The organism is Prosthecobacter dejongeii, from assembly GCF_014203045.1.
Classification (GTDB): Bacteria; Verrucomicrobiota; Verrucomicrobiia; order Verrucomicrobiales; family Verrucomicrobiaceae; genus Prosthecobacter; species Prosthecobacter dejongeii.
This window is the reverse complement of sequence record NZ_JACHIF010000003.1, coordinates 519044-624981: the sequence shown is the minus strand read 5'-3', so window position 1 is coordinate 624981 and position 105938 is coordinate 519044. Positions and strand designations below refer to the sequence as shown.

General features: G+C 56.8%; 94 protein-coding genes (1 of these 94 cut by a window edge). 56 read left to right on the top strand and 38 right to left on the bottom strand.

The window, feature by feature from the left end; translation table 11 throughout:
* The coding region (locus HNQ64_RS10515; protein WP_184208249.1) for a helix-turn-helix transcriptional regulator at window positions 1-322 on the top strand (322 nt) is incomplete at its 5' end.
* A 9-nt stretch (window positions 323-331) separates the two neighbouring features.
* Here the strand turns inward: HNQ64_RS10515 and HNQ64_RS10510 are convergent.
* From HNQ64_RS10510 to HNQ64_RS10490, 5 genes are all read right to left on the bottom strand, one after another.
* Window positions 332-793 (bottom strand): VOC family protein, encoded by a 462-nt coding sequence (locus tag HNQ64_RS10510; protein WP_184208247.1) that lies wholly within the window; start codon window positions 791-793, stop codon window positions 332-334.
* Between the two features lie 130 nt (window positions 794-923).
* Window positions 924-2951, bottom strand: coding sequence for an FAD-dependent oxidoreductase (locus HNQ64_RS10505; protein ID WP_184208245.1), 2028 nt, complete (start codon window positions 2949-2951; stop codon window positions 924-926).
* Window positions 2952-3017: 66 nt separating this feature from the next.
* Window positions 3018-3893, bottom strand: a complete 876-nt coding sequence (locus HNQ64_RS10500; protein WP_184208243.1) for a DMT family transporter — start codon at window positions 3891-3893, stop codon at window positions 3018-3020.
* Window positions 3890-4924, bottom strand: coding sequence for a DUF4886 domain-containing protein (locus HNQ64_RS10495; protein WP_184208241.1), 1035 nt, complete (start codon window positions 4922-4924; stop codon window positions 3890-3892). The genes HNQ64_RS10500 and HNQ64_RS10495 overlap by 4 nt, the downstream gene beginning before the upstream one ends.
* A gap of 62 nt (window positions 4925-4986) precedes the next feature.
* On the bottom strand, window positions 4987-5595 hold the full coding sequence (locus HNQ64_RS10490; protein ID WP_184208239.1) for a TetR/AcrR family transcriptional regulator: 609 nt from the start codon (window positions 5593-5595) through the stop codon (window positions 4987-4989).
* A gap of 101 nt (window positions 5596-5696) precedes the next feature.
* On the opposite strand from HNQ64_RS10490, the gene HNQ64_RS10485 reads away from it, so the two are divergent.
* Together HNQ64_RS10485 and HNQ64_RS10480 are read left to right on the top strand one after the other, a co-directional pair.
* A complete protein-coding gene (locus tag HNQ64_RS10485; protein ID WP_184208237.1) occupies window positions 5697-6443 on the top strand; it encodes an SDR family NAD(P)-dependent oxidoreductase in 747 nt (248 codons plus the stop codon).
* 32 nt (window positions 6444-6475) lie between these two features.
* Window positions 6476-6898, top strand: coding sequence for an organic hydroperoxide resistance protein (locus tag HNQ64_RS10480; RefSeq protein WP_184208235.1), 423 nt, complete (start codon window positions 6476-6478; stop codon window positions 6896-6898).
* 144 nt (window positions 6899-7042) lie between these two features.
* On the opposite strand, the gene HNQ64_RS10475 is transcribed toward HNQ64_RS10480, so the two are convergent.
* From HNQ64_RS10475 to HNQ64_RS10460, 4 genes are all read right to left on the bottom strand, one after another.
* Complete coding sequence (locus HNQ64_RS10475; RefSeq protein ID WP_184208233.1) at window positions 7043-7273, bottom strand: FmdB family zinc ribbon protein; 231 nt, start codon at window positions 7271-7273, stop codon at window positions 7043-7045.
* A 143-nt stretch (window positions 7274-7416) separates the two neighbouring features.
* The gene (locus HNQ64_RS10470) at window positions 7417-8994 is read right to left on the bottom strand and encodes an MFS transporter (RefSeq protein ID WP_184208231.1); all 1578 of its coding nucleotides are present in this window, start codon (window positions 8992-8994) and stop codon (window positions 7417-7419) included.
* Window positions 8995-9139: 145 nt separating this feature from the next.
* On the bottom strand, window positions 9140-10654 hold the full coding sequence (locus HNQ64_RS10465; RefSeq protein WP_184208229.1) for an MFS transporter: 1515 nt from the start codon (window positions 10652-10654) through the stop codon (window positions 9140-9142).
* An 89-nt stretch (window positions 10655-10743) separates the two neighbouring features.
* The gene (locus tag HNQ64_RS10460) at window positions 10744-11964 is read right to left on the bottom strand and encodes an FG-GAP repeat domain-containing protein (RefSeq protein ID WP_184208227.1); all 1221 of its coding nucleotides are present in this window, start codon (window positions 11962-11964) and stop codon (window positions 10744-10746) included.
* A gap of 143 nt (window positions 11965-12107) precedes the next feature.
* On the opposite strand from HNQ64_RS10460, the gene HNQ64_RS10455 reads away from it, so the two are divergent.
* The 11 genes from HNQ64_RS10455 to HNQ64_RS10405 all read left to right on the top strand — a co-directional run bounded on the left by HNQ64_RS10455 (window position 12108) and on the right by HNQ64_RS10405 (window position 24767).
* The gene (locus HNQ64_RS10455; protein WP_184208225.1) at window positions 12108-14612 is read left to right on the top strand and encodes a DEAD/DEAH box helicase; all 2505 of its coding nucleotides are present in this window, start codon (window positions 12108-12110) and stop codon (window positions 14610-14612) included.
* Window positions 14613-14796: 184 nt separating this feature from the next.
* Complete coding sequence (locus HNQ64_RS10450) at window positions 14797-15444, top strand: hypothetical protein (protein ID WP_184208223.1); 648 nt, start codon at window positions 14797-14799, stop codon at window positions 15442-15444.
* Between the two features lie 300 nt (window positions 15445-15744).
* On the top strand, window positions 15745-16995 hold the full coding sequence (gene fabF, locus HNQ64_RS10445; RefSeq protein WP_184208221.1) for a beta-ketoacyl-ACP synthase II: 1251 nt from the start codon (window positions 15745-15747) through the stop codon (window positions 16993-16995).
* A gap of 329 nt (window positions 16996-17324) precedes the next feature.
* Complete coding sequence (locus tag HNQ64_RS10440; RefSeq protein WP_184208219.1) at window positions 17325-17669, top strand: hypothetical protein; 345 nt, start codon at window positions 17325-17327, stop codon at window positions 17667-17669.
* Window positions 17670-17778: 109 nt separating this feature from the next.
* On the top strand, window positions 17779-18159 hold the full coding sequence (locus HNQ64_RS10435) for a DUF423 domain-containing protein (protein ID WP_184208218.1): 381 nt from the start codon (window positions 17779-17781) through the stop codon (window positions 18157-18159).
* A gap of 67 nt (window positions 18160-18226) precedes the next feature.
* A complete protein-coding gene (locus tag HNQ64_RS10430; protein WP_184208216.1) occupies window positions 18227-20653 on the top strand; it encodes a bifunctional serine/threonine-protein kinase/formylglycine-generating enzyme family protein in 2427 nt (808 codons plus the stop codon).
* Between the two features lie 173 nt (window positions 20654-20826).
* The gene (locus HNQ64_RS10425; protein ID WP_184208206.1) at window positions 20827-21732 is read left to right on the top strand and encodes a ParB/RepB/Spo0J family partition protein; all 906 of its coding nucleotides are present in this window, start codon (window positions 20827-20829) and stop codon (window positions 21730-21732) included.
* Window positions 21733-21745: 13 nt separating this feature from the next.
* Window positions 21746-22180, top strand: coding sequence for a nuclear transport factor 2 family protein (locus HNQ64_RS10420; protein WP_184208204.1), 435 nt, complete (start codon window positions 21746-21748; stop codon window positions 22178-22180).
* Window positions 22181-22286: 106 nt separating this feature from the next.
* A complete protein-coding gene (locus tag HNQ64_RS10415; protein WP_184208202.1) occupies window positions 22287-23846 on the top strand; it encodes a fused MFS/spermidine synthase in 1560 nt (519 codons plus the stop codon).
* 63 nt (window positions 23847-23909) lie between these two features.
* The gene (locus HNQ64_RS10410; RefSeq protein WP_184208200.1) at window positions 23910-24320 is read left to right on the top strand and encodes a hypothetical protein; all 411 of its coding nucleotides are present in this window, start codon (window positions 23910-23912) and stop codon (window positions 24318-24320) included.
* Window positions 24321-24332: 12 nt separating this feature from the next.
* Window positions 24333-24767 (top strand): hypothetical protein, encoded by a 435-nt coding sequence (locus tag HNQ64_RS10405; protein ID WP_184208198.1) that lies wholly within the window; start codon window positions 24333-24335, stop codon window positions 24765-24767.
* A gap of 168 nt (window positions 24768-24935) precedes the next feature.
* On the opposite strand, the gene HNQ64_RS10400 is transcribed toward HNQ64_RS10405, so the two are convergent.
* Both HNQ64_RS10400 and HNQ64_RS10395 read right to left on the bottom strand, forming a co-directional pair.
* The gene (locus tag HNQ64_RS10400) at window positions 24936-26276 is read right to left on the bottom strand and encodes an outer membrane protein assembly factor BamB family protein (RefSeq protein ID WP_184208196.1); all 1341 of its coding nucleotides are present in this window, start codon (window positions 26274-26276) and stop codon (window positions 24936-24938) included.
* A 130-nt stretch (window positions 26277-26406) separates the two neighbouring features.
* On the bottom strand, window positions 26407-27180 hold the full coding sequence (locus HNQ64_RS10395; protein ID WP_184208194.1) for an SDR family NAD(P)-dependent oxidoreductase: 774 nt from the start codon (window positions 27178-27180) through the stop codon (window positions 26407-26409).
* 159 nt (window positions 27181-27339) lie between these two features.
* Between HNQ64_RS10395 and HNQ64_RS10390 the strand changes: the two genes are divergently transcribed.
* From HNQ64_RS10390 to rpoD, 3 genes are all read left to right on the top strand, one after another.
* Complete coding sequence (locus HNQ64_RS10390) at window positions 27340-28542, top strand: saccharopine dehydrogenase family protein (protein WP_184208192.1); 1203 nt, start codon at window positions 27340-27342, stop codon at window positions 28540-28542.
* A gap of 51 nt (window positions 28543-28593) precedes the next feature.
* Window positions 28594-29931 carry an exo-beta-N-acetylmuramidase NamZ family protein gene (locus tag HNQ64_RS10385; RefSeq protein WP_184208190.1) on the top strand — a complete coding sequence of 446 codons (1338 nt, stop codon included), beginning with the start codon at window positions 28594-28596 and terminating at the stop codon, window positions 29929-29931.
* Between the two features lie 124 nt (window positions 29932-30055).
* Complete coding sequence (rpoD, locus tag HNQ64_RS24310; protein WP_184208188.1) at window positions 30056-31924, top strand: RNA polymerase sigma factor RpoD; 1869 nt, start codon at window positions 30056-30058, stop codon at window positions 31922-31924.
* A gap of 60 nt (window positions 31925-31984) precedes the next feature.
* Here the strand turns inward: rpoD and HNQ64_RS10375 are convergent, their stop codons facing one another.
* Complete coding sequence (locus HNQ64_RS10375; protein WP_184208185.1) at window positions 31985-32302, bottom strand: DUF4339 domain-containing protein; 318 nt, start codon at window positions 32300-32302, stop codon at window positions 31985-31987.
* 68 nt (window positions 32303-32370) lie between these two features.
* Window positions 32371-33561, bottom strand: coding sequence for a metallophosphoesterase family protein (locus HNQ64_RS10370; protein ID WP_184208183.1), 1191 nt, complete (start codon window positions 33559-33561; stop codon window positions 32371-32373).
* Between the two features lie 281 nt (window positions 33562-33842).
* On the opposite strand from HNQ64_RS10370, the gene HNQ64_RS10365 reads away from it, so the two are divergent.
* Complete coding sequence (locus HNQ64_RS10365) at window positions 33843-35138, top strand: O-antigen ligase family protein (protein ID WP_184208181.1); 1296 nt, start codon at window positions 33843-33845, stop codon at window positions 35136-35138.
* 56 nt (window positions 35139-35194) lie between these two features.
* Here HNQ64_RS10365 and HNQ64_RS10360 read toward each other — a convergent pair whose 3' ends face one another.
* Genes HNQ64_RS10360 through HNQ64_RS10345 form a run of 4 tightly spaced genes read right to left on the bottom strand, consistent with a single transcriptional unit; the run spans window position 35195 to window position 38686 of the window.
* Entirely contained in the window at window positions 35195-36523 is a 1329-nt protein-coding gene (locus HNQ64_RS10360) for a dipeptidase (protein WP_184208179.1), read from the bottom strand.
* 29 nt (window positions 36524-36552) lie between these two features.
* Complete coding sequence (locus HNQ64_RS10355; protein WP_184208178.1) at window positions 36553-37194, bottom strand: site-2 protease family protein; 642 nt, start codon at window positions 37192-37194, stop codon at window positions 36553-36555.
* Window positions 37195-37204: 10 nt separating this feature from the next.
* On the bottom strand, window positions 37205-37651 hold the full coding sequence (locus HNQ64_RS10350; protein ID WP_184208176.1) for a hypothetical protein: 447 nt from the start codon (window positions 37649-37651) through the stop codon (window positions 37205-37207).
* 51 nt (window positions 37652-37702) lie between these two features.
* The gene (locus tag HNQ64_RS10345) at window positions 37703-38686 is read right to left on the bottom strand and encodes an LpxL/LpxP family acyltransferase (protein WP_184208174.1); all 984 of its coding nucleotides are present in this window, start codon (window positions 38684-38686) and stop codon (window positions 37703-37705) included.
* 42 nt (window positions 38687-38728) lie between these two features.
* Between HNQ64_RS10345 and HNQ64_RS10340 the strand changes: the two genes are divergently transcribed.
* The 3 genes from HNQ64_RS10340 to HNQ64_RS10330 all read left to right on the top strand — a co-directional run bounded on the left by HNQ64_RS10340 (window position 38729) and on the right by HNQ64_RS10330 (window position 41468).
* Complete coding sequence (locus tag HNQ64_RS10340) at window positions 38729-39733, top strand: M20/M25/M40 family metallo-hydrolase (RefSeq protein ID WP_184208172.1); 1005 nt, start codon at window positions 38729-38731, stop codon at window positions 39731-39733.
* 128 nt (window positions 39734-39861) lie between these two features.
* A complete protein-coding gene (gene glgA, locus HNQ64_RS10335; protein ID WP_184208170.1) occupies window positions 39862-41067 on the top strand; it encodes a glycogen synthase in 1206 nt (401 codons plus the stop codon).
* Window positions 41068-41087: 20 nt separating this feature from the next.
* On the top strand, window positions 41088-41468 hold the full coding sequence (locus HNQ64_RS10330) for a RidA family protein (protein ID WP_184208168.1): 381 nt from the start codon (window positions 41088-41090) through the stop codon (window positions 41466-41468).
* A 6-nt stretch (window positions 41469-41474) separates the two neighbouring features.
* Here the strand turns inward: HNQ64_RS10330 and HNQ64_RS10325 are convergent, their stop codons facing one another.
* Window positions 41475-42797, bottom strand: a complete 1323-nt coding sequence (locus HNQ64_RS10325) for a hypothetical protein (protein WP_184208166.1) — start codon at window positions 42795-42797, stop codon at window positions 41475-41477.
* Window positions 42798-42982: 185 nt separating this feature from the next.
* On the opposite strand from HNQ64_RS10325, the gene HNQ64_RS10320 reads away from it, so the two are divergent.
* Window positions 42983-45451 (top strand): Amuc_1098 family type IV pilus outer membrane protein, encoded by a 2469-nt coding sequence (locus HNQ64_RS10320; protein WP_184208164.1) that lies wholly within the window; start codon window positions 42983-42985, stop codon window positions 45449-45451.
* A 64-nt stretch (window positions 45452-45515) separates the two neighbouring features.
* The gene (locus HNQ64_RS10315) at window positions 45516-47066 is read left to right on the top strand and encodes a sulfatase family protein (protein WP_184208162.1); all 1551 of its coding nucleotides are present in this window, start codon (window positions 45516-45518) and stop codon (window positions 47064-47066) included.
* Window positions 47067-47079: 13 nt separating this feature from the next.
* On the opposite strand, the gene HNQ64_RS10310 is transcribed toward HNQ64_RS10315, so the two are convergent.
* Together HNQ64_RS10310 and pssA are read right to left on the bottom strand one after the other, a co-directional pair.
* Complete coding sequence (locus HNQ64_RS10310; RefSeq protein ID WP_184208160.1) at window positions 47080-48291, bottom strand: glycosyltransferase family protein; 1212 nt, start codon at window positions 48289-48291, stop codon at window positions 47080-47082.
* A gap of 42 nt (window positions 48292-48333) precedes the next feature.
* Window positions 48334-49212 carry a CDP-diacylglycerol--serine O-phosphatidyltransferase gene (pssA, locus tag HNQ64_RS10305; protein WP_246431006.1) on the bottom strand — a complete coding sequence of 293 codons (879 nt, stop codon included), beginning with the start codon at window positions 49210-49212 and terminating at the stop codon, window positions 48334-48336.
* 84 nt (window positions 49213-49296) lie between these two features.
* On the opposite strand from pssA, the gene HNQ64_RS10300 reads away from it, so the two are divergent.
* Entirely contained in the window at window positions 49297-49860 is a 564-nt protein-coding gene (locus HNQ64_RS10300; RefSeq protein WP_184208158.1) for a rhodanese-like domain-containing protein, read from the top strand.
* Window positions 49857-50750 carry a hypothetical protein gene (locus tag HNQ64_RS10295; RefSeq protein WP_184208156.1) on the top strand — a complete coding sequence of 298 codons (894 nt, stop codon included), beginning with the start codon at window positions 49857-49859 and terminating at the stop codon, window positions 50748-50750. Before HNQ64_RS10300 ends, HNQ64_RS10295 begins: the two co-directional genes overlap by 4 nt.
* 10 nt (window positions 50751-50760) lie before the next feature.
* Here HNQ64_RS10295 and proB read toward each other — a convergent pair whose 3' ends face one another.
* The gene (gene proB / locus HNQ64_RS10290; protein ID WP_184208154.1) at window positions 50761-51549 is read right to left on the bottom strand and encodes a glutamate 5-kinase; all 789 of its coding nucleotides are present in this window, start codon (window positions 51547-51549) and stop codon (window positions 50761-50763) included.
* Between the two features lie 115 nt (window positions 51550-51664).
* Between proB and HNQ64_RS10285 the strand changes: the two genes are divergently transcribed.
* Both HNQ64_RS10285 and thiS read left to right on the top strand, forming a co-directional pair.
* Entirely contained in the window at window positions 51665-52810 is a 1146-nt protein-coding gene (locus tag HNQ64_RS10285; protein ID WP_184208153.1) for a radical SAM protein, read from the top strand.
* A 20-nt stretch (window positions 52811-52830) separates the two neighbouring features.
* A complete protein-coding gene (thiS, locus tag HNQ64_RS10280) occupies window positions 52831-53031 on the top strand; it encodes a sulfur carrier protein ThiS (RefSeq protein WP_184208151.1) in 201 nt (66 codons plus the stop codon).
* Here thiS and HNQ64_RS10275 read toward each other — a convergent pair.
* Entirely contained in the window at window positions 53028-55484 is a 2457-nt protein-coding gene (locus HNQ64_RS10275) for a hypothetical protein (RefSeq protein WP_184208149.1), read from the bottom strand. The genes thiS and HNQ64_RS10275 overlap by 4 nt on opposite strands.
* 86 nt (window positions 55485-55570) lie before the next feature.
* Window positions 55571-57214, bottom strand: a complete 1644-nt coding sequence (locus tag HNQ64_RS10270) for an arylsulfatase (RefSeq protein ID WP_184208147.1) — start codon at window positions 57212-57214, stop codon at window positions 55571-55573.
* 143 nt (window positions 57215-57357) lie between these two features.
* On the opposite strand from HNQ64_RS10270, the gene HNQ64_RS10265 reads away from it, so the two are divergent.
* From HNQ64_RS10265 to HNQ64_RS10250, 4 genes are all read left to right on the top strand, one after another.
* The gene (locus tag HNQ64_RS10265; RefSeq protein WP_184208145.1) at window positions 57358-58149 is read left to right on the top strand and encodes a TatD family hydrolase; all 792 of its coding nucleotides are present in this window, start codon (window positions 57358-57360) and stop codon (window positions 58147-58149) included.
* Between the two features lie 74 nt (window positions 58150-58223).
* The gene (locus HNQ64_RS23800) at window positions 58224-58892 is read left to right on the top strand and encodes a L,D-transpeptidase family protein (protein ID WP_221305405.1); all 669 of its coding nucleotides are present in this window, start codon (window positions 58224-58226) and stop codon (window positions 58890-58892) included.
* 179 nt (window positions 58893-59071) lie between these two features.
* Window positions 59072-59848 (top strand): hypothetical protein, encoded by a 777-nt coding sequence (locus HNQ64_RS10255; RefSeq protein WP_184208143.1) that lies wholly within the window; start codon window positions 59072-59074, stop codon window positions 59846-59848.
* Window positions 59849-60203: 355 nt separating this feature from the next.
* A complete protein-coding gene (locus HNQ64_RS10250) occupies window positions 60204-60521 on the top strand; it encodes a hypothetical protein (protein ID WP_184208142.1) in 318 nt (105 codons plus the stop codon).
* Window positions 60522-60529: 8 nt separating this feature from the next.
* Here HNQ64_RS10250 and HNQ64_RS10245 read toward each other — a convergent pair whose 3' ends face one another.
* Window positions 60530-61852, bottom strand: a complete 1323-nt coding sequence (locus tag HNQ64_RS10245) for a homoserine dehydrogenase (RefSeq protein WP_184208141.1) — start codon at window positions 61850-61852, stop codon at window positions 60530-60532.
* 139 nt (window positions 61853-61991) lie between these two features.
* Between HNQ64_RS10245 and HNQ64_RS10240 the strand changes: the two genes are divergently transcribed.
* Window positions 61992-62936: a lysylphosphatidylglycerol synthase transmembrane domain-containing protein gene (locus HNQ64_RS10240; RefSeq protein WP_184208140.1), complete on the top strand. Its 945-nt coding sequence runs from the start codon at window positions 61992-61994 to the stop codon at window positions 62934-62936.
* Here the strand turns inward: HNQ64_RS10240 and HNQ64_RS10235 are convergent.
* Complete coding sequence (locus HNQ64_RS10235) at window positions 62921-64207, bottom strand: NAD(P)/FAD-dependent oxidoreductase (RefSeq protein ID WP_184208139.1); 1287 nt, start codon at window positions 64205-64207, stop codon at window positions 62921-62923. The genes HNQ64_RS10240 and HNQ64_RS10235 overlap by 16 nt on opposite strands.
* Before the next feature lie 94 nt (window positions 64208-64301).
* Between HNQ64_RS10235 and trpC the strand changes: the two genes are divergently transcribed.
* Window positions 64302-65129: an indole-3-glycerol phosphate synthase TrpC gene (trpC, locus tag HNQ64_RS10230; RefSeq protein WP_343075886.1), complete on the top strand. Its 828-nt coding sequence runs from the start codon at window positions 64302-64304 to the stop codon at window positions 65127-65129.
* 104 nt (window positions 65130-65233) lie between these two features.
* On the opposite strand, the gene HNQ64_RS10225 is transcribed toward trpC, so the two are convergent.
* From HNQ64_RS10225 to prmC, 4 genes are all read right to left on the bottom strand, one after another.
* On the bottom strand, window positions 65234-65512 hold the full coding sequence (locus HNQ64_RS10225) for a virulence factor (protein ID WP_184208137.1): 279 nt from the start codon (window positions 65510-65512) through the stop codon (window positions 65234-65236).
* A gap of 2 nt (window positions 65513-65514) precedes the next feature.
* Window positions 65515-65700 carry a DUF5397 family protein gene (locus HNQ64_RS10220; protein WP_184208136.1) on the bottom strand — a complete coding sequence of 62 codons (186 nt, stop codon included), beginning with the start codon at window positions 65698-65700 and terminating at the stop codon, window positions 65515-65517.
* Window positions 65701-65736: 36 nt separating this feature from the next.
* Window positions 65737-66999 (bottom strand): UDP-N-acetylglucosamine 1-carboxyvinyltransferase, encoded by a 1263-nt coding sequence (murA, locus tag HNQ64_RS10215; RefSeq protein ID WP_184208135.1) that lies wholly within the window; start codon window positions 66997-66999, stop codon window positions 65737-65739.
* A gap of 193 nt (window positions 67000-67192) precedes the next feature.
* Complete coding sequence (prmC, locus tag HNQ64_RS10210; RefSeq protein WP_184208133.1) at window positions 67193-68041, bottom strand: peptide chain release factor N(5)-glutamine methyltransferase; 849 nt, start codon at window positions 68039-68041, stop codon at window positions 67193-67195.
* Between the two features lie 170 nt (window positions 68042-68211).
* Between prmC and HNQ64_RS10205 the strand changes: the two genes are divergently transcribed.
* Window positions 68212-68955: an ATP-grasp domain-containing protein gene (locus HNQ64_RS10205; RefSeq protein WP_184208131.1), complete on the top strand. Its 744-nt coding sequence runs from the start codon at window positions 68212-68214 to the stop codon at window positions 68953-68955.
* Between the two features lie 10 nt (window positions 68956-68965).
* On the opposite strand, the gene prfA is transcribed toward HNQ64_RS10205, so the two are convergent.
* Complete coding sequence (gene prfA, locus HNQ64_RS10200; protein ID WP_184208129.1) at window positions 68966-70042, bottom strand: peptide chain release factor 1; 1077 nt, start codon at window positions 70040-70042, stop codon at window positions 68966-68968.
* Window positions 70043-70158: 116 nt separating this feature from the next.
* Window positions 70159-70401, bottom strand: a complete 243-nt coding sequence (gene rpmE / locus HNQ64_RS10195) for a 50S ribosomal protein L31 (RefSeq protein WP_184208127.1) — start codon at window positions 70399-70401, stop codon at window positions 70159-70161.
* 208 nt (window positions 70402-70609) lie between these two features.
* On the opposite strand from rpmE, the gene HNQ64_RS10190 reads away from it, so the two are divergent.
* Window positions 70610-73153 carry a protein kinase domain-containing protein gene (locus tag HNQ64_RS10190; RefSeq protein ID WP_184208124.1) on the top strand — a complete coding sequence of 848 codons (2544 nt, stop codon included), beginning with the start codon at window positions 70610-70612 and terminating at the stop codon, window positions 73151-73153.
* Between the two features lie 6 nt (window positions 73154-73159).
* On the opposite strand, the gene tilS is transcribed toward HNQ64_RS10190, so the two are convergent.
* Entirely contained in the window at window positions 73160-74119 is a 960-nt protein-coding gene (tilS, locus tag HNQ64_RS10185) for a tRNA lysidine(34) synthetase TilS (RefSeq protein ID WP_184208122.1), read from the bottom strand.
* Window positions 74120-74431: 312 nt separating this feature from the next.
* Here tilS and HNQ64_RS10180 point away from each other — a divergent pair, with 312 nt between their 5' ends.
* The 6 genes from HNQ64_RS10180 (at window position 74432) to murJ (ending at window position 82635) form a co-directional block, all read left to right on the top strand.
* Window positions 74432-75370 (top strand): hypothetical protein, encoded by a 939-nt coding sequence (locus HNQ64_RS10180; protein WP_184208120.1) that lies wholly within the window; start codon window positions 74432-74434, stop codon window positions 75368-75370.
* Window positions 75371-75381: 11 nt separating this feature from the next.
* Window positions 75382-76497, top strand: coding sequence for a hypothetical protein (locus tag HNQ64_RS10175; protein WP_184208118.1), 1116 nt, complete (start codon window positions 75382-75384; stop codon window positions 76495-76497).
* Between the two features lie 100 nt (window positions 76498-76597).
* Window positions 76598-79081 (top strand): OmpH family outer membrane protein, encoded by a 2484-nt coding sequence (locus tag HNQ64_RS10170; RefSeq protein ID WP_184208116.1) that lies wholly within the window; start codon window positions 76598-76600, stop codon window positions 79079-79081.
* Window positions 79082-79159: 78 nt separating this feature from the next.
* Window positions 79160-79636, top strand: a complete 477-nt coding sequence (locus tag HNQ64_RS10165) for a c-type cytochrome domain-containing protein (RefSeq protein WP_221305404.1) — start codon at window positions 79160-79162, stop codon at window positions 79634-79636.
* 68 nt (window positions 79637-79704) lie between these two features.
* Window positions 79705-81216, top strand: a complete 1512-nt coding sequence (locus tag HNQ64_RS10160; protein ID WP_184208112.1) for an OmpA family protein — start codon at window positions 79705-79707, stop codon at window positions 81214-81216.
* Window positions 81217-81252: 36 nt separating this feature from the next.
* Window positions 81253-82635 carry a murein biosynthesis integral membrane protein MurJ gene (murJ, locus tag HNQ64_RS10155; RefSeq protein WP_184208110.1) on the top strand — a complete coding sequence of 461 codons (1383 nt, stop codon included), beginning with the start codon at window positions 81253-81255 and terminating at the stop codon, window positions 82633-82635.
* A 91-nt stretch (window positions 82636-82726) separates the two neighbouring features.
* Here murJ and HNQ64_RS10150 read toward each other — a convergent pair whose 3' ends face one another.
* A complete protein-coding gene (locus tag HNQ64_RS10150) occupies window positions 82727-83146 on the bottom strand; it encodes an exosortase system-associated protein, TIGR04073 family (RefSeq protein ID WP_184208108.1) in 420 nt (139 codons plus the stop codon).
* 127 nt (window positions 83147-83273) lie between these two features.
* Here HNQ64_RS10150 and HNQ64_RS10145 point away from each other — a divergent pair, with 127 nt between their 5' ends.
* From HNQ64_RS10145 to HNQ64_RS10130, 4 genes are all read left to right on the top strand, one after another.
* Window positions 83274-84302 (top strand): NAD-dependent epimerase/dehydratase family protein, encoded by a 1029-nt coding sequence (locus tag HNQ64_RS10145; protein ID WP_184208106.1) that lies wholly within the window; start codon window positions 83274-83276, stop codon window positions 84300-84302.
* Complete coding sequence (locus tag HNQ64_RS10140) at window positions 84289-85311, top strand: dihydrodipicolinate synthase family protein (RefSeq protein WP_184208104.1); 1023 nt, start codon at window positions 84289-84291, stop codon at window positions 85309-85311. Before HNQ64_RS10145 ends, HNQ64_RS10140 begins: the two co-directional genes overlap by 14 nt.
* A gap of 156 nt (window positions 85312-85467) precedes the next feature.
* Complete coding sequence (locus HNQ64_RS10135; protein WP_184208102.1) at window positions 85468-86955, top strand: PTPDL family protein; 1488 nt, start codon at window positions 85468-85470, stop codon at window positions 86953-86955.
* A gap of 104 nt (window positions 86956-87059) precedes the next feature.
* On the top strand, window positions 87060-88397 hold the full coding sequence (locus HNQ64_RS10130) for a Gfo/Idh/MocA family protein (protein ID WP_184208100.1): 1338 nt from the start codon (window positions 87060-87062) through the stop codon (window positions 88395-88397).
* Window positions 88398-88405: 8 nt separating this feature from the next.
* Here the strand turns inward: HNQ64_RS10130 and ispD are convergent, their stop codons facing one another.
* Window positions 88406-89065 (bottom strand): 2-C-methyl-D-erythritol 4-phosphate cytidylyltransferase, encoded by a 660-nt coding sequence (gene ispD, locus HNQ64_RS10125; RefSeq protein WP_184208098.1) that lies wholly within the window; start codon window positions 89063-89065, stop codon window positions 88406-88408.
* A 54-nt stretch (window positions 89066-89119) separates the two neighbouring features.
* Entirely contained in the window at window positions 89120-89950 is an 831-nt protein-coding gene (locus tag HNQ64_RS10120) for an NlpC/P60 family protein (protein ID WP_184208096.1), read from the bottom strand.
* A 78-nt stretch (window positions 89951-90028) separates the two neighbouring features.
* Between HNQ64_RS10120 and HNQ64_RS10115 the strand changes: the two genes are divergently transcribed.
* On the top strand, window positions 90029-91399 hold the full coding sequence (locus tag HNQ64_RS10115; protein ID WP_184208094.1) for a caspase family protein: 1371 nt from the start codon (window positions 90029-90031) through the stop codon (window positions 91397-91399).
* 3 nt (window positions 91400-91402) lie between these two features.
* Here HNQ64_RS10115 and HNQ64_RS10110 read toward each other — a convergent pair whose 3' ends face one another.
* From HNQ64_RS10110 to HNQ64_RS10100, 3 genes are all read right to left on the bottom strand, one after another.
* Window positions 91403-92710, bottom strand: a complete 1308-nt coding sequence (locus tag HNQ64_RS10110; protein WP_184208092.1) for an ABC1 kinase family protein — start codon at window positions 92708-92710, stop codon at window positions 91403-91405.
* 1 nt (window position 92711) lies between these two features.
* Window positions 92712-93374, bottom strand: coding sequence for a hypothetical protein (locus HNQ64_RS10105; protein WP_184208090.1), 663 nt, complete (start codon window positions 93372-93374; stop codon window positions 92712-92714).
* An 82-nt stretch (window positions 93375-93456) separates the two neighbouring features.
* On the bottom strand, window positions 93457-95304 hold the full coding sequence (locus HNQ64_RS10100; protein ID WP_184208088.1) for a GreA/GreB family elongation factor: 1848 nt from the start codon (window positions 95302-95304) through the stop codon (window positions 93457-93459).
* Between the two features lie 255 nt (window positions 95305-95559).
* On the opposite strand from HNQ64_RS10100, the gene HNQ64_RS10095 reads away from it, so the two are divergent.
* The 10 genes from HNQ64_RS10095 to HNQ64_RS23910 all read left to right on the top strand — a co-directional run.
* Window positions 95560-96726, top strand: coding sequence for an aminotransferase class V-fold PLP-dependent enzyme (locus HNQ64_RS10095; RefSeq protein ID WP_184208086.1), 1167 nt, complete (start codon window positions 95560-95562; stop codon window positions 96724-96726).
* Window positions 96727-96826: 100 nt separating this feature from the next.
* Window positions 96827-97417: a hypothetical protein gene (locus tag HNQ64_RS10090; RefSeq protein ID WP_184208084.1), complete on the top strand. Its 591-nt coding sequence runs from the start codon at window positions 96827-96829 to the stop codon at window positions 97415-97417.
* A gap of 135 nt (window positions 97418-97552) precedes the next feature.
* Window positions 97553-98218, top strand: coding sequence for a c-type cytochrome (locus tag HNQ64_RS10085; RefSeq protein WP_184208082.1), 666 nt, complete (start codon window positions 97553-97555; stop codon window positions 98216-98218).
* An 18-nt stretch (window positions 98219-98236) separates the two neighbouring features.
* Window positions 98237-99613 carry a hypothetical protein gene (locus HNQ64_RS10080; RefSeq protein ID WP_184208080.1) on the top strand — a complete coding sequence of 459 codons (1377 nt, stop codon included), beginning with the start codon at window positions 98237-98239 and terminating at the stop codon, window positions 99611-99613.
* A gap of 8 nt (window positions 99614-99621) precedes the next feature.
* A complete protein-coding gene (locus tag HNQ64_RS10075) occupies window positions 99622-100005 on the top strand; it encodes a hypothetical protein (RefSeq protein WP_184208077.1) in 384 nt (127 codons plus the stop codon).
* Between the two features lie 21 nt (window positions 100006-100026).
* Window positions 100027-101505, top strand: a complete 1479-nt coding sequence (locus tag HNQ64_RS10070) for a cbb3-type cytochrome c oxidase subunit I (protein WP_184208075.1) — start codon at window positions 100027-100029, stop codon at window positions 101503-101505.
* Window positions 101502-102191: a cbb3-type cytochrome c oxidase subunit II gene (locus HNQ64_RS10065; RefSeq protein WP_184208073.1), complete on the top strand. Its 690-nt coding sequence runs from the start codon at window positions 101502-101504 to the stop codon at window positions 102189-102191. Before HNQ64_RS10070 ends, HNQ64_RS10065 begins: the two co-directional genes overlap by 4 nt.
* A 27-nt stretch (window positions 102192-102218) precedes the next feature.
* Window positions 102219-102938 (top strand): c-type cytochrome, encoded by a 720-nt coding sequence (locus tag HNQ64_RS10060; protein WP_184208071.1) that lies wholly within the window; start codon window positions 102219-102221, stop codon window positions 102936-102938.
* A gap of 256 nt (window positions 102939-103194) precedes the next feature.
* Entirely contained in the window at window positions 103195-105147 is a 1953-nt protein-coding gene (locus tag HNQ64_RS10055; protein WP_184208069.1) for a cytochrome c oxidase subunit I, read from the top strand.
* A gap of 46 nt (window positions 105148-105193) precedes the next feature.
* Window positions 105194-105938: the 5' portion of a cytochrome c oxidase subunit 3 gene (locus HNQ64_RS23910; protein WP_246431005.1), read on the top strand. Its footprint extends 668 nt past the window's final position; only the first 745 of its 1413 coding nucleotides appear in the window; it begins with the start codon at window positions 105194-105196; its stop codon lies beyond the right edge, outside the window.

Sequence of the window (105938 nt, the reverse complement as noted above, 5' to 3'; positions counted from 1 at the left end):
CACCATGAGGGTGAAGCATGCCATAGGTGTCAATCCCACACAGCGTCAATACCTTCGCTCACAACACCTCGCGCCTATTGCATCATCCGGGTTTATCCGCGCATTCCGTGAGCATACCGGACAAACGCCTGCCGCCTACGTCACTGCCACCCGCCTGCGTCTAGCAGGAGAGGCTTTGGTCTTAACAGATAAAACCATTGATCAAATCGCCATCGAACACGGCTTTCCCAATCGCCATTATTTCACTCGCATCTTTACCCAGCATCTGGGCTGCGGCCCTGCGGAGTTCAGAGCACGACAGCATCGGCGACGAGGGCGATGACCAACCGCATCACCCCTGCCAATCGGCAGCGAGACGAGCAATTTCTTCCTCGGGCACATCCTTGATTTTTTGAGCGAGCGTCCAGCGATAGCCAAAGGGATCAGTGACCCGGCCCGTACGATCTCCCCAAAACTGGTCGCTTGGACGTTCTATCTCCACGGCACCTGCCGCCAGGGCTTGTTCAAAAGCCACCTCAACATCGGGCACGTAGATCATAAAGGCGCCTCCCTTTCCTTCATCGGGAGCAAGACATCCGTATTTGGGATACTCGTCAGAAATCATCATCGTGCTATTACCGATACGAAACTCAGCATGAGCTGTCCCACCCGTTTGCGGGTCTGCCATTTTAAAGCTGACCACCGCGTCAAAAGCCTGCTCGTAGAAGCGGAGCGCGGCTGCGGCGTCCTTCGCTGTGAGCGACGGGGTCACAGTCTGATAACCTGCAGGAATGTGGGATAGGTCGGCACTCATAAAAGGACACAAGTGGAGTTTTTCAGCAGGAGTGCGCATTCCCCAATGATTGAGGAACTGGAAGCCTCCGTAATACTTACGAAACGAACCCCTGTTTTGGTCTTATGCCGAAAACGTTACCCCTGAATCTTCACACCGAAGGTGAGCTCCCTTTAAGTAAATCAAAGACGGTAACCATGCCTAACAAGCGATTTTCCGCATCCACCACCACGGCCTTGCTCACACCTGTGCGCATGAGAGTTTGCACCAGTTCAGGCACAGGCATGTCTGCCCGCACGCAGAAGGGTGTGGTGAGAGGGAGTGACTTCAAGACATCCCGACAGGTAAGCCCATGATTTTTCAACCAATCATAGGCGATGGAACGGCGCAGAAGGCCAATGACTTTGCCATCCTCCGTCACGGGATAAGTGCTGTGCGGATGCGCCTGAAATTCTGCCACTGCATCTTGCACCGTTTGCTCTGCTGTGAGGGACGCAATCGAGCGGGTCATCACATCTGCCGCGATCGCTTGCCGCGTGGCCTCAGGCATCGCGGAGACCGTCTTCTGGATTTCTTCCGGCAAGTGGTACTGCTGTGCGGTTGAGCGAAAGAGGCTATCGAGTGAACCGATGCTTTTCACCAATGTCTTGAAGGTATCTCCATCTATCGCCACCAATTCGGTGGACTCTTTAGCCGTGGCGTCAAAACGCCAAATGCCATCACCTAACAAAGCACGTTCGCCAAAGTGCTCACCCGCCACTGCGGATTTGACGATCTGACCATTCGCATCGGTAATCTCTACGCAACCTTTCTTCACCGCATAAAGCGACTGAGCAGGTTCCCCCGAGCGGAACAAGGAATCACCTTTTTCCAAATGCATCTCTCCGAGGGGGGAGGAAAAACTAGGAGTTAGCAGATTGATATCGCGTGGAAAAAAAACCTCGAAAGTCCACTCAGTCATCACCCGGAGTTTACGGTCCAGTCCGGGCAGCTTCATAAGGTAAATACTGCGCCACATGAACCAAGCAATCAGGCCGGAAAAACGCAACCCCATCACCATGGCCACAGCCTTGCGGTGCCCGATGGTGGCCAGCTCACCCAGACCTGTGAATTGAAAGGTCTTCAAAGGTTTCTTTTTCAGCGTCGCGGCAATGTTTTCCCCGATCAAAGTCCCCTGGCGCATGGCAAACTGGGCGGTCTCTGGGCACAGCCCTCCATTTGCTTTAGGGAAAGCCGCACAATCACCTGCGGCCCATATTTTATCCACGCCCTTCACCTGCCCCGTGGGCTCCACCATGACCTTGCCCTTCTCCAGCGGCACGGCCCCACAGGCACCCAAGGCCTGCAAGATGGGGTGAGGAGCATTTCCCACTGTGCACACCACCAGATTGGAGACAATCGTGCTGCCATCATTGAGCTGCACCGTGCGTGCCGTGACTGCCCTCACGCGTTTGTTGAAGATCAAATTCACGCCCATCTTCTCCAAACAGCGGCGCGTGTAGTCCCCAAGTCCAGGCCCTAACATGCCCAGCAGGCGTTCCCCACTGTGCACCAAGGTCACGCTAGGTTCGTCTGCGCGAATGTTGTCGTAGTAACGCAGAACTCCCGCGATCAAATCCTGGATCTGTCCCGCCGTTTCCACCCCAGAGTAGCCCCCACCCACGACCACAAAGGACAGCATCTCTTGGCGCTGCTGATGCTTGGTGATGAGGTTGGCCTCCTCCATGCGGCTGATGATGGCAGCCCGTAGTTTCATGGCATCCCCCACCGTGCGCATGAGGTAAGCATGCTCCGACATGCCCGGGATGCGACTCAGGTCCACTCCAGCTCCGGGGGCCAGCATGAGGTGGTCAAAGGTCACCGTCACATGGGGAGTAAAACGTCCACCATCCAGCGTCAGCACCCGGCTTTCCAGGTCCAGGCTGGTTACTTCCCCCTTCAGTACATCCGCAGCTTCACAGATCGTGCGGATGGGATTCACCACATGCTGAGGCGAAAGAGAGCCCCCCACTACCTCGGGCAGCATGGGCTGGAACACCATGTGGTTTTCACTGGCAATGATACCCACGCGCATGGAGCGCCCGCGCAGCCGCTTTAATGCCTGCTGGGCGCAGTAAACCCCCGCAAACCCTCCACCAATGATGGCAATGTCAAAATGTCGAGAAGGCGCTTCGTGCATGGTTGGCCAGGAGTTGCAAAAAGCACTTCCATCGCACGCAACGGGCCAGGATTAGGGAAAATTGAGTCACTTGCCCCGCGCCAGCCAGACGCCGATCACGGCGATTACCATTCCAACCAAGGAGAGGCCGGTGAGGGTTTCGCCAAAGATGCCCCAGGCCATGAGGGCAGTGACCGCCGGGACGGTGTAAAAGAGGCTGGCCACATTCACGGCGGTGCCGCTGCGGATAAGGTGATTTAAAAGGCTTATAGCACCGATGGAAAGAACCAAGGCCACCCACAGGAGGGCAAAGACAAACTGGCCCGTCCACTGCACCTCGCGAGTCTCGGTGACCAGGGAGAGAATGGCCGTGATGACGAGGCTGGCGGCATACTGCACCACGGTGCTTGTACGCAGGTCAAAGGCGGGACAGAAACGCTTTTGCCAGAGGGTGCCGGCGGTAATGCCGATCAGGGCCAAAAGCGCAGGGACGGTGGAGATGAAGGTGAGGCCGCTGCCCGTTTTGTGGGCGACCACCAGCACCGTGCCGATGAAGCCCAGCGCCAGGCCGCACCATTGCCGGGGCATCACCTTTTCGCCCAGCATCATGCCAGCCAAGGCGGCTGTCAGCAGGGGCTGCAGGGAGACAATGAGACTGACGATTCCTGCTGGCAGGCCTAACCGCAAGGCGTACACGCAGCCACTCAGATAGAGGGCATGAATCAACAGGCCCGCCAAAATGAGATGGGCGATCTGTCCCCTGCCCTGCGGCCATGGCGCACGCGTGAGCAGGGCGATGGGCACCAGCACCACCAGCACGATGACGTAGCGCAGGGTGAGGAAAGTGAAGGGCTCGGCATACGGCACACCCAGCTTTGACCCAATGAAACCGCTGCTCCACAGCAGGACAAACAGCCATGGGATGATGGCCGCCCAGCGCGGAGCACGAGTACCTGGATTCATTGAAGTTGGGGAATCTGGTCTGCGAAGGTTTGCAGCTCTTTGCTCTTGAGTGCAGAATCACGGAGAGCCAAACCATCCATCCCCCGGCCGAGGATACCGGCAGAAGAGGCCCTCCCTGAAGCTTGTGTCACAGCCCGATGGGCAGTCTCCTGGAGAAAGCGTGCATAGTCTGCCGCCAGTCCTTTGGGTACATAGGCATTGCCGATGGGGCTTTCGCCAAACAACACTTCATACCACACGCAGGCACCCAGATATTCCCCGGCCAGATTCGCATGATGACCGTCCATGCCCAGGGTGATTTTACCATCTTTTCCCTTCTTCCAATTCCAGCCCACATGCAGAGAATGCTTTTGGTTAGGCAACGCTGGCCGCTTTAGACTTTTGGGATCAAACGAAGGCCCAGGCTGGAAGCCCCAATTTGCATCGGTATCGGCCATGTACATCGCATCACCTACAGGCAGACTTTTGGCCCCCAGTTCTGTAGCAATGGCTGCATAGGCTTTGCTCAGCATCTCATGCATTTCCGCCTGGGTCTTTGGCTCGCCGGGTTTGCCATTGGGTTTAGTAAACCGCGGATCGTCTTTCCGGTAGGCCCAGGTCTGGTGCACAAGCAGCTTTGCGGAAGGAGCATTCTCATGGATAAGCTCCCAGAGGCGATCGGCATGCGGCTGGTAAGTTGTCAGGTCATGACTCTTGATGCTGGCCTGCTGGATCGTTACGTAATCCCATTTTTCTGCTTTCAATTCCTGGACGAGACTGCGGCTATTCGTGTAAAGGCCCGCCTTGTCCTTGGGGTCTTTGGCGTGGGCGATGGCCTTTCCCGAATGCAGTTCCAACGAAGCACCTCCGACCACGATGGGCGTGTGAATCAAGGTATGGCCACCAGCAACAGCTAGATCATCCAAGTGATTCGTCGCATTGCGGGAAAAGCTGTTGCCAATCGTCAGGATGCGGACCGTCTTTCCCTCCGCTGCCTGGATAGAGGCGGTGAGAAAAAGAAAGAGGGTCAGAAGTTGGCAGAAAACGCGCATGGTGATTTTACAGTGTGGGGAGATGCCGAGTTAAATCAAACGACAGGATGATAGGCAGTATCTCACACGGGGAGGGTCTTCAGGGCGAAATCCACCGCACGTTTCAGTTCCTTCGCACCGGCTCCATTGGAGGCCTGGATGGAAAGCCCATTCAGCAGCATGGCCAGATGGCGCGCCAGATCCCCTGCATTCACCGAAAGCGGCAGGTCGCCTTCTTTCCTCGCGCGCTCAAAGCGTTCGCGTATTTTTTCCTGGGCAGCCACACGCCGGGACCGCGCATGCTCCAGCACAAAGGCAGACTCCTTTCCGCCACAAAGCACGCCCTGCAGGGCCATGCAGCCTCGAGGATGCTGAGGATCGCTCAACAGACCCACGGAGCCATGCAGCATTTTTTCGATCACTCCTCGGGCAGTGGGCTCATTCAGCGACTCCAGCACGTAGGCCACCGGGCCAGAACCATAACGGTCCAGCACCTTGATGAAAAGCTGCTCTTTGTTGCCATAGGTCGCGTAGAGGCTGGGGCGGTTGATGCCCATGGCCTCCGTAAGGTCACTCAAGGAGGTGCCCTCATAACCATGCTTCCAAAAAACCTGCATGGCTTTTTCAAGCGCCACATCCGGGTCAAAGGCACGCGGGCGACCGACTGCGGGGGGTGTTAATTCTTTTTTCATACTGATCGGTAAAATATTCATTGACTACTCTCTGTCCAGCGTTATCACTTCCATACCGTTCGATACAAAACGAATCTGCAACACCTCAAACTGACATCCTCATGAAACTCGAAAACAAAGTCGCCGTCGTCACAGGAGCCTCCAAAGGCATCGGAGCTTCAATCGCCAAACACCTCGCCGCTGAAGGTGCCGCCGTCGTGGTCAACTACGCCTCCAGCAAAGCGGGGGCAGACAAGGTGGTGGATGAGATCACCCTCAAAGGGGGCCGCGCCATCGCCGTGCAGGGTGATGTTTCCAAGAAGGCTGACATTGACCAGCTCTTTGCCGAAACCAAGAAAGCCTATGGCAAAGTGGACATCCTGGTGAACAACGCAGGCGTCTATGAATTCTCCCCGCTGGAAGCCATCAACGAAGAACACTTTCACAAGCAGTATAACCTGAACGTGCTGGGCCTGTTGCTCACCACTCAAGAGGCCGTGAAACTCATCGGCCCTGAAGGTGGCAGCATCATCAACATCAGCTCCGTCGTCAGCAGTTACACGCCTCCCGGCTCGGCCGTTTACTCCGGCACCAAGGCCGCAGTGGACGCCCTGACCAAGGTGCTTTCCAAAGAACTCGGGGCGAAAAAGATCCGCGTCAATGCCATCAATCCCGGCATGGTCGAGACAGAAGGCGTGCACACCGCCGGTTTTGCTGAAGGCGAATTCCGCCAGCAGGTGGAATCCCAAACTCCCCTGGGCCGCATCGGCCAGCCGCAGGACATCGCCACGGCGGCCGTTTTCCTGGCCTCGAACGATTCTTCCTGGATCACGGGAGAGACGCTCGTGGTTTCTGGCGGTCTTCGTTAAGCTTCATAACCTAACTATCAACATCACCACTCATGAAAGTTCTCTACACCACCCAGGCCACCTCGACAGGCGGCCGTGAAGGCAAATCGGCCACGGCCGATGGCGTCCTCTCCGTGACCCTTTCCACACCGAAGGAACTCGGTGGCGGCGGCGGGCCCGGCACCAACCCTGAGCAGCTTTTTGCCGCTGGTTACTCCGCCTGTTTCCTGGGCGCACTGAAGTTCGTCGCCGGCAAAGCCAAGATCCTGATTCCGAGTGATGCCACCGTTACGGGTCAGGTGGGCATCGGTGCCCGGGATGATGGCGAAGGATTCGGACTGGAAGTCACGCTCACCATCCATGTCCCCGGTTTGGAAAAGAGTGTGGTGGAAGACCTCGTGGCCAAAGCCCACATCGTCTGCCCTTACTCCCACGCCACGCGCGGAAACATTCCGGTGACGCTGGTGGTGGCCTGAGGCCGATGGCCAAGGCAGGTCAGTGGATGACCAAAGTGAAAATAGCCTCATGGGACGAGTATGTCCTATGAGGCTCATTTTTTGAAGGCGCGGGCGAGATCCGGAAAAAGGAGGTGCCAGCCCCCCTACCGCACGCACCGAGGGTCAATGGCAGCCGCAACCAGTGCCACAGGAACCACCACCTGAGGAGGAGGCGCTGCCTGCACTGCTGCTGCCGCCCATTACGCCCGTGCCACCAATAGGCACACGCCGCACGGGCTGGCCACTGTCGGGGTGCTGAGTCAAAGCACTGTCCTTCATGCTCTGGCGAATTTCAAAACGCTTGGGCAGATCGCCTTCAAACTGTGGAATGGTTTCGTAAACGTAGGTCGGCATGGAAAAGGAGGGGAGGATGTTCTGGGTTCAAGGTTCTGGGTTTTGGGCGATGAGCAAGCGTGAAATGCAGGCAACATCTGGGTGCAAAAAAACGGCGTCCCTGCAAAAGGACGCCGTCTCAGAATTAAAAGAGTCGCGGAAGCTTATGCAACCTGCTCGTCAATCTTCACCGTGCGGTAACCACCAATGGCCTTGAAGTAGATCAAGAGCAGGAGATAGATTCCTGCCATAGTCATCGGAATGAAGGAGTCGGCCTTCAGAGTCGCGCGATCCCCCTTCTGGTCGGCATCGACCACAGTCTGCTGAGCGGGAGTTTTCTCTTTAGCTTCCTTGGCTTCAGCCAACTTCTTGCCATCCAGACCGAAAGCCGCAGTGGACTCCAGATTGAGGAAGGTGCTTGGCTTCTCGGCTTTGTATTCTGCGTAGATGGCTGCATCGGCCTTTTGAAGGGCTTCGCCAGCAAAGCGGTCTTTGCCATAACCAAGGCCTGGGCCACCGATCAAACCAGCGGAAAGCATACCGATACCACCCATGATGGACATAGCCACAGCACCTGTCTGCGGGTAGCGGTCACCAATGACGGCCAGCATGGTTGGCCAGAAGAAGGTCTTGCCGATAGCATAGATGCCCAGAGCAACCATCGCCATGCCGAAAGTCTGCATCCCGCTGGCGAGATTCAAACCAATGCAGGCGATGACCGAGCAAACAAGCAGAAGGCCAATCGGAGAAAGCTTGAGCTTCGTTTCGATCCAGTGAGCACAGAAGCGCAGGCTGAACATGATCGCAGAAGTCCAGATGAAGAGATATTTGCCCTGCTCAGAAGTGAATAGGTTGCCGGTGATGTTTTGGATCCAGCCGTCCGTGCCGAGTTCGACCGCTCCAACCATCGCGTGGGTCACATAGAGAACGAAGAGGAGGATAGAACCAAAGGAGAACTTAGTGATGACCGCCACGGTGATCAGAAGCACACCACCGATGCCATAACCAATGACTTTGGCATTGTCAGGAGAGAAGGCTTTTGCGATGTCACCAAAGAACAGGGCGAGCAGATAACATGCAACCACAGCGCCGAGGATACCGACTGGTTTGAACATCTGCACAAAGCTGGCGCCTTTTTCGGCAGCTTCGGATTTCGGGAATTTCTGCCCAATGAACATGATCGCGTAAAGAGCGGTAGGGACGAGGTAAAGAGCGAGCTGAAGCTTCCAGTTAAGAGCCATCTTATCGTCAAGCACCCAACCAGCAACGGAACCCAGCACCATCCCAGCAGGCCAGGAGGCATGAAGGATATTCAGGTAATGCGTGCGCTTGTGAGGGAACAAAGTGGCCACTAATGGGTTCGCCACAGCTTCCAAGGTACCATTCGCGTAGGCGAAGATAAACATGCCCCAGAACAGGTAATTGTAAGCATTCTCAGGGGTGCTAGCACCGAAGGTCACAAAAGCAGAAACCACGTGGCAGAGTAGAGCCAGAGCGACCAGCTTACCGTAACCGATTTTATCCACGATCACCCCACCCAGGATGATGCCAAAACAGAAACCAGAGAAACCGGCACCACCGATAGCACCCAATTGAGCGCCGGTGAATCCGAACTCTTTGCCCCAGTTGTCAAAGATACCGCCACGAATGGCGAAGCCGACGCCGGCGGCGAGGATGGCCATGAATCCGGCCCAGAGGAGCCGGCTGGCGTTAGGTGCTATGCCTTCTGATTTTGCTGACATGTGTTTGTTGTATTGGGTTGATTGCGGATTTGCGATGGGTGAATCGGGAGTGCCTTAACGTCGGGAATGACCCCGTCCTGGCAAAGCGGGCTTGTTTTAGGTGGGGCAAATGGTGCTCACAAGGAAAAAAGTGGGCAGAAACGTATCAATGCCCGCCAATTTCGACAGGTTTATACCCGCCACGGCTCCGGAAGTAGAAGAACAGGCCCAAATAACAGACCAGCATGAAGGTGGGCAAAATGGCGATGGTGGTGAAGGCCCCGCGCTTGTTGGCGGCTTGGACGGCTTCCAGCTGCTTCTGCTCAGGAGCAGGCAGTGCCTTGATCTTTTCCTGATCAAGGGTCGGCGTGAGACCAAACATGCCATCTTTGGATTCACCCTTCACCTGAGCGTAGAGAGCAGCATGTTCCGTGGAGCTGAGCCTTTTCTCCATGTCCATGTCCTGCTTGTAACCGATGTAGGGGCTGCCCAGAACCCCGAGAAACAAGACACCCACGGCGGAAACGCCATTGAGAGTCAGCGCGCCGCCTTTGGGGAATTGCTCGGAGGTCATGCCCAGAGTGGTGCTCCAGAGAAAGGTCTTGCCCAGGGCGTAGATCGTCGAGGCTCCCAGGATCGCCCAGCCGACGGAATTCGACAGCAGGAGCAGGCCCACGATGGCGATGGAAGCGCCGATAACCAGCAGCCCGATGGGCGAGAAACGGTGGACGATGGGGCCCGCGTAAAACCGCAGCACGGTCATGACGGCAGAGACATAGACAAAGATCCAGGTCTCAAAATTGGGGAAATCAGGCCCACTGAGTTTTAGGAGGTCGGGCATCCAGCCATCGGTGCCCAGTTCTGTGGTGGCCAGGGGCCCGATGGTGATGAGCACCACCAAGAAGAGCCAGTTGCCAGGGGAACGGGTGTAAATGAAAGCCGCCGCTCCGATGACGGCACCCATCGTCGCCGATGAGACCAGCGAGACCTGTTTCCCAGCCATCTGCATGATGGCAAAATAGAGCAAGGAACCCAGGATGAAGAAACCGACACCGCCCACTTCCTTTAGCATGTCGCGGTAGCTGACACCCGCCGCCACACGCTCATTGACAGGGAACATGCGAGGCAGCGTGAGCACCGCATAAATAACCAGCGGGATAAAGCACAGTGAGTATTTAAACTGCCAAGTCTGCGCCTCACACAGTGCCGTGGCCAGGGCTCCCAGAGCGAGACCCGCTGGCCAGCCTGCGTGCAGGATGTTCAGCCATTTGGCCTTATCCCGAGGGAACATGGTGGCGACCACCGGATTCACAAAAGCTTCCACCGAACCGTTGGCAATGGCGATGAGCAGGGTGGCCCAGTAAAAGGAAGAGTAACCCGTGGCCTGCACCGTGAGGATCAAGGAAATGGTGTGGCAGGCGATGGCAAAGAGGGCGACCAGCTTGTACCCGATGCGGTCAATCACCAGGCTGAAAAAGATGATGCTGATGGCAAAAGGCCACATGCCCGCGCCGCCGATGTTGCCTTTCTGCTGCTCAGACAGATTGAACTCATTTTGGAGCTGCAACATGGTGTTTGCGCGCACTCCAAAAACAAAGGAAGTGGCAACGAGGGCGATGAAACAGGCCCAGAACAACTTCATGTCGGGCGTAGTCGAGGGAGTGGCAGATTTGGAGCTCATGGTCGGGAGAAACGCGGGCAATTACAGAGAAAAGGCCTCCGCACGGCAATCACTTTTTGCACGTGGGAGGCCTGAAAACACAGATTTGGTTATTCCTGAAGAAAGACGAAGACGCCTTTTTTATTGCCGACCACGACATCCAGCTTGCCGTCTTTGTTGACATCGCCGGGGGTCACTTCCGTGCCCACGCCGCTATTGTCGTCAATGAGGTTCGCCGTGAAGGTTGCGCCGCCTTTGCCATCAGGCTTGATCTTGAACCAGTAGAGCACCGGGGCAGCATTCGGCTCATCGTCCTTGAGCGGGCCGTGGGCCCAGCGGCGTTTGCCCGTCACCAGATCCAGCACACCGTCGCCATCCATGTCAGCGAGTTGCATGGCGTGAAGCTGGCTGAATTTCACGCCCACTGGGCTGTCCTCCACGGTGCTGCCCATGAGCTTGTGAGCGGTGAAGCTGCCATCTTTGTTCTGCTCATACCAGCTCAGGCCAAAGCCATGTGCATCGTGGCTGCTGATGACGTCATTGCGACCATCAGCATTCACATCATTGACCAGGATGAAGGAACCGCCGCGTGCGCCTTCAGGGGCAAAAGCCGCCGCGTGGAAGACCCAGTCCTTATCTTCCTTCATGTCCGCAGGCTGCTCGAACCAGCCTTCTTTCGTCAGCAGATCCGCACGGCCATCGCCATTCACATCGCCAAAGCCATAACCATGAGTGTAGCGGAAGTATTTCTTATCGTTCTCCTCAGTCACCGGCGTGATGGGGCGGAAGCGGGCTTTGCCAAAGGGGGCAGCCCAGTCAATCTCCGCAAAGCCCAGGCGACCACCTTTGGAGGGCTGCACACCGGCACTCGTGTGGCAGACCAGCTCCGGTTTGCCATCGCCATTCATGTCACCCAGCGTCGGGGACTCGTTATCCGTGACATCAAAAATGGTGTGGCGCGTCCAGTGACCACCTTTGTTCTGCGGGTTTTCAAACACCCAGGTCTCCTTGCCCGGCCAGGAAAAGACCAGGATGTCACTCCAGCCATCGCTATTGAAGTCGTGGGTGTAGGTCAGGAAATAGTCGCTGTAACCTTTGCCTGGATCGTAAGCCTTGTCGGCAGGCTTGGTGAACTCGACACGCTCTTTGAAATCTGGCCCCTTCCAGATGTAAGGTCCAGCACAGATGTCGTTGTCACCATCGTGATCGAAATCCGCAAAGTGCGCCCCCTCCGCCACGAATTCCTCCGTGAGGGTGATTTTTTTAAATGTGGGCGCGGCCTGGGCGGACAAGGCCGTGAGAGCGAAAAGGGTAACGAGGCTGGACTTCATGAGCGGAGGCAAGGAACAGGGGTTGGGGCCCATATCTTGCAGTGAGGTTGCTGGAAAAGACAACATCTAATCACGCCTGCCCCATGACTGAAGGCTTGCGCCCGCACCTTCCCGTTCGTAACCAGAACAGACGCGTTATCCCAATGCTTCCTTCTCTGAATACCCTCAAGCTACCCGATGTCTGGCAGCATCAGGCCGTCAACCTGCTGCGCGATGGCACGGATGTGGTGGTCAGCGCACCTACGGGAGCGGGCAAAACCTACATTTTCGAACTGCTGCATCAGTCGCGTTCCCTCCAGGGGCAGGCCGTTTACACCGTGCCCACCCGGGCCCTGGCCAATGACAAGTATGCGGAATGGAAAGAAGCCAAATGGGATGTGGGCATCGCCACGGGGGATGTATCTGAAAATGTTGGCGCACCCGTCGTCGTGGCCACATTAGAAACACAGCTCGAACGCCTTGTGCGTGGCGAGGGCCCCGCCATGCTGGTCATTGATGAATATCAAATGATCGCCGATGCAGCCCGCGGCAGTCATTATGAAGCCGCCATCGCGCTGGCACCGGCGGACACACGCCTTCTACTTCTGAGCGGCTCCGTCGCCAATCCCGACGACATCGTGGCCTGGCTGCGACGCCTAGGCCGCTCCGCCGAGGTGGTGCAGACCAAAGAACGTCCCGTACCACTGGAGGAGGCCCCTTGGGAAGCCCTACCTCAGCGGATGGCGCGGCACTTCGAGCATTTTTGGCCTAAATTTGCCGCCGCTGTCATGCTGGCAGATCTCGCACCCCTGCTCATTTTTTCACCTCGGCGGAAAGAGGCGGAATCCATCGCCCGCAGGCTGGCGGCAGATCTCCCGCATGGTGAATCTCTGGACCTCACCCATGAGCAACGCGCGGTGTGTGGTAAGGACCTCACGGCCCTGCTGGAAAAACGCATCGCCTTCCACCACAGCGGCCTGTCTTATGCTGCCCGGGCGGGGGTCATCGAACCCCTGGCCAAGGCCGGACAGCTCCGCGTTATTGTGGCGACGATGGGCCTTTCCGCCGGCATCAATTTCTCCGTGCGCAGTGTGCATGTGGCCGCCACCACCTTTCACGATGGCAAGGCTGAGCACAAACTGACGCCGGATGAGCTGCTGCAAATGTATGGCCGCGCGGGCCGCCGGGGCCTGGATGAAAAAGGCTTCGTCGTCACCACCCGCCAGAGCCCCACGCTGATGGATGCCCGGCCTGCTCGGCTGCACCGTGGCGAGCTCCTCGCCTGGCCCATTTTTCTCCGCGTCATGAAGCACGCCTCCCAGACTGGGGCCAACACATTTCAGTCAGCGGAACACTTTGCAGGCCGCCTTTATGCCAAAGCACCGCCTTTGTTAGGCCTCGAGGAAAATGCACCAGAGACCATGCATGCGCCCAAGACGGAAAAGGCGCTATTTGGCCTGGAAGCTACAGAAAAGCAGATCCTCAATTCCAAAGGAGAGTGGGAGCGCCGCGCCAGCACTCCATTGCAACGCTTGCCGTTAGGCATAGTCTGGCTCGCGAGCGTGGACAAAATCGGCCCTGCGTTGAGCATCCCCGGCTTCGTGGCGCGCTTTGCTCACGGCATTGGCCGCGTGGGAAAGATCCGAAAAGATCACTACGGTGTGGAGATCCCCCTGGGGCAGCCTTTGGAGGAAACTCCCGGTCATTTGCGCCCCACGAAAAGCCTGCGCAAGCTGCTGAAACTGCCACGCCGGGCGGAATCGGTACCGCTAGAGGAGATCGAAATCCTGCATTCCCCAGCCCTCGCAGCCGCTTTGTTGGAAGGTCAAAATGGCGATCTCTTTGCCGAGGCACTCCCCCGCCTCACAGGAACGATTGCCAAAGAAGGCCTCGTCTTTGCCATCTTCGATCTCGGCGAAGTGGAGGTGCCCGTGTATCACGATTCCCATGACCGCCCGCTGTTTCAGCCACGGGAACGCACCATCGTGGTGAAGAATGACACCGGTGTTCACGTGGATGAAACGGCCACCACCGCCACAGATCGTCAGCCGCGGCCCGGCTCCCCCATTCATGCTTGGCGCTCGCTCGGGCTCATTGATGAAGCCGGCACGCCGACCCGGAGAGGGGAAATTTTCTCCTTCTTTCAAGGGGGGGAAGGTTTGGCCATCGCAGCCGCTTTGGAGGATGAAGGTTACCCCGTGGATGAAATCATCCCGCACATGGCCAACCTGCGCAGCGGCACCAAATTTGACCTGCCCGTGACCTGCGGATCTGAACGGCTCGGCGCTGCCTGCCGGAATACCTACGGCTTCATCAATCATCCCGGCTACCTGGAAAATGGCCTGCCGTTGGACTATGGCGAGGGCGCTGCCGAACTGCTAGATACCCTCCTGCATCCAGAACGCCCCGGCACCCGCGAACTGCGCCAGGACGTGGCCGAGGGCGATATCTCCCGCGCCTACGTGGAATGGTTGAGCCTGCTCCGCCACATCACTCACGCCCCTGCTCATCCCTGGCGGCGCTGGCTGGCCTTGCAAGAAGAGGCACGCCGAGCCCTGAAGCAGCACGACAAAACCCTGCGCCATCTCTTTCATCTGGACCTGCCACCGCTGACAAACAAACAGCGCCATGGGAAGCCGAAGCATTACCTTCTAACCAAAGGTATGTAAAAAATTCAGACTGCGCATTTGAGCCACAGGATGGCTAACGGAACGAAGTTTCTTAATGGCAAGGGGGCCACTTCATCCATCGGGGACGAATTTAAATTGGACCCGCGAGGGGCTCAGGTTGCTGGCATGCATCTGACTCACCGCTGCGGGTATTCCGAATGAAAACCTTCCATTTAAAAAACCCATGAAAAAATCATCTTATCTCCCCCTAGCTGCTGCTGGCCTGTTTTTAGCCCCTTCTTTGATGATAGCCCAGACTCCTGCGGGTCAACCTGCCAAGGCCGCCACTCCAACAGCGACCGAAGAAAAGCAAGCCGACGCCAAAGACGCCGCTGCTACAGGCACGACAGATCCATCCCGTGTGGATGATGCGGCTAAACTCCCCAAAGGTGTTGTGGAGCAATTCGAAAAACTCGATACGAACAAAGATCGGCTGATCAGCATCCTGGAGTTCGCCTACTTCTCAGAGGCTGAGGCCAATCCGGCGCGTGATGCCAGCAGCTCCACCGGTGTGGGTAAAAATGGCACAGGCCCAGGCACGGCAGGCAGCACCACCGGCAGCACGGGTGGGATCACTGGTAAAGATAACGATGCCAAGCCCCAAGAAACTCCGAATAAAGAGATTCGATTCAAAGAACTGGACGTGAATGCGGATGCGAGCCTGAGCATTGAGGAATTTGCCGCCGCGCGCCCCGCCAATATTGAGGCCACACGTGATGCCAGCAGTTCTACCGGGGTGGGCAAAAACGGCACGGGCCCAGGTACCGCAGGCAGCACCACGGGTAGCACGAATGCCAGCACCAAGAATCTGAACGGTAAAGAAGAGAATTAATTCTCCGGCCCTGCTCTCAAGCAGTGTTCTAACAAAATCCATTTGATAGGCAGGCGGAGCTTAGGCTCCGCCTGTTTTTTTGGAGGTTTGAAGCCAGGCAAAAATGGGCAATCCCCCCTCAGAAAGCAGGATTTTTGCATCCAGCAGACCTACTTTCGTAACCGCGAGTACCTCCACCGGAGGCCGTTTGCATCGTCATTGGCCACGTCCGCCTCCGAAATAGCAGCCATTGAAATCTCTTGCCCCCATGGGCAAAGCGTGTTCTCTGAACACTCCAACTCACCCCATCAACTGACCAACATGACCGAACGTCGCGTCGTTATCACTGGAATCGGAACCGTTTCTCCCTTGGGGAATAACAAAGACGATTTCTGGAAAAACCTCCAGGCTGGAAAGAGCGGCATTCGCCGTATCCAGAGCATGGACACCACCAACTACGATTGCAAAATCGCAGGTGAGGTGGTGGACTTCGATCCCACCCCTTACTTTAACAATCATAAGGAGGCTCGCCGTGCTGACCGCTTTTTCCAGCTCGCCATGGCCGCCTCCAAGATGGCCGTCAAGGATAGCGGGCTCAACCCCGATAGCCTGGACCCACACCGCATTGGCGTCATGGTCGGCAGCGGTATCGGTGGTCTGAGCACCATCGAGACGCAGTATGAAATCCTTTTGAACAAAGGACCGAATCGCGTCTCCCCGTTCCTCATTCCGATGATGATCACGAACATCGCCACGGGCATGATCGCGACCGAGTTTGGCTTCATGGGGCCGAACATGTGCATCACCACCGCCTGTGCCACTTCCAACAACAACATTGGCGAAGCCTGGCGCATCATCAAATTCGGCGATGCCGATGCCATCGTTTGCGGTGGCTCTGAAGCTTCCATCCGCCCGTGCGGCTTGTCTGGCTTTGCCAACATGAAGGCGCTTTCCATGCGCAATGATGACCCGGAACGCGCCTCCCGTCCGTGGGACACTGGCCGTGATGGCTTTGTCATGGGTGAAGGTGCCGGTGTGGTCGTCATCGAGGAGCTGGAGCACGCCAAAAAACGCGGTGCCACCATCTATGCCGAACTCGCCGGTTACGGAGTCACGGCAGATGCCTACCACCTCACCGCTCCGCATCCTGAAGGTCTCGGTGCCTCCAAATGCATGGAGATGGCCTTCCGCCATGCCAAACTGAATCCGACCGATGTGCAGTATGTGAATGCCCACGCCACCTCCACCCCCGTGGGTGACATGTGCGAGCTGCGTGCCATCAAGCGCACCTTTGGCGAATACGCCCAGAAGGGCCTCCTCGTCTCCGGCACGAAGTCCATGACGGGTCACTTGTTAGGCGCTGCGGGCGGTATCGAACTCGCCGCGTGTATCTTGGCCATTCGTGACCAGATCGTCCCTCCGACCATCAACGTGGAAAACCTGGACCCAGAAGTGGATGTGGACATCGTCGCCAACACTGCCCGTGCGACCAAAGTCAATGCCGCCCTGAGCAACAGCTTTGGCTTCGGCGGACATAACTCCGCCCTGCTGGTGAAGAAATTCGAAAACTGAGCTTAGCTCTTTTTCAAAAGCGGTGCCCCTGCCAGTCAGGAGCACCGCTTTTTTTCTGCCCCTTGATCGAGACACTGCCATAGCCCGATCAAATACCTCGAACCTGCAAACCTCGAACACCTAACAAACTTTAATAAAATAATATCACTACTTTTTAACGACACCGCTCAATCATCCTCTTCACGTCCAAAACTGCTTTAGCTCCCCATTCTCAACACTGTTGAATCCCCACCCCAGGCGGAAAAGATGACCTCTCAAAAAAAATTAACGACGGCCTGAATAACTTTTTCAGCACGCCAGTCAGATGCACTGAACTCAAGTTCATCCCTATGAAAAAGATCATCGCCATCCTCGCTGTCGTTACCGGTATCGGCTTTATCACCCCCACGGAATCAAGCGCCCGTGATTACTGCCACAATGACCGCCGCATTGTGAGTTATCATCCTTGTGGAGCCCCGATCTATTCGGTTTACCAGATCTGTGGTCGTGACCGTTACGGTCACCCCATCGGCCACTGGGTGACACAGCACACCAGCCACAGCTCCTGCCGTAGTTGTTACTCGCGCTCCAGCCATCATGGCCATGGTCATGGACACCACCATAGCAGCCACCGCCCCAGCTTCCCCATTCCTCCGCACCATCGTGCCGCCGCTAGCTTTTTCTTTGGCCGCTAATCTGCCCGACTGAAAAATCGATCCTTCCACCGCCTCAGAGCCTTGAGCTTCTGAGGCGGTTTTGTTTTCTTGATTTGCATTTCCCAAACCCCCGTCTCCCGTGATGGAGATGCAACCTGACACCCTCCGCCTCCGCCTTTCAGCCCTGGTAGGTTTGACCGCCATCTGGCTCGGGGCTACAGGAGCCCACGGAAAGCTGCATGATGCCATGCTGGCTGCTGGCACATTGGAAAACTGGAAAACGGGCGTCAGTTACCATCTCCCTCACGCCATATTGCTCGCCAGTCTCGCCCTCGCAGGTGCCATGGGTGGAAAGCGCGGCACCTGGGCGTGGAATTTTTTATTCATCGGCGTGCTACTTTTCAGCGGTTCTCTTTACCTGCATGCCGTCACTCAAACGAAATGGTTGGTCTATGTCACCCCTTTTGGAGGCGTTTGCATGATGCTGGGCTGGCTGCTGCTGCTAGTGGCCCGCTGGCGTCGCGCGTGATTTTGCAAGGTTGCCGCAGGCAAAGATTGAGTCTTGGGAGAATGGCACGTATCGTTTTTATATCTAAATGTCGCGACCAGCCTCTGTCCCCTTCCCACCGCCGGGTCCCTCCGGCGATGACGAGGCGTCCCCAGCTGACTCCCAGGCAGGCATTCAGCTCCCCGCGCCACCACGGGGCCCCCGAGGGCCACGCGATAAAGATGGCCCGCCTTCGCACCGGGATGACATCCTCATTCCTGACTACACGCTGATCAAACGCATAGGCTCTGGAGCTTATGGCGAAGTTTGGCTGGCCCAAAGCGTGACGGGGGCCTACCGCGCCGTGAAAATCGTCTGGCGCGAGGACTTCGAACTCACCCGCACCTTTCATCGTGAATTCCTTGGCATTCAGCAGTTTGAGCCCATTTCCCGTGGCCATCCCTGCATGGTCCACATTCTGCATGTAGGATGGAATGAGCAGCGCGGGTTTTACTACTGCGTCATGGAACTGGCGGATGATGCAGAAGAAGGGCCCAACTTTGAGAGCGTCGCCACTTACGTTCCTCGCACGCTCGGCACGGATATGAAGCGGCATGGGCGGCTTGATCTCATCTTTTGCCGGGATGCTGGCGTCTATCTGGCGGATGCTCTTTACTACATGCACAATCGCGGGTTGACCCACCGCGACATCAAGCCATCCAACATCATTTTCTGTGGAGGCGTCTGCAAGCTGGCAGACATCGGTCTTGTGGCTGGTTTTGGCGAGCGCACCTTTGTCGGCACGGAGGGGTTTGTTCCACCGGAAGGTCCCGGCACGGCCCAGGCCGATATCTACAGCCTGGGCAAGGTGCTTTATGAAATGAGCAGCGGTAAAGACCGCATGGAATTTCCGGAAGTCCCCATCAATCTAGGCGATGATGAATGGCCCTTTTGGCTGGATCTGAATCGTGTGATCTGCAAAGCCTGCGCCCCAGATCTGAAAGAGCGCTTTCAGACCGCAGGCGAGTTTGCTGAAGCCCTGCAACGCGTGGGTGAAAAACGCCCCGAAACCTTCTTCCGTCGTTTTAGCCGTGCAGCCGTTTTCACCTTGGTGGGCTCCGCCCTCACGGGGGCTAGCATCACCGCCGCAAAGTACCAGGATGAGTGGGCCTATGAGCTTCCCCTGCCCATCAAAGCTGCACCGCCACTGCCGCAACCACCGCAGAAAGGCCGCCCCTGGCAGAACGTTTACCGCCAGTGGTTCACCTTCAGCAAGGATCGCCACATCGCGGATCTCCCCGTCGAGGTTACTCTATTTCTCGACTTCCAGAATGCCACCCAGCGTCCAGCAGAGTTCGGCGTGGTGCAGTTCGTCACCCCGGATAAAAAGACCTTGAACTGTGTCATGATCCAGGATGCCGATGCCGATGCGTTTTGTGACTGGATGACTCAGCGAGACCGTCAAAGTGGTCGCCTAGACATTGACCACGAATACTCCTGGCGAGTGGCCAATATCCCCACACAAAAAGGCACCACCACCCGATCCGACTGGCAGGCTATCCGCACCGAAATCGTGCGGGTCCCCTATGGCCGCATCAGTCTGGACAGCACACCCCGTGGGGCCGAGGTCTATGAGGGAGAGCAGTCCGTCGGGCGCACACCCTTGCAACTCTCCCGCGTTCGGGCAGCCAAATTTGAATACGAGGTCAGGCTGCCGGGTTATAAAAGTGAGTTCGCGCGGGGCAATCTCAAAGAGGGCCAAGCCATGAGCTTTAACCTGCGCCTGAAGGCCACTGGCTCGGCGGTTTTTGGCAAGCCCTGGGAAAACAGCCTGGACATCAAAATGGTGCCCATGGGCCGCTCCATGCTGGCCACCATCGAGACCCGGCGGAAGGACTTCGCCGAGTTTGCCCGCAGCACCAATCTACCACCTGTCGAAGGCCGCATCTTGGATGCCGATCTCGATCTCCCCGTCACCCACGTGACGCGTGCCGAGGCCGAGCAATTCTGCCGCTGGCTCACAGATCGTGAACGCGGCAAGGGCCTGCTGGAACCCGACCAAGAATATCGTCTCCCCACCGATGATGAATGGAGCATGGCCGCCTACCTTCCGCGCGAAGTCGGGGCCACCCCTGCGGACCGTAGCAACCGCATCGAAGGCATTTATCCCTGGGGATTCACCCCGTCCCCCACGGTCAAAGTGGCCAACCTACAGGACAAATCCGCCGATCCGACCGGGAAAAAGTCAGTTCTCGGCTACGATGATGGTGCCGCAGGTCTTGCGCCAGTCGGTAGCCTGCGGGCGGATAGTCGCGGCCTGTTTGACCTTTCCGGCAATGTCTGGGAATGGGTGGCCGATCCCTGGGACACCACCAGCGCAGAGGGGGTGGCACGTGGGGCTGCCTTTACCACATCCGAGCGCCAGCAGTTGCTAGCTTCTTACCGCCGCAAGCTTTCACCTGCCTCACGCGAGGCCGATGTCGGCTTTCGTATCCTTCTCATCGGTTCTGGCCTCAGCGCCCGAGACGATGAATAAATCAGCCTCCCAAGGTTGAGCATCAGTGACCATAAATCGCCCGATCAGAGATTTCCCCACCCAATTCCGAGGGGTGAAGCTGGAGGCTCGTCAGCCTTTTCTGACAAGATGAGGCTGAATCAGAGCTAAAACTCATTTGCCATCGGGGGCGGAGTCTTTAACCTCGACCCCTTATGGCAAAACCAGCACTCGGCAAAGGACTAGGAGCACTGATCTCGGCACAACCCGCCGGGGTCAGCTCATTGCGTCCCCCAGCACTGGCCCAGCCTGCGCCGGGCGATGTGGTCAATCGGGTCGGCCTTGAACAGATCGTTCCTAGCCCTCTTCAGCCTCGCAAAGAATTTGTGCAGGAACAATTGGCCGAATTGATGGAGTCCATCAAGGAACACGGCATCATCCAGCCACTGATCGTTCGCCAGGTGAATGGCAAGCTGGAACTCATCGCAGGTGAGCGCCGCTTCCGCGCTTCTCGTGAGTTGGGGCTCAAAGAAGTGCCCGTCATTGTTCGCGAAGCGTCTGACAAAGACGTGCTTGAGATGGCGCTGATCGAAAACCTGCAGCGCGAAGACCTCAACCCCATCGAAGAAGCCCGCGCCTACGAGCGCCTCGCCAAGGACTTCTCCATGCGCCAGGAAGACATCGCCCAGCGTGTGGGTAAAAATCGTGCCACTGTGGCCAATACCATGCGCCTACTGGACCTGGCTTCTCCCGTCCAGAATCTTCTCTCCACGGGTAAACTCAGCACGGGCCACGCCAAAGTCCTGCTGACCCTGAAGGACGCGGAAAACCAAGAGCGCGCCGCCGAAGAAATCGTCAAAAAAGGCCTCACCGTTCGTGCGGCGGAAAAGCTGGCCAGCGGCATCCTCAATCCCCCACCGCCAAAACCGGTGCTGGGTGACAATGAGGTCAATAGCGCCATCGAATCCGTGGAACAGCGGCTCATGCACCATCTCACGACCAATGTTTCCGTCCGCCATGCTGAGAAGAAGGGCCACATCGAGATCGATTATTACGGAGTGGAAGATCTCAATCGCCTGCTCTCCCTCATGGGCGTCCCCGAGGAACAGGTGGAGGAATAACATCTCCACCGTCATGCGTTTCCTCTCCGCTCTTTGGCTATGCTGTCTGCTTGTGGCGTGCAGTCCAGCCGCTCCCGCTGACCAGCCCGAGATCGAAACCTTCCTACAGCGGTATTTTTCCACGTGGTCAGCCAAGGACATGACGGGTTACCAGTCGTGCTTCCACCCCACAGCGCGAATCAGTTTCGTCGGAGCTAAAGGCCAGACCGATAGCCAAGGCCTCACCGATTTCATCCACGGGCAAAAGCTGGGGCATGAGCGCTCGCCCGAGCCGATGACCGAGGTGCCCACCGACATGAAAATCTCAGGCGATGCCCGCGTGGCCCAGGCCGCCGTGCGTTGGAAGCTGACTAAGGGCCGCGAAACCGTGACAGGCACAGACTACTTCACGCTCGTCAAAACTCCCGAGGGCTGGAAGATCGCCAGCTTGGTTTTCTACAACGACTGAGGATTGACGGGAAATTGCGCAGGCCACTTTGCCGAGGCTGTTGAGAATCTCGTCTTGCCAGCCATTCCCGCCGCACTGAATACTGCGGCATCCCCATTTTCCGCAGATGTCCAAAGCCCCCACGCCCACCTCATCCTCTCCGCAGGAAAAGACTGACCGCCTTCGTCCCACCCGGCTCTTTTTGGGCGCGGCCTGTTTCTTTTCAGGGGCCGCCATGATGGTCATTGAAATCAGCGCCGCGCGCCTGCTCTCCCCACTGTTTGGCAACAGCGTCTATACTTGGACAGCCCTCATTGGCGTCATCCTCATCGCCTTCAGTGTCGGTGGTTACATGGGCGGGCGCTTGGCAGACAAACGCGCTGGGCTGGATGTCCTAGGTTGGTTGCTCGCCGGCGTAGCCCTACTGACCTTCTTCATCCCCGCACTCAGCACCTGGTTTGGCCCCGCTTTTGCCAAAGGCGGCCTCATTGATGGTCCGGTGATGTTCTCGCTTTTCCTCCTGGCCGTGCCGGGAGCACTCTTGGGTGCCGTTTCACCCGCAGCGGTTCGCCTTTACAGCCTCACCTCTCAGGACAGCCACATCGGCGGGGCCGCAGGCACCATCAGCATGCTCGGCTCGCTGGGCAGTTTCGTCGGCACCTTCCTCTCGGGCTTTTTCCTGTTAGGGAACTTTGGTGTGCGTAGCATCTTCATCGGCACCGCCGTCCTCTTGCTGGCCCTGGCTGTTCTGGCCTTCTTCCTCACGGGCAAAGGTAGCGCTCAATCGGCCAAGGTGCTTATTGCCGGAGTTATCGCCGGCCTCATCGGCTCCCTCTCGTCCCCCACCCCGGCCCTAGGCGTCATTTACGAGCATGAATCCTTTTACCACCGCATCCAGGTGACGGAGGAAGGCGTGAGCCCAAACCGCCGCCGCCTGCTAAAGCTGGACTCCACCCATGAAGGCGGCATGAATCCTGAAACGGGCGATCTCATCCTGGCTTACCAGCACTACTGGCGGCTGGCCATGCTGCAGGACCGCCCCATCCAGAGCGCTCTCTTCATCGGCGCCGGGGCCTTTGGCATGCCAGAGGAAGTCTCTCGCACTTTCCCAGAAGCCACCGTGGATGTGGCCGAACTGGACCCGGCTGTCATCGAAACCGGCCGCCAGTTTTTCAAGCTGGATGAATACCCACGCGTCAAAGCCTCCGCCGGCGATGCCCGCCATTACCTGCGCACCAGTGGTGAAAAAAAATGGGACCTCATCTTTGGCGATGCCTACAATGGCATGCAGGCCATCCCCGCCCACCTCACCACCAAGGAATTTTTCCAGCTCATCTCCGACCACCTCACCCCGGAAGGCGTTTACACCATGAACGTCATCTCCGCCGTGCAGGGAGAGAAATCGGAGCTCCTCGCCGGCATGCTGGCCACTCTGAAAGAGGTGTTTCCTCACCTGCAAATCTTCGCCGTGCAAGGCAGTCGCACCACCTCCCAAAACGTCATTATACTGGCCTCCCATCATGACCTGTCCAACGTGGTCTTGAATCAGCACTTCCCCGAAAACACCTGGCAGGCTCGCCTCCTGCGCACCCACGTTCCCGCGCAGTATCTTCCGACCAATGGCCAAGTCTTCACTGATGATTTCAATCCCGTGGATGCTATCATCGCCCGCGGCCTGATCCGCTAGCAGTGAAGCTGGCACTCCTGACTGCTCTGCTTTGTAGGCGCGCGCCCTTCACATCGTCCAGTCATGAGCCACTCAGAGATTCGCGCCGCCATTGCCGAAGCGCGTGAAGATCTGCATACCGACTGGGTGATGACCTTTGTAGATTGGATCGGCTGGACCTTATTGTTACTCTGTCTAGCACCCTGCATCTGGCTGGCTTGGAAATCCCACAACTTCAGAAGCCTAGCACGCAGTATCCGATGGGGCTGGGCGGGCTGGTTTATATGGCATGTCTTGATGGGCGGCGTTGCCCCATATCTCGTGATCGAATGGACGGGAGAGGACATTTTAGCAGAGGCATTCCCCTCAATGGGCATCCTACCCATGGCCCTGTTTGGCTGGCTTCCTGGTGCAATTGTCAGCTTCGTGATTTGCAGTTTCGGTATCATGTCGCACAGCCTTCGAGGGTTGAATCAGGCAAGACCTCAATCATAAAAGCCCCGACCCATGGACTCCTCGGATGACTGGATGAAAAGAGCCGCTGCTAGGCTGGCTTCGGCACGTGAAGATCCTCATACCGCCTGGGTGCTAGATTTGCTCGACTGGATATCCATTCCTTTGCTGATCGTGCTCCTGCTGCCCTATCTCCTGTTGATCTGGAAGTTCCGCAGCCCCTGGGTGGGCATCTTTCCAGCTTGGATGGGCTTACTAGCCTGGTACGTCTGGGGTTGCTTCATCTCACCTTACTTAGCGATGAAATGGACAGGTGACCGACGTGTTTGGTCTGCTTTCCCTGAGGGGCCAGCCGTAATAGCCATAGCCTTTGTCGGGTGGTTACCTGCCACGATTTTAAGTCTCATGACCTGGATGGTGAATATCTGCTGGCGCAAACTCAGCCAACCGAGCAAAAAAAATCAGGGCGAACCACTCGGTCCGCCCTGAAATTTTTCGAAGGTCACCAACAGCCAGAAGACAACCCACTATCTGAAATTCGTCACTGAGTCCGCCTTCGCGTGCCTCAATGTGCAATGATCATAACCGATCTATTTTCAGATGCGTCAGCTCCCGGTAAGAGGCTTGTAAGGAGTGTGTCAGAATCGCCCCCTCACCTCACTGGCCCACGCAGTACAGCTTGTCCTGGGTGCGGATGTAGAGGCAGCCATTGGCAGCGGCGATGCTGCTGCGGCAGCTTGCGGCGTCGCCATTCGGTTTGCTGCCATTGCCCATTTCATTCATGCTCAGAAGCTCAAAGCTGTCACCACCTGCTTTGACCACATAGACCTCGCCCCAGAAATTGGTCATGTAGATCTTGCCATCAGCCACGGTGGGGCTGCTTTCAAACTTGGCCTTGCTACCGGTTTCGCCCGTCCAGATTACCTTGCCTGTCTTCGGCTCCACACGACTCACGGTGCGGCGGCCACTGTCCAGAACGTAAAAGCTGCCCTCATAGAAGGCGGGGGTGGAAACATCCGTGGTCACTTCCTTCGGGTTGCTGGTCCACAGCGGCGGCACATCCTGGCCCTTGCTATCCAGCGGCATGGCAAACACCGGGGAATTTTTCGGCGCACAGACAAGCGCGATGCCATCGCCCACGACAGGCGAAGGTACGAGACGGAAGAATTTGTTATACCCTTCACCCGCCAGGTTCCAGGTGGCCAGACGAGCATACTCAGTGCCCGTAGCTGCATCGTGCAAAGTCAGGGTGTCACCACCTGAAATCAGCATCACTCGCTTGCCGCCATGCGTGGTGAAAACAGGTGAGCTAAAGGCTTCCAGGGATTCCACTTCAGCAGGGGTTTTGCGCAGTTGTTTCCACACATCTTTGCCTGTCGCAGGGTCCACGGCCAGAACATAGCTGGTCATGTCCTTGCCCGGCGTGCCTTTGGGGAAACCCTGAAACTCGAAGGTCTCATTGCGCTGTAGCACCTGGATGTACAGTTTGCCGCCGTCCATCATTGGGCTGCTGCCATAGGTCCACTGGGTGGCAAATGCCCCGTGGGTTTCTTTGAAATCACGCTTCCACTGAAGGTTGCCTTCGAGGTCAAAGCTGGCCGCTACCGCATCGGCAAACAGAAACACCACACGCTCCCCATCCGTCACGGGAGAGGGGCTGGCGAGATTGCTCTTGTTGTCCCATTGCAGTCCCCCTTCAGAGACCACCTTGCGCCACAGCTCCTTGCCCGTTTTGGCATCGTAGCACAGGCCCACGAGCTGTTGCTTCTCCACGATGGGTGCCGTGATAAAAACTTTGTCTCCCCACACCACCGGCACGGAGGCCGAGATAGCAGGCACATCCACCGCCCATTTGACGCCTTCGGTTTTGCTAAACTTCGCCGGCAGGTTTTTCTCCGGGCTGGAACCATCCAGATTCGGACCACGCCAGTTGGGCCAGTTTTCAGCGTTGGTAAAGGAAGCCGAGAGGGCAAAGGCGAGAAAGAAGGGCAGTTTCATGCGAAGGAGAGGGAAACGAAAACGGACGCAGTTGTCGAGATGTTTCGCCAGCCGTTCAACCAACAGAGATGTTGCACCCAACAAGTGACGACGAACTGTCGTCAGGAATCCTCGTAGCTACGATGATGCATCACCGCAGGTTCACGGCACCTCCATCAATGGGGTACGAGCTACCGGTGATGAACCCCGCCTCGTCGCTGCACAGATACAGCGCCAAAGCAGCGATCTCGGAGGGCTGAGCCATGCGGCCGATCGGTTGGGCCTCACTGAGCTTTTGAAACATCGCCTCTTCCTGGCCCGGATAGGTTTTGGCCAGATACCCATCCACAAAGGGCGTGTGCACACGGGCCGGGCTGATGCAGTTGCAGCGAATGCCTTGCTTGATGTAGTCCTTCGCCATCGAGTAGGTCATCATCAGCACCGCACCCTTGGTCATCGAGTACGCAAACCGATCTGCCAATCCCATCTGCGCCGCGATGGAGCACATGTTCAGCACCACACCCCCACCCTGTGCCACCATTCTCTCAATGGCGGCTTGGGAGCAATTAAACACCCCTTTGATGTTGATCTGGTAAAGCCGGTCCATGTCCGCCTCCGTAGTGGTCAAGACGGTGCCGATGTGGGCGATGCCCGCATTGTTCACCAGGATGTCCAGCCGTGGACGGCGCACGCTGATGTCATCAAAGACCTTTTTCACCCCGGCGTGATCCCCCACATCACAGGCCATGGCCCGCGCGCTGCCACCTTCCGCTACGATTTGATCCACGGTCACCTGGGCAGATTCCAACTTCAGATCCAGCACCTCCACATGTGCTCCCTGACGGGCAAAAAGCAGAGCGATGGCCTGACCGATGCCAGAGCCTGCACCTGTGATGACAGCGGTTTTATGAGCGAGTGAAAACATGGGAAAGGGACAAATGGTAGGTGGATACGTGGGTTGGGAAATAAAAATACAGCGCCAAAGGCCCACTTCTAACCCTCAGCGGCCCACGTTGAGTCTTAAAGTTACTTTCACACCGCGTCGCTTGACTCCCGTTTCATCACCGCCACCCTTGCAGACTCTATGGCAAAAGTTCTCATCATCGGCGCAGGCGGCGTTGGCCGCGTGGTCACCCACAAATGCGCTCAGCTCCCCGACGTTTTTAGCGAGATCATGCTCGCCTCCCGCACCAAATCCAAGTGCGACAGCATCGCGGCGGAATTGAGCCGCCCCATCCAGACCGCCGCTGTGGATGCGGACAATGTGCCCGAGCTGGTCAAGCTGCTGAAGGAATTCCAGCCGGAGGTTGTCATCAATGTGGCCCTGCCTTACCAGGATCTCACCATCATGGATGCCTGCCTTGAGGCCGGTGTGCACTACATTGACACCGCCAATTATGAGCCACGCGATGTCGCCAAGTTTGAATACCACTGGCAGTGGGCTTACCAGGAAAAATTCAAAGCCGCCGGCCTCACTGCCCTGCTCGGCTGCGGGTTCGACCCGGGCGTGACCAATGTGTACACCGCCTACGCCCTGAAGCATCACTTCAGCAAGATCGATACGCTGGACATCCTCGACTGCAATGCAGGCGATCACGGCAAGGCCTTCGCCACCAATTTCAACCCCGAGATCAACCTCCGCGAAGTCACCGCCAATGGCCGTTACTGGGAAAATGGTGCCTGGGTAGAAACCAAACCGCTCGAAATCAAACGCAGCTTTCCCTTCCCGGACGGCATCGGGCCCAAGAACATCTATTGCCTGTATCACGAAGAGCTGGAGTCTCTGACCAAACATTTCGACATCCGCCGCGCCCGCTTTTGGATGACCTTCGGCGACCAATACATCAAGCACATGGAAGTGCTGGTGAATGTGGGCATGACCCGCATTGATCCTGTGATCCACAAAGGCGTGCCGATCATCCCCATCGAGTTCCTCAAGACCTTGCTGCCTGAGCCGGGCACTCTGGGTGCCGATACCAAAGGCAAGACCTGCATCGGCAACTGGATCGAAGGCACGGGCAAAGATGGTAAGTTCAAACGCTACTACGTTTACAACATCAAGGACCACGAAGACTGCTACAAGGAAACGAATAGCCAGGGCGTCAGCTACACCACCGGTGTACCAGCCATGATCGCCGCCAAGCAGCTCCTCACCAATGAAGAGTATCGCCAGCCCGGCGTCTGGAACGTCGAGCAACTCAACCCCGATCCCTTCATGGCTGACCTCAATGAATACGGTCTGCCGTGGGTGGAAACCTGGCCTACCGAGCCACTTCCTGGCGAATAAACTGCCACCGCCCCCCTTCAAAGCCACACCCGCAACGGTGTGGCTTTTTTCATGATGATGCGCATTTCTCTTCTCGCCTTCTACAAGGCGCTGAAGGCAGCTTATCACATTCTCCATTTGACCGCCGCACCTGCCACCGCCTCTGTCGCCCGCATGGGTTCACGACGTTCCTTTCTCCTCTCGGGTACCGCCTTTCTCACAGGGTGCCAGATGATGCCAACCCAGCAGGCCATGCCGATGCAGCAGGGTGGCCCCTTCATGCTCGGCATTGATTTCCTAGCCTCACGAAACTTCGATCTTTTGCGCGGCAAACGTGTGGGCCTCATCACCAACCATACCAGCGTCACAGGCCGTGGTGAGATGACCCGCGTGGTCATGCAGCGCGCGCTTGGCTCTTCCCTCACAGCCCTGTATGCACCCGAACATGGCATCGATGGCTCCATCGGCGCGGGCATCCACGTCAGCACCCGGCGGGATAGCGTGACAGGCCTCACTGTCTATTCGCTATACGGCCCCACCCGCAAGCCGACCCCCCAGATGCTGGCCCCGATTGATGTGCTGGTCTTTGACCTCCAAGACATCGGCTGCCGCAGCTACACCTACATCAGTACCATGGCCGTCGCCATGGAGGCCTGTGCGGAGAATGGCAAACACTTCGTCGTGCTGGATCGGCCCAACCCCATGGGTGGGTGGCGAGTGGAAGGGCCGCCACTGGAGTCGAAATGGAAGTCCTTTGTTGGTCAAGTCCCCGTGCCCTATGTCCATGGAATGACCACCGGGGAGCTGGCCATGATGACTGCCGCGAAGGGCTGGATCACTCAGGCTCCACGCCTGAATGTCGTAAAAATGCAAGGCTGGACGCGCAACATGGTCTGGCAGGATACGGGCCTGCGCTGGTACCGCACCTCCCCCAATATCCCCTACGCCACCTCTCCTCAGTACTATGTAGCCACCGGCATTCTGGGGGGCGGCTCAGCCGTGGATATTGGAATTGGCACCGAAAATCCTTTTGGTTATGCCGGCGGCAGCGGGGTCCATCCCCAGGCCATGCTGGCAGCCTGCCAGCGCTGGAATATGCCTGGCGTCAGCTTCAGCCCTTATTCACGCAACGGCTTTGGTGGCGTGAGACTGAATATCCATCCACGTGCCCAGGCTGATCTCACCGCCCTGGATGTCATGCTTTTAGGAGAATTGAATCGCCTCACTGGCGGCAAAGTGCTGGGCCGCATGAGTGGCTCGAAGCTCAATCTTTTCCATAAAGTCTATGGTAGTGAATCCCTTTACAGCAACCTACGCAGCGGAGTTCCTGCGAGCCGGATTGTCTCGGGCTGGGGCGGCTGGATCAGCTCATTCCGCAGCGCACGCCAGCGTTATCTGCTGTATCCGTAATCCCCGCCCCTTCCCTGAGACTCTTCAAAGAATGTCTTGACCATCTGATTGCCACCAAGATATTCAACGTTCTTAGCCCGTCCCCCGGGCTAGCATTTACCCCCAAGGAATTTACGGCGTCTCTATGGCCGTCCCCAAAAAACCAGCCCCCGGAAAGTCCCCTGTCGCTAAGCCTGCGTCGCCGCCAAAATCCGCCCCTTCTTCCAAAGGTGCAGACCTGGAGGAGAAACGCGGGAGAGGACGTCCACGCATCCATCCCTTGAACGATCGGACCAACCAAACGCCTGCGGTGGGTCCAGACGGCCAGCCGGTCAAACGCAAACGTGGCCGTCCGCCTAAGACCAGCTTCACCCCCAGTGCGCCAACAGTCGTCTATGACGACATCAACGCACCTGAGGTCCAGTCACGCCTGCGCAATCTCATCCTCCTCGCCAAGGATCAAGACCATCTCACTTGGGATGACGTCAATGAAGCCCTGCCGCTAGGCATCGTCACGCCTGACCTCATGGACGAGGTCATCAGCCGCCTCCGGGCCATGGAAATCCGCGTGGTTGAGGAAGGTGATCTCACTGGCCAGACAGCCATGAAGCTGCTGGCCCGCGCCGTGGAAGACTCCACCACCAGCGAACGTGCGGATACCAAGCTGGACAGTCTGGATGACCCCGTGCGCATGTATCTGCGCCAGATGGGCCAGGTGCCACTGCTCACCCGTGAGCAAGAAATCCAGATTTCCAAACGCATCGAAAAAGCAGAAATCAGCCTCCAGAGTTGCCTCCAAAATGTCGGCTTCGTCGCCCACAATTTCCTGCAATTTGCTGAAAGTCTCGCCAACGGCTTGGAGCGCTTTGATCGCCTCGTCATTGATCGCAAGGCTGAAGAGCGAGACAATTACTTCAAAAAACTGACGCCCCTGCTGGAGCAGGCCAAAGACAGTTACGACCGCTGTAACGATCTTTACATCGCACACACGAAGGCCGCCGAAAAGAAGAAAGACAGCTCACGCGAGTCCTTCAACAATGCACGCAGCGCCTACTTCAAACTGTGCGCCAAATTTTTCTTCAAGCAGAAGATCAATGAAGACTTCGTCGCACTGATTCAGCAGAAGCTGCGTGAGATGGAGCAACTGGAGCACGAGATCCGCCAGCATCCGAAGAATGAAATGGCCCAGGAGGCTCTTCATCAGTTCCAGCTGCAGGCTTGGCAGAGCAGCGAAGGTTATCGCCAGATCGCAGCCGATGCTCGCCGCTGTGTGGCCGAGTCTACCCGCGCGAAGACGGAGATGATTGAGGCAAACCTACGCCTGGTCATTTCCATCGCGAAAAAATACACCAATCGCGGCCTCTCTTTCCTGGATCTTATTCAGGAAGGCAACATGGGCCTCATGCGTGCAGTCGAGAAATTCGAGTATCGGCGCGGTTACAAATTTTCCACCTATGCTACCTGGTGGATCCGTCAGGCCATCACCCGCAGCATTGCCGACCAAGCACGCACAATTCGCATCCCAGTGCACATGATCGAGACGATCAATAAGCTGATGCGGGTGAACAAACAGCTCGTTCAAGAATTGGGTCGTGACCCGACGCCTGAAGAAATCGCGGAAGAAATTCACCTCCCCGTGGAACGCGTGAACGCCGTGCTCCGCATGGCGCAGCAGCCGGTCTCCATGCAGGCTAAAGTGGGTGATAGCGATGGCGACACCGAATTCGGTGACTTCATCGAAGACAAAGAAGCCCATGATCCCATGGAGCTCACAGCGATGAACTTGCTGCGCGATAAACTGCGTGATGTTCTCGATACCCTGAATCCCCGTGAGCGTGAAGTGCTGGAACAGCGTTTCGGTCTTGTGGATGGCGCAGGACGGACTCTGGAAGAAGTGGGTAAACAATTTCAGGTCACCCGCGAACGTATCCGCCAGATTGAGGCCAAAGCTCTGCGTAAGCTGCGCCACCCCACACGCATCCGCAAGCTGGGTGGCTTCTTTGGCGGCTCTTGATCAGCCACTTGGGAGAGCGGCGACCTCATTTCCGGCCGCCGTCCTCGTTTGTTTATGAAACTACTTTTTGCCACCCAGGCCAAAGAGTCGCTTCAGAAATCCCCCTGAAGCCTGAGGTTTTGCCTCCGCCTGTGGGGCTTTAGGCACCAGTCCACGGGTCAGCGGTCTTGGACTTGGCACTGCCTCCACGGAGATGGGGGTGGCCGCAGCAGGTTGCCACCATGTAGGAGCCTGCATTGAAATTTCCTTCCAAGACTCGCCCCCGACATGCCAGACCAGCGTCTGCGCTTTGATGCGATTTTGCTTCAACAAAGCAGCCATGGCATCATCTTCATAGGGCCCATCGGCCACGCCTTCATTGTTGAAATACCAGGTCATGTTTCAGTGATTATGCTGACACCCTTCCTCGCTGAATGCCATCAAATTTAGCGAGAGGGAAGGTTCGCTCATTGTCCGCCGGAAGAACGGGTCAAGGCCGCATGTAGAATGAGTAAGGACTGCCGCGCCCGCTCCGCCACGGTCGCCTCTGGAGATTGGCTCTCCTCCAAAAGACGGCTGGCAACCCGTGCGGCCAGCGGCGCATCTGCACGGGTGAGCAAACCAGCTATTTCGTCTTCGGAGGGGTCAATGCCCACACGGGAATGCAGTCGCAGACGCAACAAGCGTGAGCGCCACGTTTCCAGCACCCGTTCCAGTTCTCCCCAGGCAGAAATACCCAAACTCCCTTGTAAAGTCAGCCTCAGGAGATCCTGCCCGGTACGCCCTTGGACAAGAGTGGGCAGCAGGTCCTCCAATCGTTTCACCGCCGCATCATCGGTGAGGTGGAATTCCACATCATGCCAGGTAAGGCGCGCGGTCGAGATGGGTAATACCTGAGCCGGGGTGCCCCTTTCCACAGTCACTGCCAAAACGTTTCCCGGCAGGTTCCCTTCCCCGCGCGGAAAACGATCTGGCTCCGGCGTGCCCGAATACCAAGCCGCACAAGGACCGGCAGGAGACACCTTTTTCATGCCATGCCAATCTCCTAGGGCGACGTAATCCAACTCAGCGAGCGGCAGCCGCGCCAAATCCAGGCGATTCGCCGCATCTCCCGCCTCCTCTTCATCCCCACCCGGTCCAAAGTCCTGCACACTGCCGTGGGCAATGATCAGACGAGGTTTGTTCTGCCACACACTCAGGTCCAGCCCACGAATCCAGGCCGTTGTATCGCTAGCATCATGCTGGCGTAAAAGTGGGCATGGCAGCAGAACGACGTCTTCTAGTTCCACAGGCTCTGCTTTGAGCAAAACGTGGAGATTGGGCGCCAGCGCCCGCTGCTCCTGGAGGAAAAAAGCCTGTCCCCACAGACTGCCTGGGCCGCCATGATCATGGTTCCCTGGGATCACATACACCGGCAGCCCCAGTTGACCGATGGCTGCACATGCAGCAGAAACAGTGCCTTTATCCGGTGTCGGTGAGTCAAACACATCCCCAGCCACCACCATGAAACGCGCCTCTTTATCTTGAGCCACTTGCCCTAAACGCTCGATCACTCTCACACGCTCCTGCCGGGCGATGGCACGCTTTTGCTCATCCTCGATCCGAGCAAAAGGCTTACCGATTTGCCAATCGGCAGTGTGGAGAAAAGTCAGCGACATGGGTAATCCCAAATCATCAGGCCGCGCCGTCAAAGGTCAAGGCAGTCGAGCTCACTTGATGCATTCCTCCACAACCGCAGAGATGCGGGAATTCTTTAAACACTCAGAGAGCATATCCATCCAGTTTCAGCTTGTTTGTCAGGGCTGGCAGATTTACAGGCAGGCTTGTAGCCGAATCGCCCCCGATGGAATATCGCACGGCCCTGTTTTTTCTTTTTCTTTATTATATCCGGCCCCAGGACTGGATACCTTCCCTCATAGGCTTCAATATCATCCGGCCCATGATCCTGATGTGGATCATCAGCTTTGCGATCAACCGCAACAGGCAGGGCAGTGGCGGCATCTTGAAGACTCCGCATGACTGGGCGATCCTGGCCTATTATTTTTACGTCTCGTGGTACTCAGGAGACTTCAATGGCACGCTCAAGGCCTTCTTACCATACGTCGTCTTTTATGGCTTCACGGTCCATTCCTTGACCAATTGGGAGCGCGTTCTTGGCTACATCAAGGCGTGGAACTGGATGCTTGTGGGGGTAGCGGCCATGGCCGTGGCGAGTTTATATGGTCTAGACCTCACGAATGCGGGCGAAGTCACCATGTTCTTTGATGGTCGTTTGTGCCTGGGCACCTGGATGCATAACAACCCAAACGCGCTGGCGCACTCCGTCATCGTGGCGATGCCACTCAGCTACGTCATCTACTTTTGGCGCAAGGGCGCCACCGGACGATTGATCTTGTTCCCTGCCCTGGCGGCGCTGGCCTGCTACTGCACTTACGAGACGAAATCCAAAGGGGCCTTCCTCGTCGGCGGGATTCTCCTCGTGCTGATCTTCGTCGTTGGCCGTCCTAAGTCTATCCAGCTCCTTTCTATTGCCATGGCAGCGACGATTGGTGTTTCTGCCCTGAGCTTTCTTCCCCGAATGGAGCAGATGGGAAACCTGCGTGCGGATGAAGGCGTGCAGGGCCGTCTCATGGTGTGGGAAATGGCCCGCCGGGTGACTGAAACAAAACCTGGCGGTGAAGGGTGGAAGCAATTCGTGGGCTTCATCATCTGGGAAGGCCAGTGGGAGACCAAATCCACTCACTCCAGCTATGTGCAGGTTGGCGGTGACTTGGGCATCAATGGCATCTTTTTCTACCTTCTCCCCATGTGGCTGGCCATTCGCTCCCTGTGGATCGGCGCACGCTTCACCCGCGATGATCCCGATCAAGAACGATGTCGAAGAGCGGCCATGCTGCTGGTCATCTCTTACCTCATTTCCGGCTGGATGATCAACCGTGAGTACCACACAGAGTACTTCCTCATCGTCGCGCTCGCAGCAGCCATCCATCGCCTGAATTTAGCGACAGAAACCGCTTACCTGGCCCAGGTAGCAGCGGCAGAAAATCCTGAAGCCCTGGCAGAAAATAAAATGGAGGAAGACATCTCTCCTCCGATTGCTATCCCAGCCATGGAAGCGATCTACGCCAAAGGCAAAACCTTGTGGAACCGCATCAACCTCCTGGATGTAGGAGTAGGGGCTGCCATGACCTGGGCGGTGCTTTTCACCTGGGATTACGTGCTCGCAAACCTCTAGTAGCCGCCCCCCTTTCACCCCTTTGCGAAAGGGGGGCAGAGACCAGTCCAGCCCTTTTAGGCCGCGCCCAATTCTTCGAGCAAAATTTGATTGAGGCGAATGCCCGCTTCAAAATTGGCGATTGGGAAATTTTCATTGGGTGCATGGGCTTGGCAATCTGGAAGCGCCAGCCCCAGCAGCAGCGTATCAGCTCCCAGCACTTCTTTAAAAGCCTGCACAATCGGGATGCTACCCCCTTCGCGGATAAGAGCCACTTTTCCGCCGAAGGTCTTGGCCAGGGCGCGCTGGGCCGCCTGCCCGAGAGCCCCTTGAGGGTCCATCAAATAAGATTGGCCTGTGTGCCCGCGCACGATCTCCAGACGGACACTTGATGGCGCTTTGGACTTCAGGTACTCACTGGCCAGATCCATGATTTCTTCAGGATTCTGTTCCGGCACCAGGCGGAAGGACAGCTTCACAAACGCCTCGCGCGGGATCACCGTCTTTGATCCCTCGCCCTGATAACCACCGCCGATGCCATTGACCTCAGCCGTGGGTCGTGCCCAGCGCCGCTCACGCTCCGTAAATCCAGGCTCGCCAAAAAGAGCCGGGACTCCTGTCAGCGAAAGCGTCTCCGCATCCCCATCTCCCAGCTCAGCCCAGGCGCTGCGCTCCCAGTCGGCCAGGGGTTTCACCGCATCATAAAAACCAGGGATCAAAACCTTACCGTTCTCGTCATGCAGCGTCGCCGCCAGTCGGGCAGCGACTGTCGCAGGGTTGGCCACTGCGCCGCCAAAAATGCCAGAATGAAGGTCAATACTGGGGCCATGGACCCGCACTTCCATGCAAGCAATCCCACGCAGGCCATACGTAAAAGTCCCCACACCAGGCCCCACCATGCCTGTATCCGAAATGGCCACCACATCGCAGGCAAGCTCCTCACGATGCGCTTCCAAAAACGGCTTCAAATTTGGACTGCCGATTTCTTCCTCACCTTCAAAAAGGATCGTGAGATTCACCGGCAGGTCACCCTGCTTTGCCAAAGTTTCTGCCAAACCGGAAACGTGGGCCATGAGCTGACCTTTATTATCCGTCGCTCCACGACAAAAGATGACACCGTCCCGAAGGGTCGGCTCAAAGGGTGGAGACTTCCACTCTGCGTAAGGCTCCGCAGGTTGCACGTCGTAATGACCGTACAGCAAGACCGTGCGGCGACCCGCGATGTGTTTATTTTTAGCGACAATCACTGGATGCCCAGGTGTCTCATGCAGGGCGGTCGTCAGCCCCATGGAGGTAAGCTTGGCCACCAGCCAGTCTGCACAGGCCCGTGTATCGGCATTGTGCCGTGAATCAGTGGAGACGCTGGGGAAACGCAGGCAGGTGAGGAGATCGTCGAGTGCAGACATGGCAGGAGGAGATACGAAATAAACCAGTTTTAGGGCATCATCGTTGGCGGTTCACCCTTCCACTGTTTCCAATTATTGAAGGCGAACATGGCAAAGAAAATCACGATGAAGATTTGGCCGATCGTCAAAGCCCAGATGCCGAACCCCACGGCACAGACCATGCTGATGATGAGGGCTATCTTTTGCCGCCGTGGCCCTAAGATGGCCTGCATGATATGGCCGCCATCGAGCGGGATGATGGGGAATAGATTCAGCACGGCCCAGAACAAGCTCACGTTGATGAACTTATCCATGAAGTACTTCCCCAGCACCTGCTGCGGAGGCCATTCATCCACCAGCCACCACATGGCCACGCCAGCGGCAATCTGAAAAAACGGGCCTGCGGCACTGACGAAGAAATCCTGGGTGCGGGAAAAACGCCGGATGCCATTGGCATACCCTCCAAAACCATGCAGCACGATGTGGACCTGCTGGGCCCCGTAGTGGCGCATGGTCAGCGCATGGCCCAGTTCATGAATGAAGATGGACAAAAAACCAGCAACGACCCACACCAATACCCGCTGCATTTCCTCGGAGGTATCGGCATAAAAACCACCGCCGAGCATGGCCATCGTCAGCCAGAAAACCCAGTGAATGACCACCGGGAAACCAAGAAAAGAAAAACGCAGCATGGCGGAGGGCTTAGGCAGCCTGCCGCACTTCCCAGGTGTGGATGGCCGGGTTGCAAATATCGCGCACGAAAGGCTTAGAGTCCGCCTGCTCACCAAAGACATAGACCCGCTTCCGCAGAGTCAGCTTGGAGATTTGGAAACCAGGGTTTTCCAGGGCGCGATAGTAGTTCAGGATCATTTCTTTTTCCAGATCCAGTGCTCCACCCTTCATCCCATATTCGAGAGTGAATTTAGCCTTTTCAAAAGCGCCCGTTTCGCCATCGCGCAGAGTTTGGCTGATTGGGTCCAGCAGCACTTGGCGCACAAAACCCTCCAGAGCTGCCGCATCCCCTTCGTAGTCCACCTTGTAAACGGTGCTCTCACGATAGGTGAGCTTTTGAGGAAGAGGGGCGTAAAGCAGCTTCTGGCAATCGCTTTCGTGGTCGAACTGGCCGAGGATTTCGAAGAGTTGTGTCATCTGAGAATGTTCTAGTGGGTAGCAAGGAAGGCGGGATACGCAACGGCGGAATCATGCCGCTGGGGGCGGCGGTTCCGCCAATCCCATCGTCTCCAGCATCGCGGTAAACTTGCGCGAAGGTTTGGCATAGGTCGGGTAGTCAGGGTAGGTGCCCCGGCTCGGCAGGTAGCGCCAGTGTTTGTACATCCATAGCCAGCATTCGGGATTTTTCCGGATGGCTTTCTCAAAATGATCCCACACGCGCTGGGTCACGATCGTGACGTCCTCGTCGGGTTGCGGCCGCAAAGCTTCGAAAATGGAGACCTGATAACGCCCGTCAGGCAAGGGCAGGCAGACCCCCGTCATGATGGAAAGCCCCAGACGCATGGCCAGTTGAACATGCAGGGTCGGCACGCACGTTAGCAGCCCAAAACAACGTATGGCAGTGGCGGCTTTCCCAGGTGAAATGTTCAGATCGGTTAGCAGGCCCGCATGCCCTTTGCGTTTCAGAGCTTTCATCAGCTTCAGCATCGCACTTTCTTGCGGGATCACCGTGTGACCCGAATGCTCACGCAACCGCTTAAAAATGGCCGTCAATCCAGGATTCTTAAAATCCTGAGCGACGACAGTGAAAGGAATGCCGCGAAATCCCCAAATCAGGCTGACAAATTCAAAGTTTCCAAAATGGGGTGTTACCCACACACCCCCCGTCTCACGCGCAGTGGCCTCCGCCTGGGCATCGCACATCTGGATCGTGATGTGCTGCTGCCAAGTCTCGTGTGTGAGCGATGCTGCCCAAAAAAGATCCAGAAATGTGCGGGCAAAAGTTTGGTAAGATTGTCGAGCGATCCGCTGGCGATCCGCCAGAGTGTATTCCCCTTGGAAAGCGACGCGTAAATTTTCCAAGGCGGTTTTTCGGCCTTTGATGTCCAAGTGATAGGCGGCAAAGCCCACCCCTTTGGACATCGCCAGAATGACAGAACGGGGCAGCCTGGGCAGCAACCAGGCAGCAGAAGCGACCAAAAGGGTCTCGCAGAAATATCGGAGGTTCTTCACCTTGGCGTTTGTGGGTTGGAAAAAGGTCGTTACGGTAGGCACATGGCAGTGCCCAACCTCACAACCATTCTCAAGCGAATTCTAAAGCAGCCCACCGCTCCTTTCCACGAATACCATGTTCGTGCCGAAATCGAGTCGCTGCTGAAGGATTGCCCCCACGTGAAAACCAAGCGTGATAAATATGGCAACCTGCTCGCCACCTACAAGAATGGCAAAAGCAAGAGCAAGCCCACCTGGGTGCTCGGAGCTCACATGGATCACCCCGCTTTCGTGCGCACTCCAGGCAGCACGGGCAAAGACGACTTTGAATTCCTCGGCGGCGTCCCTAAACCTGAAGTCGAAGCAGGTGTGAAGCGCGGTCTTCGCGCCAAGCCTAAAGGTGACATCGCCACATGGGTCTTCCCAGCAAACGTCACGGATGAAAAAATCGAAGCCACCGCCTGCGATGACCTTGTCGGCTGCGCCGTCATTGTCGCGACATTTTGGGAACTTGCCGCGCTAGACCTCAGCACCACTTTCCACGCCGTCTTTACCCGCGCCGAAGAAGTCGGCTTCCTGGGTGCCTGGCACATCGCCCAAAAGTGGCCCTTTGGCACCGATGACGTCTTCCTTTCCATCGAAACCAGCCGCCCGGTCAATGGTGCGGTGATGAGCGGTGGCCCCGTCGTCCGTGTGGGAGATCGCCTTTCTATCTTTGACAGTGAAGGCACGGCCGTTCTCATGACCACGGCCAAAGAACAAGGCATTCGTGTACAGCGCTGCCTCCTTGATGCAGGTGCTTGTGAAGCCACCGCCATGCAGGCCGCAGGCATCCGCAGCACCGGCATCTCGATCCCGTTAGGCAACTATCATAACATGGACGCGAACAAAAAAATCGCGCCTGAATATGTCATGATGAGCGACGTCCGGGATCTGATCAACCTGCTCAAAGCCCTCGTCGCCACCAAGCATGACGGCATCGGTGAACGCAGCATTCGCGAACGTGTGGAAATGCGGACGGAAGAATATGCGGCGCACCTGAACGCAGCAGCCAAACACTTTAAATAGTAGCTCTCTGGGCAGCGAATGTCCTGGAGTCACGGAGTTTAAGAGCAAGAGGATCAGGCAGGTTGCGCGAATGATGCGCTTCCTCTTGCGTCAGCACGCGGGAATGGGCTAGAAAGCAGCCTGCTCCCATGAAGTCCCTTTTCCTCACCAACGAATATCCGCCCCACATTTATGGGGGTGCCGGAGTGCATGTCGAATACCTCACACGCGAGCTGGCCAAGCTCATGGAAGTGGAGGTGCGCTGCTTTGGGGACCAAGAAAGCACGGATCCTCAACTCACCGTCCATGGCACAGGCTTAAATGCAGAAAGCTGGACCAGCCCTGCCAATCTTAAATCTGTCTTCGGTGCCCTCCAGCGTTGCCTGGACTTTAATACCCGCAACATTGATGCCCAAGTTGTGCACCTGCATACCTGGTATTCTCATTTTGGCGGTATTCTGGCCAAACTGAACTACGGCCTCCCCATGGTTCTCACCGTTCACTCCCTGGAGCCCCTTCGCCCATGGAAACGGGAGCAGCTCGGCGGCGGATATGACTTCACCGTCTGGCTGGAGAAGACCGCGCTGGAAATGGCTGATGCCGTCGTGGCCGTTTCCGAAGAAACCAAATGCGACCTTCTTCGCCTGTTTCCGCTGGACCCACATAAGATCCACGTCATCCACAATGGCATTGATCCTGAAGAGTATCACCGCATCGAAGCTCCAGAAATCCTGCGGAAGCATGGCGTCAATCCCGACCAACCTTTCGTCTTATTTGTCGGCCGCATCACCCGGCAGAAAGGCATCATCCACCTCGTCCGAGCCATTGAGCAGATGAATCCAGGGTTCCAGATCGTGCTTTGCGCTGGAGCTCCAGATACGCCCGAAATTGCCGCTGAAATGCAGGCTGCCGTTACCGCTGCACAGCTCAAGCGAGAAGGCATTGTCTGGATCCAGGCCATGCTTCCCGTGCAGGAAAAGATCGCCATGTATTCCCATGCGGATGTCTTTTGCTGTCCCTCCATTTACGAACCATTCGGCATCATCAACCTCGAGGCCATGGCCTGTGAAACTGCCGTCGTCGCCAGCGCCGTCGGCGGAATCAAAGAAGTGGTGGTTCCGGGCGAAACGGGCATCCTCGTGCCGTTGGATCAGCAGACAGAAAGTCCTTTTGAAGCCGTGGACCCTACCGCATTCGCTCGCGATCTCGCCGAGGGCATCAATACCCTAATGGCAGACCCCGAAAAACGCCGCAGCATGGGCCTTGCGGGGCGCAAACGCGCCGTCGAGCGCTTTAGCTGGACCAGCATCGCCCATCGCACCAAGGCCCTTTATGAAAGCCTCATCAAAGCCTAACCTCCTCTTTATTCCTGACCATGGAACTCATCAATAACGCCCCTGAAGTGCCGGCCGCTGTCGGCCCCTACTCCCAAGCCGTCCGTGCGAACGGTTTTCTTTTCTGCTCTGGCCAGATTCCTATCAATCCCGCCAGTGGTAAGATCGAAGCCACTGAGGTCGAAGGACAGACCCGACAGGTATTGGCCAATATCAAAGCTCTCCTCGCCAGTCAGGGACTGGATCTGACCCGTGTGGTCAAAGCCACCGTTTTCCTGCAAAGCATGGGGGACTTTCCGAAGGTGAATGCCCTCTATGACGAAGCCTTCAGCGGGCACAAACCTGCGCGCTCCACGGTGCAGGTAGCGGCCCTTCCGCTCGGTGCTTTGGTCGAGATCGAAGTGATCGTCGAACTTCCCTGAACCTCTCTACGGAGAACCGGGGATGGACTGCGCAGGATCTTTCCGGCGGAAGCCTTGAATGCGTCCATCCCCTTTGTAGAGATAAATTTTTTGCACATCCTCGACCTTCATGAGCACCCATGGGGAAAGAAGATTGCGGCCGTTTTTGGTGAACACAATCCCATCCGCCAAGTGCACACAGGAATGGAAGGCATCCCCCGTTTCATTGCTCAGGAAAAACAGCACGTCCCCGTATTTGTAAGGCGGTTCGACAGGGGTAAAATTCTCGAGCACCGCGCTCGTCGCCAGGCGCGAGTCGAGCAGATATTCATGCGGCTCATAATTGAAGAAATTCAGCGAAGTCCAATGGCAGTCAGGCAGCATCCCGTGCTTGGCGAGGTCTAGCCCTGGATAGGTGTACATCAGCTTTCGAACCAGCGCTGGCAGCAAGTGAGACAAAGGAAGCGCCTCAATGCCATCCGTATCAATGATGGACTGTACCAATGGCTCCACATCTTTGCGGCGAAGTCCCATGCCCAAGGTCCAGTAGCCCACCAGTTCTTCCACATTTGTGGTGTGATCCACCTCGACCTTGATCATCAATGACCGCGTGCGCGTAAACGCCTTAAACATGGAACGCGCCTCAGAGTCTGACTGTGCGTAATTGAGGATGGCAGAGATATCACTGAAAGCGATGGTATCCCCGCGCTTATAAGCCATTTGGTCAATTTTGGCGATGATTTCAGGGCGTAGCTTGCTTGTGCGATACCATTCTTTCACCGTTTGCCCCACAATGAGCACTGGGTCCACGCAAAATTCGTTAGGCGGATACTTCGAGAGCTCCGTGTAAATCATGGCGCGAGATTCTGGCGTGATAGCCTCCAGGTCTGGCAGTGGTGGGAAGACATGCACGAATCCATTCTCCTTAACCATTTGATTGGTATCCAAAAGCAGCGTGATAAGCGCTTCTGACAGAGAAGCCTTGCGGAAAAAATCCGGCAAATTGGGCAGCATCTCTTCCGCAAAACTCCAACGAGGGCGAGTGTTCGGCAGGGGAAAGCTATCCACCAGCGTCTTGGGCGCTTCTAAATAAATGTAGGCGCAACGCAGCTTTCCCCATGGACCAGGATTCGTGTAAAAGACATTCGGGTTTGGCGAGACAGGAGGCGAGGTCGGAGCCGTCGTGGACTTAGCCGTTACTCCATTGTTTTGCCCCAGTAACTGGCGTAAGTCATTGAGGTCATTGATCTGAGCCTGCGCACTTGCAGCCAGGACCACCGCTGTGAATGCCATGAGGCGGGCAGCAGCAGTCAAAGATAAGGAACCGAAAAACTTTCGAATCAAAAGCATGGGCGAGGGGGGAGTCTTCAAACTGGACGAATTCTGCAAACTTGCATCCTCTTTGCGAAAGAATGCACAAATCAGTGGTGGTCAGACAAGCACAGAACGCATGAAAGATGCATTCCTCAGAGAAAATGCTTGGGCTAGGCCGGAAAAATTGATATTCCTCGCGTTTCGCCTGCCCCCGACACCGAATGCATAGCTCGAACTCACGCCCCGCCCGCCAGTACGCAGTCTCTGCGGCTGTTTCCTTTCTGGCCTTGGCTGGCAGCCTCGCTCCCTCCACCACCGTCCTGGCTGGAGAAGGCCAGACCACCAGCTTGGCAGAAAAGGAAGTTCAACGCAGGGTCACCACAGTGACGACTCAGCAGGCACGCCTTCCTGAAGCGGAAGCACTTTTGAAAAAGGGCGACTCAGCGGCCGCTCTGGCCATTTTTGAAGAAGCCTTTTTGGCGCTGCCTGATGTGCCTCTCGCTCAGGAAACCCGCACCATCGCTCTGGATGGTTACATTCGGGCAGGACTCGCCCGTGCCAAGGAATTGGTAGACAAAGGAGACTACCCTGGCGCTACCGCCGTGCTGGACAAACTGGACCGCGCTGAAGTGGCCAAAGGCGACAGCCGCATCCTTAAACTGCGCAAACGCTTGGGTGATCCTGACCGCTACCCTCCCGCACTCACCACTGAACATGTGGCGAAGGTGGACCAGGTTCAAAAACTGCTCCTCCTGGCAAATTCTCAGCGTGAAACCGGTCAGTATGATAAGGCCTTGTTAACCTATGAAGAGGTGCTGCGCTTGGACCCGTACAATACAGCCGCCCGCCGTGGTATGGAGGCTACGGAAAAGGAACGTGCCCAGTATTTCAGCGTGGCGAAGGACCACCAGCGCAGCCGGATGCTCAATGATGTGAATGCCGCCTGGGAAAAACAAGTCCCCCTACGCAGCACCGATGTCTCCAACCTTTTTGGAGATGCGGGAACAAGCCTCAGGACCACGGACATTCGCGGTGGTCGTGAAGCCATTCAAAAGAAATTGCGGGATCTAAAAATCTCCCAAATTGATTTTAGTGGGGCCACTCTGGAAGAGGTCATGGAGTATCTGCGCGTGCGCTCCCGGGATCTTGACCCCACAGGTAAAGGAGTGGACTTCGTCGTCAGCATCCCAAATGACCAGCCTTCGCGGCCCATTTCACTGAATCTCAAAGAAGTGCCCATTGAGGAAGTATTGCGCTACGTCACTCAAATCGCAGGCATCGCTTACCGTGTGGAAGATTATGCGGTGCGTTTAGTGGCGCTCACAGAGAACACAGGTGTCATCATCTCTAAATCCTACCGCGTCCCGCCAGATTTTATCACCAGTGCTCCAGTAGGCGCAGCAGCCCCAGCTTCGGCAGACCCGTTTGCTGCCGCCGGCGCCGGTGCGACTGCAACCACGGGTATTCAAATCAAGCGACTGGGAGCCCAGGAGTTCCTCCAAAGTTACGGCGTCACCTTCGGGGAAGGCACCGGGGCCAATTACAGCCCTAGTAGCAACATGCTGGTGGTGCGCAACACCGCCGCAAATTTAGAAATTGTGGATGCGTTGGTGGAGCAAGCACAGAATCGTTCCCCTAAACAGGCCATCATTGAAGTGCGCCTTTTGGAAGTAGGTGATAACCGCTTGAGTGAATTGGGGTTTGATTGGTTGCTTGGAACCTTCGGCGTAAATAACGACCAAGTCGCCCTCGGTGGTGGCTCGATCGGCAATGCTTTGACGGGAGCCAACTTCTTGGCTGAAGACTTTGCCTTCAAGCAGATGGTGGCTCCTGGCGTAGCGACGGCGATCGGCATGAACCCCCTCACCACCAGCCTGCGCTCCTCCGGTGACTTGAGCAAGAACGGCGTGGACAGCGTTCTCTTTGGAGCGCCCACGGCCTCCTCCCGTCGCTCACCTGGAGTGCTTTCTGTGGCTGGTGTTTTATCAGACCCTCAGTTTCAGGGCATCGTGCGTGCGCTTGATCAAAAGAAGGGCGTTGACCTTGCCGCCCAGCCTAGCGTGGTAACACGCAGCGGCCAGAAAGCCTCAGTAGAAGTCGTTCGTGAGTTGATCTACCCGACAGAGTTTGATCCACCCCAGATCCCGACAAACATTGGTCAGAGCAATCTCATTGATGCTGAAACGGGTGAGGTCATTCCAGGTGAACTGCCTCCTGCCGTGGTCACACCCAGCACGCCGACTTCCTTCGACACTCGCAAAACCGGTGTTGTTCTGGATGTGGAGCCAGTGATCTCTGAAGACGGCCGCACGGTGGATTTGACAGTGACCCCCCAGTTCACGGAATTCTCAGGTTTTGTGAACTACGGTTCTCCGATTCGCAGCCTTTATCAAGGGACCTTCACCGAGCTCACCCCTAACCTGATATTCCAACCCATCTTCGACACCAAGAAAGTCATCACCTCCGTCAAGGTGTATGATGGTGCCACGGTGGTCCTCGGGGGTTTGGTCACGGATCAGACAGAAATCATCGCGGATAAAGTGCCCCTGCTGGGTGACCTGCCTTTCCTGGGACGTCTTTTCAAAAGTGATGTCAAACAGCGCCGTGTCAAAAACGTGATCTTCTTCGTCACAGTGCGGGTGGTTGACCCCTCAGGTTCACGCATCAACCAAGCTGCGGTGGCCCCTTAACGAGGGCTGTTTGTGAAAAGTGGAGTCGCTTGAGAGTTCGTCTAAACCTGGGCGTTTAGAGGGCATGTTTCAGCGACTTTCTTGGCTCTTTTGGGCGGTGATCACTTGCAGCGCGGCGACTGCTGCGCCTAAGCCGCCTAACATACTATTCATCTTCACAGATGATCATTCCTACAAGACATTGTCTTGTTACCCCGAAGCGCTGCCGGGTGTTAAGACACCAGCCATGGATGCCCTAGCCAAAAGTGGCGTGCGCTTCAGTCATGCTTACATGGGCGCGTGGTGTATGCCCTCACGGGCCACCATGCTCACAGGCAGGCATCCCCACGGCATCGAGTCCATGCGCATGAGTGGAAAGTATCCGCGCAGTGAATATGACCCACAAAAGACACCCTTCTTCCCCGCCGTGTTTCGGAACAATGGCTATCACACCGCTCAAATCGGCAAGTGGCACACGGGGGTGGATTCAGGTTATGGACGGGATTGGGATTACCAGATCGTCTGGAACCGCCCCAAATACCCCGAGAATGCAGGAGCTTATTACGAAGACCAGATGTTAGAGATCAACGGGGTCAAAGCGGTCACACTGAACGCTGACTATTCCACCGACAACTACACCCGCTGGGCCACTGAATACATCCGTGGTCAGCATCGCGATGCTACGAAGCCCTGGTATCTCTGGTTATGCTACGGCGGCGTCCACGGTCCTACCACCCCCGCGAAACGCCACAAAGGCCTGCATAAAAACGACGCCGTTCCCTTCCCCGCAGACATCCTGCCACCACGCCCTGGAAAACCAGCTTATCTAAACGAAACCCAGGCTTGGAAAAAGGATGACGAAGGACGAATCGTCCCCCAAAAGAGTGGTGAAACATTCGGCGACAATGCCAAGAAGGCGCGTCCCTACGCTGATCACATCCACCAGCTCAATGACTGTGTGCAATCGCTGGATGAAGGTGTGGCCGAAGTCATGAAAGCCCTCAAAGAAAGTGGGCAGCTAGAAAACACCTTGGTTGTGCTCACGGCTGATCAAGGTTTTGCCACGGGCGAGCATGGTTTGCGCACCAAACTTGCTCCTTACGATGCCGCTTATCGCAGCCCTCTCATCATCTCCATGCCAGGCACCTTGCCTCAGGACAAAGTGTGCACCAAACCCGTGAATGGGACAGATCTCGTCGCCACCTTCAGCGAGTTTGCAGGCATTCCCCTGCCCTGGGAAATTCATGGTCGTGACCTCACTCCTCTGCTCAAAGACCCCACCGGAGCGGCCTGGCCTTACCCATGTTTTTACGAGGCCACGGGCGACCACTTCGGCACTGACGTGACCCAGGTGGTCAAAGACACTCCCGCCAAAGCCGCCCACCATCATGTGCCCTGGTATGCGGCGCTGAATGATGGCCGCTACAAATACATCCGTTATCTGACTCCCGGAGAAACAGAAGAGTTGTATGATTTACAATCGGACCCGGAAGAACTGACCAATTTAGCCGATCTCCCAGAGCACCAACCCACCTTGGTTAAACTACGCGCCACAGCCGTGGCAGAACTACGCCGCACCCAGGCTGGTTATGCAGAGCATTTACCGCCCACACGACAAATGGGGAAACAACCCTGAAGCCGTCGCCACTTTAAAGGACGGAGCGAACCACGTGATCTCCAAATCCCGGCAACTGCGCCAAAGCCTGCGCGGGTGAAGGGCGCATGCCAGGTACATGCAAGCCTTTACTGCCCACACTGATCACCAATTCTTCCAAGGCCTCCGTAAAGGCCTGAATGGCAAGGCTTTCCTCCTCATGATCAAAGATGAGACCATTGAGCAGAGCCACGTGTTCATAACGTTGCATCCACTCATGAGCCCGATGCTTCGCATAGCGCTCCAGCACCAGTCGCAATAGAGATTCTGCCGCCCGCTCTTCTGCATCCCGCAGAATCTGCCAGGTCAGACAACGGACGACATCCGCAGCCGCGGCCACCAGCCCCTGCTCCAGACCTGGATTGATGAGCTGGCGGTGACGATGTTCAAAGTGAAATCCCAGATCTACCTGGCACTGCTCAGCCGGGGTCAAATGCCGATGGGATTCACACAGCATCGCGATTTCTAACCCCCAGGCTGGAGGCAGACTGAACCCAGCCAAAGTTCCCAGATCGCCAGCAAACTCACCTGAAAGAGGATAACGAAAACTCATCAAATGCTCCAGCAGTGGCTTGACTCCGAGCACATCTTGAAAGGACTGAATGAGGGGAAAAATCAGCAAACGGGTAACCCGGCCGTAAAGGCGATCCGCCACCCGGCTGTAATAACCTTTGGCAAAGCGATACCCCAGGCGTGGATGGGCGACCGGAAAACACAGCTTCGAAAGCATCGAAGGACTATAGTTTAAGATGTCTGTATCGTGGCTGATGACGATGCCTTCATGGCCAGAGGCCTTGAGGTAAGCGAGCCCCATCCAGATATTGGCCCCTTTACCCACACACATGCCATCCCACCCGCCTTCGGCCAGCCGATGATGCGCCGCCTGTAGCACCGGGCCATCATTCCACAGCACCTGTACTTTTTTATCCCCAGCGGATTCACGGCACAGCTTCAGAGCTGACTCCACCTGATCTTCCGCCATGCCGTTCATGCTGAGGAGCACTTGGCTGATGTAGGGCACCTGAGACACCTGCTCCAAAATCGCAGGCAAGGCTGGGCGCTGCGTCTCTGCGTGTAAGGCAGGCAGCAGCAGGGCAACTGGGCGGTCTTGAGTCAACTCCACCAATTCCGCGTTCCGCGCGGTGGCGTCTGGCGTGGCGAGGTGATGCAGGGTGGGAAGTCGTGCGTGCTGGTAAAAATCCGCCATCCTAGGTGTATCTGTCCGGTGAGTCGTCGCGAGGGGTAAAATCTAGATGTCAGCAGCAGGGTCCTGAGCCTTTTCTGCCTTCTTATCCGAGTCTGAAGGAATGTCCGTCTGAGTGGTGATGGGATCATCCGGCGTATCTGCCGCTTCATACTCAATCTCAATCTCCTGCCGCCAACGGCGGGATACCCAGGGACGCACAAGGCCGTAAAGCAAATAGCTGACAAACAATACGGAAGGCATCCACTGCCAGTTCCGCACGGCAAAGGCCACCACGATGATGGAAATGAGCACCCAAGCTGGAGAACGGCGCGTGCGCCAGTTGATGGATTTGAAGCTAGGATACTCCAGATCACTCATCATCAGGTAGGAAAGCAGAACCATGAGAACGGCCAAACCATATTTCCAGGGGCCGATTTCCTTATTGCCTTCATCAAGCCACAACATCAGCAACGTGAGTGAGGCGATCACCCCCGCTGCGGCAGGGATAGGGCAGCCGCGAAAGTGCTTGCTGTTGGTCTTGTCATCACTGGCAGCGATGCAATTGAAACGTGCCAACCGCATGGCTCCGCAGACGAGGTAAGCGCAAGCGATCAACCAACCGAGGCCTGCGGGTTTTTCGATATTAGAAAGCACGATGTCATGCACCAGCAAAGCGGGCGCGACACCAAAAGAAACGATGTCTGCAATGGAGTCCAACTCACGGCCAAACGGTGATTCCTGCCCGCCCAGGCGTGCTACACGGCCATCGAGCACATCGAACAAACAAGCGGCTAGAATCGCGATGATCGCCCAGTAATAATGCTGGGTAATTTCCCCTTCCCGACCTTTAAAAATCTGCAAGATCGCCACGAATCCAGCCAGGATATTCCCGGCTGTCATCATCGTGGGCAGCACATAGATGCGAGGTTCGCGTTCAAGCATAAAGCCGAATGTAGCGCAGCCTTACCGCTTGCCCACTTGAAGTTTGCAGTTTCGTCACCGGTCAGGTGCGTTATTCATGGAGCCATGACTACGCCCAGCCTGCCGCCCCTTTCACCTGAAACGACCCTTTCTCAGGTGCTGCAAAGTTACCCAGGGGCTCAGCGGGCACTTTTTGCACGGTATCACATCGGCGGCTGCAGCAGTTGCGCCTTCAGCCCTTCAGAAACCTTGGCCCAGCTCTGTGCCCGCAATGACAACCTGGATGTGCAGGAGGTCATCGCCCATATCCAGGACAGCCACCAGGGAGATGCCACTTTGCAAATCTCCCCCTCAGCCTTTGCAGAACTCCGCGCTAACACACCCGATTTGAAGGTCCTCGACGTACGCACCCGCGAGGAGCATGAGGCCGTCACCATCCCAGGTTCTTTGCTGATGACCCAGGAGTTAGTCCAGGAGGCCTTTTCCCACTGGGATAAAACCGCCCCCGTCGTGCTCTATGATCACACAGGATCCCGCTCGCTGGATGCGGTGGCTTACTTCGTGGGCCATGGTTTCACCCAAGCTACCTGCCTGACGGGTGGCATTGATGCCTACAGCCAAGAGGTGGATAAAACCCTGCCCCGCTACAAAATCGAGATCGAGGCATGACGCCCCCCGTTTCCAACAGCCTCTGGTCTCGAACGGACTGGCAGGCACGGCGCGATGCCCACTATTCCAAGGTGGCGGCCCAGGCCGATGCGTTTGTGGAAAGACGCAGCCGCCAGGACAAACATCCCGTCCACGATTTCCTCTTCACCTATTATAACTTCTCCCCTGCCAAATTGAAGCAGTGGGTGCCCCCCATGGACATCAGCCTGGAAGTGACCGAAGAGGACCTGCTGGCGATGCCCTGGCTCTTAGGCGAAAAGTTCCGACGCGAGGGAAATCTGGTCTGGCTGGATGAATCCAAGCTAGGCGCTCACACGCGCGACCTCGCCCGCTGGGTGGCCACGCTCTGTGCCAATGTTCTGGCACGTGCTCCGCGCTTCCGCTGCTTTGGCCTGCATGAATGGGCCATGGTTTACCGCCAGACGCGGGAGGAAATTCGCCATCAAGGGTATGAGCTCCGCCTCGCCCCCGATGAGATGGCTACGTTTATCGAATCTCAGAGCATCGGCTGCTCGCACTACGATGCGTTTCGTTTTTTCACGCCTGCGGCAAAGCCTCTGAATGCCTTGCAACCCATCCTGGAAACCCGGCTGGAAATGGAGCAAGGCGCTTGCCTGCACGCGAACATGGACCTCTACAAATGGGCCACCAAGCTCTGGCCCTGGGTAGGCGCAGACCTCGTGGCCGATGTCTTCACCCTCGCCCGAGAAGGTCGCGATCTGGACATGCGCGCCAGTCCCTACGACCTGCGTCACCTGGGCTATGAACCGGTCTGCATTGAGACACCAGTGGGTCGCCAACGCTATGAACAGGAGCAAAGGGAACTCGCCGCTAAGGCCGTGCCTTTGCGGGAAAAACTACGACTCGCGGCTGAAAAGATGATCGCCTAAACAGGTGATCTCAGGCCTTTGTCTTCACTAAAAAGCGAGTGCAAACCCCGCCTCCTTCCACAACGGCGGGTAGTTGCTCTGCGTGACGACCGCTGGCGATGATGCACTGCACCCCGCCATTCACCGCATCCTGCACAGCACGCAGTTTGGAGATCATGCCCCCCGTGCCCAGTTTGGTTTTCTCTTCTTGAGCATGATGGATCACCACATCCACATCTTCGACGATGGGGATGGGCCCCTCTTCCGGTTTATGCATGTCCCGCAGCAGTCCAGGCGCACTGGTGAGCAGCAGCAAAAGATCCGCCCCCCACAGGCGTGCCACGCGGGAGGAAAGTTTGTCATTGTCGCCAAAGCGCAGTTCCTCAATGGCCACGCTATCGTTTTCATTGATCACAGGCACCACCTGGGGAAACTCCAGCAGGCGCTCCAGCGTGGTCTTAACCCGGCGGGCGCGGTCATAATTTTCTAGATCTTCGTGCGTGACCAGCAACTGGGCCACATGCAGGTCATGATCACGCAGGAGGTTTTCATAAGCGTGCATGAGATGGGTCTGCCCCACGGCGGCCAGGGCCTGAAGAGTGGTCATGTCCGTGGGCCGCTCGCTAAGATTCATCGGCTTCAGCCCCGAGGCAACGGCACCACTGCTCACCACCACCACACGATGCCCAGCCCGTTTCAGGAGGGCCACGGCCTCCACCAGCTTGCGCAACTGCACAGGATCGGGCTCCGGAGCATGCAGTTTTGTCAGAATGCCGGTGCCGAATTTGAGGACAATGCGCTGAGGAGCCGTCGTGGACATGGAAAGAGGGCCGCCAGTATGACGCAGCCGTCTCCGCAGGCAACGGGATGTTTTGCCCACATCACCATCTCTTGCACCCCCCTCAGACAGGCGTATATCACCTATCCGCCCCCTCATGTTGACTTCCTTCACCCCCGTTCTCGATGCCCTCCCCACGCGCAAGTCGCCTTTGATGGAGAAATTCTGGGCGTTGCTGGAGACTAAATCCCCGTCTCAACTGGAGGCTATGGCCCGTGAGTCCCGCGCCATCACTCGGCGGAATTTTGGCCGCACGATGCGCATGTTTGCCCCCCTTTATGTCTCCAATGAATGCGTGAATAACTGCTCCTACTGCGGCTTTTCTCGGGACAACACCAGCATCATGCGGGTGACCTTGACGGTGGATCAAGTCATCAAAGAAGCGCGTCACCTCACCCAGCAGGGCTTTCGAAACATCTTGTTAGTGGCGGGTGAGCACCCGCGCTTTGTCAGCGAAGGTTATTTGGAAGAGTGCATCCACGCCATCCGTGACTTTGTCCCCACCATCGGCATTGAGGTAGGGCCGATGGAAGCCCCCGAATATGAACGCATGGTGAAAGCAGGCTGTGAAGGTCTGGTGGTTTATCATGAGACTTATGATCGCCCTCTTTATTCAGAGATGCACACCGCTGGCCCGAAGAAGGACTTTGAGTGGCGGCTGGCCTGCCCAGAACGTGGCTATGAAGGCGGCTTCCGCCGCATCGGCATCGGGGCACTATTTGGCCTCAGCGACTGGCGCCTAGAGGCCCTGCGACTGGCCGCGCATCTGGAGCATCTTTACAAACATTGCTGGAAATCCAGCTTCACCGTCGCCTTCCCGCGCCTCCGCCCCGCTGCTGGGGGCTTCCAGCCGAAGACCGGCTTTCCAGACTGGGCTCTGGTGCAGACCCTTTGCGCCTTCCGCCTCACGTTTCCTGAAGTGGGTGTGGTGCTGAGCACCCGCGAGCCCGCAGCTCTACGCGATGCCCTGGCTCCACTGGGTGTCACCACCATGAGCGCTGGCAGCCACACGGAACCGGGCGGCTACACAGGCGCAGGCCAGGATGACTTGCACCACACAGTCCGTGGAAAACGCGTGGACTTGGATGGCAAAACGGAAAATGCCAAGGCTGAAGGCCAGTTCGGCATCGCTGATACACGATCTCCTGCGGAAGTGGCTGAGATGTTGAAAAATCAGGGCCTGGACGCCGTCTGGAAAGATTGGGATCCATCCATTCTCACGGAAGGCGCACTGGCCGCCTAACCAACAACTTTTTCTCATTCATGACCATCACCCTCAACGGACAAAAGCGCGAATTTCCTCAGACACTGGCTATGTCTGACTTGCTAGAATCCCTCGGACTTGCAGGCAAACCAGTCGTGGTGGAGCACAATCAAGTGGCGCTGCTTCCCAAAGAAATTCCGGTGGCTCAAGTGAATGAAGGTGACGTCATCGAGATCGTCCAGATCACCGCTGGCGGTTAGCGGGCTACTTCTTCCGCATCTCGACCCAAAGATTGTTTTTGCAAGAACTCCACGCCGAACATGCCTGCTGGAATCCACAGATCCAGAGCGGGCGTGACAGCCGCGCGGCCCACTGGCAGCGTCAAATTCACCGGGGTATCGTATGAGGCGATGGGCTTTAATTTTCCCGTCTCGGAAGTCAGTGTGGCTACCTCTAGATTTCCAGGGCTGCTGGCCAGCAGATGACCGGAAGTGACATGTAATCGAGTGGGGTAAGACTGCGTGTTCCAGGAGGATACCTGCCCTAGCCGCCCTGTCGCGGCATCATAACCTACCGCCACCACTCCCACACGCCCTGTCTCTTTCGCGAGATACAAGTGAGTCCCTTCCAGTGCTAAGGCAGATTGAAACGAAGTAGCCGTGACATAATCGTCTAAAAGGTAGGCATTCACCCCATCATACGCACAGGCCTGCACCACTCGTGTGGGGGCCAGATCACGACGCAAAGACATATCACTGTGAGTGAAGATGACCGCCCCTTGAGCATCCGCTTGGGTCACGCCCAGAAGAGGACCTGGGATGGAGACAACCTCCCGTAACAAGGGTGACCCCGCACGTAAATCCATCACCTGCAACCACGTGTGGATTTGGTTAGGCAATGGACGCAAAGGCACGCGCGCACCATCATTCATGGCAGTGCCGCTAACCTCATCTGAGACATCGTAACTGAACCACAAAAAGCCCGCTCGCACATGAGCTGCCGAAGTAGCCACCACCCGTCCCCGCACGCGCAAAACTTGTGGCTCGCTCGCCTCCAAAACACCGTCTTCAAAATGAATGCGGCACAGAACCATGACGGGAGAAGTCGCAGGAATGATGGCCGCAGCATCAGGCTGCGCTGGCTGCACGGGCATAGGCGCACTCCACCACAGACGGGGATGATGCTGAGCGGGCAGATACCACACCAACGTATCTTCATCAATCCACAAAGGCTGCACGGCACCGAGATCGAGATCCCAGGCATCCAGTCCTGACAAATCCTGCTCCACCACACCTAACCTAGCCACGGAAGAGGGATCGCTTAAATCCAGCGCCCAGGTCCGCAGCAAAGGTTGTTTGGTTAGGGAGGCTGGCACCCATTGAGCAATGAGCAGGTGATCTCCCTTCAAAGTCATTCCTGCCACCATCCCTGGCCCTAACTGCCATTCGCCTACCAGCGCATCGGGGTCATTGGCCGTGGTGATGCGCACGCGCGCAGATTTACCCGCCTGTGCCGGATCCATGGATCCCACATCATTCAAATCTCCATCTTCCACCTGAATCAAAAAATCCCCCAGAGGCAGGACTCGATCTGCGCGCCATGCCAGGGGTATTTCCATCACTGGAGCACTGTCTTTGTCAAAATTCCGCACTCGCAAATTAGCCCCCACGACGCTGATGGCATAACTCGAAAGGCGAAAAGGAGTTGCCAACGCTGCACGGGCTTTCAGGGCCTCCGCACCACCCTCCATCACCACTTCATGAAGACGATCTTGTCCCGCTTCTTTCACCTTCACCATCAGGTGTCCCGCCTGCTCACGAAAGGCTGGATGCGTCCCTGTAAAATGCAGTCGTTGTACGATCTTCACGGCCATGGGATTGGCCACATCCACTTGGATCATCTGGGTTCTTCGTCCTTGTTTGAGATCCAGCACGGTGCTCAAAAAGCTAAGATATTTTCCATTCCATAGCCCCTCCGTGACTTCTCCCTCCAAGGGCAGTTCGCTGACTAGACTAGGCTGCCCGGCCTCCACGCGTAGCAGGAAAAGTGAAAAGCTACCGCTACGATTTCGCCCATTCGACCGCCCCAACAATGCCCACTGAGTCCCCGTGGTATCGAGAGCAAACATCTGCCTTCCCAGCGCGGGAAGACGCAAGGCGCCTAAACGAACAGGCTGCGTAGGGTCCTTGAGACTCAGCACCTGCAAACCTCGATACTGATTGTAAACAAATAATTGGTTATCCACCACCTGCCACAGATTGGCCTCCTTAACTCCTTTGACCAAGTTCGCGTCCTGGAGCGATTTGCTTTTTAAACGATCCAACCCCGCCGAGATCCGTGAGGGCAGCACAGCATCGGGCCTGGAGAAAACCCTTTTCCCATAGACAAACCGGGAAGGAAACTTCGCCGCCCGGTAGCCCAGTACTCGCACATCTTCAGCCTTCGTACCCGCAGGCAGGCTAAAGGTAATATTGCGCATCTGCTCACGGCTCAGTGTGCGCGGATACTGAACCGCTAAGGGCTTCCAGCCATTCCCAGACCGCTTTTCCAGTACCACCTGCTGGTAACTGAGAGCCATGGGAATGACGAGGGATGGCCCCTCCAGTGTCGTGCGTAGTACAGCAGGGACGGAGGTCAGCTCAGCGGCATAGTTCTGCCGCACGAGGGCGATCGTGAGCCAAAAGGCAATGAAAGCAAGGTGACGGGGGTTCACACAGGTTGTTGAAGCCTGGGTAATACAAAAAACCCACCGTTTTGGCAAGATTCTTCACCCGCAGTACTCAAGAGAGCGCATCCAGACTACTTCGCTCCCGACTTCTTTTTACCTTTTCCCTTCCCTTTGGCTGGAGCCGCTGGCTGGAGATGGGCAGTCTTTTTGGCCAGAGCCGAAAAGTCATCGGTCTGCTTTTGCCACACAGCTTCCAGCTCTTTCACCTTGTCAGGCATCTGAGCCGCTAAATTGTGGGCTTCAGCACGATCCGTTTTCAGATCGTAAAGCTCCCAGGCATCTCCTTTGGCGGCCACCAGTTTCCAGTCCCCCATGCGTACAGCTCGGTTGCCCTCATGCAGCCACCAGAGGGACTCCCTGGCGATGGTTGTATCTTTTGCAAAAGCAGGCACCAAGCTTTTGCCCGGAGCCTCGGGAATAGCTTCGCCTTGCCACGCTTTCGGTTTTTCCACTCCCGTGATTTCCAGGATCGTGGGCACGATGTCCACCACATGCGCTGGGCTGGTGCGCAGCTCCCCACGGGCGGTGATCCCCTTGGGCCAATGGGCGATCAAAGGTGTACTGATGCCGCCTTCATGCACCCAGGTTTTGTGACGGCGGAAAGGGGTATTGCAGGCACTGGAAAAGCCAGGGCCCAGGCAGAGAAAAGTGGCCGCGCTGCCGGGTTCCGCTTGGGGATCATGCCCGCCGTTACGCACCATGATCTCGGCACTCGCCCCATTGTCAGAGGCAAAGAAAATGACGGTGTTCTCATAAGCTCCCATGTCTTTAAGCTGCTGGAGAATACGCCCGATCTCGCGATCCATGCGATCCACCATGGCAGCATGGATAGCCATCTTCGTGGCCTGAAAACGGCGTTGTTCCTCTGTTAACGAATCCCAAGGCAGCGGGCGATTGATCTCGCCTGAACCCAGCTTTTCAAACGCATCCGGGAAATCATAAGGGGGTCCCACTTCTTTCTCCAATGCCGAAAGCTCCGTGTTCACGATGCCCCGAGCTTTCTGTTTTTGATAACGGGCCTCGCGCATGGCTTCCCAGCCTTTCAGGTATTTATCCCGGTAGATTGCGATGTCCTCCGGAAGTGCATGCAGGGGGAAGTGTGGGGCAATAAAAGGGATGTAGTGGAAGAAGGGCTTATCCGCATGTTGAGCGGCGTGGTCTTTCAGGCAACCAATGGCGTGATCTGCCGTGGCCACGGTGGCGTAGTAGCCTTTCTCATCGGCGGGCGTGGTGACAGGTCGGTCATCAATCGCATTGCCTGCCGAGCTGAAAAAATTACCCTGATTTTTCATGTCCAGGGAGCGATCAAAGCCAGCCTCAAGCACCGGGCCATCAATGTGCCATTTGCCACTGTGGTAGCTACGATAACCTGCGGGCTTCAAAAAATCTGGCAGCAGACGCGCCCAACTAGGCCGCACTCCACGCCCGCCACCGCCGAGGCCGGGCAGCTCATCCCGATGAATTTGCTGCGCATAATACCCACTCATCAGGGCCCCACGTGTGGGCCAGCAGCGGGCCGTGTTGTAGAACTGGGTGAACTGCAGTCCATTCTTCGCCAGCGAGTCCAAATTCGGCGTGGCAATCTCGCCGCCGTAACAGCCCAGATCTGAATACCCCAAATCATCGGCCAAAATGAAAATGACATTCGGCTTCTCTGCGGCTGAGGCCGTAAGCAGGCCCAAAGAGGTGAAGAGGACAGAAAGGAAAACTCGCATGAAGTTCTCTTCAACGCACAGACTCGGCCTCTCTTGCTGGTGATTGCAAAGACTTGGACGAAGCAGAACGACTTCATCCAACCTCACGAGAGGGCAAAGTCCCTGGCCCTTGAATCCAGCAGAATCACCCGTTATCGGAACCCATGTTTTTCGATACCCACACGCACTTAGGCAGTCATAAATTTGATGAAGATCTGCCAGCCATCCTGGATCGAGCCCGCGCAGCGGGGGTCACCCGCATGCTGGCCCCAGCTACGGATCTGCCCAATGCGCGTAAGCTCCTCTCGCTGGTGGAAAATGAGCCCGATATCCGTGTGGCGGTGGGCATTCATCCCTGCGATGTGGACACCGTTTCAGGCGAAGATTGGATTCATGAACTGCGAGACCTCGCGCGACACCCTAAAGTAGCAGCGATCGGAGAGATCGGCCTGGATTATTTCCATGCACCTCCAGAAGGTTTTGACCTCACCCGCTGGAAGCAACACCAGGCGCGCTGCCTGCACATGCAGTTACAACTCGCGGTGGAACTAGGGCTCAATGTGGTGCTGCATAACCGCGAGAGTTGGGAGGATCTCACTGCCATCGTCCTGCCTTACAGTGATCGTCTGCGAGGAGTCTTCCATTGCTACACCGGCACTCTGGAGCAAGCTCAACCGCTGTTAAATGCAGGGCACCTCATCTCCTTTACCGGCATCGTCACCTTTAAAAACCCAGGCCCCGCAGGCGAAACCGTCCGTCAGGTGCCTGCGGGTCAATACATGCTGGAGACTGATGCTCCCTACCTCGCTCCCGTGCCGCATCGTGGCCAGCGCTGTGAACCCGCCTACGTCGCTGACACGGCACGCGCTGTAGCAGCCATGCGTGGACAGCCCGTGGAAGAAGTCGCAGGTGACACCACCGTCACCGCCCTGAGCTTTTTTAAAGGATTCGCCTGATGCCACCTCAGCTTGTAATGGAAAAGCGGCCTCAAACGTGCTCCATAAGCGCGCACCTCCTCACTCCTCCCTTTATGCATACTCTCCACCGCTTGTCTTTCTCCCTGCTGATCTTGACGGTGATGCTCCAAGTCGTTAGTTGCGCTGGCCCCACCTACCGTGAGATCCGCCGCCCAGCACCTGGTGGCGGTTTTTATGTACAACGCATCCGTCTGGAGCCCCAGGAGGAAGCCCGCCTTAAAAAGCAGAAGAAGGATAAAAAGAAAAAGGGCGATGCCCCCGTGGACGATGGCTCCTACTGGCGTGGTGATGGCGTGGTGGGTAAGCCCAGCATGAAGATCAGCCTCAGTGAGCAAAAAGTCTATTTCATGAAGGATGGTGTCGTGGTCGGCATGTCCCCCATCTCCTCCGGCCGTGAGAGCCACGCCACCCGCCCAGGCAAATTCAGCGTCATTCAAAAAGATCTGGATCACAAATCCAACCTGTATGGCGACTATGTGGATGCCACGGGCGTCATCGTGAAAAAGGAAGTCGATATCCGCAAAGACGCCCGGCCTAAAGGCGCTAAATTTGACGGGGCGAACATGCGCTACTTCATGCGTATCACAGGGGCCATCGGCATGCACGAAGGCTACCTACCAGGCTACCCTGCTTCCCATGGCTGCATCCGCCTGCCTACCAAAATGGCCGAGATCTTTTTCCGCGAATCCTCCTTGGGAACTCCGGTGCAGATCGTCCCGTAGGGAGACGGGAGTTGGCGGTGTGCCTTTGACACGACTGAGCTATCGCATCGCGATGGTTCAGTTTTGACCAAATCCGGGAACTGCGGCTATTATTTCCAATGTGACAAACAGGCTACTATCTTCTTCATTTTAATGCTTGTCTTGGCAGACTTTTTTCTAGACGAATAAGCGCCCTTACTATGATGGAAGAACATTTACGCAGCCCAGAGGAAATCGTTGAATCCCAACTGACCATTGTTGAGCGCACTTATGATTCATTGAAATGGCCCTGGCTCATCATCATGAGCTTCTCGCTCACGCAGGCTGCCAAAACATGCTTTGAAGCTAGCTCGAAAGGTAGCAATTTTCGAGAATTCATCCATTTTGCAACAGTCCCACTGAGCATCTTCTGCATTGCCTATCTGCCCACTTTTTTAAGATATTTCATCGGAGACAGCCGCTATATCGATCTCTTTGCCCATGATGCCAAAAAGGCAGTCAGCACGGCACGCATTGATGTCCTTTCAAGGGTCTTTTCGCGTCGCAGAAGAGTCGCTGATACTCTGATGCTCGTTTCCCAAGGATTAATGTTTGTTCCTCTGGGTCTTAGTGTGGCTAATCCGCATCACTTTTTTTGGGCTTATCTGATCCTACTCGCACTCAACATTGTTTGGTTGTGGTTTGTCATCTCCTGCAATTCCCCAACTATCCGGGAAGAGCGGGGCACCCTGGTGATCCAGCATGATTCTGATAAGTCGCCTCGCCGATGGCTGATCAATAATGTGATCCACCTTATTCTTCTCCTTTTCATTCTGTTGGTTGGCGACGGTTTAAACCTCCCCGATTTTTGGAAAATCGCACTGCCATTGGTATTTTGTTTTTCGAACTCGCTCGTCGATATTCTCCTGACCCACGAATTTTATTTTCCTAAGGTCCAAATCCTTTTTCACCAATTCTATGATGAAGGGAAAAAATAAGGAGAGCACTTCTTCTGAACCAAGCTTTCCCCAAGTTTTGGCAGGAAATGACATTCTCCTTACAACCCTCTTACCATGACCTGACTCATCGAGAAATAGATGTGGCATACTGCCTCCACATTGAAGAACGCACTGCGGGCCTCAGTCGAATATTTCAGATAGTGGGTTGTCTTCTGGCTGTTGGTAACCTTCGAAAAAATCAGGGCGAACCGGGTGGTTCGCCCTATTTTTTTGCATCTTGCCTGATAGCGCAGCATTGTGTTGCAAAACGCCTCGTGATAAAAACTCGAGATAATTCAGTTCCAAAAAAAGCCGTTTGGCTAAGGAAGTGAATCAACTCAACCCACCATGCGCTATGTTGACACCGACAGACATCGCCGAATACGGGGAACGCCATGTGGAGAAATGGCTGATCGAAAATGGTTACCGCTGCTACCACACCACGCAGCGGCATGGAACGAAGGACATCGAAGCCCGAAGTTCTGACAACAACATGCTGGTTCACATCAATGCCAGCCTGGAACCGAAACCCGCACCCCCTCTCACCCATAGCGATCACGACAGCGTCTGCTCACGGGCCATGATGCTGGGCTTTGATCCCTGGGTGGCTCAAGTGCAGGTAGATCGCAGTGGCGACCTGTATCATGACATTGTCTGGACCAAGTTGAAGTGATCTTCCGCTTATCCCTGCAAGGTTTCCACGCGCATCCAGCTCGGTTTGCCACGCACGCAGGCGAGTGAACTGAGAGCCTCCAGAGCCTTCAGCATATCGCCCAGGCTGGCATCATGCAGCATCAGCACCAGGCTGGTGCTGCCACTGGTGTCTTCGAGATCTTCTGGCTGGATCATGGAGGAGATACCGATGTTTCGCTGCCCAAGAACGGTGGAGACCTGGGCCAACACACCCGGCACATCATCCACCGTCAGTCGCAGGTAATAATGGGAAACGGTATCCTCCATGGGTTTACTTTTCCCATAAAGCCCATGCGGTACGAAGCCACTGTGGCGAGAGCCATAAACCAACACGGCGGCGGCTTCACAGAGGTCGCTGATGACACTGCTGCTCGTCGGGTCTTGCCCGGCTCCTCGGCCATAAAAAAGCGTTTCACCGACAATGTCGCCATTCACCAGCACGGCATTGAAGCTGCCACTCACATTCGCCAGCACGTGAGAAAGGGGCACAAGAGTCGGCTGCGTGCGCACCTCCACGAGGCCCTGCTCATCGGCACGGATCACAGACAGAAGCTTGATGGTGTAACCCAGACGTTTGGCAAATTTGAAATCCACGATGTCAATCTTATCCACGCCCTCCACATGCACGCAGGGCGTGGGGATCCAGAATCCGTAGCTCAGAGAAGCCAGGATGATGGCCTTGTGCGCAGCGTCCCAGCCGCTGACATCCAGCGTCGGATCAGCCTCGGCATAGCCCTTTTCCTGGGCTTCACGCAGGGCGTCCTCATAACTGAGGCCCGCCTGAGACATGCGCGTGAGGATGTAGTTGCACGTGCCATTGATGATGCCGTGGATGGACAGGATGCGATTCCCCACAAGCCCCTCCTGCAACACTTGAATGATGGGAATACCGCCAGCGACAGCCGCTTCAAAATAGATGGGTACCCCACACTGCTCCGCCAGCGCAAACAATTCCTGTCCGCGCTCGGCCAGCAGAGCCTTGTTGCCCGTGACGACAATCTTTTTGGCCCGCAGGGCTGCACACACCAAATCATAGGCCGTGGTGGTGCCACCGATGAGCTCGACCACCACCTGGATTTCTTCATCCGCGATGAGGTCCTGCCACTGGGTAGAAAGCATGGCCTCTGGCACCACCACATCTCTCGCGCGCTGGAGATCCCGCACGACCACGCGCTTCACCCGGATATCTGCCCCGGTGCGCTGGCGGATGAGATCGCCATTCTGTTCTAGGTTTTTAAAAACACCTGCTCCCACGTTCCCCAGTCCTGCGAGGCCGATGTAGATGGTGCGTGGGGGAATGGAAACGGACATGGTCGAGAAAGGGGCTAAAAGGAAGCCCGTAGAGATGCACGGGGATGAAGGCAGGTCAAAGGTCAAGCGGGTCAAAAGATGCTTCTTGTCACTTGCCGTTTGGATTTCGACCCGGGGTTGACTAAAGTTCTCGCTTCACATGCGCATCCGTCACCTTTTTCTCTTGCTCCGCGCCGCCCTGGCCCTGGGGCTGATGTGGTGGGTGCTGAGGCGGCTCAGGCTGGAGGGAGCGGGCGAACTTTCCTGGTCCTCACTGGATTTCCGGTGGCTCGCTTTAGCCTTTTTGCTTGGCGGGCTGTCTGTGCCCGGCTGGGCGGGGCGGTGGTGGTGGTTTCTCCGCGTGTATGGGCTGAAGGCCCACTACGGGGAATTGCTGCGGCTGACATTGTTCGCAGATTTTTTCAATCTTTACTTCCTCGGGCCCATTGGGGCCGATGGCATCCGGCTCCTGCTGCTTTCTCGCACCTTTCCGGAAAGACGTGGCGCTATCGTAGGCTCCCTGATCCTGGATCACATCGGTGGGCTTTTTGGAGGCGTCATTCTGTATGGCCTGTTTTCACGACAGGCAGGTTTGCCGGAGAATGTACTAGCCACCACTGACATGGCCTTGCTCGCCTTCACGGGGCTATCCTTTCTGGGGCTGGGGGTCATCATGGAACCTTGGCTCCAGCGGCTTTTTACTCGCATCCCCGGGCTGCGCTGGCTCTCAGCCAAAGCAGCGCCGATCTATGCAGGCACGTTTCGGCATCCCTGGTTATTCTCCGGCTTTGCCGTCTCGGCCCTAGGCACCGCCTGTGCTTATGCCGCCTACTGGGCGGCAGCGCGAGCCTTGGGCACAAACGTTTCATTGCCCCAACTACTTGGCTTAATGCCCGTGGTGGATGCCATCGCTTCCCTACCCATCACCCTGAGTGGCCTCGGCGTACGGGAAGGTCTGCTGGTAGAGTGGCTAGGTGGGCAGGCGGGGATCGGCCCAGCCAAGGCCCTGGCAGCGTCCTTACTAGGATTTGCCGCCCTAGGCCTGTGGGGCCTCATCGGCGGCCTGTGGCTGGCCTTTTGGCGCAGGCGTCACACCACGGCGTAGTCCGCTGGCTCCTCGCCATAAATGGCAAAGCGCGTCATGAACCGCAGCAAGTTCCGGCTGTAGGGATGATTCGTCAGACCCCCGCCGGCCATGCCGGAAATGTTTTTCTCAAAGTGCCGCTGCATGACCATGCTGATCTTGCCAGGGAACATTTGAGACATCTTCGTGCCGGTGCGCTGAAGGGCAAAGATCTGCCCGCCATAAAACATGTCCACCAACTCCTGCCAGGCATTGAGCATGTCACGGAACCAGTCGAGGTAATTCTTGAAAGCGCGATCCCAATCATCCTGGCGATTTTGCAAAATGGCATCTGCCAGCATCTCCGCCGAGGTCATGGCCATGCAGAGCCCTGGGGAGAGCATGGGATCTACAAAACCAAAGGCATCTCCCACCGTCACCCAGCCATCTCCATGGCCCTGTTCTGAGATGAGCTGATAATTCGCATAAGTAGTCACCGGCGTGATACGCTTGCGGTTAGGGCAGGCATCGGCCAGAGGCTTGTTCTGCTCGATGACAGCCTCGAGCTGCTCCTCAGGCGTCTTGCCATATTGCTTCGCATGCTCTTTATCGAAAACTACGCCGATGCTCAGGGCATGCAGGAGAGGGATGCGCCAGGACCAGCCATGCTTCAGGCGAGTGATCACTGTCTGCCCCGAAGGAACTGGCATGGTGCAGTTTTCATAATGGGCAAAGTGGGAGACATCTTTGCGATCACCAATCGCAGCTTTGATGCCCAGCAACTTTGCAAACAAACGACGGCGGCCGCTGGCATCCACCAGCAAGTCTGGCTGCTTGCCATTCCAGTCAGGCACCAGGGCCAGGGTGGCTGCGCTGAGGCGCGGCACCTTTTCACCACGTTCGGTTAGGCCGATCTCAAGCTTCACGTCGCACGGCACGAATCGAGCGCCTGCATCCAGCGCGGTCTGGTGGACCAGGTCATCAAAGGGGCGGCGATGCACATTGTAGGCGTAGGTAGGCAGCACCCCACGCATGGCGGTGAAGGAAAGCTCTAGTGCATCATTTTCGTCAAAGATCCAGGTCACCCCCGGCTTGTAGGTGCCCAGCTTGGCCACTTCATCTTCGATGCCCAGGCGGCGGAAGACATTGACCAGACGTGGCACCAGGGATTCCCCCACCACCATGTCGGGGCGCTTGCCATCATCGAAGAACACCGCGTCCACACCTTCTTTGGCGAGCAAACAAGCCAGCGTGGCACCAGCAGGACCGGCACCCACGATGCCGACACGGAAAGGTTTTGAGGCGATCTTCATAAGGCAGTCAGAGATTCAAAATAAATGTCTGCCTGCGAGGTGCAACCCTGAGCCACCTCTGTCTAACTTTTTACTGAGAAAAATACCGTGCAAGGTGCAACTTGCACCGAGCCAGATCGCCCCCATCTTCCGCCCCCCTATGAATAAGCTGGACGAAATCATCGCGCACAAGCGCCTCGAAGTGGAGAAACTGCTGCCCCGCATGGACATGCTGCGTGCCGCCGCCACCCTGCGTGATGACTTCCGCTCCCTGGAAGATGCCCTCCGCCTAGACCCGACTCGCCTGGGGATGATCGCTGAAGTGAAACGCGCTTCTCCTTCTGTCGGCACCATCTCAGCGGACTTCGATCCCCTCACCATCGCCCGCGGTTACGAGAAAGCCGGAGCCACAGCCCTCTCCATCCTCACGGATGAAAAGTACTTCCAGGGCCGCCTGGAGTATCTCTCACTGATCCGTGAACAGGTGGACATCCCCTGCCTGCGCAAAGACTTCATCATCCATGAAGCACAGATCTATGAAGCTGTCGTCGCCGGGGCCGATGCCATCCTGCTCATCGTCGCCGCGCTGAAGCAGGATCAGCTGGTCAAGCTTCTGGACATCGCCCACACCTTCCAGCTCGATGTGCTGATGGAAGTCCACGACCTGCCCGAGCTTGAGCGCGCCCTAGATACGGACGTGCGCATCCTGGGCATCAACAATCGCAATCTCAAGAGCTTCACCGTGGACATGGCCACCACCGAAGCCCTCGCCGAGGAAGTGCCTGATGACATCCTGCTCGTTTCCGAAAGCGGCATCAAAACTCCTGCTGACGCCGCCTTCCTGGCCGAAGCTGGCGCTGACGCACTTTTGGTTGGGGAAACCCTCATGCGCAGCCAGAACATCATGGTGGATCTGCCTGCCCTGCGGGCGATGAAGATGTAAAGAAGAGATGGTTTCCCCATCTAACCTAGGGCTCACCCTGCGATTACAAGTGGGTTGAGCCAATAACACTTAACTTTGTCGAAGCTAACCCGTTTAGGCTCTGATTAGCCTTTGATGATTGGAGTGAAATCACTCCAATTTTCAATTTTGAAGCCACGAATATCGCGCACGGCCATAGGAAACCAAGGCAGTGCTTTCAGTGCAAGCAAAGCCGCAAAGAGATTGGCCATGTCATTTTTTTCGGTGACATAGACACTGCCCTGAATCCTTTCGAACTGGAATTTACGCAAGGTCGAAGCAATTTCGGCATAGGCCGATGTAACGCCCTTTGGGTGATGCAATTCCGCCTCCGCAACAACGAGATCAAAGGTGATGGCGAACATGCTTAATCTGCCTCGGGATCATTGAGTGCTTTGTCGACGGAGTAATCCAATTCTTCGCCACTTTCGACGACGCGTATGTGTACTTTTGACTCGCTCACTTTGCTCACAACTTCATACAAAGGTCCGTATTCACCAAAGGTCCTGTAGGTACGAACGAGATCATCCGCAGTGCGCGCTAGAGTCTTCATACACAAATAATGGCTCAAAATGCAGAAAAAACAATCTCACTCCTTCACCCGTTCCAACTGAGCACCCAGGCCAGCGAGTTTGTCATCGAGGTGCTCGTAGCCACGGTCAATGTGATAGAGGCGGTTGACCTCGGTCTTGCCGCTGCCGATGAGGCCCGCGAGCACGAGGGCGGCCGAGGCACGAAGGTCGCTGGCCATGACAGGGGCACCTTTGAGGGCGTTGCCGCCACGGATGCGGGCGGTGGCACCCTGAAGATCAATGTTCGCGCCCATGCGCTTCATTTCAGCCACATGCATGAAGCGCTGTGGGAAGATGGTTTCTGTGATGGTGCTGGTATCGCTGATGGCACAGGCGAGCGCGCAAAACTGCGCCTGCATGTCCGTCGGAAATCCAGGATAACAAAGAGTGGTGAGATCAAAACCTTTCGCGTCAGGATTCGGCGCGATGCTGATGCTGTCCTTGCCGATCTCAATCGGGAAACCGCACTTCTTGAGCATGTCCGTCACGGCGGTCATGTGCTCCGGCATGACACGCTTCAGGGTGATGCCTTCGCCGATCATGGCCCCGGCGCATAGGAAGGTACCGGCCTCGATACGATCCGGGATCACGGTGTGTTCCGCCCCATGCAGTTCTTTGACGCCTTCGATGGTGATGCGATTCGTCCCCGCCCCTTCGATCTTGGCCCCCATCTTGATGAGGAAATTGGCTAGATCCTCCACTTCAGGCTCAGCAGCGGCACCTTCGATAACCGTGGTGCCTTTAGCCAGCGTGGCCGCCATCATGACATTGTCCGTGCCCAGCACGGTGGAACCATGCTTGCCCATGAGATTCATCGGGCCGCCTTTGAAGCCTTTTTTGGCATTCACACTGATGTCCCCGCCATCCACGGTGACGATGGCTCCTAGAGCCTCCAGACCTTTAAGATGCAAATCCACCGGGCGATCCCCGATGACGCAACCCCCAGGGAGGGAGACGGTGCATTTCTTTAGGCGGCCCGTGAGAGGCCCTAGCACGCAAATGCTGGCGCGCATCTTCCGCACGAGTTCATAAGGAGCGACAGATTTGATTTTTTCCGCCTTCACCACGACCACGCCGCTAGCGCGTTCCACTTCGGCACCCAGTTCGCCCAAGATTCGGACCATGTAGTTGGTATCGCTGAGATCTGGGACACGCCGGATGGTGCAGGTGTCTTTGGTCAGCAGAGTAGCTGCCAAAATAGGCAGGGAGGAGTTCTTGCTGCCGCTGATGTTTACGCGACCTTTCAGAGGTGCGCCGCCGTGGACGATAAGTTTTTCCATGTTTCCCGTCTAAGTGCGTCGGGCGGGCTCAGGTGCAAGCGGGAAGATGATCCTCGTGAAGAGAGCGACGCCCACGGAGCCCACCGCCGGAAAAAGCTACCGTGAAAGCCAGTTCCATGCGGCGAGCCCCGCAGACATAGGGGATTACTACATTCGCAAAATGCAGTTACACTTTTTTGGAAAAAAAATGAAATCAATCTCCCAAAGCCTTGGTAGCGAACACAAAACGCTCGACCCCAGCCAGGTCAGCGCGCACCTCAGCCTCACTAAAACCTAAGCCACTGGCATGTTCAGCCGTGGCGTACCCTTGGTCATGCCCCACTTCCAGGGCAATGCGCCCGCCAGGGGCTAAGTGAGCCGGTGCCTCCACTAAAAAGCGACGCACAATGTCCAAACCGTCCGGTCCACCATCCAGCGCCAGCACGGGATCTCGCCTTACTTCGCGGCTCAGTGCAGGGATCTCGCCACTGGGGATGTAGGGTAAATTGCTGACGATGAGGTCGAAGGAGCCATTGATCTTTTCAAAAAGATCACTGCGCAGAATCTGCACACGCTCCAGCCCCAGGCGGCTAGTGTTGAGCCGTGCGAGATCCAACGCATCCTCAGAAATATCTGCCAGCGTGACTTCACTCTCCTTCCACGCACAGGCCAGCGTGAGGCCGATGCAGCCTGAACCTGTGGCCATGTCCAGCACACGCGCCGGCGGATTTTTACCGTAATGTTTGATCAAAAGATCACACAGATACTCCGTCTCTGGTCTGGGGATGAGAGCTCGGTGGTCACTGACGAGTTCGTTCCCCAGAAAGTCCACCGTCCCCAGGAGGTGCTGCAAAGGCTCCCCTTCCGCCCGGCGTTTGGTGAGCCCGCGCAGCTTCTCCAGATCCACCTCTTGCAGCATCTCACCAAAACGTAGGTAGAGATCCAGCCGCCGACAGCCCAAAACATGAGCCAAAAGATGCTCCATATTCAGCCTGGCCTCATCCACGCCATGCTTCTCCAGGTAGCCAGTGCCAGCGCGGAGAGTATCGAGGAGGAGTTTCATGCGTTAAAAAGGGGGGAAGAGCTAAGGGCAAAGAGCGTGGAGTCAACCCCAGCTCGAACTACCTTAAACGAGGTTGTCTTACCCGACACAATGGCCAGAAGGTGATGTTGGCCTCATTCCGGGCACGATCTGGTTGCTCGGTGAAAACATCTGCCCAGGGTTGCCATGCTATGCAGCCCATTGCCTATGTTCAGACCGATTCAAACGGCCAGCCTTACAGCGCTCACGGCGCAGTGGCAGCTAAGGGTTTTGAATTATTAGGATTCGAAGTGAGATACTTTCACCGTGAAGAACTGGAACGTCTGGCATTGAATACCGCCACAGTCGTGGTAGGCGGCATGGGAACTGTGCGAGCTGCCTTGCTCCAACTCGGTAAACTTCCCCCTCAGCAGGATTCCGCCCCGACCAGCCTGCTATCTTTCTTAGGTCGCACTTGCCGAGTTACCACACTGAATGGCGTTTTGAATGCAGGCCGGTTTCCGGTTTTTGTGAAGCCTCATTCCGAAGCCAAATTGTTCAATGGTCAGGTCTTTGAACACGAGGCTGACCTTCGCAGTTTACTCACTGCCCGTCCTGGATTCCCGGCCATCACCGGAGATCTCGCAGTCCTAGCTCAATCACCCATTCATTTCGTGAGTGAGTGGAGAACCTTTGTCATTCAGACGCAGGTTATCGGCGCTAGTTTCTACAAAGGTGATCCTCTGGTATTTCCTAACGGCAAGTTCATCCATGACACCGTGGCGGCCTTTGAAAATGCACCCGCCGGATACAGTGCTGACTTTGGCGTGACCCCAGAAGGCAAAACCTTCCTGATTGAAATCAACGATGGTTATTCGCTCGGTCATGGAGGCCTAACCTCCACCCAATATGCCGAGCTGCTGCACGCACGCTGGACGGAAATTTGTGCGGGCTGATAACCCCGTGCTACTTCAACCCCGCTTCAGCCAATCGCTCCTGGAGATCACTGGCCAAAAGAGAGTCCAAAATCTGGTCCACCCGTCCTTCCATGAACATGTCCAGGTTATAGACCGTCATTTCAATCCGGTGATCCGTGACACGATTTTGCGGGTAATTGTAGGTGCGGATCTTTTCCTCACGGCCACCACTGCCGATCAGATTACGACGGTGGGCAGAGTACTTCGCCGCTTCTTCCTGCTGCTTCTTTTCCAACAAGCGCGAGCGCAGAATCGTCAGAGCCTTCTCCTTGTTTTTGATCTGACTACGCCCGTCCTGACAGCGCACGATGGTCCCTGTGGGGATATGCATCACCTGCACGGCAGAGTCCGTGGTGTTCACGCCCTGACCACCAGCACCGGAGGAGCGGCAGACTTCGATACGAACTTCATCGGACTTCAGTTCAAAGTCCACTTCTTCAGCCTCGGGCAGCACAGCCACCGTAGCGGCGGAGGTGTGAATGCGGCCTTGAGCTTCTGTGGCAGGCACACGCTGCACGCGATGCACCCCGCTTTCGTATTTGAGGATGCGGAAGACGTCTTCACCCGCCACTTTCATAACGATTTCTTTAAACCCACCCACATCCGAGGGGCTAGACTCCAGAGTCTCCACCTTCCAGCCACGGGTTTCTGAGTAGCGGGAATACATGCGCACGAGATCAGCGGCAAAGAGTGAGGCTTCGTCACCACCTGTACCTGCACGGATTTCCACCAGGGCATCACGGCCTTCCAGGGGATCAGGCGGCAGGATGGAGAACTGCACAGCCTTTTCCAGTTCCTCAATCCGTTTCTGGATGATCGGGATCTCGGCAGCGGCCATGGCGGCAAATTCTTCGTCGCCAGCTTTCAGCATCTCCTGACTGTCGGCCAGCTCAGTGAGCTGCTTTTGATATTCGTCCCAGCTTTCCAAAAGATTACCCAGCGTGCGATGCTCACGCGTGAGTTCTCCGGCCTTTTTAGCATCATCAAAAAAGCCTGGCTGCCCCATGAGTTCTTCCAGGAGCTCAAAACGGGTGCGTTTGGTGGCAATGATGGGGGCGTAATCCATGACAGTAAGGGACGAGAAAAAGAGGCCTCAGGGCAGCAGCGGGGCGGAAAGCAACAAAAAACGGTGCCGAGCTCGGAGGCACGGGCACCGTTTTCTGGTCAAAGGGGATATCGAGCCTACGCGGAAACGTCGCTGAGCTTCGGCGGGGAGCGGCGGGCGCGGGTGCTGCCGTAACGCTGAGCGAATTTGTCCACACGGCCAGCGGTATCGATGAAGCGCTGCTCACCGGTGAAGTAAGGGTGGCAACCAGCGCAGATACCGATCTTCAGGTTCTGCACGGTGGAGATGGTCTGATACACAGCACCGCAGGTGCAGGTGATCGTGGTTTCGTAAACCGTAGGGTGGCCTTGTTCTTTCATGAGGGTAGAGATCTGAGATCACGTAGGACCGACGAGGGACAAGGGGCGTCACTTTCGCCGGAGCGTGAGGGCAATCAGTTTGCCACAGCCCGCCCAGGGGTCAACCAGCTTTTTAAAACGTCTGAATCCCCCGCTTCCAGACGGCAAATCTTGACCTTCCCAGGGCAAACACTGAATACTGCACGCTAAATCCTGTCAAACCCCTGCCGTGACCGCCCCCGTCCGCACAGCCCCTGAGATTCGCGACCATGAGACCCTGCGCCTCATCGGTCGTGGTGCGTACGGTGAGGTCTGGATGGCGCGCTCCGTCACAGGCGCACTCCGCGCCGTCAAGGTCGTCTGGCGGGAGGACTACGACCAGGCAGATTCCTTCGAACGCGAGTTTGAGGCCATCAAGCGGTACGAGCCCATCTCCCGCCGCCATGCCGGGCTGGTGCCTATCCTTCAGGTAGGCCGCAGTGATGCCCAAGGCTTCTATTATTATGTGATGGAGCTGGCGGATGACCTGGATAAGGGCCGCGACATCAGCCCCGAAACTTACAAGGCCCACACCCTGGGCCTGGAAATGCGCCGGGATACACGTGTCATGGCAGAGCGCTGCCTGAAGATCGGTGCCAACGTGGCTGAGGGCCTGCACTACCTGCATGAGAACAAACTCATCCACCGGGATGTCAAACCTTCGAATCTCATCTTTATTGATGGGGCCTGCCGCCTGGCAGACATCGGCCTCGTGGCTCTGCTAGGCCAGCGCAGCTTTGTGGGCACCGAGGGCTTTGTGGCCCCCGAAGGCCCTGGGTCACCGGAATCTGATATTTTTTCCTTGGGCATGGTGCTCTACGAAGCCAGCACCGGCAAAGATCGGCTGGATTTTCCTGACATCCCATCTTGCTCCGAAAGCGGAGATAAACTGGATGTCTGGCAGCGCCTGCACCGGGTCATCTGCACCGCCTGCGCACCAAAGGCGAAGGACCGTTATTCCAGTGCCTATGAGATGACGCTGGACCTGCGCGGTCAGCCCCTGCCCTCTCGGCGTCTGGTCTGGTACTGGGCCGCTACAGCCGCTACCACCCTGGCCCTCGCCGTCGGCTTTGGCATGTGGTTGGCTCAGCGGCAGGATAATCGCGGTCTCTTGGAGGTGCAAAAAAGCCTGCCCATGCTGACCATCAAGACCGAACCCGCCGGGGCCGATGTCTTCGCTGGAGAGGACAAACTAGGCGTTACCCCCCTAGCACTCAACCCCGAGGAAGGCGTGCCCGTCATCTATCAGTTGCGCCTCCCAGGTCACAAGCAATTGGAGATCGAGCACAGCGCCAACCGCAACCGCCCTGCTGAGTATGATTTGAAGCTGGAAGCCACCCGCCTGCCCCAGCCCGGAGAGCGCTGGACCAACAGCCTGGGCATCACCTTTAAGCCCGCGCAAATGGGCCACATCAGCGTTCAGCCCGTGGAGATCAAATTCTTCAAACGGTTCCTCGAAGCTACAGGCCGCTCCTTTGAGGGCAAGGTGGTGCGAGCCTCCCTGGCTGATGCGAGCAAAGACGCTGCCTACTTCGTCGTCGTGCCTATGGGCGATGCCGAAGCTTTTCGCTTCTGGATGACGGATACCGACCGCGCAGCCGGTGCCCTGAGCCAGGAGCACCACTACGAGGTGGAGCCCTTCTACTACGTGGAAAGCAATGCCGGCGGCAATGAAGACATGCCGGAGGATCGCGATACCGATAACTTCAGCAGCGGCGAGGATAAAAACTGGCAGGCCTTTCACCTTCGTGTGGAACGCCAGACCTATGGCAGCGTCATCATCCGCACCACGCCAGAGAAAGTCCGCATCTTCCAGCACGATGAGTTTCTGGGATACACCCCGCTGGAGTTGCCCCGTGTGCGTAGCGGCCCCGTGGAGTTTGAACTGCGGGAGGAAGGTTTTTCCGATGTGGTTCTCGAGGGCGATGTGAAGTCGGGAGCTTTGCTGGAACTTTTCTCCGACATGCAGACCCGCCAGGCGGTGACCTTTGGCCGTGAGTGGAAGGCCAATGGTCTAGGCCTGCGCTTTGTCCCCCTGGGAGATGTCATGATCGCCGCCGTGGAAACCCGCCGCCGCGACTACCTGGAATACGTGAAGGCCACCAATGCCCGCCGACCTGGCAATATGGATGCCGATGGCCGTGGCGGCACCCAGCCCGTGGTGGGAGTGGACCGTGAAGAAGCCCGCGCTTTCTGTGCCTGGCTGACCGAGCGTGAGCGCAATGCGGGCCTCATCGGGGCGAAGGATCGCTACCGCCTGCCTAGCGATGAAGAGTGGAGCCGCGCCGTGGGCCTACCTCTGGAGCGTGGCAATTCCCCCGCTGAAAGGAACGGACGCATCCGGGGCATATACCCCTGGGGTTTTGACTGGCCCCCTCCGCCGAATACCGAAAACCTAGCAGATAATAATGCTGCACGAAAAAACCGCCTGGAGAGCTTCATCCCTGGCTATGAAGATCGGTTTGCTCAACTCGGTGCTGTGGGGGCATTCCCGCCCAATGAACGGGGCATCATCGCCCTAGGAGGCAATGCGTCCGAATGGGTGGACACGGATTTCGAACCCGGCAGCACGCCCAAAGGCGGCAAGGAAAAAAAGGTCCTCGGCACCGTGCGCGGCGGTAACTGGCAGACCTCAGACCCAGATGAGCTGCTGTCCTCCGTCCGCACCCCTCTTCCCGTAGATACCAAGCGGCCCACCGTCAGCTTCCGCATCGTCTTGGAACGCCGGAAGTGATCTGCCTCACGTAGGCTCGGTTACCCATAGGTAACCGGCCTTTCTCCGAAGATGCCGACCTTCTGGCAAATTCATCTTGGCCACACCACCAGGAAGCAAGAGAGAACTAGCAGCTTCAAGAGACTCTGAATCCAATCCCGGCAGGCCCAGCACCTCACCTAACCAAAAGTATAACACTCGCGATAACACAGCCGGGTGTTGAGAACGCAGCTTTGCTGTCACCCGTAAACGTCCCTCCTGGGTGATCAGCCCCTCTTCTTGGATCAACGCCAACGCCTGCTGCTGAAGGCAATCATCATCTCGCTCCGCTTGTTTCCCGAGCCTCACAATCAACGGCGAAACTTCCCGTGCATAGACTGCATTCAGCAGTGGCAGCACCTCATGCCTCAGGCGATTCCGCCGATGCTGCGGGCTGGTGTTGCTCGAATCCTCTCTGAAACTCAAGCCGTGCTTTTGCACATAGTCGGCGATCTCTGCCCGAGTCTTATTCAGCAAGGGCCGACAGAGAGCAGGCGTGGAATTTGTTTCCATGACCATGCCTTTGAGCCCACCGATCCCCGTGCCTCGGCAAAGGTTCGCCAAAATGGTTTCCGCCTGATCATCGGCATGATGAGCTAGGTAGATGCGAGCCGCAGCATGCTTCGCCGCCATGCGATGGAGAAAGTCATAACGCAGCGTCCTCGCGGCTGTTTCGAGAGATACTTTCCGCTTGGCTGCCCAGGTGATCACATCTGCTTTTTCGACCTCACAAGGCAGTCCATAATGAACGGCCAAACGCCGCACAAAGGCCGCGTCCTGCCCAGACTCCCGCCCCCGCAGGCCATGATTGAAGTGGCATAACACCAACCGTTTCAGGCCAGCACTCACCAGCATGTGCAGCAGGGCGACAGAATCTCTCCCTCCCGAGATCGCCAGCAAGGCAGACCCAGGAGCAGATGCTGAGGCGTTGGGAACATGAAGATTCAAAACAGACTTCCTTTATTTCATATTCATCCTAGCTCTGCATCTGCCATTTCGTGAGATTCCACATGCCCCTTCGAGGCAGACCTTCCTCACCGTGCCGTCGAGAGTCGCTTTCAACTTGATTCCTTCAAGCGCAGTGGCTGAATGGCACAGCAAATCGTTTTACCTACGATCCATGCTTTCTCTCCCGATCTCCCCATTTTCTCATGGATCCGCGACTGCCCCTCCCCCCCTGTTTCGCCAGTATCGGGTGTCGCGCGCTCAGGTCGCTTCAGCGCAGTCACTTCCCAGTAGGCGCAAGCCCTCGGTTCTGAGATGATGACCACGCCCTCCATTCAGTGGCCCGAAGGCAAAAAATTCGCCTTCACGATCTTCGATGATACCGATGCGGCCACCGTCGCTAACACAGGTCCGGTTTACGCGTTGCTGCGGGATTTGGGATTCCGTACGACGAAATCTGTCTGGCCCCTGGAAGCCATCGCCCCACCGGTCGTTGTCGGCGGTGCAGACTGTGCCGATAAAGGGTACCGTGCTTGGGCCCTTCAGCTCCAAGAAGAAGGTTTTGAAATCGGCCTGCACAATGTCTGCTGTCACCACTCCACACGGGATCGCATTCAGACAGGGCTGGAAAGGTTTGAAGAAATCTTCGGTCACCCGCCACGGAGCATGGCCAACCACACCGGCTGCCGGGAAAATCTGTATTGGGGGCCAGACCGTGTGACGGGCCTGCATCGGCTCATCTATCAAGCCGCCACATTCGGACGCAAAGGCGGATTCAAGGGCCATGTGGAAGGGGACCCACACTTTTGGGGAGACCTCTGCAAAGAGCGCATCACTTACGCGCGCAATTTTGTCTTCCCTGATATCAACACCCTCCGCGCCTGCCCATGGATGCCTTACCACGACCCTCTTCGCCCGTGGGTCAATCAATGGTATGCCTCCTCAGAAGGAGGCGGCCTGGAGAGTTACCTCGAGACCCTCAAAGAAGAAAACCAGGATCAACTGGAAGCTGAAGGCGGTGCTTGCATCATGTATGCACATTTAGGGAAATTCTTTCGCCGAGATGGCGTCATCAGTGATCGCTTTCGTTTCCTCATGGAACGCCTTAGCCAGAAAAACGGCTGGTTTGTCCCGGTTTCCACCCTGCTGGATTACATCGTCCAACAGCGTGGCCCACTGACCCTGACGGACAAAGACCGCCGTGAGGTGGAACGCCGCTGGCTGTGGCATAAACTGACCCGGGGGGAAAGCTGACACGACCGACCATGAGTGTGCGAATTGTCCGCTACGAAGACCATCACATCCCGGCCGTCAGGCGCTTCAACCAGCGGCTAGCAGCCGGAGGTTCCATCTGGCACTTCCCGGAGCAATCCGTTAGCCAGTGGCTACCCGACACACGTGACCAAGAGATCGTCGAACACTACTATGTCGCGGTGGAAGGCGATGAAATACGCGGTGGCTACATCTTAAAATGGCAGCCCTTTCAGGTAGAAGGCCAAATCGAAAAAGTGAGCACGCTTTACCTGCCGCTCTCTGAGGGCGTGGTGAATTCTAAATACAACCTTCTCGGCCTCGTTTTGATCCGCGATGCCCTCACACGTAATCCCCTCACCTTTTGTCTCGGCATGGGGGGCAGTCATCGGGATCTGCCGAAAACCCTCAAAATGATGGGCTGGCAGGTGCATGACATTCCCTTCTTTTTCCTGCCCCTGCGCGCACGCCCCTTTTTGAGAAACCTCCAGCCTGTGAAGGCTAAACGTTGGCTGAATATCGCTGCCCAAATCGCCGCTAACACCGGCATTGCCAGCCTGGGGCTAGCTTGTTTCCACAGACTTCGTCGTGCCCCTCGTCAGGTTCAGCAAACCACCACCTGGGAGCTCGTCGAATCTTTTGGCCCTTGGGCCGATGAACTGTGGGCCAAGGCCTGTCATGACTACTCCCTTTTTGCCAGCCGTGGACAGGAAGAGCAAAACCGCCTGTACGCACCAGGTGCCCAGAAAAGTATTCGTGTGCTCGTGAGGGAGGCGGGCCGCGTGATCGGCTGGTTCATCGCCCGCGCCAGCCCCATGCATAACCACAAGTATTTTGGCAATATGTGCGTGGGGTCCATCATTGATGCCATCGCAGAGCCTGGCCAGGAGGGCCACATCGCCTGGGCAGCCCGCCAATTTCTCATCCAGCAGCAGGCAGACATCATTGTAGCCAACATGCAGCACGAAAGCTGGCGCAGAGCATTGCTCAAAGTGGGTTTTCTCAGTGGCCCGAGCAATTTCACCCTCGCCACCTCGCCCAAACTCAGCCAACGCCTCAACCCCTACCCTGAAAAAATCGGCAGGGCGCAATTCATGCGTGGTGATGGTGAAGGGCCCAGCCACCTCTAGCCTAGGCTGCCCCCTAGAACGTGGCGGCCTTTCCAATTTTCTGCATTGTCCCTGAACAAGAAAAGACGCATCCTCGTCGAAGGTCAGGTCCACCCTCGTTATGAAACCGATCACTTCCCTGAGCGCCATGGCGCTCTTCTCACTGGCTCTCGTCAGTTGCGATCCTTCAGCCCCGGCCAATAACGCCGCTGCCGAAGAAGCTCGCCTCAAACTGGAGCAAAGCCAGGCCGCCTATGAGCAGCAGGCCGCAGATATGCAGGCCCGCAGTGCTGACCTGCAGCAGCAACTTGCCGACCTCCAGCGCAGCATTCAGGAAAAGGAAAATGCCGAGTTGCAGGCCAAGCTGGAAGCCATCCAGAGAGAAAACGAAAAACTGATGGCTGAGGCTGAAGCAGCTCGCCAGAAAAGTGAGGAATTGAGGGATCAACTGGCTGCCACGCCCGCGCCCTCTCCAGCCCCTACCCCTGGTGGGCAGGCTTGGGTAGATCCAGAGGCAGACTACTCCATGTTTTATGAGGAGCTGACGCCCCATGGTAACTGGTTGGACGTAGAAGGCTACGGGTATGCTTGGCAGCCCTCTCTTGCCTCCCGGTCTAACTGGCGACCCTATGTGGATGGGCGCTGGGTCTGGAGTGACCAAGGATGGGCTTGGGATACGCCAGAGCCGTTTGGCTGGGCCTGTTACCATTATGGCCGCTGGGAACGCATCGCCCGCCATGGCTGGGTCTGGGTACCCGGACGTGAATGGGCACCGGCATGGGTTTCCTGGCGCTCTGGGGCCGACTGTGTGGGCTGGGCTCCCCTGCCCCCCGAACGCCGACGCGGGTACACCAGCATCGGTTATGATTGTGATGTCAATTACGGCCTCTCCCCCAGCAGCTACGTGTTCATCCAGTCGTCCAACTTTGGTCGCAACAGCTACGTAAACGTCTGCCTCTCCGTCACTAACATCACCAACATCTTCCAGCAGACGGTGAACCTGACCAACATCGTCCGCATCAATCAGCAGCAGACGAATTTCTTTGTGCATCGCGGTGGTCCAGACCGCCGCTGGCTGGAAGAACGTTTCGGCGGTCGTGTGCCCGTGGCCCCGGTCCGCATCGTGCCCACCTTGGAGCGCCCCGTTCTGGATCGCGGAGACCGGGACCGGGATTCTGTTCGCCCTCTCATCGCCGCGCCCCTGCCCTCAGGCCGCCCAGGCCGCCCATCGAAACTGCCTCGCATTACCGACAAAATCGCCCGCCCAGCCATTGTGGATGCCTGGACGGATGTGCCAGATGACCGCCGCCAAAAGCTGCGTGACACCATCAGCCGTCAGGCCCGTGAGCCCAAGCCTGTGCTGCCCGCCGTTGTCACCCAGCCGCCACAGGTTCCAGATCAAGGCCCAGGCACCCGCCCGTTCCCAGGCGAACGCCCCGGAATGCCCCAGCCAGGCGGAGTCACTACCCCACCTGACCGCATGACGGATCGTGGTCGTGACCGCGACCGTGATCGCGAAGAGCGCCCACAGCCAGGCGAACGCCCCGAAGTACGCCCTGGACTCCCCCTGCCCGGAGGAGTTACCACTCCCGCAGATCGCATGAAGGATCGCGGTCGTGACCGTGATCGTGAAGATCGTCCACAGCCAGGCGAACGCCCCGAAGTACGCCCTGGACTCCCCCTGCCAGGAGGAGTTACCACTCCCGCAGATCGCATGAAGGATCGCGGTCGTGACCGTGGAGATCGCCCCGGCCTGGATACGACAGCCGCTAAAGAGGCGGAAGCCGCCCGCCGTGCCGCTGAAGCTGCAAGCCTGAAACAACGCGAAGACGCCGCCCGGCATAATGAGTTGCTCAAACAGAAAGAAGCGGCTGAAGAAAAAATGCGCGATGCAGCTAGGGGCCGTGAAAAAGCCGCTGAAGCCATGAAAGAGGCCGAAGCTAACCGCCGCCAGAGGGATTCGGCGATGGCTCAGCAACAGGAATTGGCAAGACAACAGGCTGAAAACAGCAAGCTCGAAATGCGCAAACAAGAGCTTCTGAAGCAGCAAGCCGAAGCCATGAAAAACCGCGAAAACATGGCTGCGCAGGAAGCTGCTATGGCCCGACAGCAGGAACTGGCCCGCAAACAGGCGGAATCCAGCGCCATGCAGGAGCGCCTACAAGAACAACAAAAGCTCCGCGAAGACCTGCGCCGCCAGCAGGGAGAAGCCATGAAGGCCCGTGAAGCGCAGGCAGCTCAGCAAGCCGAAATGGCCCGCCGCCAGCGAGACGCGGAAACCAGCCGCGCTCGTGAAGCCGCCATGGCGCAGCAGCAAGAGCTTACCCGCCGCAATCAGGCTGCGGCCGAAATGCAGAAACGCCAGCTTGAGGCCCAGCAAGCAGAAATGATGAATCGTCAACGCGAAGCCTTGGCCGAAAAAGCCCGTGAGGCCGCTGCCCGTCAGCAGCAAGAGATGGCCGAACGCCAACGTGAAGCTTTGCAAAAACAGCAAGACGCTGCGCAGCGTGAAGCGATGCGTCAGCAGCAGGAGCAGTCCCAACGCCGCGCGCAGGAAGAGACTCAACGACGTAATGACGATGGAAACCGCCGGCGCGAACGCTAACCGCAATAGGGAGTTATGGATTCACCCAATTCAGGCTAGCGACCTTCGTTGACCTCATTTGGCGACCGTGATAGACCGATGTCTATGCACGGTCGCTTCATTTTATTTTGTGTTGGGCTACCTCTGCTAGCACTCCCCAGTTGCAGCACCTCCGAAGAGTCTGAAACCCGGCCTGCCGGAACCAATGTATTGAGCCCTACTGCTTTAAGCCAAGCTCAGGTAGGCACGGTGGATTTCACCCGCCATGTCAAACCCATCCTGGAGGCGAAATGCGCCACCTGCCACAATCAGGAAGCGCCATCAGGGAAAATGAGCCTCGCAAACCGCACCGAGGCCCATCGTACGGGCGGCCTTCGCAGATTCATCATCCCAGGGCAGCCGGAGGCCAGCCCTTTGATCATGCGACTGGGCGAATCCCACGCCACCGTTCAGGCGATGCCTCCCGTGGGAGAAAGCCTAACCAAGGAAGAAACAGCCGTCATCAAACGCTGGATTTCTCAAGGGGCGTCCTGGCCAGCAGGACCCAAGGGGCAGCTTCGCACCGCCACCGAATGAAATTCCACCTTGAAGGATGGGTGTATCGCGTGGCATCTTAGCTGCTGCGGTCTTCCAGGCTTTACCTCATGCGCACCCCTTCTTCACTGACATCTCACCGCGTCCTCAATCCTTCCACTTCGGGTGGGGCGATGCCAGTGGTGATTGTCCTCCTCGCGCTGGTCGCCAGCGTGGCCATCTTCTTCTTGTTCACCCGACCGTCTATGGAGCAGGCAAAACAGGAAGATAAGCCCGCAGCCTCCAACCCCCCCCCAGCGAGTGTCAAAGCCCCCGCTCCAGCCAAGGAGACGCCCACCCCTGCGGCCCCTCCTGCCCCAGTGCCTGCGGCAAAGCCAATTTTTGGTTTCGCTCGGCCTCTCGACCTTGGAAAAGAAATGGTCCGCAGCCTCACTGCCGGCGATTTTATCCGCGCTGGGGAACTGGCGGCGGCGGGAGATCCCGACCAGTCCAAAGCTGCGACAGCAGTGTTTGAGCGCATGCTCAAGGGACTGGGAGCTAAAGTAGGAATCGAGGATCAGGTCGAGCTCATTGGTCTGGTGGAAAATAAAACCCGGGTCGCCATCCCCCTCACTTTGCCCGGCAATCAGGAGCCTGTGCGCCTGCAACTCGACTTGGAAAGAGATGACAAAATGGGATGGAAGATCTCCCGCCTGCACTTGCCTAAAGAACTCAGCAGCGCCGTGGTAGCTGCCACACCGCCTGCCCCAGCCATGAGTGCAGCCGCCCCATCCCCAGCGGCGTTGCCCTCCGGTCCAGCCACAGCTCCCGCGCCACAGGTAAGCTCAGCCCCATCGCCAAAATCTGCTCCTAAAAGTCCCCTCTTCACCGTCGAAGAAACGCCCGATGCCTTGACCTTTGGCAGCGACTTCGTGCGGGCGCTCTTGAAGCATGACTTCGTGGCAGCCCGGAAGTTTGTGGATGAAAAAAAGGTACCTGCTGAGCGGTTAGCTGGACTCTGCATCGTCTTTGAAGAAGGGGCGTATGAGTTTAAGCCCACCAAGCCCCTCATCATCACCGTGGCTAATCCCGAAGTCTCCTGGGTCATCGCCCAGGTGCAGTCGCAAAAGCTGCAGCAGTCCACGGAATTTGGCCTGGAAATGCAACGCGCAGGGGTGGACCAACCGTGGAAAGTGGTGGGCCTCAACCTTTCTGAAATCCTCAGTTCCTTCGCTTCTTCCGCTTCCAAAATGGGGGTGCCATACACCCCGATCGTGAGCAATCCCAAAGGAGGAGAATCCCTGGCGCTCTACTTTGAGTATGACCAGGCGGAACTGCATCCTCGTGCGCTCAAGCAGTTAGAAATCGTCGCTGGCCTGCTCAATTCAGATCCTTCTAAAAAGCTCCAGATCGCCGGCCATACGGATGCCAAGGGCACTGACAACTACAACCTCGCCCTCTCTCAAGCCCGTGCAGAGTCTGTCAAAAAGCAGCTCGCAGGACTAGGCGTGGCTGCGGCACAGATCGTCACCACCGGCCTGGGCAAAGCCCAACCCCTGGGACCTAACCAAAAAGCTGACGGCACGGATGACCCCGAAGGACGGTCAAAAAACCGCCGCGCAGAGATCTATCTGGATTTTTAGTATCGGCCTAGGCCACGTGTGCTTATCGTACTGCGTTTGCCTCCTCTCCTTTCCCAGCTCAGTTCTCGTGCCCAGTCTTTGCTTTCACGCGGAGCGGGGTCTCGCATCGTCTCAGGCTTCCTCATGGTGGCGCTTCTGACCGTTGGGTCAAAAGCCGTATCCTTTCTCAAAGATGCAGCCATCGCCCGCCAGTTCGGGACTGGAGACGCGCTGGATGCATTCCTTGTTTCCTTTGGCCTACTGACTTTCCTCGCTGCATTGGTCGGCGGCGGGCTGCCGGAATCTTTTCTTCCCGTGTATGTCGAGAGTGCTCACCGGGGTATTCGTAGGCGGGCCCTGCGCCTCGCCGTGCAGAGCAGCATCCTTCATGCCGCCACTCTGGGCCTCCTCGCTTTTGCGGTGTATTTCATCGCCCCTTACTTTGTGAGTTGGGCGACGCGAGGCTTCAATCCTGAAAAACAAGCGCTAGCGGTCAGCTTACTCCGCCAGTTGCTTCCCTTCATGGTCTGCTTTGGCCTCAGCTATCAATTTTCTGCCTGGCTGCGTGCAGACAAGCGATTCATCGTCGCCACCAGCGCGCCCACTTTGATCCCCATGACGATCATCGGCCTACTGATTTATGACGGAGATCGGGCCACCGTCGCCACGCTGGTTACGGGCACCGTTGCGGGCGCAGCTCTCCACCTCATGGTGCTTCTAGGCACCCTATTGCACGGGCTACCGAGACAAAGACGTTTTTGGAAGGGCTGCTGGAAACTTTGGGAGCCTAAGCTCGGGCGCATCTGCCGCCACACGGCTCACTTCCTTTTTGCCGGTGGCATTTTCAGCAGCTCCGTGGTGGTGGATCAAACCATGGCCGCTTGGCTACCGCCCGGCAGTGTCGCAGTGCTCGGTTACACGGAAAAAATCTGCGGCATCATCCTGGCCGTCACCGTGGCCCCTTCCTGCGATGTCCTCTTCCCCTACTTTGCAGATAAAGTGGCCCGCCGCGATTGGCTCGGCGTAAAACACCAGCTTTGGGTCAGTGCAGGAGCGATTTTGGCACTCGCGCTGCCAGCGGTGCTCATGCTCTGCTGGCTAGCCCCCTGGGTCGTCAGTTTGTTATTTCAGCGGGGCTCCTTCACTTCAGAAGACACTCTTCGTGTGGCTGAAGTCCTCCGCTTTGCTGCTTTGCAGATCCCCTTTTACATCGTGGGCAGTCTTGCCTCAAGGGTGGTCGTGGCCATGCAAGCCACCCACTTCATCATCTGGATTTCCGTGATCGGGCTGATTGGCAATGCCGGGCTGAATTGGGTTCTCATGAAGAACATGGGCGCGGCAGGCATCGCCCTGTCCACCGTCTTGATTCAAATGACCTCCGCTGTGCTAGCCTGCTTGTACGTCCTACGCCAGATCAAGGATCGCCTCAAAAACGGTTAGACCGCAGTTCCGAAAATCCTCACGTTGAGTAACGAAGTTCAAAAAAAAGCGCAGACCTTTCGGTCTGCGCTCTCAAAAACATTGGATCAAATTACCAGCCCTGATTGCGGCTGTAATCGGTCTGGGACATGAAACCCATCTGCGGAGAGAACTCCGTGTAGCCCCACCATGGATCGATCTGTGCCTTGCGGTAATAAGGTGGGCGATACGTCAGCTTCCAAGAAGGCAGCGGGAAAGTGGCCATTTCATACACACCGTAACCAGCACGAACGGTGATGCGCTTCACACCTTCAATGAAGAAGTCAGCGAAAGCAGCATGGGCACCATCCGTCTCGACAGTGCGCTGCCAGACATTGAAGGGTTCTGTCCATCCGTAGAGAACGTTGCCAAAGCCACGGCTCAGTTTGCGGCTCCAGTTGTAGTGATGTCCTGGAGGCGACTGGATATCGGCAAAGGCGACGCCGCAGAGCGTCAGGGCGGAGAGAATGGTGAGGGCTATACGATTTTTCATGCGGTCAGCACAGAGTTATCAAAAATGGCGGTCATCTGGCAAGAAGGATTCTCACTTTTTTTCGAATCTATTCTGGTGATAAAAGCATGCACATCGCCAGATCGGCTGCTGTATCGTCTCCTTCATCATGAAACCCCTGCTCACCCATGCCGCACTCGAAGACCAGCTCAGCCTGCCCACCGCAGGCGTGCTGGACATGTTGCAGAGTTTGCAGGGAGACTTCATGGTGCTAGGAGCCGGGGGTAAAATGGGGCCCTCTCTAGCCCGTATGATCCGGCGTGGGCTAGATAGCCTAGGTCAGTCTGAACGCCGCGTTTTCGCCGTTTCCCGCTTCTCCTCCCCCGCTGCTGCGGCCGAACTCCAGCAACACGGAGTGCAGACGATCGCCTGCGATCTTTTGGACCGTGCCGCCGTCCAGGCTCTGCCGGATGTGCCCAACATCATCTTCATGGCGGGGCAAAAATTTGGCACACAGGATGCCCCCGAACTCACCTGGGTGATGAATACCCTCGTTCCCGCCATCGTGGCGGAGCGCTACCCTCACTCCCGCATTGTGGTTTTCTCCACCGCCTGCGTCTATCCCCTCTCTTCCACAGCGGGCACAGGTTCCAGGGAAGAAGATCTACTCGACCCACCTGGAGACTATGCGAACTCCTGCGTGGGGCGTGAACGCATCTTTATGCATTTCTCCAAGAAAAATGGCACTGCCGCTCTGCTATTCCGCCTCAGTTACGCCATTGATCTCCGCTACGGTGTTCTGCATGACGTGGCCCAAAAAGTCGCCCAAGGCCTACCCGTGGATGTGACCATGGGGTATGCGAATGTCATTTGGCAAGGAGATGCCAATGCCCGCGCCATCCAATGCCTCAACCACACCACCCAACCGCCCTGTGCACTGAATGTCACCGGGCTGGAGCGCGTCTCCATCCGCCACTTAGCCGAGGAGTTTGGCCGTCTTTTCGGTCGAGCACCCGTCATCGTTGGGGAGGAAGGAGCCACCGCTTGGCTTTTTGACGCGAGCCGTTCTTATGAATGGTTCGGCCCGCCTACCGTCACCTTGGAAGAAATGATCGCAGCTACGGCTCAGTGGGTGAGCCAAGGCGGTCAATCTCTGGGCAAACCCACCCACTTTGAAACCCGCGATGGAAAATTTTGACCTACGCCAGCGCCTTCATCAAGGCTTAGCCATCCCGGCCCATCCCTTGGCGCTCAATGCCCAACGTCATCTGGACGAGCGCCGTGAGCGCGCCCTTACCAGGTATTATTTAGCGGCTGGTGTCGGCGGGCTGGCGGTAGGCGTCCATACCACTCAATTTGCCATTCGCTCCCCAGAGATCCAGCTTTTGAAGCCCGTTCTGGAGTTGGCCGCCGAAGAGATGGACCGCTGCCCGCGTCCCTTAGTCAAGATCGCTGGTATTTGTGGGCAGACCTATCAGGCAATCGCCGAGGCCGAACTCCTGCGCTCGCTCGGCTATCAGGCAGGATTACTCAGTCTAGGGGCTCTGCGGAGTGAACCCGAGGAAGCGCTGATCGCCCATTGCCGTGCTGTTGCACAGGTGGTGCCCATCATCGGCTTTTACCTTCAGCCCAGCGTCGGCGGGCGTGTGCTCCCATACTCTTTTTGGCGAAAATTCGCTGAAATCGAAAACGTCGTCGCCATCAAAATGGCCCCTTTCAATCGTTATCAAACTCTGGACGTGATCCGTGCCGTCATGGATGCAGGACGAGACGACATCGCCCTCTACACGGGCAATGATGACAACATTGTGGCAGATCTCGTCACCCCTTTTGAATATCAGGGAAAGCAGCGGCGGATTGTAGGTGGGCTCTTGGGCCACTGGTCTGTGTGGACTCAAAAAGCTGTGGCGCTCCTCCAGCGCTGCCAGCGTGAGCCCGCCTCCCCGGAGCTGCTCCGGCTCGGTCAAGAGATCACGGATTGCAATGCCGCCTTTTTTGATGCGGCACATGGATTTCGCGGCTGCATCGCCGGGCTGCATGAAGTGCTGCGCCGGCAGGGGCTGCTGGGGGGCTTGTGGTGCCTAGACCCCCAGGAAACGCTCAGCCCAGGCCAGCTTGAAGAAATAGATCGCGTGTATGCGGCCTATCCGCATTTGAATGATGACGCCTTTGTCACTGCCAACCGGGACCTATGGCTGAAGGATTGACCTAGGCCGCAGGGGCGGCAACTCAGTCGCTGCCCCAAATTGGGCGTAAATGAAGCGCATTCACGCTTTACTCAGGAAACGAATCCAGATTTAATTCGCAAATTCGGCGGGGATTTCCCGCCCTACACTTCATACCCCACTTCCCACCTCTGAGCCATGAAATCTAGCCGATCCCGCATCGCCATGCTGGCGTTCCTTTGCGGTACGTCCCTCCTCCAAGCTGACATCTTGATCCTGAAAAACGGCACCAAGGTCGAAGGCAATATTCTGAACGAAAGCCCCACGGCGATCCGGATGAAGTATCGCCTGACCCCCAAGATCTGGGATGAAAAGGATTTCCAAATGACCGAAATCCAGCAGGTCATCAAACAGTCTCCTCAGGAAGTGGAGCTGATCGAACTGAAAAAACTAGTCCCTAGCCCCGACCTTCTGCCGGCTGATAAATACGAGCAGCTTATCCAGGATCGTGTGCGCCCCTTCATCAATAAGTATCAGGGCACCCCTGAAGCTAAGGAGGCCGAAGGCATCGCCGCCACCCTTCAGGAAGAAAAGAAGCGCGTCTCCAATGGCGAGCTCAAAATGGAAGGTCGCTGGCTGAGCGTGGGTGAAGCCAAGGGTGAACAATACAACATCCAGGCCTACAAAATTCATGAAGAAATGAAAGAGCTGATGGCCAAGTACAACTACTTGGAAGCTCTTCGCGTCTTTGACCAGTTCATCAAAAATCGTCCCCCACTCACAGCCTCCACTTATTACCCCGCCGCTGTGGCAGACGCGAAGATCTGCATGGAAAAGCTGCAAGCCAGCCTGTCCAAAATGGCTCAGGAGCAGCCCACTCTGCAAAAGCAGCGCGATGATGGCTTGAAGAAACTCAACGACGCCGACAAAGCCCGCACCCGCGCCGCCATTGATGATGAAAAAGGCAAGTGGCGTGCACAGTCCGAAGCCCAGCGCCGCACCAACGTTCGCTGGATCGAGCCTTACAAGTACGACATGCCGAGCATCCTCGCCTCGCAGAAAGTCGTCGTCGGTGAGCTCACCAAACTGGAAGCCGTTGACCTCAACGAAATGAAGACTCGCAATGAGGCTTTCGTCACTGTTTACCGCAAGATCGGTGAAGGCGACTATCAGGCAGGGGCCGCCGCTTTTGAGCGTATCCAGGGTTTCTCCAACGTACCTGAGTATCGGGACGTGGTGGCCGATCTGAAGAATCAGCTCCTCAAGCTTTACGGTGAAATCGTTCGCAAAAATGCCGCAGGTCAAACCGCCGTCAGTGGTTCATCCGCAGCGACAGGTCAGACCTCATCCTCTGTGGATGACCGCGTGGCACGCATTTTGGCTGAAGCCAACGGCGGCCAACCCGCCGCCGCCGCACCCGCCGCAGGCACTGCTGCTCCAGGCATGGCCGCACCAGCAGCGGCTGCTACGGCCCCAGCAGCCGGCACAGCACCAGCCGTCAATCCTGCCATGCAGCAGCGCCCAGTGGCACCTGCTCCTCAGGCCCAGGCTCCAGCGCCCATGGCCCAGCCTGTTTACGCGCCTCCAGCAGAAGAGTCGAACACCCAAACCTTCATCATTGCAGGTATGGCCGCACTTCTGGTCCTGTTTGGCATTCTCGCCTTCAAGAAAAAGAAGGCTGAGTAATCCTGACTCCCCTTGATCTCCGAGGCCGGATCTCTTCCCCAGAGATCCGGCCTTTTTTGTTTTGAAGATCAACCTCTTAAAGCCCGTAAAACCTCTCTACCCACATGACACATCCACCCTCAGCCAGCCTCACCCGCCGCCGCTTCCTCACCCAAGCAACCGGCTCCCTTTTTGCAGCCCCCTTCATCACCACAGGCATGCGGGCCGCCTCGCCTAACGGCAAGTTACGCCACGCAGCCTTCGGTGCCGCTGGCATGTCCATGGCAGACATGACCGCCATGTCAAATCACCCTCTGTGGGAACTGGCGGCTGTGTGCGATGTGGACACGCGGAAGTTCGACCAGATTACGAAAAAATGGCCTAACGCCAAATGCTACCAAGACTGGCAGGAGATGCTCGAAAAGGAAGCGGGCAACATTGACTCCGTGAACGTCTCCACCCCGGACCACATGCACGGCCCCATGGGCCTAAAGGCCATGGAACTAGGCAAGCACGTGTACGGCCAAAAACCTCTGGCGCAGAATTTGCATGAATGCCGCAGGCTCATGCTCAAGGCCCGTGAGACGGGTGTGATGACACAGATGGGCATCCAGGTTTCATCCTCGTTTACCGAGCGTCTTGCCGTTGCCATCATCCAGCAGGGGACCATCGGTAAAGTCAAAGAAGTCCACACCTTCTCCAACAAGTTCTGGGGCGACATGGACCCCGTGCCACAGAAGTCCGACCCGGTGCCAGCCCAGCTCGACTGGCAAAAGTGGCTGGGCACCGCCACTGACCGCCCTTACATCGAAGGCTATTACCACCCCGGCCAATGGCGCAAACGCCGTGACTTCGGAACAGGCACCCTCGGTGACATGGGCTGCCACATGTTCAGCGGCTGGTTTCGTGCCCTGGATCTCGCCGCGCCGATCGGCGTAAAATCCAAAGGCCCTGCTCCGCTGAATGCCACCAACTGGGCCATTGATGCCGTGGTGGAATACACCTTCAAAGGCACTGCGCATACCGCTGCCGATACCGTCAAGGTCACCTGGTATGATGGCAATGCCCGGCCTCCAGCCGAGGTCATGGCGCTAGCTGATCCCGCCAAATTCCCAGGCCAGGGTAGCATTTACATCGGCACTGAGGGTGTCCTCCTTTCTCCCCACACCAGCACTCCCCTGCTCTACCCGCGAGATAAATTCACCGGCTTTAAATACCCTAAACTGGAGCCTCGCGACCACTGGGCCGACTTCATTGACTGCTGCCTCAAAGGGGGTAACCAGAAACCCACCGCCAACTTCGACTACGCAGGCCCGCTCACGGAAGCCGTCCTGCTGGGATGCCTCGCCAGTGCATTCCCCAATGAAGATCTCAAATGGGATGCACCCGCCCTCAAAATCACCAATAGCGAGGCCGCCAATGCCCTGGTGAAACGCCAGTATCGCCCCGGCACAGAGATCTAACCGGCTCCCTAGAGAAACTTTTCCGCCAGAGTCAAATCTGCCGGGAAGGTAATCTTGGGATTGGGCGAGGTGTTTTCCACCACAGAGACCACCTCGCCCACATGCTGAACCGCGGAGACTTCATCCGTCACCAAAGCAGAATCGCGAATCACCGCTTCATAGGCCCGCACCAGCACATCCCGCTGGAAAACCTGCGGTGTCTCCATCACCCACACTCCCGTGCGGTCTAGGGATCCCGTGATGTGGCCCTCCGCATCCACACGTTTGATCGTCTCCGTCATGGGTCTTGCGCAGGCCACAGCGGCCAGACGACGTGCCGCCTCGATGCAGCGCGTGATTTGCTCTGGATGAATCAAAGGCCGCGCTCCATCATGCACCGCCACCACATCGCTCTCCGCCGTGCAGGCCTGCAACCCAGCCCAAACGGAAAGATGACGCTCAGCGCCCCCTGGTAAAATGGCCTTCAATTTGGGAAACTCCGCGCGCCAAGCTTCCACCACAGCACGCACCTCATCTCCCGCGACAACGAGAATCTCCCCCACTTCCACACAAGCCTGAAACTGGCCTAACGTACGATGCAATACAGGCACACCCGCTAAGGGGGCCAGTAATTTGTTAAATCCCATCCGGCGGCTACTACCCGCGGCAACGATAATGGCAGAAGTCATAGATGCCGCCCACCATGCCGAGCTCGCCCGCTTCTCGCAAGCCTGCGCTCCATTTCAGGGTTCCCCTACCGTCGGTTCGGCCACCGTGGCCGCACGGGTGCGGATAGAACGCGTCAGCACCTCTTTGCCTGAAGTCGTCGGCTCATAGGCCATGCCACGATAGCGCAGAGGTTGGTATCCTAGGGCCAGCATGGCCGCTAGAGGGGCCTCCTTCAACCCGGGTTTCCAATATTCTGGACCACCGCCGGTTTCATAATAGTAGATCCAACTTTTATCTGGCCGCGCCCAGCCAGCACAAAGCACAACGTGTTTTCGGGGAATGTTCAGCAGATCTCCAGGGCGTAGGTTTCCTGCCTCCAAAGGGTAACATACGGAAGGAAGCTGTGAGGTGTCATGCACAGTCGGTAGTTTCAGACAGCGGGAGACGAACCCGGAGCAATCTACGCCCGCCGCCGCTGCGCTGACCGCTGCATTGTCAGCTCGGCGTTTCGCTGGAGAAGAGACATCTCCACCTGCGGCCCCCTGCGCGATGGAGCGGTCAAAGCTTACCGGATCATCAAAGCCACCCCACTTATAGGGAATGCCACGATTCACCTCCCCAGGTAGCCACCAACCTGGTCGCTCTGGGGGATCGTTCAGACTGGCATCCGGGGTGTGGACAAGCACTCCCGCACCATCTTCCCCATGCAAAATATTTCGGGCAAAAGGCCGCCACGGATGAGTCGTGTAACGCTCCGCAAGTGCCAGCGATTCAGTGGGCGTGATCTGAGATGGGGCATCCGCAGCACCCGGCACCAGCTCTGGCGCCACAGATTTGGGGACCGCTGTCTGGCAGGAAGCCAGGCTCAAAACCATCATGGAAAGCAGAGCAATCGAGGGATGCATGGAATAGAAAAACGTTGAGGCTTGCCGCCGTGCGAGGCTGTTTCATACTGTGCTCGTCTCTGGCTTGCAATGGCAGCCATGCCACGCCCCCTGCGTATGAACCTCTGGATTCACCTTTTTTTGGGCCTGTGCCTATTATCCCTGCCTCTGCAAGCGGCGACTGAAGCTAAAATCCGCACGGCTCTGGTCATCGGCAACGCTCGTTATGAACCGCTCGTCGGCCCCTTACGCAACACCACGAACGACGCGAAGGCCGTGGCAAAAACCCTTCGAGACCTCGGCTTTGCAGTCATCGAAAAGCACAATGTCACTCGTGACCAATTGCTCAAAGCGGTGCTGGAATTTCGCGGCACTTTGGCTGGAGCAGAAGTGGCCCTGTTTTACTTTGCAGGACATGGCATCGCCGTAGCAGGGTCCAATTACCTCATCCCTTTGAAGTCCGGCTACAACCCAGAAGGAGCCGATGACATCAGCCTGCGTCTTCTGGCAGAAACCCGCCTATTCAATGTGGAGCAGGCCGTGGCTGACATGAGCACCGCGGGGGCACAGTGCAATCTCGTCATCCTAGATGCCTGCCGCACCACGGCCCTCAGCCGCACCGGGCGCACCCGAGATGCCACAGCTCCGGGAGGGCTGAATGAAATGAAACCTCCAGCAGGTTCGCTCATCGCCTTTGCCACGGATGCTGGACAAACAGCCCTGGATGGTGACGGAGCCAATGGTCTTTACACCGAGGAGTGGCTAAAGCACCTGAGCACACCCGGCCTAACCATTGAGCAAGTCTTTAAACGCACACGTGCAGGCGTTCTTGAGCGCTCTCAGGGCGGACAAATTCCAGCGGAATACTCTCGCTTGGTCGGCGATGATATTTACATCGCTGGCCCCTCGGCCTCCCCCGCTGCAGTGATGTCAGCCGCAACTCCCGCCATTCCCAGCCAAACTCAGATCCTCAATCTGGCCAAGGCTGGCATGGCTGAAGAATGTGCCGACTCCCTCCTTTCTGTGGCTAAAGCCCAAGGCCCCGGAGCTTATGCAGCCGAACCTCTGGGCCTACTTCTGGAACAGGCCAAAGAAAATCTCAAGGACGCCACCACGGGAGACCCGAAAGTCGAAGCCGCAGCAACCACCTGCCTACAAGTGCTGCGGGCTCTGCCACACTGCCTGCCAGCCACCCACGAAAGCTATCAAGCCTTCCAAGCCAAGGCCCACAATCGCCATGGCGATGCCCTGCTCCTCCTCGACCAAGAAACCGAAGCCATCGCTGCTTTCGATACCGCCCTGGCTCTGGATCCCACAGATGCCTACATTCTCTACAACCGAGGTCGCGCCCATGCGGCAGTAGGAGATGACGAAAAAGCGCGGGCCGACTTTACCGCCGCCAGTAACCCGAAGTTCAATCAACCCAAAGCCCGCAAGCTAGCGGAAGAAGCTTTGGAAAAATTGAAGTGAAAGCTACTGGGTATTTACCACTGCCCCTAACCGATGCAGCAGGCTAAACAGGCCAAAAAACGCCCGGTTCACATACACGGACTCCGCCCGCCCACGCGCCCCGCGCAGGGACCGCAGTTCTCGATCCTGACGATTCGCCTCGCCCATGGCATACAGCGTTTGCATGAAGGAGGGATCGGCAAAGTCAAAACGACCTGCTCGGAAGGGTCGAGTCAGCACCTCGATAGATTCACGCGCTAGATCCATGATCTTCTTTCGCTGTGCAGCCCCATCTCCCGGCAGCAGCACATCCATATCCCGCAAGGATTGCTCCAGCTTGGCTTCAGACTCTAGCAAATCAGGGTTCAAAAAGGCAAATTGCTGGGCATGAAACTCGGGCGTGATGGCGCGGGTGCAGCCGAAATCCAGCACGTACAAAAAGCCATCTGATACCAGAAAGTTCCCGGGATGCGGGTCGGCATGGAAGACGTGCAGGACATGGATCTGATGCTGATAAAAATCCCACAAGGCCTGACCGATTTGGTTCCGACTTTCTTGGGTCGCATCGCTCGCAGCAAAACGATCCAGGGTCAGCCCATCGATCCAATCCATCGTCAATACCCGACTGGAACAGCGATCTGGGTAAAAAGCAGGGAATCTCACCCGTTCCAGAGGGGCACAGGCTACGGCAATTTCCTGGGAACGACGCAACTCCGTGACGTAATCGGTTTCTTCCAGCAGTCTTGCCTCCACCTCCGTGAAATAGTGGGCGATGTCTTCCTCCCGCAGCCCAAACATCTGGAGCGCGACCGGTTTCACCACGCGCAAGTCACTGCGCATGGACTCTGCCACGCCCGGATACTGCACCTTCACCGCCAATTTTTTCCCAGCCCGCGTGGCCACATGAACCTGACCGATGGAAGCTCCATGGGCAGCCTCACGGGAAAAGGTATCATACAGCGCCTCCACAGGTTGGCCGAATTCGCGCTCCAGGGTCCTTCGAACGAGGGGCCATGATAACGGCGGAGCCGAATACTGGGCCTGGGCAAACTGGCTGGCATAGGCAGGCGGCAGCAGATTTTGGTCAATGCTGAGCATCTGCGCCAGCTTCAGCGGACCGCCTTTGAGGCGGCTAAACGAGTCATAAACGGCCTTCGCATTCTCTGCGTCCAGTTCATCTCTCAAAGCAAGTTGAGCGGTCTGCGGAGTCACCGCGCGCTGACCGTAATACTTGAGATAATTCATCCCCACGCGCGCCCCCGTTCCTGCCAGATCCGCCATGCGGGTGAGGGGCGTACTACGGATGCTGTCCTGGGTAGGGGGAGCAGCCATATCAGGCGCGATTCATCGCCCCCGGCAAAAGAAAACGCATGAGGTCAAAACCAGAGTCCAGGGCCTGGCGACCAATAAGATCAAACAAGACCGCTACAGATTTTTCCACAAATGCATCCGTCCGCTCAAACTTCGGGCTGTCATCTTTGAGGTGAAACGCTACCACACTGCGCAGCAGTAGCCGCAAAGCCTTTGGATACGCCGCCGTCAGAGGACCGCGATTTACGATCTCCCCCTGGACTTTCCCATGCTGCAGGAGTGAATGCGCAAAGACATCAAAACGATCTTCCAGAGCCGACCATTCCGGCACGGGTTTCACTGGTGAGCTCAATCCATGACGCAAAAGGAAGAGGCTGCGATGATCCAAAGAGGCTTCTAAAAAAGCGAAAAGAAAAGCCAGCGTGCGCTGGCGAGCCGTGAATCCAGACCACTCTGGTCCGCTCTCCACTGAATGAATCACATGTTCCAGCATGCCTTTCCACCAGTGCCGCTCCACAGCCTCTAGCGAAGGGTATTCAGAAAAAAACTCTCGCTCCGTGATGCCCAGATTTTGGCAAAACCGAAAGACGGAAAGTGGGGCACGGCCCTCTGAGCGCAGCTCGTGCAAATAAGCTTCTTCAATGCGGTGACGGAGAGGCGGTGAATCTGGCGGCGAGTCATCCATGATGATCAACATACGCCTGACGCAAAAGAGGCGATGCTTTCGCATCGCCTCTCTCATGAATCTCGGTCAGATCTCGCAGAGCTTAGGCTGCAGGATTGAACGCACGAATGGCGAGGACTTTGATCTTACGCCCGGTGCCTTCTTCAGTCGGGATGTCTGCTTCATCACCTGGAGCCATGCCGATCAGCACCTTAGCGATGTCAGACAGGTAGGAGACGATGTTGTGATCCAGATCGCCGTCCCAGGCCCCCAGGATGGTGTAGGTTTCGTTTTCACCCGTCGCGACGTCCTGGAAATCCACCACCGTGCCGATACCGACCTTGTCTGTATTCACGTTGGCAAAGTCCGTGCCGCGGGAAAGGCTGATTTCGCGCTCCAGTTGGTCCTTCATGCGGTTCAGCACCGCCTGCTGCTCACGAGCCGCCTTATAACCGCCGTTTTCTCGAAGGTCACCTTCATCACGCGCGATCTGAATCTCATTCTTATTGTGCGGGATCTTGACGTTGGCCAGCTCATCCAGCTCGGCCTTTTTCTTTTCCAGGCTTTCCCAGGAAACGATGAGGCGATTATCTTCACGGGATTCCGTGTTTTCGCTCATCAAGCTCTCCATTTCCGGACGGGCTTTGATAACACGCGCCAACAAAGAGCGGCGGGTCAGTTCATCCAGAACAGAGCTGTTGAGGAGACGCTTGGCAAAGTTACGCAGGGATTCGTCATCCGTATCCACCACCAGTTCATGGATGAGCGTCTTGTCATCGGAAAGCTGATCGCTGAGGCGGCCCGTGCGTTTTGGCCCACCCTGCACATGGTCATCTTCCACGGCATCCAGGATGGCATTGCCCAGGTCAATGCTGAACACAGACTGGGCCAGGCCCTTGCGTTCTTTGCAGATCCAGATCAGCAGATCCGCGCTCAGGGTGCGGTTACGAACAGATTTTTTGAGGAATTCCGAAAGTACTTCCAGCTCGCCATTGGCATCCAAAACCACAGCGATCTCAGCCACAGCCCGGCCGCCGGTGCGGGTGAGATGATTGAGGATTTCCGGCACCCAAACACGCTCTGGAAACGCCTCAGGAAAGGCACGGTACATGCGACCAAGTTGGCTGACAGGCAAACCGCCGATGTTTTCGGCCAAAAGAGGACGCGCTTCACACACGAGGTCAGCCACTTTCATCGAGCCCATCGGGGCCGAAGCACCTTCGATGGCGTCAATCAATTCATCGCGAGCCAACAGCAGTTGCAGACTGTCTTTGAGGTGCAGCTTCCAAGCCTTACGAACGGTGTCAGAAATGTCTTGGAATACTGGTTTCAGTTCCGTGGCGGCATCTTCAAACAGGTCCAGGTCTTTCTGGATCAACGCCAAAACTCCCAGTTTGCCTTTCAGGTCGCGCTTGGCCAGAAAGTTCTGCACCATCACGCCACCGGGTTTTTCTGCACTGTCACGCAGCACCAGAGGTTCGGTGCGCTTGGAGGGAACCACGATGTGACGGGCTGTTTTGAGAGTCTTCTTTGCAGATTCCCACCACTTCTTGTACTCCGCTTCGGAGACGATGCGAGGCTTCAACAGACGCTCTAGATCATCTAGAGACATGGAGCTACCGGAAGATTTCAGCGCCAGTTCGATGAGTTCGGTCACCTTGCCCTTGGCCAGAGCTTTCAAGCCATCGAGGTCCGAGTGACGGCGGGAAAGCAAATGCTCTGAAGGCAGGATTTCCAGGGACGTGATAGCGAAGGAAAGCTTCAGTCCGTGACCAGGTTTGCTTTCGAAATCCAGAATGATGCGATCTCCGAGCAGATCCCATTCAGCGACCTTTCCCACACCCCAGCTTTTATGCAGGCAGAAGGTACCGGGTTCGAGTTTCGATAATTTTTCGCCGTCTGCGGCGGCGAGTTTGCCAGCCGCGACCAAGTTTTGGACCTCAGAATTCATGGGAGGGCGATGCTAGCGCGCTGAGGCTGCGTAGCAAAGGAAACCTTTGACGTTTGCTGTTAGGTAAGCTGGGAAAAGGGGCTCCGGAGGTCATAAACCTTCCATTTTGAGGCCAAATTTCGGCCTGCAGCCTCGTTTGTGCCGTTTTTTTCGCGATTAGACCGTCCTTCAACCAAGCTCATTATCTGGCTTCCTAGATTCTCCTACCCGCACCCATCATCTTGCACTGGCAGCCTTCCCAGACGTAAATCAAGCATGTCCCTTTTCCCCTCCGAAGATGCCCGCCTCGCCGAATTCCCCGTCGCCCGCGATAGCATCTTCCTAGCACATGCTGGCGTTACCATTCTACCTCGCCGGGTCACGAAGGTGATGCAGGACTACCTGGAGGAAAGTTGCCTGCGCATGCAGGAATTTCCCGAAGCCTGGCGCGCCGTGAATGAGACCCGCGTCATCGCCGCCCAGATGCTCGGGGCCAAAGCCAGCGAAATTTCTCTCCTCGGCCCCACCTCCCTGGGCCTCAGCCTCGTCGCCAATGGCCTAGACTGGCAGCCAGGCGATGAGGTGGTGTGTTACCAGGACGACTACCCTGCCAATGTGTATCCCTGGACAGATCTGGCCCGCCACGGCGTGGTGGTGCGGCTTTTAAAGCCGGAAGCGCCCGGAGCTATCACCCCGGAATTGGTCGAGGCCATGCTCACGCCCAAGACCAAACTTGTGGCCCTCGCCTCTTGCCACTTTCTCAGCGGTTACCGCATTCAGATTGATGCCATCGGCCAGATGCTGCGGGCGCGTGGTGTCCTTTTTTGTCTCGATGCCATCCAGACGTTGGGGGCCTTCGAGACCCGAGTGGACTATGTGGACTTCCTTTCTGCCGACTCTCACAAATGGATGCTGGGCCCCATGGCAGCGGGGATCGTGTATGTGCGGGAAGAGGTGCAGGAGCGCCTACGGCCCACTTTATTAGGCTCTTGGAACGTGCAAAGCCCCAACTTCATCGCCCAGGACACCATCACTTTTGAAAAAGGTGGCCGCCGTTATGAACCAGGCGTGCTGAATGTCGTGGGCATTCTCGGCATGAAAGCCGGGCTGGAACTGCTGCTAGAACACGGCATCCCCACCGTCAGCGCTCAACTACTGCGCCTGAAAACCCGGCTCGTCCAGGGCCTGGAGCCTCTCGGCTTCCATTTTCTCGGTCCCGTCTCCGGGCCGAACGCCTCGGGAATTACCACAGCTTGGCGGCCTGAAGGCAGCGGCCCCTCCGTCGCGAAAATCTACGATCACCTCACCCGCCAAAAAATCAGCCCCTCGCTGCGCTTTGACCGCGCGGGCCAGCCCTACTTGCGCTTCAGCCCGCATTTCTACAACACCGAGGCAGAAATGGACCGCGTGGTGGATGCCATCGCAGACACACCGGCGGATTAAGCCAGCACGCTCATTTCCCCCTGAAAGGACGACCAATACGAAGCTCGACAGAGCGACCACTCCTCGGATAGCCTAACCGGAAATTTAGAAATTCCGCGATATGGCCAAAAAAGCGCTGCTTCATAAAAACATGGGCGTCAAACCTGCTGCCACCAGCAAGAAGCCATCTTCAGTCGTTAAAACGAAGGCCCCAGTCGGCAAAGTTTCCAATCAACCAGGCCCCAAGAAAATCGCCAAACCAGCCATTCGCCCCCCTCTCCTCCCCACACGACCAACGGCCCACGAGGCATCGGCCAGTCCATCCCCTCCAGCGATTCAGGAAATCGCGCCCACTGGCCTACCCAAAACGGTGCCACTGACCGTCAGTGTCCAGACTTCTCAAGGCCTGGCGGCCAATGGCAATACCCACCCGGCCAATCTCCTGGTCATCGTAACGTGTGCTGGCTGGCCCGTGACGGAATTGGATAAAAACCACTTCACCCTTATGGAGCACTTTGAAGTACCCGGACAGGTGGCCTCCTTCAGCAACAGTATCAGTTCCTTTCGCAATGCGGGAAGCGGAGCTTATCTTTTGCAGACCAAACCCATCAATGGGGCTCCCTGGAAAACGGGTCATCACCTGGGCCAGCTCCTGGTCTCAAATTCCGAAGACCAGCAAGGACAGGCCGCTTTCAAGCTCATTGTGCGGTGAATCTGCCCGAAGCACTGATTTTCAGCCCTGAGAAAATCGAAATCGTCCTTGCAATGTCACCGTGAGTTTTTAATCTTCGTATGCTTGTGAAATTTTTCACAAGCTCAGATCAGGCGTCCCTCGCCAGCTCGTTCCATGAAATATTTCTTCCTCAGCTACCTCTTTGTTGCCGCGATTGTCGTCGCTGCCTTTGGCACACGTGGCAGCAAGTCTGAATTGCCGCCCCTGGAAATCTTCCAAGACATGGACCACCAGGCCAAAGTGAAGTATCAAGCCAAGAGTGATTTCTTTGCCGATGGCCTCGGTGCACGTCGCCCCGTCAAAGGTACGGTCCCAGTGGGTTTCGAAATCCCGGCCAAGCCTGCTTCCGCCCCTGATTTCAAGCCGCCGCAGTATGGCTTCACCAACGGGCTCGACTATTATAACACTGGAAAAATCGGTGACTATTATGGCGACGGCCTTCCCCAGGAAGTGACGCTCAATAAAGCCCTCATTGAGCGCGGCGAGCGTCAGTTCAATATCTATTGCGCCGTCTGTCACGGTGCCTCCGGAAACGGCAAGGGCATCACCTCGAAGTACGGCATCATGACCGCCTTCAATCTTCACCAGAACGGCAGCACCGACCCTGCCAATGCTGGCGCTTACCGCGCTGACGGTGCCATTTACGATGTGATCACGAACGGCAAAGGACTGATGGGCCCCTACGGTGGCAACATCACCGTTCAAGATCGCTGGGCCATTGTGGCCTACATCCGCGCCATGCAGGTGGCGGTGAAGGAAAACAACGTGTCCGTCCAGTAACAGCAGGCATTTCAAGGCATGAGTCACCACGTCACATTCAACGACCTGCCTCCGGGCGGTGAGAAATTCGAAACCGCCAAAGGCGGCAAGCTTATCAGCGCCTTCGGGGCTGCTGGCTTGCTGGGCATCGCAGGCTCTGCCTACATGTTTTTTGCCAAGCCGGATGTTTTTGCTTACAGCTGGCTCTTCGCCTTCTTCTTTGCTTTCACCTTCGTCTGCGGTGGCTGCTTCTGGATCCTCCTCCACAGCGCCTCCAACTCAGGCTGGGGTGTCGCCGTCCGTCGTCTTTGGGAGCAATTGGCCAACATGGTCCTCCCGCTCGCTTTCCTGGGCATCCCCCTCCTCTTCCCTCAAGTGCAGACGCATCTGTATGAGTGGATGAATCACCACCGCGAGGCTAAAACCCAGCTTGTGGCGTCTGAACACGCCGGCGCTGACAAGCACGCTGAAACCGCCGCTGCCCCTGCACACGAAGAAGGCGATGAGCACCACGCTCCACACTCCATCAAGGATCAGCTTCATCACAATTCCCTCAGCAATCCACATCTCCACATCCTGGTAGAGAAGTATGGCTACCTGAATGTGGACGCTTGGTATTTCCGCTTCGCTTTTTACTTCTTCATCCTCTGGCACATCGCTCGCACGCTTCGCAAGAAGTCGGTCATGCAGGATCAGGACGGTGACATCACCCACACCATCAAATCCCGCACTTTCTCCTGCCGCTGGCTTCTCTTCTACGCCCTGACGGTCACCTTTGCAGCCGTGGATTGGTTGATGACCCTCGACTACTCTTGGTTCTCCACCATGTGGGGTGTTTATATCTTCGCTGGTTGCGCTTGGGCCTCCATGGCCCTCACAATCCTCCTCGTGACCTGGCTCAAAGGCCTCGGTTACATGAAGCAAGTCGTCACCGAAGAACATTATCACCTCATGGGCAAGCTGCTCTTCGCCTTCACGGTGTTTTGGGCTTACATCGCCTTCAGCCAGTATTTCCTCATCTGGTACGCCAACATCACGGAAGAAACACGCTTCTACCTGACCCGTAACACCGAAGGCTGGCGCTGGGTGTCCATCTTCATCGTAGTGGGCCACTTCATCGGTCCTTTCGTCCTCCTTCTCTCCCAGCCTCGCAAGAAGAACCCCGTCGCAGTATGCTTGATCTGCCTTTGGATTCTCTTCATGCACTTGGTGGACATCTACTGGAACGTCATCCCAGAACGTGGCCCTTCTTTGGGGCTCGGCTGGTGGGTGGATGGTGCATGGGTGGGTGACGTGGTTGCCTTGTTTGCTGTTGTTGGCACCATGGGCTTCGTCTTCCTCCGCAGCCTTTCCCGTTACAGTCTCTACCCCTGCCGCGACCCGCGCCTTCTCGAGTCCGCCAACGTCATCAACTGATTCTTTTCATGTCTTCGATTGCTACCCCTTCGAAAGCCGGAGCTACCTTCCTTTGGGTGCTTGGCGCATTCGCCAGCTTTGCCGTGCTGTTTTACGTCATTCAGGCTTCCTTTGCCACCCAGGGTGCTGAAGATCCACGTGCCCCTGAACGCCTGGCTAACAAGGAAGAAATTCTCAAGGCCCAAAACGAACTCATCACCAAGATGGGCCTCAAGGATTCTGAGAAAAAAGCCGCTATCTTCGCCAAGACCCTCGAAACCCTGAAAGCTAAGCCCGCTGGCGCTAGCACTCAGGTTGTCCCTGGTTCTCCCACTCAACTGAAACAGGCGGCCGCTCCGGCCCCTGCTGCTCCGGCTCCCGCCGCCCCAGCAGTTACTCCTCCTGCGAACTGATTTTTCTTGCCCCTGGAACCTATGCAGACCTCCCCAGCATCCACGGACACCCTCGCTGACAACATTCGCCGCGCGGCGATTGACAAGTCGGTGAAAGGCCCGGTGCTCTTCCTCTTCCTCAATGGCGCCTTCTGGTTGATGGCTTCCACCATTTTGGGCGTCCTTGCTGCCATCAAGCAATTCGCTCCCGATTTCCTCGGCGCTTGCAGTGTGCTTCAATACGGCCGCCTTCAACCTACCCATATCAATGCTCTTGTTTATGGTTGGGGTGTTCAGGCTGGCCTAGGTGCCATGCTTTGGCTCATGGCTCGTCGTTCGGGCCAGGAGCTTCGCACGGGCAAAAGCGTCCTTTATGTGGCTGCTATTTTCTGGAACATCGCTGTCACCATCGGTCTCGTTGCGATTCTTCTCGGCAAAAGCACCTCGATGCAGTGGTTGGAAATGCCGTCCTTCATCTGGCCAGTGCTTTTAATTAGCTTTCTCGCCTTTGCCTGGCCCATGGTATTCATGTTTGGCCGTGCTTTCCGCCCAGAAGGTTTCATGGTGAGCACCTGGTACATCATTGGTGCTTGTTTCTGGTTCCCCTGGATTTTCGTCACTGCCAACGTCGCCCTTCATTGCCTTCCTGGTCTAGGTGCACTGGGTGCTGGTATCAATGCTTGGTACGTTCACACGATGATCTTGCTGTTCTTCGCTCCTGTGGCGATCGGTGCAGCTTATTACTTCATCCCTAAAATCACCGGCCAACCCATCGCTAGCTCTCAGCTTTCTCAAATTGGGTTCTGGCTCCTGGCAGTCCTCGGCGGTTGGACAGGTATGCAGCATTACATGGGCGGCCCTCTTCCTGCTTGGATGCCAGCCATCGGCGCTGCTACGGGAGTTCTTCTCTTGATTCCTGTCGGTGTGGTCGGTCTTAATCATCACCTCACCACCCTGGGCAAGCACAGCATGGTTGCCTCCAGCCCAACCTTGCGCTTTGTCTTCTTCGGAGCCCTTTTCTATCCAGTGAGCGGTGCCATCTTGGCCCTGATCTCCAACTTCTCCACCGGTGCTACTCTCCAGTTCACACAGGCCTGGTATGGTTTCCAGATCGTCGCAGTTTATGGCTTCTTTAGCATGACCATCTTCGGAGCCATTTATTACATCGTTCCTCGCCTCACTGGCTGTGAATGGCTCTCTGTTCGCCTCATCCGCAACCACTTCTGGTTCTCCGTTTATGGTATCGGCGCGATCGTCGTAACCAGTCTAGTCGCTGGTGCCCAGCAAGGTGGGGATCTAAACTCCCCTGAAATGTGGGATCAGGATTTCATGCAGCTCACGCTGAACCTTCGTCCTTACATCATCGCTCGCGCTATCGCCTGGGGCCTTATCACCTGGTCCAATGTTTGGTTCCTGATCCATCTCATGCTCATGGTCGCCGGTCTTGGCCGCCGCAGCTCTGCCCCGACGCTGCTTGAGCATGATCACGAAGAAGCCCTTCCCCACGCCGCCCACGCATGAGCCAGTTCCGCACCTTTATTCTCGCCCTCATCGCCAGCTTTGGTCTTCCTTGGCTGTGCCTGATTGTCGTCCCGGCAATCAAATATCAGGCCCTCACTCAAATCGCTTACGATAAGGATCGCGACGGTGTCGAAGGTCTGTTCCCGCCTGCACCCATCAACCGTCAAGGCCAGTTGGTCTATGCTCGTGAAGGTTGCGTCCAGTGTCACACGCAGATGATCCGCCCCACACAGCTCGCTCTCGATGGCTGGCGCAAAGGCTGGGGACAGGACCAGGAAGCCCGCCCGGCTGCGGCGGTTCGCTCCAACAACCTTCGTGACTATCTGGGTGAGCCCTTCGCTTTCCTCGGTGTCCAGCGCAGCGGTCCAGATCTCGCAAACTACGGCTGGCGTGCTCCTGAGCGAAGCCAGATCCACCAGATGTTGTTTGCTCCCAAGTCCCTTCACGACTGGTCCAACATGCCTTCCTTCGCTCACCTTTACACAGAGCGTCTCGCACAGGGGCAGCCTTCGAACAAAGCGCTGAAACTGCCGAAGAAATTTGCTGTGAAAGAAGGCTACGAAGTGATTCCAACACCAGAAGCCGAAGCTCTGGTGGATTACCTCCTCTCTCTCAAGAAAGATTACCCTGTTCCTGGTGAATCCGCCGCTGTCGCTGCAGCCCCTGCTGCTGCTGCCAAGAAATAATTTTCGGAACACTCGCGACCCCCGCCTATGAGCGCTCCTTCCTCCTTCCCCAATCCCGACAGCAACGATCTCGACCGTCTTCACGCCGCCGTGAAGCGTGAAAAGGCCGATCTCGCCCCAGGCACAGAACCCGCGCCGATGTGGGTGATCTTCCTGTTCATGATCGTCGCCATCATCGCCGGTGGCCAACTTGGCCCGATGACCGGCGGTTATAGTTTTGATGTCAGCAACCCATTCACCGCTTCCAAATCCTCCGACCCACGCGGTGGTGCTGGTGGTGATGTGGCTGCTGCCGATCCTTTCCAGACTGCCATGAAAAAAGGCGCCAATGGTTACGCCGTCTGTGGTGGTTGCCATCAAGGTAACGGTGCAGGTCTTGCTGGCCAGTATCCGCCCCTTGCAGGTTCCGAATGGGTCTTGGGTGGCACGGAGCGTCTGATTCGTGTCGTGCAGCACGGTCTTGTCGGCCAGGTTACGGTGAAAGGACAGAACTACAACTTCCCTGGCGGTATGCAGGCCTTCGGTGCGGGGATGTCCGCGACTGACCTCGCCAATGTGTTGACTTACATTCGTAACTCTTGGGGCAATGAAGCTCCGATGATCACCAAAGAAATGGTTGAAAAAGTTCGCGCTGAAGAAAAACGCGCCACTCAGTGGACCATGGCTGATCTTGAAGCTTTCAAAGATAAAAACGTCCCTGGAGACATCCCAGCAGGCCCGGGCGCCACAGCCCCTGCCGCTAAGTAATCGAAGATTTATTTTCATGTTCTGCAAATGGCATTCCGTTGAAGGCAAGGCGCCCCAGGCAGCCTCAGTCTCGGTGTGGCCAGTTGGACAAAATCTTGTGTCCCCGACGATGGTCCAGCCAGTGCTGAACCATCGTTCTTTGCCTCTAGAAATCAGGGATTCCCAGGCCAATCATACTCCTCATTTTTTCGTCGCTTAGGCCACGTCTTTCCACATTTCTGCCACGTAGCTTTCAGGTTCCTTTTTCAATCATCTTATGAGCGCCGCCGCCACCACCCACGATCACTCCCACGGAGCCGATCATGCGCATGACCACCACGAGCCGGGATTCTTCGGCAAGTATATCTTCTCCTGTGACCACAAGGTCATCGGCATTCAGTACGCACTCAGTGGTTTGCTTTTCCTGCTTCTGGGGTTCTTCCTCATGTTGCTCATGCGCTGGAGCATTGCCTTCCCAGGCCAGCCTGTTCCAGGATTGCTGTTTGTGGAGAGCCTCCCTGTCCTAGGCCCCCTCTTCCATGAAACTATTGGTCGCTGGGCACCTGGCGGTATCGTCAATGGTGAACTGTACAACATGCTTGGGGCCATGCACGGTACCATCATGGTGTTCCTCGGCATCGTGCCTCTCGGTTTCGCAGGTTTCGTCAATTTCGTCATGCCGCTTCAGATTGGCACGATTGATATGGCCTTTCCGAAACTCAACATGTGGAGCTTCTGGCTCTTCTTCGTCAGCGGCGTCCTGATGATTTACAGCTTCTTCGTTGGCACAGGTCCGGTTCAAACAGGTTGGACCATGTATTCCCCACTCGCTTCCACCACCACGCTAGCCGTCACGAACGTTTGGGCACACGGTCACACTTGGTGGCTCACCGCCATGGTGTTTAACATCTCGGCCTCTCTTCTGGGGTCTGTGAACGTCATCACTACCGTGATCAACCTTCGTGCCAAAGGCATGAGCTGGATGCGGATGCCGTTCTTCTGCTGGGCCATGTTTGTCACCAGCTTCCTCCTCCTTCTGGCCTTCCCTCCTCTGGAAGTGGCCGCTCTTCTCCAGCTTGTGGACCGTGTCTTTGGTTCCAGCTTCTTCCTTCCGACCGGTCTGATGGAAGGTGGTCAGCACCTCGACATCTCCGGTGGTGGTAGCCCGCTGCTTTACCAGCACCTTTTCTGGTTCCTGGCTCACCCAGAAGTGTACGTTTTGATCCTCCCTGCCTTCGCTATCCTGTCGGAAGTCATCCCGGCAAATACCCGTCGTCCGCTTTGGGGATACAAGTCCATGGTCTATGCGGCTATGACCCTCGGCTTCCTCAGCTTCTTGGTTTGGGCTCACCACATGTATCTGACAGGCATGGGCACCATGATGTCCACCTACTTCCAGATCACTACCGTGCTGATTTCCGTGCCGTCGGTGATCCTTCTGACCGGACTGATGATCTCTCTCTGGGGCGGATCCATCCGGTTCACTCCACAGATGTTGTTCGCATCTGCCTTCTTGCCCATGTTCGGTATCGGTGGTCTGACTGGTCTGCCGCTCGCTTTCACCTTCATTGACTTGGCTCTACACGATACTTACTACGTGATCGGTCACTTCCACTATGTTGTGGCTCCAGGCACCATTTTTGCCCTCTTCGCCGGTGTGTATCATTGGTATCCGAAGATCACTAGTCGCATCATGAGTGACTTCCTGGGCAAGCTGCATTTCTGGCCTTCCCTCGTCGGCATGAACTTGATCTTCGCTCCGATGTTCATTCAGGGCATGGGTGGCTTCCACCGCCGCTGGTATGACGGTGGTAAGTATTTCGAGCAGACCAGCAGCGCATCCAACTGGGTGACCAAGCTGACCTCGGACTTCTTCAGCATCTTCGGCATGGACGTCCCCAACAATCTTCTCGGTCTTAACGTGCTGATGACCGTTGGCGCAACCATCCTCGCCCTGGGCCAGGTGCCTTTCATCCTGAACGTCTTCCTCAGCATCAAAGCTGGCAAGAAAGCCAATAGCGACAACCCCTGGCATTGCACCACCCTTGAGTGGGCGACTCCAACGCCACCTCCACACGGTAACTTCACATTTGAGCCGATCGTCACTCGTGGCCCTTACGAATACAGCGTTCCTGGCTGCACCCAGGATTACCTTCCCCAGTGGGAAAGCGAGCCCGGCAAAGCTGCCACCGCTCCTGCCTCCACCTCTGCCCCGGTTGCTCATCATTGATCCGAGCCCAGACCTGAGAACTGAACCCTGAGCAATTCCCTTCGCAATGGACATCCCCTATACCGTAACCGCCCGTCCCGACACGGGCCTCTACAATGCCAAAGTCGGCATTTGGCTCTTCCTCGCTTCTGAGGTGATGCTTTTCGGCGGCCTTTTCTCTTCCTACATCTTCCTGCGTGTGGGGGCTGACTACCACTGGCCCGTGCATGAGCTGAACGTTACAATGGGATTCATCAACACCTTGGTGCTGATCTTTTCCTCCGTGACGGTCTTGCTCGCTTGGGCTAACTTGAAGCTGCGAAACATCGGCAAATTCAAGATGTATCTGGCCATCACAATCCTTTGCGCCATGGCATTCATGGTCATTAAGGGTTTTGAATACAACTCCAAATTCAATCACTACGCTGTTAAACTGACGGATGGCACCTTCCTTACCGGTCACTTGGACGAGGGTTATGAAATCAAGTTTGGCGAAGCCAAGGAATTCACTCTCACCATCACGGGTGAAAACAAGGCTGTTAACGCTGATCCTGCTGGCTACGTCGTGCCTTTCGTGGACGGCGAACTGCCTTCCTTTAAACTTGATTCTGGCGAGGAGTTCTCGTTGGAAGCTTCCGCTTTCAAAGCCTTCCAGAAAAAGACTGTCGCTGCCGCTAAAGAAACCCTCGAAAAGCGCCGTCAGGAACTGCGTGATCAAGGCAAAGCCGACAAAGCTCGCGAGCTGAACATTGTCCCTGACACGACGGTCAAGATCATCGCTAGCCAGCCCGTGAAGTTCAAGGTCAAGCCCT

Coding starts and splice junctions, on each gene's coding strand:
- HNQ64_RS10510 (WP_184208247.1), bottom strand. CDS start 793: ATGAGTGCCGACCTATCCCACATTCCTGCAGGTTATCAGACTGTGACC.
- HNQ64_RS10505 (WP_184208245.1), bottom strand. CDS start 2,951: ATGCACGAAGCGCCTTCTCGACATTTTGACATTGCCATCATTGGTGGA.
- HNQ64_RS10500 (WP_184208243.1), bottom strand. CDS start 3,893: ATGAATCCAGGTACTCGTGCTCCGCGCTGGGCGGCCATCATCCCATGG.
- HNQ64_RS10495 (WP_184208241.1), bottom strand. CDS start 4,924: ATGCGCGTTTTCTGCCAACTTCTGACCCTCTTTCTTTTTCTCACCGCC.
- HNQ64_RS10490 (WP_184208239.1), bottom strand. CDS start 5,595: ATGAAAAAAGAATTAACACCCCCCGCAGTCGGTCGCCCGCGTGCCTTT.
- HNQ64_RS10485 (WP_184208237.1), top strand. CDS start 5,697: ATGAAACTCGAAAACAAAGTCGCCGTCGTCACAGGAGCCTCCAAAGGC.
- HNQ64_RS10480 (WP_184208235.1), top strand. CDS start 6,476: ATGAAAGTTCTCTACACCACCCAGGCCACCTCGACAGGCGGCCGTGAA.
- HNQ64_RS10475 (WP_184208233.1), bottom strand. CDS start 7,273: ATGCCGACCTACGTTTACGAAACCATTCCACAGTTTGAAGGCGATCTG.
- HNQ64_RS10470 (WP_184208231.1), bottom strand. CDS start 8,994: ATGTCAGCAAAATCAGAAGGCATAGCACCTAACGCCAGCCGGCTCCTC.
- HNQ64_RS10465 (WP_184208229.1), bottom strand. CDS start 10,654: ATGAGCTCCAAATCTGCCACTCCCTCGACTACGCCCGACATGAAGTTG.
- HNQ64_RS10460 (WP_184208227.1), bottom strand. CDS start 11,964: ATGAAGTCCAGCCTCGTTACCCTTTTCGCTCTCACGGCCTTGTCCGCC.
- HNQ64_RS10455 (WP_184208225.1), top strand. CDS start 12,108: ATGCTTCCTTCTCTGAATACCCTCAAGCTACCCGATGTCTGGCAGCAT.
- HNQ64_RS10450 (WP_184208223.1), top strand. CDS start 14,797: ATGAAAAAATCATCTTATCTCCCCCTAGCTGCTGCTGGCCTGTTTTTA.
- fabF (WP_184208221.1), top strand. CDS start 15,745: ATGACCGAACGTCGCGTCGTTATCACTGGAATCGGAACCGTTTCTCCC.
- HNQ64_RS10440 (WP_184208219.1), top strand. CDS start 17,325: ATGAAAAAGATCATCGCCATCCTCGCTGTCGTTACCGGTATCGGCTTT.
- HNQ64_RS10435 (WP_184208218.1), top strand. CDS start 17,779: ATGCAACCTGACACCCTCCGCCTCCGCCTTTCAGCCCTGGTAGGTTTG.
- HNQ64_RS10430 (WP_184208216.1), top strand. CDS start 18,227: ATGTCGCGACCAGCCTCTGTCCCCTTCCCACCGCCGGGTCCCTCCGGC.
- HNQ64_RS10425 (WP_184208206.1), top strand. CDS start 20,827: ATGGCAAAACCAGCACTCGGCAAAGGACTAGGAGCACTGATCTCGGCA.
- HNQ64_RS10420 (WP_184208204.1), top strand. CDS start 21,746: ATGCGTTTCCTCTCCGCTCTTTGGCTATGCTGTCTGCTTGTGGCGTGC.
- HNQ64_RS10415 (WP_184208202.1), top strand. CDS start 22,287: ATGTCCAAAGCCCCCACGCCCACCTCATCCTCTCCGCAGGAAAAGACT.
- HNQ64_RS10410 (WP_184208200.1), top strand. CDS start 23,910: ATGAGCCACTCAGAGATTCGCGCCGCCATTGCCGAAGCGCGTGAAGAT.
- HNQ64_RS10405 (WP_184208198.1), top strand. CDS start 24,333: ATGGACTCCTCGGATGACTGGATGAAAAGAGCCGCTGCTAGGCTGGCT.
- HNQ64_RS10400 (WP_184208196.1), bottom strand. CDS start 26,276: ATGAAACTGCCCTTCTTTCTCGCCTTTGCCCTCTCGGCTTCCTTTACC.
- HNQ64_RS10395 (WP_184208194.1), bottom strand. CDS start 27,180: ATGTTTTCACTCGCTCATAAAACCGCTGTCATCACAGGTGCAGGCTCT.
- HNQ64_RS10390 (WP_184208192.1), top strand. CDS start 27,340: ATGGCAAAAGTTCTCATCATCGGCGCAGGCGGCGTTGGCCGCGTGGTC.
- HNQ64_RS10385 (WP_184208190.1), top strand. CDS start 28,594: ATGATGATGCGCATTTCTCTTCTCGCCTTCTACAAGGCGCTGAAGGCA.
- rpoD (WP_184208188.1), top strand. CDS start 30,056: ATGGCCGTCCCCAAAAAACCAGCCCCCGGAAAGTCCCCTGTCGCTAAG.
- HNQ64_RS10375 (WP_184208185.1), bottom strand. CDS start 32,302: ATGACCTGGTATTTCAACAATGAAGGCGTGGCCGATGGGCCCTATGAA.
- HNQ64_RS10370 (WP_184208183.1), bottom strand. CDS start 33,561: ATGTCGCTGACTTTTCTCCACACTGCCGATTGGCAAATCGGTAAGCCT.
- HNQ64_RS10365 (WP_184208181.1), top strand. CDS start 33,843: ATGATCCTGATGTGGATCATCAGCTTTGCGATCAACCGCAACAGGCAG.
- HNQ64_RS10360 (WP_184208179.1), bottom strand. CDS start 36,523: ATGTCTGCACTCGACGATCTCCTCACCTGCCTGCGTTTCCCCAGCGTC.
- HNQ64_RS10355 (WP_184208178.1), bottom strand. CDS start 37,194: ATGCTGCGTTTTTCTTTTCTTGGTTTCCCGGTGGTCATTCACTGGGTT.
- HNQ64_RS10350 (WP_184208176.1), bottom strand. CDS start 37,651: ATGACACAACTCTTCGAAATCCTCGGCCAGTTCGACCACGAAAGCGAT.
- HNQ64_RS10340 (WP_184208172.1), top strand. CDS start 38,729: ATGGCAGTGCCCAACCTCACAACCATTCTCAAGCGAATTCTAAAGCAG.
- glgA (WP_184208170.1), top strand. CDS start 39,862: ATGAAGTCCCTTTTCCTCACCAACGAATATCCGCCCCACATTTATGGG.
- HNQ64_RS10330 (WP_184208168.1), top strand. CDS start 41,088: ATGGAACTCATCAATAACGCCCCTGAAGTGCCGGCCGCTGTCGGCCCC.
- HNQ64_RS10325 (WP_184208166.1), bottom strand. CDS start 42,797: ATGCTTTTGATTCGAAAGTTTTTCGGTTCCTTATCTTTGACTGCTGCT.
- HNQ64_RS10320 (WP_184208164.1), top strand. CDS start 42,983: ATGCATAGCTCGAACTCACGCCCCGCCCGCCAGTACGCAGTCTCTGCG.
- HNQ64_RS10315 (WP_184208162.1), top strand. CDS start 45,516: ATGTTTCAGCGACTTTCTTGGCTCTTTTGGGCGGTGATCACTTGCAGC.
- HNQ64_RS10310 (WP_184208160.1), bottom strand. CDS start 48,291: ATGGCGGATTTTTACCAGCACGCACGACTTCCCACCCTGCATCACCTC.
- pssA (WP_246431006.1), bottom strand. CDS start 49,212: ATGCTTGAACGCGAACCTCGCATCTATGTGCTGCCCACGATGATGACA.
- HNQ64_RS10300 (WP_184208158.1), top strand. CDS start 49,297: ATGACTACGCCCAGCCTGCCGCCCCTTTCACCTGAAACGACCCTTTCT.
- HNQ64_RS10295 (WP_184208156.1), top strand. CDS start 49,857: ATGACGCCCCCCGTTTCCAACAGCCTCTGGTCTCGAACGGACTGGCAG.
- proB (WP_184208154.1), bottom strand. CDS start 51,549: ATGTCCACGACGGCTCCTCAGCGCATTGTCCTCAAATTCGGCACCGGC.
- HNQ64_RS10285 (WP_184208153.1), top strand. CDS start 51,665: ATGTTGACTTCCTTCACCCCCGTTCTCGATGCCCTCCCCACGCGCAAG.
- thiS (WP_184208151.1), top strand. CDS start 52,831: ATGACCATCACCCTCAACGGACAAAAGCGCGAATTTCCTCAGACACTG.
- HNQ64_RS10270 (WP_184208147.1), bottom strand. CDS start 57,214: ATGCGAGTTTTCCTTTCTGTCCTCTTCACCTCTTTGGGCCTGCTTACG.
- HNQ64_RS10265 (WP_184208145.1), top strand. CDS start 57,358: ATGTTTTTCGATACCCACACGCACTTAGGCAGTCATAAATTTGATGAA.
- HNQ64_RS23800 (WP_221305405.1), top strand. CDS start 58,224: ATGCATACTCTCCACCGCTTGTCTTTCTCCCTGCTGATCTTGACGGTG.
- HNQ64_RS10255 (WP_184208143.1), top strand. CDS start 59,072: ATGATGGAAGAACATTTACGCAGCCCAGAGGAAATCGTTGAATCCCAA.
- HNQ64_RS10250 (WP_184208142.1), top strand. CDS start 60,204: ATGTTGACACCGACAGACATCGCCGAATACGGGGAACGCCATGTGGAG.
- HNQ64_RS10245 (WP_184208141.1), bottom strand. CDS start 61,852: ATGTCCGTTTCCATTCCCCCACGCACCATCTACATCGGCCTCGCAGGA.
- HNQ64_RS10240 (WP_184208140.1), top strand. CDS start 61,992: ATGCGCATCCGTCACCTTTTTCTCTTGCTCCGCGCCGCCCTGGCCCTG.
- HNQ64_RS10235 (WP_184208139.1), bottom strand. CDS start 64,207: ATGAAGATCGCCTCAAAACCTTTCCGTGTCGGCATCGTGGGTGCCGGT.
- HNQ64_RS10225 (WP_184208137.1), bottom strand. CDS start 65,512: ATGTTCGCCATCACCTTTGATCTCGTTGTTGCGGAGGCGGAATTGCAT.
- HNQ64_RS10220 (WP_184208136.1), bottom strand. CDS start 65,700: ATGAAGACTCTAGCGCGCACTGCGGATGATCTCGTTCGTACCTACAGG.
- murA (WP_184208135.1), bottom strand. CDS start 66,999: ATGGAAAAACTTATCGTCCACGGCGGCGCACCTCTGAAAGGTCGCGTA.
- prmC (WP_184208133.1), bottom strand. CDS start 68,041: ATGAAACTCCTCCTCGATACTCTCCGCGCTGGCACTGGCTACCTGGAG.
- HNQ64_RS10205 (WP_184208131.1), top strand. CDS start 68,212: ATGCAGCCCATTGCCTATGTTCAGACCGATTCAAACGGCCAGCCTTAC.
- prfA (WP_184208129.1), bottom strand. CDS start 70,042: ATGGATTACGCCCCCATCATTGCCACCAAACGCACCCGTTTTGAGCTC.
- rpmE (WP_184208127.1), bottom strand. CDS start 70,401: ATGAAAGAACAAGGCCACCCTACGGTTTACGAAACCACGATCACCTGC.
- HNQ64_RS10180 (WP_184208120.1), top strand. CDS start 74,432: ATGATGACCACGCCCTCCATTCAGTGGCCCGAAGGCAAAAAATTCGCC.
- HNQ64_RS10175 (WP_184208118.1), top strand. CDS start 75,382: ATGAGTGTGCGAATTGTCCGCTACGAAGACCATCACATCCCGGCCGTC.
- HNQ64_RS10170 (WP_184208116.1), top strand. CDS start 76,598: ATGAAACCGATCACTTCCCTGAGCGCCATGGCGCTCTTCTCACTGGCT.
- HNQ64_RS10165 (WP_221305404.1), top strand. CDS start 79,160: ATGTCTATGCACGGTCGCTTCATTTTATTTTGTGTTGGGCTACCTCTG.
- HNQ64_RS10160 (WP_184208112.1), top strand. CDS start 79,705: ATGCGCACCCCTTCTTCACTGACATCTCACCGCGTCCTCAATCCTTCC.
- HNQ64_RS10150 (WP_184208108.1), bottom strand. CDS start 83,146: ATGAAAAATCGTATAGCCCTCACCATTCTCTCCGCCCTGACGCTCTGC.
- HNQ64_RS10145 (WP_184208106.1), top strand. CDS start 83,274: ATGAAACCCCTGCTCACCCATGCCGCACTCGAAGACCAGCTCAGCCTG.
- HNQ64_RS10140 (WP_184208104.1), top strand. CDS start 84,289: ATGGAAAATTTTGACCTACGCCAGCGCCTTCATCAAGGCTTAGCCATC.
- HNQ64_RS10135 (WP_184208102.1), top strand. CDS start 85,468: ATGAAATCTAGCCGATCCCGCATCGCCATGCTGGCGTTCCTTTGCGGT.
- HNQ64_RS10130 (WP_184208100.1), top strand. CDS start 87,060: ATGACACATCCACCCTCAGCCAGCCTCACCCGCCGCCGCTTCCTCACC.
- ispD (WP_184208098.1), bottom strand. CDS start 89,065: ATGACTTCTGCCATTATCGTTGCCGCGGGTAGTAGCCGCCGGATGGGA.
- HNQ64_RS10120 (WP_184208096.1), bottom strand. CDS start 89,950: ATGCATCCCTCGATTGCTCTGCTTTCCATGATGGTTTTGAGCCTGGCT.
- HNQ64_RS10115 (WP_184208094.1), top strand. CDS start 90,029: ATGCCACGCCCCCTGCGTATGAACCTCTGGATTCACCTTTTTTTGGGC.
- HNQ64_RS10110 (WP_184208092.1), bottom strand. CDS start 92,710: ATGGCTGCTCCCCCTACCCAGGACAGCATCCGTAGTACGCCCCTCACC.
- HNQ64_RS10105 (WP_184208090.1), bottom strand. CDS start 93,374: ATGGATGACTCGCCGCCAGATTCACCGCCTCTCCGTCACCGCATTGAA.
- HNQ64_RS10100 (WP_184208088.1), bottom strand. CDS start 95,304: ATGAATTCTGAGGTCCAAAACTTGGTCGCGGCTGGCAAACTCGCCGCC.
- HNQ64_RS10095 (WP_184208086.1), top strand. CDS start 95,560: ATGTCCCTTTTCCCCTCCGAAGATGCCCGCCTCGCCGAATTCCCCGTC.
- HNQ64_RS10090 (WP_184208084.1), top strand. CDS start 96,827: ATGGCCAAAAAAGCGCTGCTTCATAAAAACATGGGCGTCAAACCTGCT.
- HNQ64_RS10085 (WP_184208082.1), top strand. CDS start 97,553: ATGAAATATTTCTTCCTCAGCTACCTCTTTGTTGCCGCGATTGTCGTC.
- HNQ64_RS10080 (WP_184208080.1), top strand. CDS start 98,237: ATGAGTCACCACGTCACATTCAACGACCTGCCTCCGGGCGGTGAGAAA.
- HNQ64_RS10075 (WP_184208077.1), top strand. CDS start 99,622: ATGTCTTCGATTGCTACCCCTTCGAAAGCCGGAGCTACCTTCCTTTGG.
- HNQ64_RS10070 (WP_184208075.1), top strand. CDS start 100,027: ATGCAGACCTCCCCAGCATCCACGGACACCCTCGCTGACAACATTCGC.
- HNQ64_RS10065 (WP_184208073.1), top strand. CDS start 101,502: ATGAGCCAGTTCCGCACCTTTATTCTCGCCCTCATCGCCAGCTTTGGT.
- HNQ64_RS10060 (WP_184208071.1), top strand. CDS start 102,219: ATGAGCGCTCCTTCCTCCTTCCCCAATCCCGACAGCAACGATCTCGAC.
- HNQ64_RS10055 (WP_184208069.1), top strand. CDS start 103,195: ATGAGCGCCGCCGCCACCACCCACGATCACTCCCACGGAGCCGATCAT.